111 protein-coding genes and 4 pseudogenes (1 of these 115 running past the window's edge) are annotated in these 112,313 nt (G+C 60.9%); 61 read left to right on the top strand and 54 right to left on the bottom strand.

Annotated features, from left to right (window positions below; all coding sequences use genetic code 11):
* From FBY10_RS23605 to FBY10_RS23615, 3 genes are all read left to right on the top strand, one after another.
* On the top strand, window positions 1-255 hold a 255-nt coding region (locus tag FBY10_RS23605; RefSeq protein WP_177146852.1), incomplete at its 5' end, for a ribonucleotide-diphosphate reductase subunit beta.
* A 196-nt stretch (window positions 256-451) separates the two neighbouring features.
* Window positions 452-1,165, top strand: a complete 714-nt coding sequence (locus tag FBY10_RS23610) for an HNH endonuclease (RefSeq protein ID WP_131697801.1) — start codon at window positions 452-454, stop codon at window positions 1,163-1,165.
* Window positions 1,166-1,238: 73 nt separating this feature from the next.
* Window positions 1,239-1,886 carry an HAD-IB family hydrolase gene (locus FBY10_RS23615; protein WP_043293519.1) on the top strand — a complete coding sequence of 216 codons (648 nt, stop codon included), beginning with the start codon at window positions 1,239-1,241 and terminating at the stop codon, window positions 1,884-1,886.
* Between the two features lie 114 nt (window positions 1,887-2,000).
* Here FBY10_RS23615 and FBY10_RS23620 read toward each other — a convergent pair.
* Window positions 2,001-2,477 (bottom strand): annotated as a pseudogene (locus FBY10_RS23620) (substrate-binding domain-containing protein); the annotation flags it as partial.
* Window positions 2,478-2,624: 147 nt separating this feature from the next.
* On the opposite strand from FBY10_RS23620, the gene FBY10_RS23630 reads away from it, so the two are divergent.
* Together FBY10_RS23630 and FBY10_RS23635 are read left to right on the top strand one after the other, a co-directional pair.
* On the top strand, window positions 2,625-3,572 hold the full coding sequence (locus FBY10_RS23630) for a hypothetical protein (RefSeq protein WP_145337938.1): 948 nt from the start codon (window positions 2,625-2,627) through the stop codon (window positions 3,570-3,572).
* Between the two features lie 94 nt (window positions 3,573-3,666).
* On the top strand, window positions 3,667-4,047 hold the full coding sequence (locus FBY10_RS23635; protein ID WP_131697808.1) for a helix-turn-helix transcriptional regulator: 381 nt from the start codon (window positions 3,667-3,669) through the stop codon (window positions 4,045-4,047).
* Here FBY10_RS23635 and FBY10_RS23640 read toward each other — a convergent pair.
* From FBY10_RS23640 to FBY10_RS23655, 4 genes are all read right to left on the bottom strand, one after another.
* Window positions 3,977-4,534: an AAA family ATPase gene (locus FBY10_RS23640; protein WP_145337936.1), complete on the bottom strand. Its 558-nt coding sequence runs from the start codon at window positions 4,532-4,534 to the stop codon at window positions 3,977-3,979. The genes FBY10_RS23635 and FBY10_RS23640 overlap by 71 nt on opposite strands.
* 85 nt (window positions 4,535-4,619) lie before the next feature.
* Complete coding sequence (locus FBY10_RS23645; RefSeq protein WP_145337934.1) at window positions 4,620-6,125, bottom strand: amidase family protein; 1,506 nt, start codon at window positions 6,123-6,125, stop codon at window positions 4,620-4,622.
* 140 nt (window positions 6,126-6,265) lie between these two features.
* Entirely contained in the window at window positions 6,266-6,781 is a 516-nt protein-coding gene (locus tag FBY10_RS23650) for a hypothetical protein (protein ID WP_131697811.1), read from the bottom strand.
* Between the two features lie 339 nt (window positions 6,782-7,120).
* The gene (locus FBY10_RS23655) at window positions 7,121-8,179 is read right to left on the bottom strand and encodes an MBL fold metallo-hydrolase (protein WP_131697812.1); all 1,059 of its coding nucleotides are present in this window, start codon (window positions 8,177-8,179) and stop codon (window positions 7,121-7,123) included.
* 123 nt (window positions 8,180-8,302) lie between these two features.
* Between FBY10_RS23655 and FBY10_RS23660 the strand changes: the two genes are divergently transcribed.
* The 4 genes from FBY10_RS23660 to FBY10_RS23675 all read left to right on the top strand — a co-directional run bounded on the left by FBY10_RS23660 (window position 8,303) and on the right by FBY10_RS23675 (window position 12,374).
* On the top strand, window positions 8,303-8,929 hold the full coding sequence (locus tag FBY10_RS23660; protein WP_131697813.1) for a TetR/AcrR family transcriptional regulator: 627 nt from the start codon (window positions 8,303-8,305) through the stop codon (window positions 8,927-8,929).
* A 190-nt stretch (window positions 8,930-9,119) separates the two neighbouring features.
* Window positions 9,120-10,178, top strand: coding sequence for a diguanylate cyclase (locus tag FBY10_RS23665; protein WP_145337932.1), 1,059 nt, complete (start codon window positions 9,120-9,122; stop codon window positions 10,176-10,178).
* A 263-nt stretch (window positions 10,179-10,441) separates the two neighbouring features.
* Window positions 10,442-11,761 carry a PAS domain-containing methyl-accepting chemotaxis protein gene (locus FBY10_RS23670; RefSeq protein ID WP_145337930.1) on the top strand — a complete coding sequence of 440 codons (1,320 nt, stop codon included), beginning with the start codon at window positions 10,442-10,444 and terminating at the stop codon, window positions 11,759-11,761.
* 91 nt (window positions 11,762-11,852) lie between these two features.
* Entirely contained in the window at window positions 11,853-12,374 is a 522-nt protein-coding gene (locus tag FBY10_RS23675; protein WP_145337928.1) for a DUF1003 domain-containing protein, read from the top strand.
* A gap of 30 nt (window positions 12,375-12,404) precedes the next feature.
* On the opposite strand, the gene FBY10_RS23680 is transcribed toward FBY10_RS23675, so the two are convergent.
* A complete protein-coding gene (locus FBY10_RS23680; protein WP_145337946.1) occupies window positions 12,405-13,286 on the bottom strand; it encodes a LysR family transcriptional regulator in 882 nt (293 codons plus the stop codon).
* A gap of 80 nt (window positions 13,287-13,366) precedes the next feature.
* Between FBY10_RS23680 and FBY10_RS23685 the strand changes: the two genes are divergently transcribed.
* Together FBY10_RS23685 and FBY10_RS23690 are read left to right on the top strand one after the other, a co-directional pair.
* Window positions 13,367-14,074 (top strand): CTP synthase, encoded by a 708-nt coding sequence (locus FBY10_RS23685; protein WP_145337927.1) that lies wholly within the window; start codon window positions 13,367-13,369, stop codon window positions 14,072-14,074.
* The gene (locus tag FBY10_RS23690; RefSeq protein WP_131697818.1) at window positions 14,071-14,394 is read left to right on the top strand and encodes an antibiotic biosynthesis monooxygenase; all 324 of its coding nucleotides are present in this window, start codon (window positions 14,071-14,073) and stop codon (window positions 14,392-14,394) included. The genes FBY10_RS23685 and FBY10_RS23690 overlap by 4 nt, the downstream gene beginning before the upstream one ends.
* A 69-nt stretch (window positions 14,395-14,463) precedes the next feature.
* Here FBY10_RS23690 and FBY10_RS23695 read toward each other — a convergent pair whose 3' ends face one another.
* On the bottom strand, window positions 14,464-14,787 hold the full coding sequence (locus tag FBY10_RS23695; protein WP_027605634.1) for a DUF2025 family protein: 324 nt from the start codon (window positions 14,785-14,787) through the stop codon (window positions 14,464-14,466).
* A 232-nt stretch (window positions 14,788-15,019) separates the two neighbouring features.
* On the opposite strand from FBY10_RS23695, the gene FBY10_RS23700 reads away from it, so the two are divergent.
* The 3 genes from FBY10_RS23700 to FBY10_RS23710 all read left to right on the top strand — a co-directional run bounded on the left by FBY10_RS23700 (window position 15,020) and on the right by FBY10_RS23710 (window position 17,911).
* Window positions 15,020-16,147, top strand: a complete 1,128-nt coding sequence (locus FBY10_RS23700) for a glycerophosphodiester phosphodiesterase family protein (RefSeq protein WP_145337925.1) — start codon at window positions 15,020-15,022, stop codon at window positions 16,145-16,147.
* Window positions 16,148-16,247: 100 nt separating this feature from the next.
* The gene (locus tag FBY10_RS23705; protein WP_145337923.1) at window positions 16,248-16,556 is read left to right on the top strand and encodes a PepSY domain-containing protein; all 309 of its coding nucleotides are present in this window, start codon (window positions 16,248-16,250) and stop codon (window positions 16,554-16,556) included.
* Between the two features lie 182 nt (window positions 16,557-16,738).
* Window positions 16,739-17,911: a GAF domain-containing sensor histidine kinase gene (locus tag FBY10_RS23710; RefSeq protein WP_131697820.1), complete on the top strand. Its 1,173-nt coding sequence runs from the start codon at window positions 16,739-16,741 to the stop codon at window positions 17,909-17,911.
* Here FBY10_RS23710 and FBY10_RS32280 read toward each other — a convergent pair whose 3' ends face one another.
* Both FBY10_RS32280 and FBY10_RS32285 read right to left on the bottom strand, forming a co-directional pair.
* Entirely contained in the window at window positions 17,912-18,679 is a 768-nt protein-coding gene (locus tag FBY10_RS32280) for a methyl-accepting chemotaxis protein (protein WP_371920997.1), read from the bottom strand.
* A 117-nt stretch (window positions 18,680-18,796) separates the two neighbouring features.
* Window positions 18,797-19,540: pseudogene (locus FBY10_RS32285) on the bottom strand (methyl-accepting chemotaxis protein); the annotation flags it as partial.
* A 260-nt stretch (window positions 19,541-19,800) separates the two neighbouring features.
* Here FBY10_RS32285 and FBY10_RS23720 point away from each other — a divergent pair.
* Both FBY10_RS23720 and FBY10_RS23725 read left to right on the top strand, forming a co-directional pair.
* Complete coding sequence (locus FBY10_RS23720; protein WP_131697822.1) at window positions 19,801-20,820, top strand: transporter; 1,020 nt, start codon at window positions 19,801-19,803, stop codon at window positions 20,818-20,820.
* A gap of 341 nt (window positions 20,821-21,161) precedes the next feature.
* Complete coding sequence (locus FBY10_RS23725; RefSeq protein ID WP_145337919.1) at window positions 21,162-22,778, top strand: inorganic phosphate transporter; 1,617 nt, start codon at window positions 21,162-21,164, stop codon at window positions 22,776-22,778.
* Between the two features lie 63 nt (window positions 22,779-22,841).
* On the opposite strand, the gene FBY10_RS23730 is transcribed toward FBY10_RS23725, so the two are convergent.
* Genes FBY10_RS23730 through FBY10_RS23740 form a run of 3 tightly spaced genes read right to left on the bottom strand, consistent with a single transcriptional unit; the run spans window position 22,842 to window position 25,506 of the window.
* Entirely contained in the window at window positions 22,842-23,816 is a 975-nt protein-coding gene (locus FBY10_RS23730; protein ID WP_145337917.1) for a biotin-dependent carboxyltransferase family protein, read from the bottom strand.
* Window positions 23,813-24,691: an allophanate hydrolase subunit 1 gene (locus tag FBY10_RS23735; protein WP_131697825.1), complete on the bottom strand. Its 879-nt coding sequence runs from the start codon at window positions 24,689-24,691 to the stop codon at window positions 23,813-23,815. The genes FBY10_RS23730 and FBY10_RS23735 overlap by 4 nt, the downstream gene beginning before the upstream one ends.
* 59 nt (window positions 24,692-24,750) lie before the next feature.
* A complete protein-coding gene (locus FBY10_RS23740) occupies window positions 24,751-25,506 on the bottom strand; it encodes a 5-oxoprolinase subunit PxpA (RefSeq protein WP_145337915.1) in 756 nt (251 codons plus the stop codon).
* A gap of 104 nt (window positions 25,507-25,610) precedes the next feature.
* Between FBY10_RS23740 and FBY10_RS23745 the strand changes: the two genes are divergently transcribed.
* Complete coding sequence (locus FBY10_RS23745; protein ID WP_145337913.1) at window positions 25,611-26,528, top strand: LysR family transcriptional regulator; 918 nt, start codon at window positions 25,611-25,613, stop codon at window positions 26,526-26,528.
* Here FBY10_RS23745 and FBY10_RS23750 read toward each other — a convergent pair.
* Entirely contained in the window at window positions 26,525-27,421 is an 897-nt protein-coding gene (locus FBY10_RS23750; protein ID WP_131697826.1) for a LysR family transcriptional regulator, read from the bottom strand. The genes FBY10_RS23745 and FBY10_RS23750 overlap by 4 nt on opposite strands.
* A 106-nt stretch (window positions 27,422-27,527) precedes the next feature.
* On the opposite strand from FBY10_RS23750, the gene FBY10_RS23755 reads away from it, so the two are divergent.
* Window positions 27,528-28,286, top strand: a complete 759-nt coding sequence (locus FBY10_RS23755) for an SDR family NAD(P)-dependent oxidoreductase (protein ID WP_131697827.1) — start codon at window positions 27,528-27,530, stop codon at window positions 28,284-28,286.
* Here FBY10_RS23755 and FBY10_RS23760 read toward each other — a convergent pair.
* Entirely contained in the window at window positions 28,185-28,697 is a 513-nt protein-coding gene (locus FBY10_RS23760; RefSeq protein WP_131697828.1) for a multidrug/biocide efflux PACE transporter, read from the bottom strand. The genes FBY10_RS23755 and FBY10_RS23760 overlap by 102 nt on opposite strands.
* Window positions 28,698-28,785: 88 nt before the next feature.
* On the opposite strand from FBY10_RS23760, the gene FBY10_RS23765 reads away from it, so the two are divergent.
* Window positions 28,786-29,640, top strand: coding sequence for a LysR family transcriptional regulator (locus tag FBY10_RS23765; RefSeq protein ID WP_145337912.1), 855 nt, complete (start codon window positions 28,786-28,788; stop codon window positions 29,638-29,640).
* Between the two features lie 124 nt (window positions 29,641-29,764).
* On the opposite strand, the gene FBY10_RS23770 is transcribed toward FBY10_RS23765, so the two are convergent.
* The 4 genes from FBY10_RS23770 to FBY10_RS23785 are packed head-to-tail and all read right to left on the bottom strand — an operon-like array spanning window position 29,765 to window position 32,311.
* The gene (locus FBY10_RS23770) at window positions 29,765-30,988 is read right to left on the bottom strand and encodes an RNA polymerase sigma factor (protein WP_145337910.1); all 1,224 of its coding nucleotides are present in this window, start codon (window positions 30,986-30,988) and stop codon (window positions 29,765-29,767) included.
* A complete protein-coding gene (locus tag FBY10_RS23775; RefSeq protein WP_145337908.1) occupies window positions 30,985-31,464 on the bottom strand; it encodes an SRPBCC family protein in 480 nt (159 codons plus the stop codon). Before FBY10_RS23775 ends, FBY10_RS23770 begins: the two co-directional genes overlap by 4 nt.
* Before the next feature lie 39 nt (window positions 31,465-31,503).
* Entirely contained in the window at window positions 31,504-31,848 is a 345-nt protein-coding gene (locus tag FBY10_RS23780; protein WP_145337907.1) for a YciI family protein, read from the bottom strand.
* Window positions 31,849-31,891: 43 nt separating this feature from the next.
* Window positions 31,892-32,311 carry a nuclear transport factor 2 family protein gene (locus tag FBY10_RS23785; protein WP_145337905.1) on the bottom strand — a complete coding sequence of 140 codons (420 nt, stop codon included), beginning with the start codon at window positions 32,309-32,311 and terminating at the stop codon, window positions 31,892-31,894.
* A gap of 145 nt (window positions 32,312-32,456) precedes the next feature.
* On the opposite strand from FBY10_RS23785, the gene FBY10_RS23790 reads away from it, so the two are divergent.
* The gene (locus tag FBY10_RS23790; RefSeq protein ID WP_145337903.1) at window positions 32,457-32,966 is read left to right on the top strand and encodes a GNAT family N-acetyltransferase; all 510 of its coding nucleotides are present in this window, start codon (window positions 32,457-32,459) and stop codon (window positions 32,964-32,966) included.
* A 270-nt stretch (window positions 32,967-33,236) separates the two neighbouring features.
* Here the strand turns inward: FBY10_RS23790 and FBY10_RS23795 are convergent, their stop codons facing one another.
* Complete coding sequence (locus FBY10_RS23795; protein WP_145337901.1) at window positions 33,237-33,716, bottom strand: GyrI-like domain-containing protein; 480 nt, start codon at window positions 33,714-33,716, stop codon at window positions 33,237-33,239.
* 196 nt (window positions 33,717-33,912) lie between these two features.
* On the opposite strand from FBY10_RS23795, the gene alaC reads away from it, so the two are divergent.
* Window positions 33,913-35,124, top strand: coding sequence for an alanine transaminase (alaC, locus tag FBY10_RS23800; protein ID WP_032891031.1), 1,212 nt, complete (start codon window positions 33,913-33,915; stop codon window positions 35,122-35,124).
* 97 nt (window positions 35,125-35,221) lie between these two features.
* On the opposite strand, the gene FBY10_RS23805 is transcribed toward alaC, so the two are convergent.
* Together FBY10_RS23805 and FBY10_RS23810 are read right to left on the bottom strand one after the other, a co-directional pair.
* Window positions 35,222-36,574, bottom strand: coding sequence for a GntP family permease (locus FBY10_RS23805; protein WP_131697836.1), 1,353 nt, complete (start codon window positions 36,572-36,574; stop codon window positions 35,222-35,224).
* Window positions 36,575-36,658: 84 nt separating this feature from the next.
* Complete coding sequence (locus FBY10_RS23810) at window positions 36,659-37,192, bottom strand: gluconokinase (protein ID WP_145337900.1); 534 nt, start codon at window positions 37,190-37,192, stop codon at window positions 36,659-36,661.
* A 212-nt stretch (window positions 37,193-37,404) separates the two neighbouring features.
* Between FBY10_RS23810 and FBY10_RS23815 the strand changes: the two genes are divergently transcribed.
* The 5 genes from FBY10_RS23815 (at window position 37,405) to FBY10_RS23835 (ending at window position 41,962) form a co-directional block, all read left to right on the top strand.
* Window positions 37,405-38,436, top strand: coding sequence for a LacI family DNA-binding transcriptional regulator (locus tag FBY10_RS23815; protein WP_176719700.1), 1,032 nt, complete (start codon window positions 37,405-37,407; stop codon window positions 38,434-38,436).
* An 89-nt stretch (window positions 38,437-38,525) separates the two neighbouring features.
* Entirely contained in the window at window positions 38,526-39,158 is a 633-nt protein-coding gene (locus FBY10_RS23820; RefSeq protein WP_131697839.1) for a glutathione S-transferase family protein, read from the top strand.
* A gap of 10 nt (window positions 39,159-39,168) precedes the next feature.
* On the top strand, window positions 39,169-39,906 hold the full coding sequence (locus FBY10_RS23825; protein WP_145337898.1) for an NAD(P)-dependent oxidoreductase: 738 nt from the start codon (window positions 39,169-39,171) through the stop codon (window positions 39,904-39,906).
* Window positions 39,907-39,918: 12 nt separating this feature from the next.
* A complete protein-coding gene (locus tag FBY10_RS23830; RefSeq protein ID WP_145337895.1) occupies window positions 39,919-41,328 on the top strand; it encodes an MFS transporter in 1,410 nt (469 codons plus the stop codon).
* A gap of 133 nt (window positions 41,329-41,461) precedes the next feature.
* Window positions 41,462-41,962: a hypothetical protein gene (locus FBY10_RS23835; protein WP_131697842.1), complete on the top strand. Its 501-nt coding sequence runs from the start codon at window positions 41,462-41,464 to the stop codon at window positions 41,960-41,962.
* A 452-nt stretch (window positions 41,963-42,414) separates the two neighbouring features.
* Here FBY10_RS23835 and FBY10_RS32290 read toward each other — a convergent pair.
* Window positions 42,415-42,483, bottom strand: a pseudogene (locus FBY10_RS32290) (hypothetical protein); the annotation flags it as partial.
* A gap of 41 nt (window positions 42,484-42,524) precedes the next feature.
* Window positions 42,525-43,394 carry a LysR family transcriptional regulator gene (locus tag FBY10_RS23845; protein ID WP_145337893.1) on the bottom strand — a complete coding sequence of 290 codons (870 nt, stop codon included), beginning with the start codon at window positions 43,392-43,394 and terminating at the stop codon, window positions 42,525-42,527.
* A gap of 96 nt (window positions 43,395-43,490) precedes the next feature.
* Here FBY10_RS23845 and gstA point away from each other — a divergent pair, with 96 nt between their 5' ends.
* The 3 genes and pseudogenes from gstA to FBY10_RS23860 all read left to right on the top strand — a co-directional run.
* A complete protein-coding gene (gstA, locus tag FBY10_RS23850) occupies window positions 43,491-44,093 on the top strand; it encodes a glutathione transferase GstA (RefSeq protein ID WP_131697844.1) in 603 nt (200 codons plus the stop codon).
* 353 nt (window positions 44,094-44,446) lie between these two features.
* Complete coding sequence (locus tag FBY10_RS23855) at window positions 44,447-44,935, top strand: GNAT family N-acetyltransferase (protein ID WP_256663574.1); 489 nt, start codon at window positions 44,447-44,449, stop codon at window positions 44,933-44,935.
* Window positions 44,853-45,089 (top strand): annotated as a pseudogene (locus tag FBY10_RS23860) (methyltransferase); the annotation flags it as partial. The gene FBY10_RS23855 and the pseudogene FBY10_RS23860, both read left to right, overlap by 83 nt.
* Before the next feature lie 89 nt (window positions 45,090-45,178).
* On the opposite strand, the gene def reads toward FBY10_RS23860, so the two are convergent.
* The 3 genes from def to FBY10_RS23875 form a co-directional block, all read right to left on the bottom strand.
* Entirely contained in the window at window positions 45,179-45,718 is a 540-nt protein-coding gene (gene def / locus FBY10_RS23865) for a peptide deformylase (RefSeq protein WP_145337891.1), read from the bottom strand.
* A gap of 3 nt (window positions 45,719-45,721) precedes the next feature.
* A complete protein-coding gene (locus tag FBY10_RS23870; protein WP_145337889.1) occupies window positions 45,722-46,666 on the bottom strand; it encodes a YihY/virulence factor BrkB family protein in 945 nt (314 codons plus the stop codon).
* Between the two features lie 182 nt (window positions 46,667-46,848).
* The gene (locus tag FBY10_RS23875; protein ID WP_131697847.1) at window positions 46,849-47,034 is read right to left on the bottom strand and encodes a CsbD family protein; all 186 of its coding nucleotides are present in this window, start codon (window positions 47,032-47,034) and stop codon (window positions 46,849-46,851) included.
* A gap of 199 nt (window positions 47,035-47,233) precedes the next feature.
* Here FBY10_RS23875 and FBY10_RS23880 point away from each other — a divergent pair, with 199 nt between their 5' ends.
* Window positions 47,234-47,611 (top strand): hypothetical protein, encoded by a 378-nt coding sequence (locus FBY10_RS23880; protein WP_131697848.1) that lies wholly within the window; start codon window positions 47,234-47,236, stop codon window positions 47,609-47,611.
* A 68-nt stretch (window positions 47,612-47,679) separates the two neighbouring features.
* Here FBY10_RS23880 and fadD1 read toward each other — a convergent pair whose 3' ends face one another.
* Together fadD1 and fadD2 are read right to left on the bottom strand one after the other, a co-directional pair.
* Window positions 47,680-49,371 (bottom strand): long-chain-fatty-acid--CoA ligase FadD1, encoded by a 1,692-nt coding sequence (gene fadD1 / locus FBY10_RS23885; RefSeq protein ID WP_145337888.1) that lies wholly within the window; start codon window positions 49,369-49,371, stop codon window positions 47,680-47,682.
* Between the two features lie 396 nt (window positions 49,372-49,767).
* Window positions 49,768-51,456 carry a long-chain-fatty-acid--CoA ligase FadD2 gene (gene fadD2, locus FBY10_RS23890; RefSeq protein ID WP_145337886.1) on the bottom strand — a complete coding sequence of 563 codons (1,689 nt, stop codon included), beginning with the start codon at window positions 51,454-51,456 and terminating at the stop codon, window positions 49,768-49,770.
* A gap of 222 nt (window positions 51,457-51,678) precedes the next feature.
* Between fadD2 and FBY10_RS23895 the strand changes: the two genes are divergently transcribed.
* Together FBY10_RS23895 and FBY10_RS23900 are read left to right on the top strand one after the other, a co-directional pair.
* Window positions 51,679-52,623: an alpha/beta hydrolase gene (locus FBY10_RS23895; RefSeq protein WP_145337884.1), complete on the top strand. Its 945-nt coding sequence runs from the start codon at window positions 51,679-51,681 to the stop codon at window positions 52,621-52,623.
* 56 nt (window positions 52,624-52,679) lie between these two features.
* Window positions 52,680-53,150, top strand: coding sequence for a MaoC family dehydratase (locus FBY10_RS23900; protein WP_003175719.1), 471 nt, complete (start codon window positions 52,680-52,682; stop codon window positions 53,148-53,150).
* A 136-nt stretch (window positions 53,151-53,286) separates the two neighbouring features.
* On the opposite strand, the gene FBY10_RS23905 is transcribed toward FBY10_RS23900, so the two are convergent.
* A complete protein-coding gene (locus tag FBY10_RS23905; RefSeq protein ID WP_032891010.1) occupies window positions 53,287-53,754 on the bottom strand; it encodes a PA2169 family four-helix-bundle protein in 468 nt (155 codons plus the stop codon).
* Window positions 53,755-53,960: 206 nt separating this feature from the next.
* On the opposite strand from FBY10_RS23905, the gene FBY10_RS23910 reads away from it, so the two are divergent.
* Both FBY10_RS23910 and FBY10_RS23915 read left to right on the top strand, forming a co-directional pair.
* Window positions 53,961-54,197 carry a DUF3820 family protein gene (locus tag FBY10_RS23910; RefSeq protein WP_017139191.1) on the top strand — a complete coding sequence of 79 codons (237 nt, stop codon included), beginning with the start codon at window positions 53,961-53,963 and terminating at the stop codon, window positions 54,195-54,197.
* A gap of 10 nt (window positions 54,198-54,207) precedes the next feature.
* Complete coding sequence (locus FBY10_RS23915; RefSeq protein WP_145337883.1) at window positions 54,208-55,383, top strand: aminotransferase class V-fold PLP-dependent enzyme; 1,176 nt, start codon at window positions 54,208-54,210, stop codon at window positions 55,381-55,383.
* A 101-nt stretch (window positions 55,384-55,484) separates the two neighbouring features.
* Here FBY10_RS23915 and FBY10_RS23920 read toward each other — a convergent pair whose 3' ends face one another.
* The 3 genes from FBY10_RS23920 to zwf are packed head-to-tail and all read right to left on the bottom strand — an operon-like array spanning window position 55,485 to window position 58,334.
* Window positions 55,485-56,150, bottom strand: coding sequence for a bifunctional 4-hydroxy-2-oxoglutarate aldolase/2-dehydro-3-deoxy-phosphogluconate aldolase (locus FBY10_RS23920; RefSeq protein WP_026067364.1), 666 nt, complete (start codon window positions 56,148-56,150; stop codon window positions 55,485-55,487).
* Window positions 56,151-56,167: 17 nt separating this feature from the next.
* Entirely contained in the window at window positions 56,168-56,881 is a 714-nt protein-coding gene (gene pgl / locus FBY10_RS23925) for a 6-phosphogluconolactonase (RefSeq protein WP_145337882.1), read from the bottom strand.
* Window positions 56,868-58,334 carry a glucose-6-phosphate dehydrogenase gene (gene zwf, locus FBY10_RS23930; protein WP_131697854.1) on the bottom strand — a complete coding sequence of 489 codons (1,467 nt, stop codon included), beginning with the start codon at window positions 58,332-58,334 and terminating at the stop codon, window positions 56,868-56,870. Before zwf ends, pgl begins: the two co-directional genes overlap by 14 nt.
* 219 nt (window positions 58,335-58,553) lie before the next feature.
* Here zwf and FBY10_RS23935 point away from each other — a divergent pair, with 219 nt between their 5' ends.
* The gene (locus FBY10_RS23935; protein WP_169898656.1) at window positions 58,554-59,414 is read left to right on the top strand and encodes a MurR/RpiR family transcriptional regulator; all 861 of its coding nucleotides are present in this window, start codon (window positions 58,554-58,556) and stop codon (window positions 59,412-59,414) included.
* A 69-nt stretch (window positions 59,415-59,483) separates the two neighbouring features.
* Here the strand turns inward: FBY10_RS23935 and FBY10_RS23940 are convergent, their stop codons facing one another.
* The 10 genes from FBY10_RS23940 to FBY10_RS23985 form a co-directional block, all read right to left on the bottom strand.
* On the bottom strand, window positions 59,484-60,329 hold the full coding sequence (locus tag FBY10_RS23940) for a D-hexose-6-phosphate mutarotase (protein WP_145337881.1): 846 nt from the start codon (window positions 60,327-60,329) through the stop codon (window positions 59,484-59,486).
* Between the two features lie 102 nt (window positions 60,330-60,431).
* Window positions 60,432-61,778: a carbohydrate porin gene (locus FBY10_RS23945; protein ID WP_131697856.1), complete on the bottom strand. Its 1,347-nt coding sequence runs from the start codon at window positions 61,776-61,778 to the stop codon at window positions 60,432-60,434.
* An 85-nt stretch (window positions 61,779-61,863) separates the two neighbouring features.
* Complete coding sequence (locus FBY10_RS23950; RefSeq protein WP_131697857.1) at window positions 61,864-63,024, bottom strand: ABC transporter ATP-binding protein; 1,161 nt, start codon at window positions 63,022-63,024, stop codon at window positions 61,864-61,866.
* A 2-nt stretch (window positions 63,025-63,026) separates the two neighbouring features.
* Entirely contained in the window at window positions 63,027-63,872 is an 846-nt protein-coding gene (locus tag FBY10_RS23955; RefSeq protein ID WP_034115702.1) for a carbohydrate ABC transporter permease, read from the bottom strand.
* Complete coding sequence (locus tag FBY10_RS23960; RefSeq protein ID WP_048726858.1) at window positions 63,865-64,773, bottom strand: carbohydrate ABC transporter permease; 909 nt, start codon at window positions 64,771-64,773, stop codon at window positions 63,865-63,867. The genes FBY10_RS23955 and FBY10_RS23960 overlap by 8 nt, the downstream gene beginning before the upstream one ends.
* A gap of 80 nt (window positions 64,774-64,853) precedes the next feature.
* A complete protein-coding gene (locus tag FBY10_RS23965; RefSeq protein WP_131697858.1) occupies window positions 64,854-66,140 on the bottom strand; it encodes an ABC transporter substrate-binding protein in 1,287 nt (428 codons plus the stop codon).
* Window positions 66,141-66,244: 104 nt separating this feature from the next.
* Entirely contained in the window at window positions 66,245-67,504 is a 1,260-nt protein-coding gene (locus tag FBY10_RS23970) for an AGE family epimerase/isomerase (protein ID WP_145337880.1), read from the bottom strand.
* A 152-nt stretch (window positions 67,505-67,656) separates the two neighbouring features.
* The gene (locus FBY10_RS23975; protein ID WP_131697860.1) at window positions 67,657-68,502 is read right to left on the bottom strand and encodes an ATPase; all 846 of its coding nucleotides are present in this window, start codon (window positions 68,500-68,502) and stop codon (window positions 67,657-67,659) included.
* A gap of 127 nt (window positions 68,503-68,629) precedes the next feature.
* Window positions 68,630-69,628, bottom strand: a complete 999-nt coding sequence (locus FBY10_RS23980; RefSeq protein ID WP_145337879.1) for an NAD(P)-dependent oxidoreductase — start codon at window positions 69,626-69,628, stop codon at window positions 68,630-68,632.
* A 52-nt stretch (window positions 69,629-69,680) separates the two neighbouring features.
* Window positions 69,681-70,574 (bottom strand): LysR family transcriptional regulator ArgP, encoded by an 894-nt coding sequence (locus FBY10_RS23985; protein ID WP_131697862.1) that lies wholly within the window; start codon window positions 70,572-70,574, stop codon window positions 69,681-69,683.
* Window positions 70,575-70,674: 100 nt separating this feature from the next.
* On the opposite strand from FBY10_RS23985, the gene FBY10_RS23990 reads away from it, so the two are divergent.
* The 3 genes from FBY10_RS23990 to FBY10_RS24000 all read left to right on the top strand — a co-directional run bounded on the left by FBY10_RS23990 (window position 70,675) and on the right by FBY10_RS24000 (window position 72,457).
* Window positions 70,675-71,076, top strand: a complete 402-nt coding sequence (locus tag FBY10_RS23990; RefSeq protein WP_027605586.1) for an ACT domain-containing protein — start codon at window positions 70,675-70,677, stop codon at window positions 71,074-71,076.
* A 4-nt stretch (window positions 71,077-71,080) separates the two neighbouring features.
* Window positions 71,081-71,683, top strand: a complete 603-nt coding sequence (locus FBY10_RS23995) for a LysE/ArgO family amino acid transporter (protein WP_131697863.1) — start codon at window positions 71,081-71,083, stop codon at window positions 71,681-71,683.
* Between the two features lie 177 nt (window positions 71,684-71,860).
* Window positions 71,861-72,457, top strand: a complete 597-nt coding sequence (locus FBY10_RS24000) for a superoxide dismutase (RefSeq protein ID WP_003212997.1) — start codon at window positions 71,861-71,863, stop codon at window positions 72,455-72,457.
* Here the strand turns inward: FBY10_RS24000 and FBY10_RS24005 are convergent.
* The gene (locus FBY10_RS24005) at window positions 72,454-72,753 is read right to left on the bottom strand and encodes a hypothetical protein (protein WP_145337878.1); all 300 of its coding nucleotides are present in this window, start codon (window positions 72,751-72,753) and stop codon (window positions 72,454-72,456) included. The genes FBY10_RS24000 and FBY10_RS24005 overlap by 4 nt on opposite strands.
* A gap of 287 nt (window positions 72,754-73,040) precedes the next feature.
* Between FBY10_RS24005 and FBY10_RS24010 the strand changes: the two genes are divergently transcribed.
* From FBY10_RS24010 to FBY10_RS24020, 3 genes are all read left to right on the top strand, one after another.
* Window positions 73,041-75,092, top strand: a complete 2,052-nt coding sequence (locus FBY10_RS24010; RefSeq protein ID WP_145337877.1) for a bifunctional diguanylate cyclase/phosphodiesterase — start codon at window positions 73,041-73,043, stop codon at window positions 75,090-75,092.
* Window positions 75,093-75,218: 126 nt separating this feature from the next.
* Window positions 75,219-76,562, top strand: coding sequence for an imelysin family protein (locus FBY10_RS24015; protein ID WP_131697865.1), 1,344 nt, complete (start codon window positions 75,219-75,221; stop codon window positions 76,560-76,562).
* Between the two features lie 235 nt (window positions 76,563-76,797).
* The gene (locus FBY10_RS24020) at window positions 76,798-78,252 is read left to right on the top strand and encodes a TrkH family potassium uptake protein (protein ID WP_131697866.1); all 1,455 of its coding nucleotides are present in this window, start codon (window positions 76,798-76,800) and stop codon (window positions 78,250-78,252) included.
* Here FBY10_RS24020 and FBY10_RS24025 read toward each other — a convergent pair.
* Complete coding sequence (locus FBY10_RS24025; RefSeq protein WP_145337876.1) at window positions 78,209-79,267, bottom strand: AraC family transcriptional regulator; 1,059 nt, start codon at window positions 79,265-79,267, stop codon at window positions 78,209-78,211. The genes FBY10_RS24020 and FBY10_RS24025 overlap by 44 nt on opposite strands.
* Before the next feature lie 163 nt (window positions 79,268-79,430).
* On the opposite strand from FBY10_RS24025, the gene FBY10_RS24030 reads away from it, so the two are divergent.
* The 3 genes from FBY10_RS24030 to FBY10_RS24040 all read left to right on the top strand — a co-directional run bounded on the left by FBY10_RS24030 (window position 79,431) and on the right by FBY10_RS24040 (window position 81,584).
* Window positions 79,431-79,742, top strand: a complete 312-nt coding sequence (locus tag FBY10_RS24030) for a DUF962 domain-containing protein (protein WP_027605580.1) — start codon at window positions 79,431-79,433, stop codon at window positions 79,740-79,742.
* A 366-nt stretch (window positions 79,743-80,108) separates the two neighbouring features.
* Window positions 80,109-80,294 carry a hypothetical protein gene (locus FBY10_RS24035; protein WP_131697868.1) on the top strand — a complete coding sequence of 62 codons (186 nt, stop codon included), beginning with the start codon at window positions 80,109-80,111 and terminating at the stop codon, window positions 80,292-80,294.
* A 93-nt stretch (window positions 80,295-80,387) separates the two neighbouring features.
* The gene (locus FBY10_RS24040) at window positions 80,388-81,584 is read left to right on the top strand and encodes an MFS transporter (protein ID WP_131697869.1); all 1,197 of its coding nucleotides are present in this window, start codon (window positions 80,388-80,390) and stop codon (window positions 81,582-81,584) included.
* Here FBY10_RS24040 and arfB read toward each other — a convergent pair.
* Both arfB and FBY10_RS24050 read right to left on the bottom strand, forming a co-directional pair.
* Window positions 81,581-81,994: an alternative ribosome rescue aminoacyl-tRNA hydrolase ArfB gene (gene arfB / locus FBY10_RS24045; protein ID WP_145337875.1), complete on the bottom strand. Its 414-nt coding sequence runs from the start codon at window positions 81,992-81,994 to the stop codon at window positions 81,581-81,583. The genes FBY10_RS24040 and arfB overlap by 4 nt on opposite strands.
* 68 nt (window positions 81,995-82,062) lie before the next feature.
* Entirely contained in the window at window positions 82,063-83,490 is a 1,428-nt protein-coding gene (locus FBY10_RS24050; RefSeq protein ID WP_145337874.1) for an amino acid permease, read from the bottom strand.
* Between the two features lie 638 nt (window positions 83,491-84,128).
* On the opposite strand from FBY10_RS24050, the gene FBY10_RS31575 reads away from it, so the two are divergent.
* Both FBY10_RS31575 and FBY10_RS24055 read left to right on the top strand, forming a co-directional pair.
* Window positions 84,129-84,266 carry a hypothetical protein gene (locus tag FBY10_RS31575; protein ID WP_034100099.1) on the top strand — a complete coding sequence of 46 codons (138 nt, stop codon included), beginning with the start codon at window positions 84,129-84,131 and terminating at the stop codon, window positions 84,264-84,266.
* A gap of 73 nt (window positions 84,267-84,339) precedes the next feature.
* On the top strand, window positions 84,340-85,299 hold the full coding sequence (locus FBY10_RS24055) for a leucyl aminopeptidase (RefSeq protein WP_145337873.1): 960 nt from the start codon (window positions 84,340-84,342) through the stop codon (window positions 85,297-85,299).
* 121 nt (window positions 85,300-85,420) lie between these two features.
* Here the strand turns inward: FBY10_RS24055 and FBY10_RS24060 are convergent, their stop codons facing one another.
* The 6 genes from FBY10_RS24060 to FBY10_RS24085 all read right to left on the bottom strand — a co-directional run bounded on the left by FBY10_RS24060 (window position 85,421) and on the right by FBY10_RS24085 (window position 91,250).
* Entirely contained in the window at window positions 85,421-86,338 is a 918-nt protein-coding gene (locus tag FBY10_RS24060; RefSeq protein WP_131697872.1) for a tyrosinase family protein, read from the bottom strand.
* Window positions 86,339-86,537: 199 nt separating this feature from the next.
* Window positions 86,538-87,785 (bottom strand): 23S rRNA pseudouridine(2605) synthase RluB, encoded by a 1,248-nt coding sequence (rluB, locus tag FBY10_RS24065; RefSeq protein WP_092488924.1) that lies wholly within the window; start codon window positions 87,783-87,785, stop codon window positions 86,538-86,540.
* A 206-nt stretch (window positions 87,786-87,991) separates the two neighbouring features.
* Complete coding sequence (gene scpB / locus FBY10_RS24070; RefSeq protein ID WP_131697873.1) at window positions 87,992-88,912, bottom strand: SMC-Scp complex subunit ScpB; 921 nt, start codon at window positions 88,910-88,912, stop codon at window positions 87,992-87,994.
* A gap of 12 nt (window positions 88,913-88,924) precedes the next feature.
* On the bottom strand, window positions 88,925-89,623 hold the full coding sequence (locus FBY10_RS24075; RefSeq protein WP_169898658.1) for a ScpA family protein: 699 nt from the start codon (window positions 89,621-89,623) through the stop codon (window positions 88,925-88,927).
* 120 nt (window positions 89,624-89,743) lie between these two features.
* Window positions 89,744-90,373 carry an L-threonylcarbamoyladenylate synthase gene (locus FBY10_RS24080; RefSeq protein WP_027605571.1) on the bottom strand — a complete coding sequence of 210 codons (630 nt, stop codon included), beginning with the start codon at window positions 90,371-90,373 and terminating at the stop codon, window positions 89,744-89,746.
* Window positions 90,374-90,386: 13 nt separating this feature from the next.
* Window positions 90,387-91,250: a PHP domain-containing protein gene (locus tag FBY10_RS24085; RefSeq protein WP_027605570.1), complete on the bottom strand. Its 864-nt coding sequence runs from the start codon at window positions 91,248-91,250 to the stop codon at window positions 90,387-90,389.
* 87 nt (window positions 91,251-91,337) lie between these two features.
* Here FBY10_RS24085 and FBY10_RS24090 point away from each other — a divergent pair, with 87 nt between their 5' ends.
* From FBY10_RS24090 to FBY10_RS24120, 7 genes are all read left to right on the top strand, one after another.
* Window positions 91,338-91,934, top strand: coding sequence for a septation protein A (locus FBY10_RS24090; protein ID WP_090400540.1), 597 nt, complete (start codon window positions 91,338-91,340; stop codon window positions 91,932-91,934).
* A 1-nt stretch (window position 91,935) separates the two neighbouring features.
* Entirely contained in the window at window positions 91,936-92,235 is a 300-nt protein-coding gene (locus tag FBY10_RS24095; RefSeq protein ID WP_027605568.1) for a YciI family protein, read from the top strand.
* A 106-nt stretch (window positions 92,236-92,341) separates the two neighbouring features.
* The gene (locus tag FBY10_RS24100; protein WP_131697874.1) at window positions 92,342-92,749 is read left to right on the top strand and encodes a translation initiation factor 2; all 408 of its coding nucleotides are present in this window, start codon (window positions 92,342-92,344) and stop codon (window positions 92,747-92,749) included.
* Window positions 92,750-92,756: 7 nt separating this feature from the next.
* Window positions 92,757-93,434 carry a response regulator transcription factor gene (locus FBY10_RS24105; protein WP_131697875.1) on the top strand — a complete coding sequence of 226 codons (678 nt, stop codon included), beginning with the start codon at window positions 92,757-92,759 and terminating at the stop codon, window positions 93,432-93,434.
* A 142-nt stretch (window positions 93,435-93,576) separates the two neighbouring features.
* Entirely contained in the window at window positions 93,577-94,041 is a 465-nt protein-coding gene (locus tag FBY10_RS24110; protein WP_053135934.1) for an LTXXQ domain protein, read from the top strand.
* A gap of 68 nt (window positions 94,042-94,109) precedes the next feature.
* Entirely contained in the window at window positions 94,110-95,453 is a 1,344-nt protein-coding gene (locus tag FBY10_RS24115) for a HAMP domain-containing sensor histidine kinase (RefSeq protein ID WP_145337872.1), read from the top strand.
* A 40-nt stretch (window positions 95,454-95,493) separates the two neighbouring features.
* Window positions 95,494-96,843 carry a CoA transferase gene (locus FBY10_RS24120; protein WP_145337871.1) on the top strand — a complete coding sequence of 450 codons (1,350 nt, stop codon included), beginning with the start codon at window positions 95,494-95,496 and terminating at the stop codon, window positions 96,841-96,843.
* 108 nt (window positions 96,844-96,951) lie between these two features.
* Here the strand turns inward: FBY10_RS24120 and arcD (FBY10_RS24125) are convergent, their stop codons facing one another.
* Window positions 96,952-98,379 carry an arginine-ornithine antiporter gene (gene arcD / locus FBY10_RS24125; RefSeq protein WP_145337870.1) on the bottom strand — a complete coding sequence of 476 codons (1,428 nt, stop codon included), beginning with the start codon at window positions 98,377-98,379 and terminating at the stop codon, window positions 96,952-96,954.
* A 442-nt stretch (window positions 98,380-98,821) separates the two neighbouring features.
* Between arcD (FBY10_RS24125) and arcD (FBY10_RS24130) the strand changes: the two genes are divergently transcribed.
* The 6 genes from arcD (FBY10_RS24130) (at window position 98,822) to FBY10_RS24155 (ending at window position 105,647) form a co-directional block, all read left to right on the top strand.
* Window positions 98,822-100,249, top strand: a complete 1,428-nt coding sequence (gene arcD / locus FBY10_RS24130) for an arginine-ornithine antiporter (protein ID WP_131697880.1) — start codon at window positions 98,822-98,824, stop codon at window positions 100,247-100,249.
* Between the two features lie 24 nt (window positions 100,250-100,273).
* Complete coding sequence (gene arcA / locus FBY10_RS24135; RefSeq protein ID WP_145337869.1) at window positions 100,274-101,530, top strand: arginine deiminase; 1,257 nt, start codon at window positions 100,274-100,276, stop codon at window positions 101,528-101,530.
* A gap of 12 nt (window positions 101,531-101,542) precedes the next feature.
* Window positions 101,543-102,553, top strand: a complete 1,011-nt coding sequence (locus tag FBY10_RS24140) for an ornithine carbamoyltransferase (protein WP_015885593.1) — start codon at window positions 101,543-101,545, stop codon at window positions 102,551-102,553.
* Window positions 102,554-102,711: 158 nt separating this feature from the next.
* Window positions 102,712-103,641 carry a carbamate kinase gene (gene arcC, locus FBY10_RS24145; RefSeq protein WP_131697882.1) on the top strand — a complete coding sequence of 310 codons (930 nt, stop codon included), beginning with the start codon at window positions 102,712-102,714 and terminating at the stop codon, window positions 103,639-103,641.
* A gap of 18 nt (window positions 103,642-103,659) precedes the next feature.
* Complete coding sequence (locus tag FBY10_RS24150; protein ID WP_131697883.1) at window positions 103,660-104,022, top strand: DUF5064 family protein; 363 nt, start codon at window positions 103,660-103,662, stop codon at window positions 104,020-104,022.
* Window positions 104,023-104,138: 116 nt separating this feature from the next.
* On the top strand, window positions 104,139-105,647 hold the full coding sequence (locus FBY10_RS24155) for a sigma-54-dependent transcriptional regulator (RefSeq protein WP_131697884.1): 1,509 nt from the start codon (window positions 104,139-104,141) through the stop codon (window positions 105,645-105,647).
* A 9-nt stretch (window positions 105,648-105,656) separates the two neighbouring features.
* On the opposite strand, the gene FBY10_RS24160 is transcribed toward FBY10_RS24155, so the two are convergent.
* Complete coding sequence (locus tag FBY10_RS24160) at window positions 105,657-110,339, bottom strand: hypothetical protein (protein WP_145337868.1); 4,683 nt, start codon at window positions 110,337-110,339, stop codon at window positions 105,657-105,659.
* Window positions 110,340-110,686: 347 nt separating this feature from the next.
* On the opposite strand from FBY10_RS24160, the gene gcvH reads away from it, so the two are divergent.
* Together gcvH and gcvP are read left to right on the top strand one after the other, a co-directional pair.
* The gene (gcvH, locus tag FBY10_RS24165; protein ID WP_005790845.1) at window positions 110,687-111,070 is read left to right on the top strand and encodes a glycine cleavage system protein GcvH; all 384 of its coding nucleotides are present in this window, start codon (window positions 110,687-110,689) and stop codon (window positions 111,068-111,070) included.
* Between the two features lie 10 nt (window positions 111,071-111,080).
* Window positions 111,081-112,313: the start of an aminomethyl-transferring glycine dehydrogenase gene (gcvP, locus tag FBY10_RS24170; RefSeq protein ID WP_145337867.1), read on the top strand. The gene runs 1,608 nt beyond the window's last position; only the first 1,233 of its 2,841 coding nucleotides appear in the window; its start codon is at window positions 111,081-111,083; its stop codon lies beyond the right edge, outside the window.

A 112,313-nucleotide genomic window follows, 5' to 3' on the forward strand; every position in this document is an offset into this window, starting at 1 on the left:
ACTCAGCTGGAGATTGAATATGCGCGGGATACCATGCCGCGTGGGGTGCTGGGCATGAACGCGGCGATGATGGAGGATTACCTCAAGTTCATCGCGAACCGTCGTCTGTCGCAGATCGGCTTGAAGGAAGAATATCCGGGGACGACTAACCCGTTCCCTTGGATGAGTGAAATCATGGACTTGAAGAAAGAGAAGAATTTCTTTGAGACTCGTGTCATCGAGTACCAGACGGGTGGGGCGTTGAGCTGGGATTGATTCCTTAGCACAGCAACACCAAGAAGCCCTGACTTGTTCAGGGCTTTTTTATGCGAGCTCACTAAAGATTCTCCATACAAAGCAACGAATTTACCAAAGTAGCTGACCTCTAAATCCTACCAATGCGTAGGAAATTTCGTAGACGCAATAATGGCTACTCAGTATCGTCCGAGGGTTTTCTACCCTCGGCGGCTGTATGGACATTACGAAAGACAAAACGGACTGGAGCGACGCGGAGCTGGCAGCTGCGGTCGAGGCGTACCTAAAGATGTTGGCCTGGGAAAAGAACGGCCAACCTTTCAATAAAGCCCTCGAAAACCGCCTCCTGCGCGAAGGACCGGTGGCAGGCCGTGCAAAGGGCTCCATCGAGTTCCGCATGCAAAATATCTCCACCGTGCTTGTACGTATGGGCTGGGACCGCATCGAAGGCTATAAGCCTGCGAAGAACGTGGGCACAGGCGTGGAACAACGCATCCGCCAAGCGCTTGCCGCGCAGGGTGTATTCGAATCCGAAGACGCCGCCCAAACAGCAGACGAGCAAACGCTTATCCGCCGTGCGTCCAAACTGCAGCAGCAACCTTTCACTCAGCTACCGGACGGCATTGCCCAGCCGCAGAAGGTCTCGACCGTCAGCACTGCTTTTGTTCGCGACCCAAAGGTACGCGCCTGGGTACTGAAAGAGGCCGAGGGCATCTGCGAAGGCTGCGGCGCTAACGCGCCGTTTGAGGTCGACGGTTTGCCATTTCTTGAAGTACATCACGTCAAGCACCTGGCCCAGAAGGGTTCGGATCGCATCACCAATGCTGTAGCCTTGTGCCCCAATTGCCATCAGCGTTGTCACCGGTCGAGTGACCGGGAGGCTTTCACCGAGGGGCTTTACGCCAAGGTCGGAAGATTGGCACGGGAGTAGACTCCTGCTGTCACACCTGATGCACGCTCAAAAAAATACTAGATAGGACCGAGGCCAACCCGTGAACCCAGACATGCTCGAAGCCGGCCCTGTGGATGCCAAAGTACTTTCCGTCTTTGACTTCGACGGCACCCTGACCCACCACGACAGTTTCGTGCCCTTCCTCAAGTTTGCCTTTGGCACCGGCGAGTTTTATGGCCGGATGGTCAAACTGGCCGTGCCTGGGCTGCGCTTTTTGGTGCGGCAGATCAGCCGGGATGAGTTGAAGGCGCAGTTGATCCGCACCTTTATGACCGGGGTGGAGAAGACGTGGGTGCAGCAGAAGGCCGAGGAGTATTGCCAGCGCAATTGGGCACGGTTGATGCGCCCGGCCGGGGTTCTGTCGGTGGAGCAGGAGTTGGGCTCGGGGGCGGTGGTGACGCTGTGTTCGGCGTCGCCGGCGTTGGTGCTGCAGCCGTTTGCCGATCGGCTTGGGATCAAGTTGATTGGCACTGAGCTTGAGGTGGTCGACGGGGTGTTGACCGGCAAGCTCACCGGGAATAACTGCCGGTGTGAGAATAAGGTGCTGCGGCTGGAGGCGGTGTATGGCGATTTGGGCGAGTATCGGCTGCGGGCCTGGGGCGATACGCGTGGGGATCGGGAGTTGTTGGCGGCGGCGCAAGATGCGCATTTTCGGCATTTTCATGCGAAGAAGAAAAAGCGGGCTCGGTTGCAGCGGTGATGCGGCTGATGGGGTTGGCGGGGGATCGAGATGATCCCATCGCAGCCTCGCTAAAGCTCGACACCTCCCACATTTGAGCTTTTTCAGCCCCTTGATCTGTGTTCGGCGAGTGGTTTATGTGGTGGCTTTGAGATTTACGCCCAGGGCAGTGGCAAAGGCTTTTACCAGCGGGCTTCTTGGCGCGTTGTGGCGCAGGATCAGGTTGAACGCGGTGCTCAGGTGGACGTGCTCCGGGCACAGTGCGCGCAGGCGCCCTTCCCTTACCAGCGATGCGGCGTAGTGCTCGGGCAGGAAGCCGATAAACCGGCCGGTCAGCACCAGGATGGCGACCGCTTCAACCTGCGAGGCTGAGGCGGATTGGCTGTCGTAGTTGACGAAATTAGTCTTGTCGCGATGGATCGCATACCGATGGTTGACCACTTCATATTGGCGCAGCACCTCGGGTGTAATGTCGTTCGCGGTGAAGAGCGGGTGTCCTACGGCGCAGTAGGCGTGGGCCTTTTCTTCGTACAGCGGGAAGTAGTCGAATTCTTCGCGGCGCTGGTAGACGGGGACGATGCCGACGATCAGGCGCCCTTCGACCACGCGGCGCCGGCCAGCATGTTCTATACCTTGGGCATGCTTACGGCGATAGGCGGAACCTTGTGCTTCCTGAGCGGACGGCGGGTTGCAGGTTCTTGCTGATATTTGCGCGGGTTCCCGCTATTAATAGCGAAACCTCTCACGGACCCGAGCCCCATGAAATTCGACACGGCCTACAGCCTGAGTCTCGATGACAAGCTGTCGATTTATGACGTACGAGACCTGAATTTCGACGAAACCGCTGCCTACGATTCCGACCAGGACAGTTTCCTGTGCCCCAACGATGCCTGTCGCGCCGCCTTCGAAGCAGGCAATGTGCTGAGCACGTTCAACGCCAAGAACGTCAACTACCAACGCACCCCGCACTTCAAAAACACGCCGAGCACGCGGCATATCGACGGGTGCCGTTATGCCAGCCTCCACAAGGGTGCAGCAGGCGAAAACGACGATGAGCGTGAGGATAATTTCCCATCGGAATTTGTCCTGACCCGTCGTACGTACGAGCGTAAAACCGCGGTGGGCGGCACCGAGGGGCTGGTCCTACAAGATTCAGCGAAAACACCCTCAACCGGCAGCGGCGAATCTGTCAGTTCCAGCGACACTACCCCGGACAAAACCAGCGTGTTCGCCCACCCGGTGGAATGTTTTGTGTCGAACATCGACGACAAGGAAAAACTCAAACGCATGCCGCTGAAAATCGGCGAGCACACCGCGACTTACTCGGCGTTTTTCAAGAAGATCGAATACCTGCAAGACAACAAGGGCCTGATCTACTGGGGCAAGATCAAAGCGATCAAGGACTACACCAGCAGCTTTCGCATCGATTTCGAAAAGAAGGTGTGGCTCGACAAAAAACCCTACTCGGTCAACGTCTACCTGAGCAAAAAGCTCATCGAGAACTACCGCAAGCGTAAGGCGTTCCTGGAGCAGATCCGGGCGGCGGCGGACAGTGAACGGGCGTTGTATTGTTTCTTCTATGGGGTCACGCCGGAGCTGAAACAGGTGCCCAGCAAGAAGAACCCCGAGCAGACGTTCGGGGTGTTCAGCGCGAATATCGAGAACCTGGATCACCTGATCATTCGTGAGGCACCAGGGTTGGAATAGTGGGTCGATAAGAATCCAGTTGATGAGCGGTCAAAACAACTGTACAAAAACACAGTATAGTTTGCCCTCCCCCGTCGAATCCTGGAGAAACCCCATGTCCTCTCTGGCAATGAGCTCTTTCGTAGAACAGCAGATCGTCCTGCACCAATTCACCGCCAAACACAGTGTACAGGCCCGCGCGATGCTGGGCTGGAGCCGAGAAGAGCTGGCCCGCCAGGCGGGTGTGGCGGTGGATGCCATCCAACAGTTTGAAAGCCAGGGCGACGTGGCTGATGAAACCCGCCTGGCCTTGGCGTTTCGGTTGGAGGCGCAAGGGCTGGTATTTTTTCCGGGGTTTGCGCCAGGGTGGGGCATGAGTGTGCGGCGGTTTGACACCGCCCCAGTCGAACCCGCTGCACACAACATTATTTCGCGGCTGATGGGCTCAACAGCGGCATCAATTGATTCACCAACGCCCCAACCGAATGGTGCGTAGAGTCCAACCGGATCACCGGACAGGTCAGTGCCGCCAACCAGGTTTCATGCCGACGCAGGCTACGTAGGCTGTGGTTGCCGTTGTCGTAGCGAGCGGCCCACGCCAGGAAAGCGACGCTGTTCTCGTGGCGACTGCCACCTTCCAGGATTTCATCACCGTAGCGTTGCACCTCCCTCATGCGCAGGCGGTGCAGGCGTTCTTGCGGGTCGAGGCGCAGGAACACCACGTGGGTGAACTGCGGGATCATGGCATCGCCCCAGCCGCACAGTGAGCCGGACAGCACCCAGCCTTCCAGGCCGGCGGTCTGTTCCTGCAGCAGGCGGATGCGTTCATTTTTGGGCCGGGCAACGGTGAAGGGGGCGTCGGTTTGCTGCCAGTAGAAGTCGTCGGTGTCGAAGCAAGCGACGTTCAGACTCTCTGCCAAGGCCCTACCCAGGGTGGTAGTGCCGGCCCCCGCAGCACCGAGGATATGAATTCGATAGGCCATGGCTTCCCTCCATCGCATTGAATGTATCTTTTGAACGCGTCAGCCCTTGGGTTTGTAAACGCCGACGCCAAGAGCCACCTGTTGCTCAAAGCCTGGCCCTGGAGCCGACCCACGCGGCCTCCTCGTAGCCATGGGCTACGGCAAGCAGCGTGGGTTCGGTCCAGCGGGCACCAAAGAAGTAAGCACTGGTCGGCACGCCGTGCTCGTCTTTGCCGGAAGGTACCGAGATTCCTGGATAACCGGCCACTGCGACTGCAAAATAGCTGTTCGTTTCAAAGTCCGACACCACGGCATCAAGTTTATCCCCGTCAATCAGCTCATCCACTGTGCTGCGAAAATCCTGGATAAGCGCATCCCATAGCGGCTTGCGCTCGTCGGATGTCAGGGTGGATGCGTCGATTTCCTTGAGCAGCGGTTGGTGGTCGGTGTCGCTGCCATCGCGCTTTTCATTGAACGCGATCAACTCGGAAACTGACTTGACCGGCAGCCCACCGCGCTTACCCAGGTAATCATTCAACTCACTCTTCACATCGGCAAACAATAGTTCGCCATAGCGTGATGCATCCGCCAGCCGCATGTTCACCGGTACAAGCACTGCACCTTGTGCGCGAAGCACATCAAGCGTTTTTTGAAACTGAGGGCTATTGTCCACCGGCAGGTTTTCGCCATTCGCGGAAAAGGTTGCGGGATAACCAATACGTTTATCCTTCAAGGCGCCAGGCTTGAGCAACGCGGTGTAGTCAATGCCTCGGGGGGCGTCCACATTGGCTGAATCCTGAGGGTCGCTGCCCGACATGGCGTTGAGCAACAACGCAGCATCAAACACCGAACGCGTCATTGGCCCCGGCGTGTCCTGTCGATGGCTGGCAGGAATGATGCCGCTACGGCTCAACAAGCCCACGCCGGGCTTGAAACCGACCACCCCGTTAAATGCCGCCGGGACGACGATGGAACCATTGGTTTCGGTGCCAACGGCCAACGGCGCCAAACCAGCGGCAACCGCAACGGCTGAGCCCGAGCTTGACCCCCCGACCGATGCATCCGCTTGATGAGGGTTGAGCGTTTGCCCGCCCCGATGGCTGAACCCATCGGGACCGCCGCGAAAACCGGCCAGTTCGGTCAGGTTGGTTTTACCCAGGATCACTGCGCCCTGCTGGCGCAGGCGTTCGACGATAAACGCGTCCTTGATCGCAGCGGCACCCACCAACCCGAAGGCGCCTGCGCTGGTCTGCTGGGTGTCGCCCGTCTCGATATTGTCCTTGAGGAGCACGGGAATGCCGTGCAGCGGCCCTCGGACCTTGCCGCTGGCGCGTTCACGATCCAGCTCGCGAGCAATCTCCAGCGCTTGAGGGTTGAGTTCGATGATGGCGTTTAACGCAGGGTCGTGTTTGCGAATGCGCTCTTGCAAGAAGGTGACCAGATCTTCCGATGTGAGCCCGCCCGACCGGGCCATTTGTTCACCGAGCTCACGAACACTGGCCCATTCCATTCCCGGCGGAACCGGTTTGGAGGTGTCGGAGGTCAACGGCAACCCCATCCAAGACGCCGCATGGCTGACAAACGCATTCACACCATATCCAATTCCAAACATGAACCACCTCGGGAGAAGAGTAAGAAATGACGAAGGACCACCGTTGATCCGTGCGCCAGTCTAAAAACTTCCCTCATCCCAGCCAGCATGACGTAGGCCGTTCACCTCGTAGGATTGTTCAACGCCACAGGTAGCCCATGCTATGCATTCTCCACGCAACAGGCATTGCGATAACCCTGCACCAGCGCCGCCAGCGAATCCTTCGACCATCGCGCACCGTAGAACCACAACGTCGCACCACCCTCGAGGGTCTCGCCAAACCTGGGGTAACCACTCCAGCACGCACCATGGAACGCAGCACTTTGACTGTCCGACACCAGGGCATCCAGCCGGTACTCATTTACAAGTTCATCGATTTCATTATGAGTATGCAGGTTGAACGTGAGGGTGCCGTCGACACGTTGCGCCGGTACGGGTATCAGTTGCGTCCCGGCTCGACGCAAAACGTCCAGCGCCCGCATGAAGGGCGCACGGTGTTGAATCGGTTCGTGACCATCGCCACGGCCATATCGGTCGGCATACCCCACGCGCCTGCCGGCCAATACTTGCATGACGGCAAAGGGGCTGTTGTTCTGCACCAGAGGTACCTCCACCATCACCTGGCCCTCTGGGTCGATACCGCTCAAGGCAATCAGCATCAACGAGGGATCACGCATGGGTCTGATGGGAAGTGCCGGTACGTTATACCCGGGGATCAGGACGCCACCATTGGGGTGGGTTTGAGGATGGGGATCGACATCAAACGCGATACGGCGGGGGGGCGCTTGATCGGTGGAAGGGCGACGGCATGAAGACGCCGAATAGGTCATATCCAGGGGCGCAGACAACGGCTGGCCCACCTGGCAAACGGCATCCGCTCGCGAAAACTTTCTGCATTTGCTGTCCATCGGAACGCCTCCCCTGAAATCATTTTCCGGGGATCATCGCATCCTTCGTCGAAGCCTGTCGCAGACCCGAAACAACTTGAAAACTCCTTTTTCGTCGCCTCCGCGCCCTCAGCTCACAAGGTGCTCTTGCGCACCTTGGGTTTCCACTTCCAGCCACCATGCATATCCACGCTCCGGCTGGTTCAAGCTGAACGCCTGGCCCATCGGCGGTGTGGCAATCGACACATTGCGCTCCCACGCCAGCGCCATGATGCGGTCGAATGGTTCGTGCCAGGCATGGAACGCCAGGTCGAAAGTGCCGTTGTGGATCGGCAGCAGCCAGCGGCCCTTGAGGTCGATATGCGCTTGCAGGGTTTGTTCCGGCTGCATGTGTACATGGGGCCAGTCGACGTTGTAAGCACCGGTTTCCATCAACGTCAGATCGAACGGGCCGTACTGTTCGCCGATGCGTTTAAAGCCGTCGAAGTAGCCGGTGTCGCCGCTGAAAAAGATGCGGCGCGTGCCGTCGATCATCACCCAGGAACACCAGAGGGTCTGGTTGGCATCAAACAGGCCACGCCCGGAAAAGTGCTGCGCCGGCGTGGCGACAAAGCGAATGCCATCCACCTCGGTGCCTTGCCACCAATCCAGCTGCCGCACCTTGCTGGCGTCGACACCCCACTTGACCAGAATGTCGCCCACGCCCAGCGGCGCGAGAAAGTAACGGGTCTTGTCGGCCAGTTGGACGACAGCCTTATGGTCAAGATGGTCGTAGTGGTTGTGGGAAAGAACCACCGCCTCCAGGGGCGGCAGCTCTTCAAGACTGATAGGCGGCTGATGAAAACGCTTGGGGCCAGCCCAACTGAAGGGCGAGGCACGCTCGGCGAACACCGGGTCGGTCAGCCAGAACTTGCCGCGCATTTTCAACAACACGGTGGAATGCCCCAGGCGGAACACGCTGTGATCAGGCGCCCCCAGCAACTGCTCGCGGGTCAGCGGTTGCACCGGGATCTGCCCCACCGGCCGCGTACTGCGTGGTTTGTTGAACAGCATGTTCCAGAAGATACGCAAGGTCTTGCCAAAGCCACCGTGCTGCACGGGGGCGTCGTTGCTGAAGCTCCCCAGTTTCGACTCAGCAGGTTTGGGCGCCGCAGGCGAAGACTTGATACGGGTTGAGATCGTGGCCATTACCGAGTGACTCCTACGGTCCGCTCATAAGTTACACTGCACAGTGTAGTTTCAAGATTGCAACAAAATCCGCAGCAAGTAAACTACCCAGTGTAATTTACCCTCAAGAGCTGAACGCCACCCATGACTGCCCCTCAACGCCTTACCGACCGCAAACGCCAAGCCATCGTGGCAGCGGCCATCGCTGAGTTTCGCGATAACGGCTTCGAGGTCACCAGCATGGACAAGATCGCCGCTACCGCTGGGGTTTCCAAGCGCACGGTGTATAACCATTTCCCCAGCAAGGAAGAACTGTTCGCCGAAATCCTTCACCAGCTCTGGGCCAGCAGCGTCGCCCAACTCGACGTCAGCTACGCCAGCGACCGCCCGTTGCGTGAACAGTTACGCGGGTTGCTGGAGGCAAAGATGAAGATGATGTCGGACACCAACTTCCTCGACCTCGCCCGGGTCGCCATCGCGGCCACCATCCATTCACCGGAACGTGCGCAAGACATGGTCACCCGCCTGAGCCAGCGCGAAGAAGGCTTTACCCAGTGGGTACGCGCCGCCCAGGAAGATGGCCGCCTCTCCTGCACCGACCCGGCGTTTGCCGCCCATCAGATCCAGAGCCTGCTCAAGGCCTTCGCGTTTTGGCCGCAGATCACGTTGGGCCAGCCGACCCTGGATGCCGCCCACCAGGCCAGCGTCATTGAGTCAGCCATCGACCTGTTCCTTGCCGGCTACGAAGTCAGCGCCTCCCGCACCCAGTAAAAACCATTGCAAGAGCGACATTCCTGGTCGCTTTTGACGCATTCGCCCTCTGTTTTGCGCAAATGGCCTGGAAGGCCACTGATTATTCCTACGCGAATAACTGACAATATTCACAGGACTTATCCGATCAATGGGTGATCCAGTGGCCGCGAGCCGCCGTCTATGTGAAAAACAGTTGAACCAGGAATTTATGGAAAACAGACGAGGCAAAGGGCTCTCATTTGCCAGGCGTATCTACCAGCCAAGGATCATCGGCCTGGGTGTCGGCAGCATCAGCGTCACCGGCGCCTTGTACCCCCTGGCCATGCCGGGCTGGGTCTGGGCGTTACTGCTGTTCAATGGGTTTGCCTGGGCGCATCTGGCGTACCAGCTATCCACCCGCTCGCCGTTCCCTTATCAGGCTGAACAGCGCAACTTCCTGTATGACTCGGTATTCGGTGGGTTTTGGGCGGCTGCCACGCAATTCACGCCGCTGACAGCCGTGACCATCCTGTCGATGATGACCATGAACAACGTCGCCGCCGGCGGCCGGCGCCTGTTCCTGCGTGGCCTGCTCGCCCAGGGGCTGGGGATCGGCGTGGCGTGGGCGCTGTTCGGCATCAAGTTCAACCCCGACGTCAGCCTGCTGCAGGTCTACTCCTGCCTGCCCATGCTGACCCTCTACCCCATGGCCATCGGCATGGTCTGTTATCAATTGGCGATCAAGCTGTCGGAACATAAACGCGCCCTCAGTGCCCTGAGCCGCACCGACAGCCTCACCGGCCTGCTCAACCACGGCTCGTGGAAAGACCTGCTGCACCTCAAGTTCCACAAGTGCCAGCAGCAGCAAAGCCACGCCACCATCGCATTGATCGATATTGATCACTTCAAGCAGATCAACGATACCCACGGCCATATCGTAGGCGACACGGTGTTGCGGCAACTGAGCCTGGAACTGCGGCGCAACCTGCGGGAAAACGACCTGGCCGGGCGTTACGGTGGCGATGAGTTCTGTGTGATTCTTCCGCAAATGCCTCTGGAGCAAGCGGCGCAGATCATGGAGCAGATGCGCAAAACATTCGGCAATTACCGCACCCCGCACATACCGGAATTGCGCGTCAGCCTGAGCATCGGTCTGGCGGACTTCCAGCCGCGCTTCACCGACGCAGCCATGTGGCTGAACGCGGCGGACCGGGCACTCTATGCCGCCAAGGACACCGGGCGTAATCGGGTGAGTGTCAGTGACGAACGGATCGCCTGTTCCGCCTGACGTAGTCCTACAACTCCTTGTCTGAATCTTCCGTCCAACGTCATGGGCGATAGCATAATGCCTCCATTCGTCGCCTACCCAAAAATGGACCTGCCCCTTGGGCGAACTTCTTGTCAGGCTGATCACTCTTAACCCGTTGTTCCACCCCGCTGTCAGCACAAGGAGGCTGACAATGAGCACGTCAACCGTAAGGCGAATGCCTTACGGGGGCAGGCGCATACACATGGATACTCCCCGACGCATGCTTGCCCGAGCCCCCGAACATGCTATTCAACACCCATAAAAAAACCATCAATCACCTGCAACACACCGTGGCTCACCAAGCCAGCCTGCTGGACGCGATCGAACGCTCCATGGCAGTGATCGAATTTGATCCGCAAGGCCTCGTGTTACGGGCCAATGACAACTTCCTCAACACCCTGGGCTACCGCGCCGAGCAGATCGAAGGCCAATCCCACCGGATGTTCTGCACGCCCGCCTTCGCCCGTAGCGCCGAGTACAGCCAACTGTGGTCCAACCTGCAAAACGGCCAGTTCCAGTCCGGCACCTTTGAACGGGTGGCCAGCAACGGTCAGTCGGTGTGGCTGGAAGCCAGCTACACCCCGGTGCGTGACGACACGGGCCGTGTGGTCAAAGTGGTGAAGTACGCCCTGGACGTCACCCCGCGCCTGCAGGCTGAAAGCGAGGCCAACGCCAAGTTGGAAGCCATCGGCCGGGCAATGGCCGTCATCGAGTTCAACCTCGACGGCACGATCATCACCGCCAACGCCAACTTCCTGCAGCGCATGGGCTACAGCCTGGCGCAGATCCAGGGCCAGCATCACCGCCTGTTCTGCACAGCAGAGACCGCAGCGAGCTCAGCCTACGGTGACTTCTGGCGGCGCCTGAACCAGGGCGAATTGTTCAGCGGCCAGTTCGAACGCGTGGGTAAAAACGGCCAGCCCGTGTGGCTCGAAGCCAGCTACAACCCGGTGTACGACGCCAGCGGGCGCCTGTGCAAAGTGGTGAAGTTCGCCTCGGACATCACCGCGCGCGTGCAACAACATGCTGCAGACGCACAAAGCGCCGCCCAGGCCTATCACCTGTCCCTGCATACCCAGGACATGGCGGAAAAAGGCGCCGACGTGATCCAGAAAACAGCCAGCGGCATGCGTGAAATCTCCTCGGACATCGACAACTCCTCGCAACTGATCGCCAAGCTGGGCGAGCGTTCGCAACAGATCAGCACCATCGTCAACACCATTCGCGGCATTGCCGACCAGACCAACCTGCTGGCACTCAATGCCGCTATCGAAGCGGCGCGCGCGGGCGAACAAGGCCGTGGTTTTGCCGTGGTGGCCGATGAAGTGCGGCAGTTGGCGGCACGCACCAGCGGTTCCACCACGGAGATTTCCAGCATGATCGCGGTGATCCAGGCTGAGACCCGCCACGCCATCGACAGCATGGACGCGACCCGCGACCGCGCTGCCCAGGGCGTGGAGCTGGCCAACCAGGCCGGTACAGTGATCCTGCAGATTCGCGAAGGCACCAGCGAGGCGGTGCACGCGGTGAGTGCGTTTGCCAATGAGCGTGGCGCCCACTAACACTCAGTAGGCCCTCGGGTTATTCATGTGTAAGACAGGTCGCCAGGACTATAGTGATTCACTGCCTTAACGTTGATGACCCGAGCCCACCATGACCCCCGACAAGCCCGAAACCGCCCCCGTCGATCACCTGCGTTTTCACCGGCGCCACGCCCACCTGGCGCCGACCTTCGGCAACGATACCTTTGCCCTCAAGGCCGAGGCCTTTGCGCGCTTCTTTGGTACACCGACCTTCCTCGGTGCGCAAACCGCGATCGTGATCTTGTGGGTGGTGCTGAACGTAACGGGCATCACCCACTTCGACGTGTACCCGTTCATCCTGCTCAACCTGGCCTTCAGCCTGCAATCAGCCTATGCCGCGCCGCTGATCCTGCTGGCCCAGACGCGCCAGGCCGCCCGCGACAAAGCCCAGTCCGACGCCGATGCGCAACACCGCGAAGCACTGGCCATCGCCAATACTGAACGCCAGGCCCAGGCCGCGCAAACCACCAAACAGCTGCTGGAATTGCTGGAGCAAAACACCCGGCTGACGGAAATGACCAAGCAACTGACCGAACACATCGAAACCCTGACGTGCGAAATGCATGAGCACTACGTAAGAAAACCCCAGTAACTGTGCGTATCCATTGTCGGAGGGGCGATGTCAGGGTTTCATCCGCACATGCCGTCCCAACTCATCAAACAGCGTCACCACCGAACGCAACGCGCGGCAATCGGGACGCGTCAGCAGCCATAACGCCGTGTCGTGCCCCGCCAATGCGGGACCCAGGGGTTGCAGGCCATCATCCAGCAGAAAATCCGGCAGCGCCGCCACGCCCAACCCTGCCCGCACCAGTTCGGTGACCGACAACATGCTGTTGCAGCGATAACTGAGGCGTACACCGGGCAGGTGTTCGCGGCGCCAGGCCACCGTGGGGTGGTCGGGCAGGAAGTCGTCCGGCGCGATCCAGGCCAGGTCCGCCAGCGAGCGTGCGGCGTGTTGACGCGCATACGTGGGGCTGGCACACACCTGATACGCAACGCCCCCCAGGCAACGGCCGACCAGGTGCTCCGGCGGTGCCGTGGTCAGGCGCAGGGCGATGTCGGCATCGCGGCGGCTGAGGTTGGCGAAATCATTGGAGGTGCTCAGTTCCAGGGTCAGCGCCGGGTAGTCCGGCATGAACTGCGCCAGCGCTGGCAGCAAGAGCCCTTGCAGCACCGAGTCGGTACAGGTCAGGCGCACCGTGCCGCTGATCACCTCGCCGCCCTGGTCCACGCCGATGCGCGCGGCTTCCAGCGCTTGTTCAGCGCGTTCGGCCTGCTGCGCGAGGTTGCTGGCGAGGCTGGTGGGCAGGTAGCCGGCGCGGCTTTTTTCAAACAACGTCTGGCCCAATGCGCCCTCCAGCCGTCGCACCGCGCGGAACACCGTAGACACATCCACCCGCAATAACGCCGCCGCCCGCGCCAGGGTGCCGCCACGCACCAGCGCGAGGATCAGCGACAGGTCGGGGTAATCGATTTGATAGTGCGTGGCTGCATTGAGCATGTGGGCAAACGCCAATATTGATTGCGTGCGCGCCAATCTATAGTGCACGTCAGGACACCACAAGCCATGGGACGCACCCGATGAAAGCCACCACCTTGCACATCGCCCTGATCGGCGATTACAACCCCGATGTCATCGCGCACCAAGCCATTCCCATCGCGCTGCAACGGGCCGCCGAAACCCTCGGTTTGCAGGTTCATCTGCAATGGCTCGATACCGACACCCTCACGTCCACCACTGAACTGCATGGCTTCGACGGTTTCTGGTGCGTGCCCGCCAGCCCCTACCGCGACACCGACGGTGCATTGCGGGCGATACGTTTTGCCCGCGAACAGCGGCGACCTTTCCTCGGCACTTGCGGCGGTTTTCAACACGCGGTGCTGGAATACGCCCGCAACGTGCTGGGCTGGGCCGATGCCGAACATGGCGAACTGGCGCCAGGCGCTGAACGCGCAGTGATCACGCCCCTGAGCTGCGCCCTGGTAGACGCCAGCGACAGCCTGCGTTTGACGCCCTACACGCGCATCGCCGAGGCCTACGGCCGCCTTGATATCGAGGAAGGCTATCGCTGCCGCTACGGCATAAACCCCGAATTCGCCGATGCACTGCTCGAGCGCGAGATGATTCCCAGCGGGCATGATGCGGCCGGCGATCTGCGCGCGGTGGAGTTGCTCGACCATCCGTTCTTCGTCGCCACGCTGTTCCAGCCTGAACGCGCCGCCCTCAAGGGCATCACGCCGCCCTTGGCGATTGCCCTGCTCAAGGCGTGCCAGGAGCAGTGCGCATGATCGCCACGACACCCGCCCCACCCTACTACGCAGTGATCTTCAGCTCATTGCGCACCGACGGCGATCAAGGCTACGGCCAGGCCGCCGCCCGCATGCTGGAGCTGGCTCGCGATCAACCGGGGTTTCTCGGGGTGGAATCGGCGCGGGAGGATGGCCTGGGGATTACCGTGTCGTATTGGCGCAGCGAGGCCGCGATCCTGGCCTGGAAGCAGCAGGCCGAGCATCGGGCGGTGCGTGAACAAGGACGCGCCACTTGGTACTCGGCGTTTCAGACACGGGTGTGCAAGGTGGAACGGGCCTACACATTCCAAGGCCAGTAACCGTCGTATCGCCTGGCTCTCTGTGGCGAGCGGGCTTGCCACAGAAAGCTCGCTTACCGCCTATGCCGTCTAGCTCACCAGACTGCGCAGCGCACTGATCTGTGGAATCTCCACCCGTTTCATATACACGCGCAGCGGTTCGCTGATGTTGATGCGGTCGTCGATATTTTGGTCGAGCAGCAACTGGATACGCTCGCGCGACAGGGTCATGGTCTGCTCGGGGGCCGGCAGCCAGACAAATTCAGCGGTGGGGATGATGCCGTCGTCGGCCACGTCCATGCCGAAGGAATCTTCGCTGAAACGCACGATGTACTGGCCGGTCTTGCGGTTGAGGCCAACAAAACCGTGGAGTTGGTCGGCGGCCTGGCAGATAAGCTCGGAGGTGATGCGCATGGTAAACCTCACTGAAAAGTCCCACAGGGACTGGAAAGATGGTTTACACGCGTGGCGGAAAGTACCGTCCTCTAGCGGGACGGCTGCGAGCAAGAATACTGCAATGCCGCGCAAAAAAACCGAGGAAATTGGCACATGCGCACGTTAATGTCGGTTTGGTGATGGCGCCTTTCGCAATCAATTGTTAAAAAGGAGGCCTTCTCAAAGCTACCTCCACGAAAGGACTTCGCATATGCCTGTCACGTTTTCCAAGAGCGCCCTGCTGCTCGCACTGGCCCTTGGCTTCGGCCAGGCACAGGCTGCCGAACCGATCAGCCCGGCTGAATTGGCGACAAACGAAGGCATTCCATACCCCGCCGTGATCGCTCACCGTGGCGCGTCCTACGACGCGCCGGAATCCACCGCCGCCGCCTACAAAGTCGCGCGCGACCTGGGTGCCGACTACCTGGAAATGGACCTGCAACGCAGCAAGGACGGCGTGCTGTTCGCCCTGCACGACAACAACCTGCAGCGCACCACCGACGTGGCCACCAAGTTCCCCGAGCGCAAAGACGCCCCGGCCAACGAGTTCACCTGGAAAGAACTGCAAACCCTCGACGCCGGCAGCTGGTTCAACGCCGCCTACCCGGACCGCGCGCGTCCTGGCTTCGTCGGCCTGAAGATCCAGAGCCTGGACGACATCATCAAGATCGCCGAAGGCAACCCGCAGCACAAACCCGGCCTGTACATCGAAACCAAGGAGCCCAAGCAATTCCCAGGCATCGAAGTCGACCTGAAAAACAAGCTGCTGGATAAAGGCTGGTTGAGCTCCGCCGGCTCAAAGCTGGGCAAGAGCAACACCGGCGTCGGCCAGGGCAAGGGCCGTGTGGTGCTGCAGACGTTTGAAAAAGACAGCTTGAAAGAGCTGCAGAAAGAAATGCCGAACACCCCGAAAATCCTGCTGTTGTGGGTTGGCCCGGGCAGCATCGAGCCGAAATCCACGCAGACCTTCGCCGAATCCGGCGAAACCACCAAGGCCGCCTACTACGCCAAGCAAGAGCCAAAAGACGCCGCAGAGTTCGAAAAGTGGGTCGACGAAGCCAAGAGCCTCGGCGCCATCGGTACCGGCCCATCGGCTGAGCTGACCGACCACGGCGACCAGAGCTATACCGACCTGGTGAAGCCTGAAATGAACAAGCTGACCCACGACAAGGGCCTGCTGGTGCACGTCTACACCGTGGATGAACCGGTCGACTTCGACAAAGTGATGAAAGCCGGCGTCGACGGCATCTTCACCAACCGCGCCGCCGAACTGCTGAAGTTCTACAAACGCTGGCCGTCGTCCAGCGTGCAAGACCTGCTGAACGACTACAAGTACTGAGAGCGTCGCGCATTGGTGTCAGTGCGCCATTAAGGATGAGTTAAGTTGCGCCGGTTAATCTGGCGCCACTTAAACAGCTCACCGAAGAAGGACACACACTATGAAAACCCTGACCACCCTGTTCGCTGCCACCGCCCTGACCCTGACCGCCGGCCTGGCCCAGGCTGATGTTCGCCCGGACCACATTGAAGGCCTGCTCAAGTCCGGCGCGGTGATGCCTTTCGACAAGCTCAACGCTGCCGCCGTGGCCAAACATGCCGGTGCCACGATCAACGACACCGAACTGGACCACAACAACAGCGGCGTACTGGTCTACGAAGTTGAGCTGACCGACACCGCCGGCAAGAAGTTTGAAGTCAAGCTCGACGCCAAGACCGGCGCCGTACTGGAAGACAAACTCGACACCTGAGTGACCCCCGTCACCTGAAACCGCGCCACCTCCGGGTGGCGCGGTTTTTTTATGCGCGCTCGCTAACCGTGCGTAGGAAAAAACACCATTCGGTGAATGAAATTACACCTTCACCACACAAGGTCGCTAAAATCCCAGGCTTCGACCTGAGCCTCTGGCTCACCACTTTGCGAGACTGCTGCATGGGGCAAAAAGCCGCCGACATCGCCACTATTGGCCGAATCAGTGCCGTACACGCGATGCTCCAAGTCATCAGCGACATGACCGGCCTGCGCTTCGCCGCGGTGGCGCGGGTGACCGACGACACCTGGACCGCCTGTGCCGTGCTCGACCAACTGGACTTCGGCCTCGGCATCGGTGGCGAGTTGGACCTGACCACCACGATCTGCCACGAAATTCGCAGCTCACATGTGTCCGTGGTGATCGACAAGGCCAGCGAAGACCCGCTCTACCACGACCACCACACGCCGCGCCTGTATCACTTCGAAAGCTATATTTCGGTACCGGTGTTCCGCACCGACGGGCGCTTTTTCGGCACGATCTGCGCCTTGGACCCCAACCCCGCCGTGCTGCGCAGCAGCACGATCCAGTCGACCATGGAGTCGTTCGCCCGCGTGCTGTCGTTGCAGATTGAAGCCGAAGAAGCCGCGCAACAAACCCAGGCACAATTGCAGGAAGAACGCGGCACCGCCGAACTGCGCGAGCAATTTATCGCCGTGCTCGGCCATGACCTGCGCAACCCGCTGTTTGCAATTAACGTCGCTGCCGAACGGCTGCTGCGCAAGCACGCGGACCCGGCCACCGACACCCTCGTGCGGCATATCCTCACCAGCGGCCGGCGCGCTGCGCAGTTGGTGGAAGACGTGCTGGATTTCGCCAGGGGCCGTATGGGCACCGGCATCCCGCTGAACATCGGCGATTGCCAGGGTTTGCAGGCGGCATTGCAGCATGTGGTGTCGGAGGTGCAGAGCGTGCATCCGCAGCGGGTCATCCGCGCAGATATCGGCGACCTGCAAGGGGTGAGTGGTGACCGTGACCGCCTGGCGCAGTTGCTCTCCAATCTGGTCGCCAATGCCATCCACCATGGCAACCATGACGGCCCCGTGGAGGTGCATGCGCAGGTCGAGCAAGGCCGTTTCCATCTGTCGGTGAAAAACCCCGGGCAGATCAACGCGCAAGCCCTGCCCCGTCTGTTCGAGCCTTACTCACGCCCGGCGACGAACACGCCCCAGACCGGCCTGGGCCTGGGGCTGTATATCGTCAAGCAGATTGCCGAGGCCCATGGCGGTGAACTCAACGTGTCCACCAGCGCCGAGCACGGCACGGTGTTCACGTTCAGCCTGCCCACCGGCTGATCAGGCGCTCAGGCGCGCGGTCACCTCATTCAACTCGCCGGACAAGCTACGCAGGTTGTGGCTCGCCGCTTCGGTGCGCTGCACATTGTCGAGGTTGGCCGTGGCCACGGTAGTGATCTGGGTGATATTGCGCGAAATATCCTCAGCCACCGACGTCTGTTCCTCGGCCGCCGTGGCGATCTGGCGGTTCATGTCGCGGATCGCTTCCACCGCCTGGGTGATGTGATCGAGCATCGCGCCGGCCTGGCTGACTTTTTCCACACTGTCATCGCTGCACGACTGGCCGCTGACGATTGCCTCGGCGGCATCGATCGCACCGGTCTGCACGGCATGGATAATCTGGTTGATCTCGATGATCGACGCCGCCGTGCGTTGCGCCAGGCTGCGGACTTCATCGGCGACCACCGCAAAACCGCGGCCCGCCTCGCCTGCACGGGCCGCCTCGATCGCGGCGTTCAACGCCAGCAGGTTGGTTTGCTCGGCGATCCCGCGAATCACTTCCAACACTTTGCCGATACGCACGCTGTCGGTTTCCAGGCGCCGGATGATCGTGCCGGTGTTGAGGATTTCCGTGCGCATCTGGCCGATGGCGGCGATGGTGACCTTCATCACTTCAGCGCCCTCGCGGGCCGACTGGTCAGCGTCATCGGCGGCGCGCGAGGCACTGGCGGCGTGACGGGCGACCTCCTGGGCGGTGGCCGACATTTCGGTCATGGCCGTGGCTACCTGGTCGGTGCGATTGAATTGCTCGTGGGTGCCAGTGGCCATCAGCCCGGCAATCGAGTTCAACTCGCCGCTGGCGCTGACCAGATCGGTGGCGCTGCGTTGCAAGCGACTGAAGGTCTCGGCGAGGAAGTCGCGCAGGGTATTGGCGGCAGCCGCCAATTGGCCCAGTTCATCCTGGCGCTTGCTGGTGACGCGCTCGGCAAAACGACCATGGCTCAGTTGGGTGACATAGTCGATCAGGCCACGGATCGGCAAAATCAGGTTGCGGTTGATCAGCCACAGGCTGAACAGGCCGATCAAGGCACCCGACAGCAGCATGATTGCCAGGCCCACCATCACCGTGCGCTCAGCATAGGCGCTGATGGCCAGTGACTTTTGCGCGCCTTGTTCGCGCAGGTCGCTGACGAGAGCGCTCATCTGCTCGCTGGCGGCGCGGTCCACGCCCTTCACGGCCGTGTCGCCCGCAGTAGGATCTGCACCCGCCGCCACGTAGGCATCACGCCCGCGCTGGTAAGCGACACCCAGTTGCTGGTGTTCCTGACGCAAGGTTTCGATGCGTTGGCTCAAGGTTGCGTCGCTGCGGGTCTGGCTGACCAGGCGCGTGAGGATGCCTTGGACATCACGTTGGCGGTCCTGGAACTGGCCCCAGTATTTCTCCATGTCCTGAGGCTGTTTGCCGCGCAACAGCACGTTTTTCCATTCCTGGACCTGCACCTTGAATTGCAGGTTGGCTTCATCGATCAATTGGGAGGTGAGCAACGGCCCTTCGAGCAAACTGCGGTAACTCTGCACACCGTTGGAGAGAAAGTTGAAACACGCCAGGGCGATCAACAGCATCGCCAGCAGGCTGCCACCGAGCAGCGACAGGATCTGTGCCCGCAGGGAGGTTCGCAAAACATTCATCGGGGAAAACCTCAAAACAGGGGAAAGGGTGCTAGCACACCATGACTTCCCTGTCGTCAGAGGCACCACCCGTCCACAGCGGCGCTTATGGCCTGAATCGGCCGTGCTAAAGCCTTCTTGAGCGATTCCTGATGAGCGGTCAATAAAATGTCATTCAACAGAAATAAATTCAAAGCCGTCATAAAACTGTCAAATACCCCTGTAATGATTCGCCACGCGACCTGTGAAACGTCCTACAGGCCTTTTCTCTGCGAGCCTCCATGAACCACAGCATTGACCACAGCCACCAGGATTCCGATCTGTTTGGCTTGCTCTACGGTTTTCGTTTTCGCCCCGGTGAAAAGGGTGAACAGATTGATTCGGCCACCGCGCTCCAGGCCTTGCAACAACCCGCCGATCCGGAAGAGTTCCTGTGGCTGCACCTGAACCTGGCCCACGCGGCCTGTGAGCGTTGGATGCAGGCAAACCTGGATTTGCCCGAAGAATTCTTCGAAGCCCTGCACGAAGGCTCGCGCTCCACGCGTATCGAACACGTCGACTCAGCCTTGCTGGCGGTGGTCAACGACGTGGTGTTCAACTTCAGCAGCATGGTCTCGTCGGATATTTCCACGCTGTGGGTCTGCGCCCGCAGTCGGCTGTTGATCAGCGCACGCCTGCAACCCTTGCACTCGGTGGACAAGTTGCGCTCGTCGGTGAAGGCCGGCGAACACTTTCGCTCACCGCTGGAACTGCTGGTGCACCTGCTGCGCGACCAGGGTGAAGTGCTGACGCAGATCGTGCGCAAGACCAGCATCAGCGTCGACCATATCGAGGACCAGTTGCTGTCCTCGCGCCTGTCCACCAACCGCGCGGAACTGGGGGCGGCGCGCCGGGTGCTGGTGCGCCTGCAACGCCTGCTCGCGCTGGAGCCGGGTTCACTGCTGCGCCTGCTCAACCGCCCGCCGCAATGGCTGCAAAAGGAAGACGTAAAGGAATTGCGCAAATCCACCGAGGAGTTTGCGCTGATCATCAACGACCTGACGGCGCTGGGCGAACGGATCAAGCTGCTGCAGGAAGAGATCGCCGCCAACCTCAACGAGCAGAGCAGCCGCACGCTGTTCACCCTGACCGTGGTGACGGTACTGGCGTTGCCGATCAACATCATCGCCGGTTTTTTCGGCATGAACGTGGGCGGTGTGCCGCTTTCCCAGGACCCGGAGGGGTTCTGGATTTTGGTGGCGCTGGTGGCGACCTTCACATTGATTGCCGGGCGCTGGGCGTTTCGTAAGTTTTCAAATTGAAATGTGAAGGGGCTTCCCCCGATAGCCCGGCAGACAGCGCTGTTGTGGCGAGCGGGCTTGTCCCGCGTTGGGCTGCGAAGCAGCCCCAAAACCAGCCTCTACAGAGTGTCTGATACACCGCGTTCTTCTTGACTGGGGCTGCTACGCAGCCCAACGCGGGACAAGCCCGCTCGCCACAGGGAGATGTGCCTGGGTCTGAAACGTTGTGTAGATACCCTTGGCTCCCCAGCGATTTATAGACCAGTGGCACACCCAATGACCTAAACAATGACTTGCGGCAGCATCGCTGTAATATTCTGCAACGAACATGAACGGCATCCTCTCCACACGGATGCCCCGGCATGGCCACCCCTTCCCTGACTGCTTCCACGCACTCATCCTCCGTCGATTCAAAACCGCGCCTGGACAAGAAACCCAGCCTGGTGACAGTGATCGTTTTCTTCGCCGTGCTCGCCATGGGCCTGTTGTTTACCGCCTACAGCCTCATGCACGACATGCACGAAATGGGCGCCCAGCTCACCACATGGACACCGTTCCTGCTGCTGGGTGTGGCGCTGTTGATCGCCCTGGGTTTCGAGTTCGTCAACGGCTTCCACGACACCGCCAACGCCGTCGCGACGGTGATCTACACCAACTCGCTGCCGCCGCAGTTTGCGGTGGTGTGGTCGGGCTTTTTCAACTTCCTCGGTGTGCTGCTGTCCAGCGGCGCGGTGGCGTTCGGCATCATTGCCTTGCTGCCGGTGGAGCTGATTTTGCAGGTGGGTTCATCGGCCGGTTTCGCCATGATCTTCGCCTTGCTGATCGCCGCGATCCTATGGAACCTCGGCACCTGGTGGCTGGGTTTGCCGGCCTCTTCGTCCCACACCCTGATCGGTTCGATCATCGGCGTCGGCGTGGCCAATGCCTTGATGCACGGCCGTGACGGCACCAGCGGTGTGGACTGGAGCCAGGCGATCAAGATCGGCTATGCACTGCTGCTCTCGCCGCTGATCGGCTTCGCCTTCGCCGCCTTGCTGTTGCTGGCCCTGCGCGCCTTTGTGAAAAACCGCGCGCTGTACAAAGCCCCTAAAGGCGACACTCCGCCGCCGTGGTGGATCCGCGGCATGCTGATCGTCACCTGCACCGGCGTGTCCTTCGCCCATGGCTCCAACGATGGGCAAAAAGGCATGGGCCTGATCATGCTGATCCTGGTCGGCACCCTGCCGATGGCCTACGCGCTGAACCGTGCCATGCCGGCCGAGCAGTCGTTGCAATTTGCCGCAGTCGCCGAAGTGACCCAGGTGGCGCTGATGAAAACGGCGCCGCTGGCGTTGGCGGGAGACCCTCGGCCGGTTCTTTCGACCTACATGCGCACCAAGGAAGCCACGCCCGAGTTGATTCCGGCCCTCGCCGCCCTCGCCGGCCAGATCGGTGACCAGGTCAAAGGCTACGGTTCCCTGGCCAAAGTTCCCGCCGAAGCCGTGGGCAACGTGCGGAACGATATGTATCTGAGCAGCGAAACCATTCGCCTGATGGACAAAGGCAAGGTCGGCAATTTCGACGCTGACACCCAAGACAAGCTGCAACTGTTCAAGCAACAGATCGACGATGCCACGCGCTTTATTCCGCTGTGGGTGAAGATTGTCGTGGCCATTGCCCTGGGGCTTGGCACCATGGTCGGTTGGAAGCGCATCGTGGTCACCGTGGGCGAGAAGATCGGCAGGACCCATCTGACTTACGCCCAGGGCGCCTCGGCCGAGACCGTGGCGATGCTGACCATTGGTGCAGCGGATATGTTCGGGCTGCCGGTGTCGACCACCCATGTGTTGTCGTCGGGTGTGGCGGGGACCATGGTGGCTAATGGGGGTGGGTTGCAGATGCGGACGATCCGCAATTTGCTGATGGCGTGGGTGCTCACCTTGCCGGCGGCGATTCTGCTATCCGGTAGCCTGTACTGGCTGTTCACCAAACTGTTCTGACACAACCCAGATTGAAAATGTGGGAGGGAGCTTGCCCCCTCCCACATTTGGATGTGTGTCGTGTCAGTTGTTGAAGAGTCCCGCCATGGCCTTGAGCCGTTTCTTGTACACCCGCCGCGCCTCCAGCGCCTCCTCCAGAGTCACCGCCACAAACCCCGCCCGCTGGTTCGGCTGCATCTGCCCGATCAAGTCCAGGTCGGCACTGATCACCGTGCCGATCATCGCGTAACCACCGCCGGATACCGCATCGCGGTGCAGCACAATCGGCTCCAGCCCGGCCGGTACCTGGATCGAGCCAATCGGGTAGCAACTGTCGACGATATTCGACGGATCCGACCCCGCGCCAAACGGCTGCTCACGCGGCTGAAAGCTCAGCGCACTGCCGCCCTTGAAGCGATAGCCGATGCGGTCCGCCTCGGAACCGACCGTCCACGGCTCCGCAAAAAAACTGCTCTTGGCTCCTGCGGTCAAGCGCTCGTAATACAGCCCCGGCACCACGCGCAACGTGACATCACCGCCCACCGAGCGGCGCAACGCCATCGGCAAACTGTTGCCCGCACGTCCGAGACCGCTGGCGTTGCCGATGGGCAATTCATCGCCCTCCTGCAAGCGTCGGCCGTGGAAACCTCCGAGTGCACCGAGGGTGTAAGTGGAACGGCTGCCGAGCACCAACGGCACGTCAATGCCACCGGCGACGGCGAGGTAAGTGCGGGCGCCCGCCTTGGGAAATTCGAAACGCAGCACCTGCCCGGCACGCACCTCAAAGGCGGTGTCCTGATGCACCACTTCACCGTCCAGGCGCGGCGACATCAACGCACCGCTGAGCGCGACCAGGGTATCTCGTTGAAACTCCAGTTCCGGCCCGATCAAGGTGCATTCCAGGCCGGCCGCACCCACCGGGTTACCCACCAGATGGTTGGCTGCACTCAAGGCGTATTGGTCCAATGCACCCGATGGCGGAATGCCCAGGTGGTAATAACCTTCGCGGCCAAGGTCCTGCACAGAGGTGGCGAGGCCGGGTTTGAGGACCTTGATCATGCCAGCGCCTCCTGCAGGGTTTTCGGGTAGCCGATGGGGTCGGCGAGAAACGCATCGAGGGAAAATTCCACCGGGCGAATGCGCAGGTCGAAACGGCCTGCCTCCACCTCGGCAACGGCCAGGTCGTAGGCGTCCCGGTCGATAGGTTTGAATTGCACGATGTCACCCGGCCGGAAGAACACCATATGCGCCTTGAGGTAGGCCAACTGCTGGGCCGGGTCGTAGATCGGCGCGGGGGTCACGCCAAACATCTGGTAGCCGCCGGCGCCGCGCACGGAGTAGATGCAGCCGAAGCAACCGCCATGGCCGAGGGTCAGCTTCGGCGTGTCGGTGCGCGGGCGCAGGTACTTGGGCACCTGCAACTGCCGCTCGCGCTCGACCATCTGGAACATGAACGGCAAGCCCGCGACAAAGCCGACCATCGAGACAAACCACGGCGCGCCGCTGTGGGCGGCGATAAACGCTTCGACATCGGCCAGGCCATTGATGCGTGCGGCGTATTCCAGGTCGGTGGCGCTGGGGTCTTGATGGCGGTCGCGAAACCGCATCAGGGTTTCATGGGTCCAGGGGTCGTTATAGAGCACCGGGATTTCGATGATGCGTGTGTGCAGGGTGCGTTCGGCCACGGCCTGGGCTTCGGCGCTTTGCACAGCGTCGAGCAGCACATGGGGGGCGATGCGGTCGGGGTCGAAGCGAATCTGGAACGAGGCATTGGCCAGGCACACATCCAGCACGCCTTCCAGCGCCAGGCGCTCCACGGCACGGGTCACGGCCATGCCCTTGAAAAAAGCCTGCAGGGACATGCTCTCGCTGACTTCGGCAAACAGGTGCTCATCACCGCCGAAGCTGTAGCGAATGGGGGACGTTTCAGCCATGTCTGTTCCTCTTGGAATCGTTATAGAAAGGCAGGCAAAAAAGTAAATGTACGATCTTATTAGGGTGTTTTGACGGTGATGCTGGCCTGGTCCAACGCCTCACGGGTGGCTTCCACCAACTCCAGTGCGCCGGGGGTGTCGCTGTGCAGGCAGATGGAATCGAATTCGATAAACAGGTCTTCGCCTTCTACGGTACGCACCAGCCCCGTCTGACACGCCCGTAGGACACGGGCCGCGACCGTGGCCGGATCCAGCGCACGTACGTTGCGGGTAAACACAATGGAGCCGGTCAGATCGTACTCACGGTCGGCATAGAATTCGCGCACCACCGGTTGCCCGAGTTCCTTGGCCACGCGCCAGATCACCGAGTTGGGCATGCAGTACAGCAACAGCGTCGGCTCGATGATTTGCAGGTTTTGTACCAGCAGGCGCGCGGCTTCTTCGTCGCGGGCCAGGTGCATGTAGAGCGCGCCGTGAGGCTTGATATGTTGCAGCGTCATGCCTTGGGCGCGGGCGATTTCGCGCAGGGCGCCCAGTTGGTAGAGCATGTCGTCGACCAGCTCCTGGGCCGGCGCATTGATATGCCGACGACCGAAGCCCACCAGGTCGCGAAAGCCCGGGTGTGCGCCGATGGCCACGCCCAGTTGCTTGGCGCGCGCGACGGTGCGGCGCATGGTGCCGGGGTCGCCGGCATGGAAGCCGGTGGCGATATTGGCCGAGCTGATATAGGCCATCAGCTCCGCGTCGACGCCGTCGCCGATGGTCCAGGGACCGAAGCCTTCGCCCATGTCTGAATTGAAATCCACTGCCTGCATCGGGGACGCTCCGCCAAAAGGTAATGCTCGAAAGTAGGCTGCGGCTTGACCCCTTGGGAAGATCTATTATCAGATGGCCTATCTTCTGAAAATCAGATAAAGCCATGTCCCTGACCTTGCGCCAAATCCGCTACTTCGTCGCCACCGCCGAAATCGGCCAGATTTCCCAGGCGGCGATTCACCTGAACATCTCCCAGTCTGCGGTGACCACGGCGATCAAGGAGCTGGAAGCCCTGCTCGGCGTGCAGCTATTTGTGCGCTCGGCCCAGGGCATGAACCTGACCGATGCCGGGCGGCATTTTCTCAACCGCGCCTACGTGATTGTGCGCAGTGTCGACGACGCGCTGAACAGCCCGTTGCCCGACTACCGCGCCAGCGGCGTGCTGCGCCTGGCGGCCAGCTACACGGTGCTGGGTTACTTCCTGCCGCACCACTTGCAGCGCATGGAGCACTGGCACCCGGATGTGACGCTGGAGGTATTCGAGCAGGAGCGCCAGGCCATCGAACAGGGCCTGCTCGACGGCCAGTTCGACATGGCCGTGGTCCTCACCGCGAACCTCACCCACCCGGCGATCGTCTCGGAGATCCTGTTCAACTCGGAACGTCGTTTATGGCTGCCCAGCCATCACCCATTGTGCGAACGCGGCGCCGTGAGCCTGGCGGATGTGGCGCAGGAGCCGTACATCCTGCTCACCGTCGATGAGGCCGAACACAGCGCCATGCGTTATTGGGAACAGGCCGGGCAAGCGCCCAAGGTGCGGCTGCGCACCAGTTCGGTGGAGGCGGTGCGCAGCATGGTCGCCAATGGCAGCGGCGTGGCGATCCTGTCGGACCTGGTGCACCGGCCCTGGTCGCTGGAAGGCAAGCGCATCGAAACCCTGACCATCACCGACCCCGTCACGCCCATGAGCGTCGGCCTGGCCTGGCACCGCGAGCGCGCCTTTACCCCGGCAATGCAGGCGTTTCGCGATTACTTCCACGACGCGTTCCTGGCGCCGCAACAGCTGTCGGCGCGGCGTTAAAGCTGCGAATGCAGGATGGCCGCCAACCAGTCCATGAACACCCGCACCCGCAGCGGCAAATGCCGTTGTCCGGCGTAGAGCAGGGACACATCCAGCGACGGGGCCGGATAGTCCGGCAGGAACGCCACCAGCTCCCCGCTCGCCAATTCTTCGCCCATGCCCAGGGCCGGTGCCTGAATAATCCCGAAACCGCCCAGGCAGGCAGACTTGTAAGCATCGGTGCTGTTGACCGTGACCCGCCCGGCCATGGGGATGCGCAGCACCTTGTTGCCCTGCACGTACTCAAACCCCGCCGAGCGTGAACCCAACGGCCGCACGTAATGCACCAGGTGGTGATCGGCCAGGTCGGCCAGGGTCTGCGGCACGCCGTAGCGTTGCAGGTAGGTGGCGCTCGCGCAATTGATCATCGGCATGCTGCACAGCAGCCGCGCCACCACGCTCTGGTCCGGCTGCGCCCCCACGCGCAGCACACAATCGAAGCCCTCGGCGAGCAGGTCGACCTGGCGGTCGGTGGTGCTGATCTCCAGCTCGATCAGCGGGTGCGCGTCCATGAATTGCGGCAAACGCGGCAGGATCAAGTCCCGCGCCATCACGTTAGGCATGTCCACCCGAATCCGTCCGGCCAGTTGCGCTTCGTCCTGGCGAAACAGCCCTTCGAGTTCTTCCATGTGCGCGAGCAAATCCTTGCTGCGCTCATACAGCACGCGGCCGTCCTGGGTGGCCTGCACCTTGCGCGTGGTGCGCTGCAACAGGCGTGCGCCGAGCAGTTCTTCCAGTGCCTGCACATGCTCCGACACGGTGGAGCGCGGCAGGCCCAGGCTCTCGCCGGCGCCGGTGAAACTCGACAGCTCAGTGACGCGCACAAAGGTGCGCAGCAGCTCCAGTTTGTTCATGGGATTGTTCGCCTTATTCGGCCAGTGATTCCGGTTTAGCGCTATTTATCACGTTATGAGCGGACAAATACACTTCTTCCCACAGTCACTCACCGAGGAAAACACCATGACCCGTAAGATCGCATTGATCACCGGCGCCAGCCGCGGCCTGGGCAAAAACGCCGCGCTGCACCTCGCGGCACAAGGCGTCGACATCATCGGCACTTATCACAGCAAGGCCGATGAAGCGCAGGCATTGGTCGCACAGATCGAACAGCTGGGCGGCCGTGCTGCCATGCTGAAACTGGATGTGGGACAGAGCGCGACGTTCGGTGATTTTGTCGACGACGTTGCTGGGGTACTCAAGGAAGTTTTCGCACAGGACCACTTCGATTTTCTGATCAACAACGCCGGTATCGGCATTCACGCCAGCTTTGCCGAGACCACCGAAGCGCAGTTCGATCAGTTGGTGGCGATCCAATTCAAGGGCCCGTTTTTCCTGACCCAACAGCTGTTGCCGTTGATCCGCGACGGCGGCCGCATCCTCAATGTCTCCAGTGGCCTGACGCGCTTCAGCCTGCCTGGCTACGCCGCCTACGCCGCGATGAAAGGCGCGATGGACGTGTTGACCCGCTACCAGGCCAAAGAACTGGGCGGCCGTGGCATCAGCGTTAACATCCTGGCCCCCGGCGCGATTGAAACCGACTTCGGAGGCGGTGCGGTGCGCGATAACGCCGAGCTCAACGCCATGGTCGCCAGCAATACCGCTTTGGGCCGCGCGGGGTTACCGGATGATATTGGCGGAGCCATCGCCAGCCTGCTCGCCGACGGTAGTGCCTGGATCACCGGCCAGCGTATCGAGGCGTCGGGCGGCATGTTTCTGTAGGAGCTTGTCGCGCAGCACGTCATACCCCCAGTGATACACATAGGTGTACGGCAGGAAAAACAGCAGTACGCCTATGTCGAGGATAAACGCCTGCACCAGGCTGATGTTCAGCCAGGCAGCAATCAGCGGCACGCACACCAGAATCAATCCACCTTCAAACATCAAGGCATGCAGCACTCGGGTCCAGCCGTTGTTGGCCAGTTGCAGGCGCGCCTTGAGGCGGTCGAACAGGCCATTGAAAATCACGTTCCAGGTCAGCGCCAACAGGCTGATCGCCAGGGTGACCATGCCCATCTCCAGGGCGGGCTTGTCCATGATCCACGCCAGTAATGGGGTGCAGATCAACAACGCCAGGGCTTCGAAACCAATGGCCTGGCAAACGCGTTCAGTAATCGACTTGGTGGGGTTCATGACCCGGCTCCGTGAGTGACGATGGTTGCCATCATTAGCCATTGACTCGATACTTCATAACCAATAACCATCGATCAAGGCGATAGTCATGGCCTCTAACGAAGTGCTGCAGGCATTTGTGCAGGCGGCCACCCAAGGCTCGTTTTCGGCGGCGGCGCGCAAGCTCGGCAAGAGCCAGTCCACCGTCAGCGCAGCCGTGGCGAGCCTGGAGATTGACCTGGATGTGGTGCTGTTTGATCGCAGCAGCCGTAAGCCGACACTGACGCCAGCGGGCCATGTGTTGCTGCAACGGGCCGAGCAGGTGCTGGAGGCCAGTAGTCGGCTGGAATTGGCGGCGAGCCAGTTGGCCCAGGGGTTGGAGCCGAAGCTGAGTATCGCCATGTCGGATACCTACCAGTCCGACCGTTTCGAGGTCGCCCTCAGCGCGTTTGAACAACGCTACCCGGACCTTGAGCTGGAATGCCTGATCGCCGAATGCGAAGACCTGATCGCCCTGGTCCAAAGTGGTCGGGCGCAGATTGCGTTTATTGAGCAGCAGGAAGAGTATCCGCCAGACCTGACCCGCGCGCCCGTGGACGAGCGCACCGAAATTGCCCTGTTCGTGTCACCCAGACATCCGTTGGCGGGCGTTGATACCCTCACCGCGCATACCCTGCAACAGCACCGCGAATTGCGCCTGGCAAGCATCATCAACCCGAATGAAATCCGTGCCAACGGCCGCGTCTGGTCGGCCCCCAGTTACCTGATGCTGTTGGAGATGGCCCAGTTGGGTTTCGGCTGGGCACCGATTCCGCGCTGGCTGGTGGAACGCTTTGGTGGCGGGCAACTGGTCGAACTCAAGGCACGCGGTTGGCCGCGTTCGGTGGCCGTGGATGCACTGTGGTCACGCCACCATCCGCCGGGGCCGGCGGGGAGCTGGTTGCTGGGGAAGATGTTGGAGTGATTTTTTTCAGACAATTGAGATTAATGTGAGAGGGGGCTTGCCCCCGATGACGGTGGGTCAGTCACCCAATGCAGCGACTGACACCCTGCTATCGGGGGCAAGCCCCCTCCCACATTTTTGATCTTCATTGCTTGGGGAGATTGAGTTCGGCCAGGCGGTGTTCAAGGAAATGCTTTTCCGGGATTTGCCGGGTCAGTGACAGGGCTTTTTCGTAGGCTGTCCGGGCCTCTTCCACCCGCCCCAACTGCCGGCAAAACTCGCCCCGTGCCGAATGCGCCAGGTGGTAATCCAGCAATTCCCCGCGCGCCAGAATGCCTTCCACCAACTGCAACCCCGCCAGCGGCCCTTCGCGCATGGCCACCGCCACGGCGCGGTTCAACTCGATCACCGGCGACGGCATGGCCCTGAGCAATACATCGTAGAGCCCGATAATCTGCGGCCAATCCGTTTCCCCGGCGCTGGGTGCCTCGGCATGCACCGCTGCAATCGCCGCCTGCAGGCAATACGGGCCAAAACCACGTTGGGTCAGTGCCTGCTCCACCAGCGCACAACCTTCAGCCATCAAGCACACATCCCACCGCGAACGGTCCTGCTCATCCAACAACACCAGTTCGCCGCTGGCCGAGGTGCGCGCCGCGCGGCGGGATTCGTGCAACAGCATCAGCGCCAGCAGGCCCATCACTTCCGGCTCCGGCAGTAATTCCAGGAGCAGGCGGCCGAGGCGAATGGCTTCGCGGGTCAATTCCTCGCGCGTGAGGTCCGCGCCCATGGACGCCGAATAGCCTTCGTTGAAGACCAGGTAAATCACGCGCAGCACGCTGTCGAGGCGCTCGGGCAGCTCGGCCAGTGACGGCACTTGATAAGGGATTTTGGCCTCGCGAATCTTGCCCTTGGCGCGCACGATGCGCTGGGCGATGGTGGCCGGGGTGGCCAGAAAGGCGCGGGCGATTTCTTCGGTGGTGAGGTCGCAGATCTCACGCAAGGTTAGCGCCGCCTGGGCGTCGGCCGCCAACGCTGGGTGGCAGCAGGTGAAGATCAGGCGCAGGCGGTCGTCTTCCACGTCCTCAACGCTCCAGTCGGCGGCTTCCAGTGCGTCGGCCTGCGCCTGCAACAAGGGCGCGAAACGGGCTTGGCGGCGCAGGCGGTCGATGGCCTTGAAGCGCCCGGTCGACACCAGCCAGGCCCGTGGGTTGTCCGGCACACCGTCCTGCTGCCAGCGTTCGACCGCAACGAAGAAGGCCTCGTGCAAGGCCTCTTCGGCGAGGTCGAAATCACCGAGCAGGCGGATCAGCGTAGCCAGGACGCGCCGGGATTCGCTGCGGTAAATGGCCTCGATTGCAGACGTCAATCAGGCATGCCCTGGGTCACCAACGTCACCAGGCGTTCGAGGCTCTGGCCCCATCCGTCGTGAAAGCCCATGGCCTCGTGGGCCTGTTTGTCTTCAGCGCTCCAGTGCATGGCGCGGGCGGTGTAGAGAGTCTTGTTGCCCTCGACTTCCTGCAGGGTCACTTCAGCGGTCATGAACGGTTTGCCCGAAGGGATCCAGCCCGGCGTATAGGCGTCGGTAAACACCAGGCGCCGAGGGGCGACGATCTCCAGGAACACGCCCTGGGTCGGGTACTCACTGCCATCCGGCGCACGCATCAGGGTGCGAAACAGGCCACCGACCCGCAGATTCATTTCGCACTCGGGGGTGGTCATGCCATGGGGCCCCCACCATTGCTGCAGCAAGGCGGGTTCGGTCCAGGCGCGGAATACACGGCTGCGCGGTGCATCGATCACACGGCTGATGGACAGTTCAAATTCGGCAGGTTGCGTAGGCATGGGTAAACCTCCTGAATCTTATGCTTATGGTTGTTGAGTTCAGAGATTCAATTCGCGCACGGGGCGCACTTCCACACTGCCGACCCGGGCGGCCGGAATGCCACCGGCCACTTGGATCGCTTCATTCAAGTCCCGCGCCTCGATCAGATAGAACCCGGCGAGCTGTTCCTTGGTTTCGGCAAACGGCCCGTCGGTGATCGACAGCTTGCCGTTGCGCATGCGCACGGTGGTGGCGCTGCTTACCGACTCCAACGGCTCAGCGGCGAGCATCCGGCCGCTGTCCTGGATGGCCTGCGCGTAGGCGAAACACTCCGGGTCTGCGGGGCTGTCCGGCGAGGTGTGCATCACCTGTTCGTTGCTGTAGATCAGGCAGAGGTATTTCATGTGCGTCTCCGTTTTCGCAACTATTGACTATAGTTCGCGGCACTCAAGGTTTCAGGTCGAACAGTGCCGTGCCACTTGCCATGTCAAACGGCGCAGACCAATGCTCATGCACCACCTTCCAGTCGCCGTCGAAGCATTGATAACCGGCCGTCACCCGCATCCAGCAGGCCTTCACTTCACCGTCCGGCCCGGCGCCGCCGCAGTGGGCCAGCCAGTGGGCGAATGCGCTGTCCCGGGACTCGACGATACGCAGTTCGTGGAACTCGAAAATACCTGGGCCAGGGCAGTGCTCCATGCAGGCTTCCCAGTGCGCACGGTAGGCGGCCTTGCCTTTGAATTGCAGGGCGGTCACGGCGTCGAACGAGACGATATCGTCGGCGTAATAGCTGACAATCTTATCGATATTCCGCGAAAGCACGGCGTGCTTCCATTCTTCGATCAGGGTGTTGATTGCGGTACTCATGGCGATACTCCTTCGGGTTGGAAAATCACGGAAGACACCCTTAGTCGAACGGCCTGCGGGCAAATCGACAGCCCGTTGAAAAATAATATCGTCCAGCACAAAACCGCTAGACTGCGCCCTTCTTTGCAGCTGTTCGGACACGCCGATGCAAACCCGCCTTGTCGCTTACGAGACGCTGAATGCTGTGCAACAACAGCACGTCAGCGCCATCGAAGTTCACCCTGAGCAGTTGCCGTTTTCCGGCGACATGTATTGCGCCCTCAACTCGCTGCTGGCCAAGCCCAGCCCCGGCGTCAAGGGCTTTGCCCTGCTGGCCGACGAAATTCCGGTGGCCTTCCTCCTGCTTAAACGCCCGCCCTGCCTGCCCCATTGGGCCGATGAACACAGCGCGACGCTGCACGCGTTGCAGGTGGATCGGCGACAGCAAGGGCGTGGGTTCGGCAAGGCGTGCTTGCAGGCGCTGCCGGCTGCGGCATTGCAGGCGTGGCCGCAGATCAAGGCGCTGGAGTTGTCGGTGGACACGCACAATGTTGCGGCGATGGGGTTGTATCTGGGGGCTGGATGGGTGGACAGCGGGGAGGCGTATAAAGGACGGATTGGGTATGAGCGGAGGTTGAGGTGGGTGTTGGGTCGAAACGGTGTTGGCCTGCTTTAAATGTCACGTATAGATGACTTACCCGATAAAAAGTAATGAATATGTGACATGAATATTTCAGTTATCGCTCAGCAACCCGACAGCCAAGTTCGCGCCATGCGTCTTAACCATGGCTCTGCCGAGGGGCGTGCTCCCGATGGGCTGCGCAGCAGCCCTATTCAGTGCCGCCGCATTCTTCCGGGTGAACCGCAGCGGTAGGTTTTGCGGCCGCTGCGCAGCCCAACGCGGGGCGGGCCCGCTCGCCACAGAGGGACGTGTTCAACCAGCCGGTTACTTGGCTTCCACAGGCAACCAGATCTCCACCGTGCCCGTGCCCTTGCGCCCATCAAAATCCGCGCTATAGCGCTCGAAATCCGCCCCCGCCACCTTGTAGCCCGAGTGCGGCAACCACTCGAACATGATGCGCTCGTAGGTCTGCTCCAATGCCTGCACCGGGCCATAGTGCGGGAACACGGCGTAGCGGTGCGCAGGCAGTTCGACGAACTCGAAGTTGCTCGGCACATCGCCTTTGGACGGTACTTCCACCCCGGCCATGTAATCGAATTCACCGTGGCTGGGGTTATGGCAAACGCCGTAGGTCACACCGCCGACGCGTTTCTTGATGTGTTTTACGCTTTCGTCGAACACACTCCACAACTTGGGGATATCCCCCACGGTCGCCTTCGAATAACGCCCTTGCACCCCGGCGATCACCAAGGCCTTGCCCTCTTCCATGCGTGGCTCTAACGGTTGTTTTGTCTGCTGATCCATCTGAACAGTCTCCTTCTTATGAGGGAACAAACCCGTATCGAGTATAGGGGCATATCCTTGCAGTACTCCATGTAGAAAATTTTCCTACGCATCTGGACAACTGGCCATCATCGACCGTATTGTCTGCCCCGCAGGCCACCGCAGTGGCCGACGTCGCTCGGACGGTTCCGGGCGCTTACGTACTCTCGAGGCAACAATGGCCGACCAAGGTTCGCCGCGCCGCTTTGCGCGCATAGATCGACTCCCCCCGTATGTTTTCAATATCACTGCCGAGCTGAAGATGGCTGCGCGTCGGCGCGGCGAAGACATCATCGACTTGAGCATGGGTAACCCCGACGGCGCCACACCTCCCCATATCGTGGAGAAAATGGTTACCGTCGCCCAGCGTGAAGACACCCACGGCTACTCCACCTCCAAAGGCATTCCGCGTCTGCGCCGGGCGATTTCGCGCTGGTACAAAGACCGCTACGAAGTGGACATCGACCCCGAAACCGAAGCCATCGTGACCATCGGTTCCAAGGAAGGCCTGGCGCATTTGATGCTGGCGACCCTGGACCAGGGCGACACGGTACTGGTGCCCAACCCGAGCTACCCGATTCATATCTACGGTGCCGTGATTGCCGGCGCCCAGGTGCGTTCGGTACCACTGATTCCTGGCGTGGACTTCTTCGCCGAGCTGGAACGGGCGATCCGCGGCTCGATCCCCAAGCCGAAGATGATGATCCTCGGCTTCCCGTCCAACCCGACCGCGCAGTGTGTGGAGCTGGATTTTTTCGAACGGGTGATCGCCCTGGCCAAGCAGTACGACGTGCTGGTGGTGCATGACCTGGCCTACGCCGACATCGTCTACGACGGCTGGAAAGCTCCATCGATCATGCAAGTGCCGGGCGCCAAGGACATTGCGGTGGAGTTTTTCACCCTGTCCAAGAGCTACAACATGGCCGGCTGGCGCATCGGTTTCATGGTGGGCAACCCGGAACTGGTCAACGCCCTGGCACGGATCAAGAGCTACCACGACTACGGCACCTTCACCCCGCTGCAAGTCGCCGCGATTGCTGCGTTGGAAGGCGACCAGCAGTGCGTGAAAGACATCGCCGAGCAGTACCGCCAGCGCCGCAACGTGCTGGTCAAGGGCCTGCATGAGCTGGGCTGGATGGTGGAGAATCCCAAGGCGTCTATGTACGTCTGGGCGAAGATCCCGGAAGCGTATGCCGCCATGGGTTCGCTGGAGTTTGCCAAGAAGCTGCTGCTGGAAGCGAAGGTCTGTGTGTCGCCGGGGATTGGCTTTGGCGAGTATGGGGATGATCATGTGCGCTTTGCGCTGATCGAGAACCAGGACCGGATTCGCCAGGCGGTGCGCGGGATCCGCGGGATGTTCCGGGCGGATGGGCTGGTCGCTAAAGCCTGACCCGACTAACCTGAACAAATGCGGTCAAAATGTGTGAGGGGGCTTGCCCCCTCCCACATTTGCATTGGGTTTTCACCCTTGCCTTGTGGTGTGTCGGTTAGACCACCAACGACAGCAGCATGATAAAGATCAGTGCCACAATGGACAGAATGGTCTCCATCGCCGTCCAGGTCTTGAAGGTCTCGGCCACGGTCATGTTGAAGTACTGCTTCACCAGCCAGAACCCCGCATCGTTGACGTGAGACAGGATCAACGAACCCGCCCCCGTCGCCAACACCAGCAGCTCACGGTTAACCCCGGGAATCATCCCCACCACCGGCACCACGATGCCCGCGCCGGTAATGGTCGCCACGGTGGCCGAACCGGTCGCCACACGAATCACCGCCGCCACCAGCCACGCCAGCAGGATCGGGTTGATCTGCGCGTTCACCGCCATATGGCCGATCACGTCACCCACGCCGCTGGTCACCAGCATCTGCTTGAAGCCACCACCGGCACCGATGATCAGGATGATCGCGGCGGTCGGCGCAAGGCTGGCGTCGAGCAGCTTGAGGATCTGCTTGGAGTGGATGCCCTGGCGGCTGCCAAAGGTGTACAGCGACAGCAGCAACGCCAGCAGCAAGGCGGTGATCGGGTGGCCGATCATGTCCATCCAGTTGCGCACCACGTTGCCTTCGGCAAAGGCGATGTCGGCGAAGGTTTTGAGCAGCATCAGGAACACCGGCAACAGCACGGTAACCAGGGTGATACTGAAGCTCGGCAGGTTTTTGTTCTCAGGCTCGCGGGCCAGTTGGTCGACCAGTTCCTGGGACGGGTTGCCCGGGATGTACTTGGCGATAAACGTACCGAAGATCGGGCCAGCGATGATGGCTGTCGGCAGCGCGACGATCAGGCCGTACAGGATGGTCTTGCCGATGTCGGCGCCAAACACGCCGATGGCCAGCAGCGGGCCCGGGTGCGGCGGCACCAGGCCGTGGACTGCCGAAAGGCCGGCGAGCAGCGGGATGCCGATCTTGATCAGCGACACGCCGGTGCGGCGCGCAACGATAAACACCAGCGGGATCAGCAGCACAAAGCCGATCTCGAAGAACAGCGGAATGCCCACCAGGAACGCGGCGAACATCATGGCCCACTGGACCTTGTCCTTGCCGAAGGCGCGGATCAGGGTCTGGGCGATCTGATCGGCGCCGCCGGATTCGGCCATCATCTTGCCGAGCATGGTGCCCAGCGCGAGGATGATGCCGACAAAGCCGAGCACCCCGCCGAAGCCGTCCTGGAACGCCTTGATGATCTTGTCCACCGGCATGCCCGAGGTCAGGCCGAGGAAGCCTGCCGCGATGATCAGCGCAATGAACGGGTGAACCTTGAACCGGGTGATCAAGACGATCAGCCCGATGATGGTGACGACTGCATCTAACAGCAGGTACGACTCGTGGGACATGCCAAACATGGGGGGTCTCTCCTGTTTGTTGTTGTTATTAAAGCGGGTGTTGAATTTCCTGCCGGGGATAGCGCTATCTCTTCCGGCAAAAAATCAGTTGGATGGTTCAAAACCGTGCTTCAGCCACCAGGCGTTGGTCTGCTCGGCCAGTTCCTCGACGCTGTCTTCGCTGGCATTGAGGGCCAGGGTCAGCGGCTCGCCCTTGGGCGATTCAAGGGTGGCGAACTGGCTGTCGATGAGGCTTGCCGGCATGAAATGGCCGGGGCGATGGGACACGCGGTCGGCGGCGACTTCGCGGGTCAGCTCCAGGAATACAAAGCCCAGACCCGGCGCGGCTTCGCGCAGGTGGTCGCGGTATTTCTTTTTCAGCGCGGAGCAGGTGAGTACCGGGTGTTCACCGGCTTTGAGCGAACGGCGCAGTTCATCGCACAGGATGTCGAGCCAGCCGGCGCGGTCGTCGTCGTTGAGGGGGTGGCCGGCGCTCATCTTTTCGATGTTCGCGGCAGGGTGAAAGCTGTCGCCTTCAATGGCGGTGGCGCCGTTCAACTGGCACAGGGCCTCGCTGACACTGGTCTTGCCACAGCCGGCAACACCCATGATGACCAGGGCGGTAACAGGTTGACTCATGGAACACCTCAAGACGCAGATAGCGCTACCTTTGCACGCTGTAAGGCGAGTGCAAAAACAGGCTTTTCCCGCGCCGTCTTGTCATTTTTATGGAGTGACGCGTGCATCCGCTCCAATCATTTGAACCGGATCAGGCAACCCAAAGTTCAATAATTTGCAGCCTTTTGGAGACAGCGCTACCTTAGTGCCTCGATTTTTGTTTGGCAAGCCGCCTGATGACCTCTAAGAACGATAAAAATACCCGCACCACCGGTCGCCCTACCCTCAATGAAGTCGCGCGCCTGGCCGGCGTCAGCCCGATTACCGCCTCCCGCGCGCTGCGCGGCATCAGCACCGTCGCCATCGAACTGGTGGAAAAAGTCCAGCACGCCGCTGCCGAACTCAACTACGTGGTCAACCCCGCCGCCCGCGCCCTGGCGTCGGCCCAGAGCCATTCGGTGGTGGTATTGGTGCCGTCGTTGTCCAACCTGCTGTTTATCGAAACCCTTGAAGCCATTCACCAGGTACTGCGGCCTAAGGGCTTTGAAGTGCTGATCGGCAACTCCCACTATTCGCGCGACGAAGAAGAAAACCTGCTGCGCAACTACATGGCCTACCAGCCCCGCGGGTTGCTGCTGACCGGCTTCGATCGCACCGAAAGCGCCCGACGGATGGTCGAGGCCAGCAATGTGCCGTGTGTGTACATGATGGACCTCGACCCCAACGCCGGCGTGAACTGCGTGGGCTTCTCGCAGTTGGCGGCGGGTGAAACGGCCGCCGCGCATTTGATCTCCCGGGGGCGCAAGCGCCTGGCGTATATCGGCGCGCAACTGGACCAACGCACCCTGCTGCGTGGCGAAGGCTTCCGCCGGGCACTGCAACAGGCCGGCCTGTACGACCCGGCGCTGGAACTGCTGACACCACGCCCCTCCTCGGTGGGCCTGGGCGGCGAACTGTTCCTGCAACTGCTGGCGGCCCATCCGGATGTGGATGCGATCTTCTTCGGCAACGACGACCTGGCCCAGGGCGCGCTGCTCGAAGCCATGCGCCACGGCATCAAAGTGCCAGAACGCGTGGCGGTGCTGGGCTTCAACGACTTGCCGGCGTCGTCGTTCATGGTGCCGCGCCTGAGCAGCATCAGCACGCCCCGGGAAGCGATTGGGCGGCGGGCGGCGGAGCATTTGTTGACGATCATGGCGGGCAACAGGATCGCCAAGCCGGTGGTGGATATGGGGTTTGAGTTGCAGGTGCGGGAAAGCACGTAGGCCCACATTTCGAGCCTGCCCGCTCGGTGGCATCGCCGTAGCTTCTCCCTCCTGCTAGATTGGCTGTTCTCCACCGCAAGGAAAGCACCATGGCACACTCACTGAAAATCCTGGGTCGCACGTCCTCCATCAACGTACGCAAAGTGCTCTGGACCTGTCAGGAACTGGGCATCGACTATGTGCGCGAAGACTGGGGCATCGGCTTCCAGCCCACCCAGTCCGCCGAATTCCTCGCCCTGAACCCCAACGCGCAGATACCGGTGCTGATCGACGACCACGGCGTGCTGTGGGAATCCAATACCATCTGCCGCTACCTCGTGGGGCTTTACCAACGCCACGACCTGCTGCCCGTCGAGCCCGCACCACGGGCCCGGGTCGAGCAGTGGATCGACTGGCAGGCCGTCGAACTCAATCGTGCCTGGGGCGATGCCTTCACCGCCCTGGTACGCAATAACCCGGACGGCCTGGACGCGGCACAGATTGCTGCCGCCGTGCAACTCTGGAACGACAAGATGGGCATCCTCGAGCAACAGTTGGCGAGGACCGGCGCCTTTGTTGCCGGCGATGAATTCACCCTCGCCGACATCCTCATCGGCCTCTCGGTGCACCGCTGGCAGATGACGCCGATGGAGCGCCCGGCCTACCCCGCCATTGCCGCCTACTACCAGCGCCTCGGCCAGCACCAGGGCTTCCAGCTCTTCGCCCTCGACGGTCACAACTAAGGACATGCACGTGAAAGGACTCACCGTACTGCTCACCGGCGCCTGCGGCAGAATCGGCAAGACGTTTTTCGACGCCTCGAAAGACCGCTACCGTTTCACCCTCACAGACCGCATCGCGCCGGATTTCGATTTGGGCGAACACCGCTTCGTACATGCCGACCTCAGCGACAAAGCCGCCCTGGCCAGCCTGCTCGAAGGTATCGACGTGATCGTGCACCTGTCGGGCATCCCCCACGCCAGCGCCTCGTTCGACGAACTGCTGCCGAACAATATCCTCGCCACCACCTACCTGTTCGAAGCCGCCGTGGCTGCGGGTGTGCAACGCCTGGTATTCGCCAGCAGTGCACAAACCATCGAAGGCTATCCGGTAGACCGGCAGATCACCCCAGGCATGCCGGTGATGCCCGCCAACCTGTATGGCGTGAGCAAATGCTACGGCGAAGCGCTGTGTGGCTACTACGCGGCAAAAACCCCGCTGTCGACGATTGCCCTGCGCATCGGCGCCTTCGAATTCGTGGAAACCCACGCCCTGAACAACGCCCGTGACCTCAGTGCCTGGCTCAGCCCGCGGGATGCGGTGCACCTGCTGCAGCGTTCAGTGGAGGCCGAAGGCGTGAAACACCTGATCGCCCACGGCATTTCCAATAACCGCTTCAAGCGCCTGGACCTGAGCGAAACCACGCGGGTGTTGGGTTACCATCCGCTGGACGATGCATTTCAGACCTTCGATATCCCCATCACTGACTGAGTTTTTCCCGCCATGCCTGCACTCCCCGCTCTAGACGGCATCGACCCGATCCGCGCCGCCCATATCAGCGCGCGTATCGACCGTCTGCCCGCTGTCGCCACGGTCTGGCGCCTGGTGGCGCTGCTGTCGATCGGCGGTTTTTTCGAGCTGTATGACTTGTTCCAGACCGCCTACATCAGCCCCGGCCTGATCAGTGACGGGATTTTCCACACCGGCAGCGAGGGCGTGTTTGGCTTCTCGGACCAGGCGGCATTCGCCTCGGCGACCTTCCTCGGCCTGTTCCTCGGCGCCAGCCTGCTCAGCCCCATCGCCGACCGCTTCGGACGCCGGGCGATTTTTACCTTCGCGCTGATCTGGTACACCGTCGCCACGGTGTTGATGGGCATTCAGACGTCCGCGCTGGGCATTATCTGCATGCGTTTCCTGGTGGGCATCGGCCTGGGTATCGAGCTGGTGACCATCGACGCCTATCTGTCTGAACTGGTGCCCAAGCGCATGCGCAGTTCAGCGTTTGCCTTTGCGTTTTTCATCCAGTTCCTGTCGGTGCCGGCCGTAGCGTTGATGTCGTGGTGGCTGGTGCCCCAGGCCCCGTTCGGGGTCTCGGGTTGGCGCTGGGTGGTGCTTAGCAGTGCGGTGTTTGCGCTGTTTATCTGGCAACTGCGCAAGCGCCTGCCGGAGTCACCGCGCTGGCTGGCGCAGAAAGGCCGCTTCGAAGAAGCCGGTACGATCATGGACAGCCTTGAGGCGCGCTGCCGGAAAGACCACGGCAAACCGCTGGATGAACCCGACCCCGAAGCGGTCAGTGTGCAAGGCAGCGGCCGTTTTGCCGACATCTGGCAACCGCCATACCGCCGCCGCGCGTTGATGCTGATTGTGTTCCATGTGTTCCAGGCCATCGGCTTTTTTGGTTTCGGCAACTGGCTGCCGGCGTTGCTCTCGGGGCAAGGCGTCAGCGTGACCCACAGCTTGCTGTACGCCTTTATCATCACCCTCGCCTACCCGCTGGGGCCGTTGCTGTTCGTGAAGGTGGCCAACCGCTTTGAAAACAAATGGCAGATTGTCGGCTCGGCCATGGGCGCGGTGATCTTCGGCAGCCTGTTCGCCCTGCAGACCACGGCGGTGGGGCTGGTGATCTGCGGAGTGATGATCACCTTCTGCAACGCCTGGCTGAGCTTCAGTTACCACTCCTACCAGAGCGAGCTGTTCCCGACCAATATCCGCGCGCGGGCGGTGGGGTTCTGCTATTCATTCAGCCGCTTGTCGACGGTGTTCAGCAGCCTGTTGATCGGTTTTATCCTCGAACACCTGGGCACACCCGGTGTGCTGGCGTTTATTGCCAGCAGCATGCTGATCGTGATGATCACCATCAGTTGGTTCGGCCCGCGTACGCGCAACCTGGCCTTGGAAAATATCGCCCATTGACGGCAACGGTTGGCCGCCTGCGGGACAACGTTTGCCGCGGCGGCCAGGCCAAATCCAGTAAAACCGGGGTTATCGGACCCGGCATGTTATTTGCTCCCGCTATGGCACCGAACAATTTCCCAGGTGACCGATCATGCTGGTTAACAACAACACCCAAGCCGTGTCGACCATTCAAAAGATCACGCGGCCCGACATGGACCCTGCCAACGCCGCCGCCAGCACGCTGTACAGCGGTGCCCTGCAAGCGGCGCAGCAAAGCGTGACCCTGCCGGCCGCGCAGAAGGATCTGGACAAGGCGAGCGATCGCATCGACGAAGCTTTCGCCAAGACCCGCGTGCAGTTGCAGGCCAGCACTGCGGCTACCACGGCGACGACGGATGTACCCGCCACCAGCTCCGCCCGTGCAGACTTCACCGATTACATGAGCAAAACCCCGGCCGAGCGAATCCGTGAGCAATTGCTCAAGGAGCAGGGGTTGACCGAGGCGGATGTGCAGAACATGTCGCAGGAAAAGCAGGACGCCATTTCCAAGCAAGTGGCTGAGCGTTTGAAGCAACAGCAAGAGCAGCAGGTAGCGGCGAAGACCACTGAGCCGCAGGCGCAGACAGTGAAAGAAACCCTGGCGGCGATCTAACAGGCACCGCTGATCAAATGTGGAAGGCCCCACTACCTCTTCAACGTAGCGCTGTCGCGCAGCAAACTGGAACCTCTGTGGCGAGCGGGCTTGTCCCGCGTTGGGGTGCGAAGCAGCCCCTGATGAAGACGAATGCGGTGTATCAGGCACTCTTCTGCGCCTGGTTTTGGGGCTGCTGTGCAGCCCAACGCGGGCGGTGCGACGATTCGACAAGCCCGCTCGCCACAAGAATGCCGTCGACTGAAATTGCTTATGCAAGACTCAAGACTTTAGGGTGAAATTTTAACCCTTTAAAATCAGTCAGTTATTTCAAGTTTGATAAGAGCTGGCTCGCTCCCACATTGATCGGGTTATCAAAGTGGAAATCTGTTTACCGCAGTTGCAATGTCGAATTGAAATGCCCGATCGCATCCACCACATGCCGTGGTTTTACTTGCGCACACCTCCACATTTTCCACCGTCGCCTGGCTGGTACGTGCAGCGAGGCTGCACACTTCATCGGCCACTACCGCAAACCCACGCCAGCGTGAGCATAGACACAGCTTGCCGTGAGGCAATGCCACTAATCAGCCAGCATTTTCAACAAGGCACTGCTGGCGGCCGAAGGGGGACGGGTGGGTGAACCGACCAAGGCAAACTCGCGGTGCAGCGGCACCGTCAACGGCATTACGCGCAGACCATTACGTTGAACCGGCAGGGCCATTTCCGGTACCAGCGTGACGCCGACGCCCTCACGCACCAGGCTAAACGCGCTGTTCCATTCGCGCACTTCCACGCGGATATCGCTCAGGCTCAGCCCCGCCGCGGCTCCCAGGCTACGGGCATTGGCAGTGCAACCACCGGTGGCGAGGACGAAGGGTTGTGCGAGCAATTCCTCAAGCGACACCGTGGCATCAACCGAGCGTTGCGCCAACGTATGGTTCGCGGGCAGCACCGCCAGCCACAAGTCCCGCCCCAACACCGTGGCGTTGCGCTCGGGCCGGGGGTTGAGCACCACGCCCAGGTCGATCAGGTCGGCATCGAGCAGGGTGAGTACTTCGTTGTCGGTGACATCCAGGGTGGTGACCTCGATGCCGGGGTACAACTGACGGAAACGTTGCAACAGCGGTGTCAGAAACGTTGCCAGCACCTTGGGGAAACTGGCGATACGAAGACTTCCACGCAGCATCGGGCGCGCTTCATCCACAGTGCTGCGAATGGTCTGCAACGCACCCAGCATCACCCGTGCCTGCTCGATCACACTCAACCCCAGGGCAGTGGGCAACGTCTTGCGTGGTTCGCGGGTGAACAGTTGCGCGCCCAGGGTTGCCTCCATGCTGGCCATGGCCTGGCTGGCGGCGGATTGGGTCATGCCCACGCATTCGGCGGCAGCGGTAATGCTGCCCTGATCGGCCACAGCCACCAGCAGGCGCCAGTGCATCAGGTTCATCATGGCAGTCGCTGTCCTTATGGCAGGGGTCTGAAGGTTTAATTTTACGCACGGTGCCATGCCCGTGAGACTGACGCAAATCCTACGGAGTTGCCCACGATGAAGCTGTATTTTTCGCCGAACGCCTGTTCCCTCGCGCCGCATATCGTGCTGCGCGAATTGGCGTTGCCGTTCGAGTTGGTACGGGTCGACAACCAGGCCAAAACCACCGCCGATGGCCAGGACTACCTTCAGATCAACCCCAAGGGCTACGTCGCTGCGCTGCAACTGGATAACGGCCAGGTGCTGACCGAAGCCAGCGCGATCCTGCAATACCTGGCCGACCTGAAACCCGCAGCGGGCCTGGCCCCGGCCAATGACAGCTGGGCGCGCGTGCGCTTGCAGGAATGGCTGAATTTTATTGCCACGGAAATTCATGGAGGCCTGGCGGTGTTCTTCAACGGTGCGATCCAGGGTGACGTGCGGGCGATGTTCCTGGCCACGTTGTACAAGCGTTTGGCAGTTCTGGTGCAGACCCTGCAGAGCCAGGATTATCTGTTGGGCGGGCAGTATTCGGTGGCGGATGCGTACTTGTTTGTGGTGCTGCGCTGGGCGGCGTTTCACCACATTGATCTGCAACAGTGGCCGGCGCTGGTGGCGTTTATGCAGCGGGTAGGCGAGCGGCCAGCGGTCATCGCCGCGTTGGCCGCCGAAAACCCATAAGCTGAAATGCAACGGAGTGCAGGAACCGCCGACGCCGTGAATTGTTGGGCATCGGCAACTCAGAGCAGGTATTTCCTGCCCTGTGCCGTGACGCGGGAAAATCTTGCAGATCGTTTGGTTCTAAGCGTGTAACTCAGTGACCGAACAGGCCTGTCTCGGTTTTCTTGGCTTTCTTGTCCGCGCGTTTTTCATCGGCGGTTTTTGCCGGTTTCTTCTTCGCGGCTTTCTTTGAATCCATACCTTTGGCCATGATGCATGCTCCACTTACAGGGGATGTAACACTGGGTATACCACCTATTGCCGCACAGAAGGCGCTTATAATCCCCGGCCCTTGATTATGTCGGCCAAACACCATGCCCGAACTGCACATCGAACCCCTGGCTGAGCCGCTGTGGCCGCTGCTGAACAAGTTTTATCGCAGCCATCACTCACCGATGAAGGCGCTCAAGGGCGGGCGTTTGTGGGTAGCGCGCGACAGCGGGATTGTCGCCGGCTTATGCGTGACGCCCGTGGTCGGCGGACAGTGGTTGACCGGCGTGTTTGTCGACCCGGTGTATCGCGGCCAAGGGTTGGCGGGGCGATTGATAGCTGCGGCGGCGGCCGAGGTGCAAGGCACCCTGTGGTTGTTGTGCCATCCGGACCTGGAGGGTTTGTATCAGCGCATGGGTTTCACCCAGGACACGCTATTGCCGCAATCGCTTAGCGAGCGGCTGGTGCGCTACAAGCGCAACAAACCGATGATCGCGATGGGCTTAGATCGTCAAGGACAGCGGTTACCTGACCACCGACCAGGTGGTGAAACTGGCCACCGATGCGGGGTTCAAGCTGGCTGGCCAGAGTGAGGTCAACGCCAACCCGAAGGACACCAAGGATTATCCCGCTGGCGTGTGGACGTTGCCGCCGACGTTGAAGTTGGGGGAGCAGGACAAGGCGAAATATGTGGCGATTGGCGAGTCGGACCGGATGACGTTGCGGTTCGTCAAACCGGCCAAATAACCTGGCCTCAAATGCAAATCAAATGTGGGAGGGGCGGTGCGACGATTCGACTTGCCCCCTCCCACATTTTGATCTCAACGGGTCGGCGATTACTCGTCAGCGGTTGGGTCCAGATCGGGAAACATCACTTCAATAAAGCCGAACTTGCTGAAGTCGGTAATCCGCGAGGGGTACAGCCGGCCGATCAGGTGATCGCATTCATGCTGCACCACCCGCGCGTGGAAGCCATCGGCAAAACGTACGATCGGCTCACCCTTCGGATCAAAACCCTCGTAGCGAATCTGCTGGTAACGGTCCACCGCGCCACGCAGTCCGGGCACCGACAGGCAGCCTTCATAGCCTTCTTCCAACACCGGACTGAGCGGCGTGATCAATGGGTTGATCAGGATGGTCTGCGGCACCGGCGGCGCATCCGGGTAGCGCTCGCTGGCTTCGAACCCAAAGATCACCAGTTGCAGGTCGACGCCAATCTGCGGGGCGGCCAGGCCGACGCCGCCCACGTGCTCCATGGTCTGGAACATGTCGTCGATCAATTGCCACAGCTCGGGGCTGTCGAACATTTCCGGCGGTACCGGCGGGGCGATACGCAGCAGGCGCTCATCGCCCATTTTCAGGATTTCACGGATCATCGATCAGACTTCGTCGGTAGTGGGTTTGGAGTGGTCGCGGCCGAGGCCGGAGACGTGTTGTTTTTCCTGCGGGGGCTCGTCGAAATCCTTCGCGCCGGGTTCCTTGCCTTCGACCGACATATGCTCGATCACGGCGTTCATCTCCGCCCCCAGCAGCAGCACGGCGGCGGAAATATAGAAGTACAGAAGCAGCACGATGATCGCACCGATGCTGCCATACATGGCGTTGTAGTCGGCAAAGGTTTTGACGTAGTAGCCAAAACCAAGAGAGGCGACGATCCACACCACCACCGCCAGCACGGAACCGGGGGTGATAAAGCGAAACTTCTGCTCAACGTCCGGCATCACGTAATACATGAGGGCCACGGCGAACATCAGCAGGATCACAATCAGCGGCCATCGCACGATGGTCCACAGGGTGACCACGAACTCCTGCATGCCAATCTGGCCAGCCAGCCATTCCATCACCTGTGGGCCGAGCACCATCAGCGCGGCGGCGGCCAGCAGCATGCCGGCGATGCCCACGGTGTAGAAAATCGACAACGGAAAACGCTTCCAGATCGGCCGGCCTTCCACCACGTCGTACGCAGCGTTCATGGCGCTCATCATCAGGCGCACGCCAGCGGAGGCGGTCCACAGGGCAATCACGATACCCACCGAGAGCAAGCCGCCCTTGGATTGCTGCAACTGGTCGATCACCGGGTTGACCTGCTCCAGGGCCTGGGGCGGCAACACCAGCTCCGACTGCAGGCGCAGCCAGGTGAAAAAGTCCGGCAGGTGCAGGAAACCGATCAGGGCGATAAGGAACAGCAAGAAGGGAAACAACGAGAACAGCATCTGGTAGGCCAGTGCCGAGGCATAGGTGGACATCTCGTCATCGACGAATTCCTTGACGGTACGCACCAGCACCTTGTGCAGCTTGAGACCATCGAGAACCGGAAAGATCATAGCGTCTCCTTTCGCCGCAAAGAGGGTGAGTTCGTGGGCGACTCAGGGGCCGTTTTTTACATCAAAGTAGCCCATCTGGCGACTTTGAAACAATTTCGAAACTTTAGTTGCAACACATGACATAAAAACGGCCATCCGTGGATGGCCGCAAGACTGGGCAATTGCCGTCAGCCGGGTCAGGACTATTTGGTCGCTTTCTTGACCGCGTCCTTGGTGTCGCCAACCGCTTTTTGAACTTCGCCTTTCTTTTCTTGAATGACGCCTTCAGCGCGCAGCTTGTCGTTGTCAGTGGCTTTGCCGACGCCCTGCTTGATATTGCCGACGGCTTCATTCGCCAAGCCTTTTGCCTTATCCGATGTGCTACTCATGGTATCTCTCCTGGGAACAATCAAGGATTTTGGTCATTACGTAGAGGTTGACCCGAGGCCGTTCGGCAGAGTTTCAATTATTTTTCAGTGCGCATTTCATCACCAGCCGCAGGTTTGGCTTTATGTTTTGCAGCCAACCCACGAGAATGCCCGGCAGATTCAGGCTCTAACGCTGAATAACAGATCCCGTAGGAAGGTTATGAAACTCAATAAAGCACAGGCCATCGCCCGCAGAAACCAGGAACTGGGTGGTGCCGTACTCGGCGTCAACAACTGCCACTTCACCGACCTGGACCGCAAACGCAACATCTGGTGGTTCGATCTGCCGGTGGGTCGTATTGCCGTCGGCCAGTACGAGTGGATTCACCTGTTGATGCACAACGCCGAGACCGACCAACTGCTGCACCTGAAGGTGCCGACAGCGTTCCTGCGTGAAAAGCTCGAAGGGCTGGTGGTGCGCAATGCGGGCAAGCGCAAGCCGGAAATTACCCTGGAGCTGAGTGCGGACAAGGATTCGTTCTTGAAGGATGTGCGGCCGGCGGGTGCGGGAATCAGCTTCGCGCAGTTCGCCGTGTAAGCACCGGATTTAAAGGTGGGAGGGGGCAAGTCGGATCGTCGCACCGCCCCTCCCACCTTTGGACTGCGTTACTTTTTAAGACCGAGTTTCTTCAACTCTTCATCGCGCAACTCACGGCGCAGGATCTTGCCCACGTTGGTGGTCGGCAACGCGTCGCGGAATTCCACGGCCTTTGGCACCTTGTAGCCGGTGACATTGGCGCGCATATGCTCCATCACCTGTTCCTTGGTGAGGGTGGCGCCCGGCTTGACCACGATAAAGAGCTTGATGTGCTCCCCGGATTTTTCATCCGGCACACCGATGGCCGCGCACTGCAGCACGCCCGGCAAGCCCGCCAGCACGTCTTCCAGCTCGTTGGGGTACACGTTGAAACCGGAGACCAGGATCATGTCCTTCTTGCGGTCGACAATACGCATATAGCCATCCGGCTGGATGATCGCGATGTCGCCGGTCTTCAGCCAGCCGTCGCTGTCGAGCATCTCGGCAGTGGCGTCTTCGCGCTGCCAGTAGCCCTTCATCACCTGCGGGCCCTTGACGCACAGTTCTCCGACTTCACCCAGGGCCAGTTCGACACCGTCGTCGGTGATGACCTTGCACAGGGTGGACGGCACCGGAATGCCGATGGTACCGATCTGGATATGCTGGATCGGGTTCACCGTGGCCACCGGGCTGGTTTCGGTCATGCCGTAGCCTTCGCAGATGCCGCAACCGGTCACGGCTTTCCAACGCTCGGCCGCCGCCAGTTGCAGGGCCATGCCGCCCGACAGGGTGACCTTCAGCGCGGAGAAGTCCAGCTTGCGGAAGGCTTCGTTGTTGCACAGCGCCACGAACAGGGTATTCAGGCCGACAAAGCCGCTGAACTTCCACTTCGACAGTTCCTTGACCATCGCCGGCAGGTCGCGCGGGTTGCTGATAAGGATGTTGTGGTTGCCGATCAGCATCATCGCCATGCAATGAAAGGTGAACGCATAGATGTGGTACAGCGGCAGCGGCGTGATCAGGATCTCGCAACCTTCATGGAGGTTGGAGCCCATCAGCGCCTTGCATTGCAACATGTTGGCGACCAGGTTGCGGTGGGTGAGCATCGCGCCCTTGGCCACACCGGTGGTGCCACCGGTGTATTGCAATACAGCCACATCGCTGCTGGCCGGGCAGACTTCGTTGACCGCTTGCCCCTGGCCCTTGGCGAGTACGTCGTTGAACTTGATCGCCTTGGGCAAGTGATAGGCCGGAACCATTTTCTTCACGTACTTGATGACGCTGTTGATCAGCAGGCGCTTGAGCGGCGGCAACAGGTCGGCGACTTCGGTGACGATCACATGCTTGACGGCGGTCTTGGGTACGACCTTTTCCGCCAGGTGGGCCATGTTGGCCAGGCAAACCAGCGCCTTGGCGCCGGAATCATTGAATTGGTGTTCCATTTCCCGCGCGGTGTACAGCGGGTTGGTGTTGACCACGATCAGGCCGGCACGGATGGCACCGAACACGGCGACCGGGTATTGCAGGACGTTGGGCAACTGCACGGCAATTCGATCGCCGGGCTTCAAGTCGGTATGCTGTTGCAGGTACGCGGCGAAGGCGCCGGACAGTTCGTACAATTCACCATAGGTGATCGTCTTGCCCAGGTTGCTGAAGGCCGGTTTGTTGGCGAAGCGCTGGCAGGACTGCTTCAATACCGCCTGAATATTCGGATACTCGTCTGGATTGATTTCTGCAGCAATCCCGGCGGGGTACTTATCCTTCCAAAAGTCTTCGTGCATGGAAGCCCACTCCTCAGCGACGCGAATTCATCATCGCATTTGATGCGATTATTATTGGTGTATGTTTTTTTTTGGTGAATCTGGCGCTTTCAAGCAGGCCTAGACGTCACAAAGCGCGCCGAGAGTAGCAGCTTTGCCAAGGGCCGCCTAGAGCCAAAGGAGGGCCCTACAGTCATAATCATGACTGCCCTACAATATTTGGTCACACTTTAAACGGAAGTGAAATCCTTTGATGAAAGGCTCTGGAATAGGCCTTCAGGACGGCACACGATAAATGTGGGAGGGACTTGCCCCCGATAACGGTGGCTCAGTCTATATATCGGGTGACTGATTCTCCGCTATCGGGGGCAAATCGAATCGTCGCCCCCCCTCCCACATTTTTTACCGCATTTCACATCAGGCGATGTCGCGTAGCTCCCTGCGCAGGATCTTCCCTACCGGCGTCATCGGCAACGAGTCGCGCAACACAATGTGCTTGGGCACCTTGTACCCGGTGAAGTTGGTCTTGCAGTACGCCTTCAACTCCTCAAGGCTCACCCCTTCCGCACGCGCCACCACAAACAGCTTCACCGCCTCCCCCGTGCGCTCGTCCGGCACGCCGATCACCGCGCAGTTGGCCACGGCCGGGTGGGCCATTACCACGTCTTCGATCTCATTGGGGTACACGTTGAAGCCCGAGACGATGATCAAATCCTTCTTGCGGTCGACAATGCGCACAAACCCATCGTCGTCGATCACCGCGATGTCACCGGTCTTCAGCCAACCTTCGGCGTCCAGAGCCTCAGCGGTGGCGGCCGGTTGCTGCCAGTAGCCCTTCATCACCTGCGGGCCCTTGATGCACAACTCGCCGCGCTCGCCCAGGGGCAGCTCGGTGCCTTCGTCATCAATCACCTTCATCGCCGTGGCGGGCACCGGGATACCCACGGTACCCAGCCGTGATTTGTTGCCGTAGGGGTTGGTGCTGGCGACCGGCGAGGTTTCCGTGAGGCCGTAGCCCTCGCCGATCGAGCAGCCGGTGATTTGCTCCCAGCGTTCGGCCGTGGCCTTGATCAGTGCCGTGCCACCGGAGTTGGTGAGCTTGAGGTGGGAGAAATCCAGGTTCTTGAAGTCCGGGTGGTCCATCAGCGCCACAAACAGCGTGTTGAGCCCCAGCAACCCGGTAAAGCGCCACTTTTTCAGCTCTTTGATAAACCCACCGATGTCCCGCGGATTGGTGATCAGCACGTTGTGATTACCCGAGACCATCATGCACATGCAGTTCGCGGTGAAGGCATAGATGTGGTACAGCGGCAGCGGCGCGATCATCACTTCCTGCCCTTCCTTGATCAGTGGGTGGCCGTCATCGCCGGTCTGGGACATGCAGGCGCGCACCTGTTGCATGTTCGCCACCAGGTTGCCATGGGTGAGCATCGCGCCCTTGGCCAGGCCGGTGGTGCCGCCGGTGTATTGCAGCACGGCGATATCGTCCAGGTTCACCGGGTGGCGCGTCACGCCGAGGCCCGCGCCCATGCGCAAGGCGCGCTTGAACGACACCGCACGCGGCAACTGGTAGGCCGGGACCATCTTCTTGACCTTGTCGACCACGGTGTTGACCAGCCAGCCCTTGGCGGCGGGCAGGAAATCGCCCATCTTGGCTTCGATCAGGTAGTCGATCTCGGTGTCGGTGCATACCTCCTGCACCCGCGAACCAAACAGGTTGAGGTAGACCAGGGCACGCACGCCGGCGTCCTTGAACTGGTGGCGCATCTCGCGCGGGGTGTACAGCGGGTTGGTGTTGACCACGATCAAGCCGGCACGCAGTGCGCCGAACACGGCAATCGGGTAATGCAGCACGTTTGGCATCTGCACGGCGATGCGCTCGCCGGGCTTGAGGTCGGTATGCTGCTGCAGGTAGCCGGCGAACGCCGCACTCTGGCGCTCAAGCTCGGCGTAGGTCAGGGTGATGCCCATGTTGCTGAATGCCGGACGGTCGGCAAAGGCCTTGCACGAGCGCTCGAAGACTTCGATCACCGACTTGTAGGCCGAGAGGTCGATGTCGTTAGGAACGCCCGCCGCGCGTTTGTCATTCCAGAAATCAGGTTGCATTATTCTTGTCCTCTTACCTGAATGTGTCCGGCCGCTTTTGTACTGCTTATAAAAAGCGGAGCTTTGGGGACGTTAGCAGCTATGGCCAAACAGGCAAATACAGGAAGGAGCGTCATTTATTGCGTGAATCTTCCTACAGGGGCCTGCGCTGATCAGACGCTTCCCGCGGGATGAGCTATACACTGCAACGTCCCTGTGCAGACCTTGAGAAAAGGAACCGCCATGAATCACAGCACCTTCTGGCTGACCGCGAATGACCACAGCCGCCTGTACGTCAATCAATGGCTGCCCGATGCTGCGCCCAAGGCGCTGCTCATGCTGTCCCACGGCATGGCCGAACACAGTGGTCGGTACGCGCGCCTGGCCGAAGCCTTGTGTGGCGCAGGCTTCGGCCTGTATGCGCCGGACCAGCGCGGCCATGGCCGCACCGCCGACGAGGGCACCTTGGGGCTCTACGCCGAGAAAGATGGCTGGAACAAAGTGGTGGGCGACCTGGCCAGCCTCAACCAGCACATCGGCCAGCAACAACCGGGGCTGCCGATCATTTTGCTGGGCCACAGCATGGGCAGCTACATCGCCCAGGCCTACCTGCTGCACCACAGCGCCAGCCTCAACGGGGCGATTCTCAGTGGTTCGAATTTCCAGCCCGTGGCGCTCTACCGCGCCGCACGGCTGATCGCACGCGCCGAACGTCTGCGCCAGGGTGTGCGTGGGCGCAGTGCGCTGATCGAGTTCCTGTCATTCGGCTCATTCAACAAGGCGTTCAAACCCAATCGCACGGCGTTCGATTGGCTCAGTCGCGACCCGGTTGAAGTCGACAAGTACATCAATGACCCACTCTGCGGTTTCCGCTGCACCAACCAGTTGTGGATCGACCTGCTCGGTGGCTTGCAGCAAATCAGCAAAGCGTCCAATCTCGTGCAGATCGATCCGGGCCTGCCCATCCTGGTGATGGGCGGCGAATGTGATCCGGTGAGTGAGGGCAAGCGTCTCAAAAGCCTGGCCGATGCCCTGCGCGAAGCCGGCTGCCAGAACCTGCAACTGAATATCTACCCGCAGGCGCGTCATGAAGTGTTGAACGAAACCAACCGCGATGAAGTCACGGCAGACGTACTGGCGTGGCTCGACCAGGTCATGACCTTGCACAGGCCGGCCCGCTGCGAATAAATTTTGTTTAAAATCAGATAGTTAAATTACCGATTAGCCACAGGATGCACCTTTAGATGACCCAGGTAACCAACACCCCGTACGAAGCCCTTGAAGTCGGCCAGACCGCCAGCTACAGCAAGACCGTCGAAGAACGTGATATCCAGCTGTTTGCCGCCATGTCCGGCGACCACAACCCGGTGCACCTGGATGCCGAATACGCCAAGGCGACCATGTTCAAGGAGCGTATCGCCCACGGTATGTTCAGCGGCGCCCTGATCAGCGCGGCCGTTGCCTGTGAGCTGCCCGGGCCGGGCACTATCTATATCGGCCAGCAGATGAGCTTCCAGAAGCCGGTAAAAATCGGCGATACCCTGACCGTGCGCCTGGAAATCCTCGAGAAGCTGCCGAAGTTTCGCGTACGCATCGCCACTCGTGTGTTCAACCAGCGCGATGAGCTGGTAGTGGATGGCGAGGCGGAAATTCTTGCACCACGCAAGCAGCAGGTCGTGACCTTGACCGAGCTGCCGCCGATCAGCATTGGCTGAGTACGGTTTCAAGGCCAACACCATACAAATGTGGGAGGGGGCTTGCTCCCGATTGCGGTGAGTCAGTCATTGAAATGTCGACTGATCCACCGCTATCGGGAGCAAGCCCCCTCCCACATTTGTTACACAGCAGGGCTTACGACTGAGCGCGAGCCTGGTTACGCAGGGCTTTTACCTGATCGTGATTGCGTTGTACGCCGTGATACTGACGCTCAACCAGGTCACGAATGCCCAGCAGGTTGTGCTTGTTGATCTTCTCGATGGCTTCTTTGTAAGCCTTCAGTGCGTGGTCTTCGCCGCGCTCGGCTTCGTTCAGCACAGCCTCTTCGTCTTTACCGGTAACCATCGACTTAACGTCGACCCAGCCACGGTGCAGGGCGCCGGCAACGCTGCCGGAATCTTCCGGATCACCGCCCAAGGCACGTACAGCCGTCTTCAGTTCGGCGGCGGCAGTGGCGCAGTCAGCGGAACGCTTGGCAAACAGAGCCTTGAGTTCCGGATGCTTGATGTCTTCAGCGCATTCCTTGAAGCCTTTCTGGCCGTCGATGCTGGTTTCGATCAGGTCGTTCAGTACGGAGATCGATTCTTTGTTGATGTCAGTCATTTTTCAATTCCTTAGGCAGGTGAAGAAGGGTTGCCTTAATGATTGCAGCGCCCATGCCAGGTTTTTAAAAATTACTTTTATGTTTATTTTCAATAACTTAAAAATATTTGAACCATCTGTATGTACGTTATTTGCATGATCTGTCATTTGGCCTTCATGCAGAATGCCTGTATTTTCGAAGATCTCGCCTCACTCACACGAAGCCCATGAATCCCGAAAAACTCGAACTGCTGATCACCCGCGAAATGCCCTTCGGCAAGTACAAGGGCCGGATCATCGCCGACCTGCCGGGTCCCTACTTGAACTGGTTCGCCCGCGAAGGCTTTCCCCACGGCGAGTTGGGCGGGTTGCTGGCACTGATGCAGGAAATCGACCACAACGGTTTGTCTGAACTGTTGGAACCGCTGCGCGTTAAACACGGTAAACCCGCCCCCCGCCATTAAGAGACTCGCCATGCCAAGGAATGCTGACAACGAACTTCACTGGCAGGCCATCGCCCAGCGCTATGCGCTGGAGCCCGGCCCGATCAACCTGGAGAACGGCTACTTCGGGCGCATGAGCCGCGACGTGCAGGCGCAGTACCTGGAACACGTGGCGTTTATCAACCGCAGCAACTCACTGTATGTGCGCCAGCGCTTCGAGCAAGGTGAAAACGTCGAGATCCGTCGCCAACTGGCGGGCCTGATCGACGTCGACCCCGAGGCAGTCGCCTTTACCCGCAACGCCACCGAAGCCCTGCAATCACTGATCCGCAACTACAACCGCCTGCAAGCCGGCGATCAGGTGCTGATCAGTGACCTGGAATACGACACCGTCAAAGGTGCGATGCGCTGGTTGGCGGGTGCTCGCGGTGTGGAAGTGATCGAGTTGTCCCACACTCATCCGGCCAGTTTCGACAGCCTGGTGCAGACCTATCGCAATGCGTTCGACCGGTACCCGCGCCTCAGGCTGATGGCACTTACCCATGTGACCCACCGCACCGGCCTGGTGATGCCTGTTGAAGCCATCGCCAAGGCTGCGCGTGAGCATGCCATCGACGTGATCCTTGACGGTGCCCATGCCCTGGGCCAGATCGAGTTCAACCTCGCCGAACTGGGCATTGCGTTCGCCGGATTCAACCTGCACAAATGGATCGGCGCGCCGCTGACCCTGGGGTTCCTCTATATTGCCCCCGAACGCCTGGCTGACATTGATCCGGACATGGGCGAGTTCCACTATCCCGTCAATGACGTGCGTGCGCGCACGTCGTACAGCACGCCGAACTTTCCGGCACTGATGACCTTGCCGCTGGTACTGCAAGAACATCGCGCGCTGGGTGGCGCGGCGGCCAAGGGCGCGCGGATCAATTACCTGCGGGATTTATGGGTGAGCCAAGTACGGCCGTTGCCGGGGATCGAGGTGCTGACGCCGGATGATCCACGGCTATATTGCGGGATTACAGCGTTCAAGTTCAGCGGGCGGGATCAGTTGGTGATGGTGGATCGCATGCTCGAGGACTACGACCTGTTCACCACCACGCGCACGGGTGCTGCGTTTGGTACCTGTATCCGCGTGACACCGGGGTTGGTGACGTCAGCAGCGGACATCAATGTCCTGGTCAACGCCATTACCGAGCTAAGCAGCGATTAAATGGGGGTCTCAGTTTTTTGCAGGCAAAAAAAAGCGGTACACCGACCAAGTGCACCGCAAAAATGCCGTTAAGCACAGCAACAACGATTCGATGAATCAGATCAATCCAGCAGCGCCAGCGCCTGCGCAGTGACTTCCTGGATGCGGGCCCAGTCGCCGTTCTTGACCCACTCCGGGTCCAGCATCCAGCTACCACCCACGCACATCACGTTTTTCAACGCCATGTAGCTTTTGATATTGGCCGGGCCGACGCCGCCGGTCGGGCAGAATTTCACTTCGCCGAACGGGCCGCCCAGGGCCTTGATCGCGGCAACGCCGCCGCTGACTTCGGCCGGGAACAGTTTGAAGCGGCGGTAGCCCAGGCCGTAGCCTTCCATGATACCGGAGGCGTTACTGATGCCTGGCAGCAGCGGGATCGGGCTGTGTACCGAGGCTTCCAGCAGGTCGCGGGTAATGCCGGGAGTAACGATAAATTGCGAACCGGCGACTTCCGCCGCTTCAAGCATGTGGCGGTCGAGTACGGTGCCGGCGCCGGTGCACAGTTCAGGCCGCTGCTCACGCAGCACCTGAATGGCCTTGAGGCCGAACTCGGAACGCAGGGTCACTTCCAATGCGGTCAAACCACCGGCTGCCAGGGCATCGGCCAGCGGCAGGATGTCCTGTTCGCGGGCGATGGTGATCACCGGCAGGATCCGCGCCTTGGCGCAGAGGCTGTCGATCAGGGCAACTTTATCCGCCATGGACACGGTCGGTTGAGGGCTTTTCATAGCGGCTGATCCTTGGCTCATGGGCACCAGTAAATCTCTAATGTAGGTTGCAAAAACGCGCGAATCGGCATGGCAGCAACGTCGTCACTGGCCAGGGCGGCGCTCAAGGTGGTCAATTTCGAACTGCCGGAAATCGACAGCGCGGTGTAGTGGGCCGTGGCCAGCAACGCGCGACTCATGGTCAGGCGCTGGTGCGGCACGGTCGGCGCCAGCATCGGCCAGCAACGGCGGGTACCGTCGACCTGCAATGCCTCAGCGAGGTTCGGGCTGTTGGGAAACAGCGATGCGGTGTGGCCGTCATCGCCCATGCCCAGCACCAGCACATCAATAGCCGGCAACTCGGCCAGCAGGCGATCGGCCTGCTCGGCAGCGTCTTCAAGGTTGGCGGCGGCGCTGTACAGGCTGAGGAACTTGGCCTTGGCCACCGGTCCTTGCAACAGGTGCTGCTTCAACAGGCCGGCATTGCTGTCGGCGTGTTCGACCGGCACCCAACGCTCATCGGCCAGGGTGATGGTGACCTTGGACCAGTCCACGCCTTGCTTGGCCAGGTTCTGGAAAAACGCCACGGGGCTGCGGCCACCGGACACCACCAGGATTGCCTCGCCACGGGCACTGATGGCCTCGCGCAGTTGTTCGGCCACGTCGTTGGCCAGGCCGTCCGCCAGCAGCACGGGCGTGCGGTACTCGTGGGCAGTCACGCCCCGAGGCAGCTTCAATTCAGATATCGCCATACCAAGACCTCCCATCCCGCGTGATCAGTGCAATCGAGCTCATCGGCCCCCAGGACCCCGCCGCATACGGCTTGGGCGCATCACCGGATTTTTTCCACCCGGCGATCAACTGGTCACACCACTTCCACGCGGCTTCAATTTCATCTTTGCGAACAAACAGGTTCTGATTGCCGCGCATCACTTCCAACAGCAAACGCTCGTAGGCATCGGGGATGCGTGCGCTGCGATAGGTGTCGGAAAAATTCAGTTGCAGTGGCCCGCTGCGCAGTTGCATGCCCTTGTCCAGGCCCTGCTCCTTGGTCATCACGCGCAAGGAAATACCTTCGTCCGGCTGCAGGCGGATGATCAACTTGTTGCTGATCTGCAGGCGCTGCTCGGGAGCGAAGATGTAGTGGGACGGCTCCTTGAAGTGGATGACGATCTGCGACAGTTTCTGCGGCATGCGCTTGCCGGTGCGCAGGTAGAACGGCACCCCGGCCCAACGCCAGTTACGAATATCGGCCCGCAGGGCGACGAAGGTTTCAGTGTCGCTCTGGGTGTTGGAGTTCTCTTCTTCCAGATAACCGGGCACCGGCTTGCCGGCGCTGTAGCCGGCGATGTACTGGCCACGCACCACCTGAGTGGTAAGGCCATCCGGGCTGATCGGCGCCAGGGCCTTGAGCACCTTGACCTTCTCGTCACGGATACTGTCGGCGGACAGGTCGGCCGGCGGGTCCATGGCGATCAGGCAAAGCAACTGCAGCAAGTGGTTCTGGATCATGTCACGCAGCTGGCCGGCCTTGTCGAAATAGCCCCAACGGCCTTCGATACCGACCTGCTCGGCCACGGTGATTTCCACGTGGGAGATGTAGTTCTGGTTCCACTGGGTTTCGAACAGGCTGTTGGCGAAACGCAGGGCAATCAGGTTCTGGACGGTCTCTTTGCCCAGGTAGTGGTCGATGCGGTAGGTGCGGTTTTCCGGGAAGAACTGCGCCACGGCGTCGTTGACCTTGCGCGAGGATTCCAGGTCCGAACCGATGGGTTTCTCCAGCACGACGCGGGTGTTCTCCGCCAGGCCGACCTTGGACAGGTTCTCGCAGATCGCACCATACACCGACGCAGGCGTGGCGAAGTAGGCGATCAGGCGTTGTTCGGTGCCGGCCTTTTCCGCCAGAGCCACGTAGTCATCGGCTTTCATGAAGTCGACATGGACATAGGTCAGGCGCGCCAGGAAACGCTGGGCGATGCTCTCGTCCAGTTCCTTGCCGACATATTTACGCAATTCTTTTTCGATATGGGCCAGGTGTTGCTGTTCGGAACCGGCTTCCCGGGCCAGGGCCAGGATGCGGGTGTCGTCGTGCAGGAGCCCGGCGCCATCGAGTTGATAGAGGGCAGGAAATAACTTGCGCAGCGCCAGATCACCCAAGGCGCCAAACAGGGCAAAGGTGCAGGGTTCTACGGTTATTGAAGGCATGATGTTTGTTCTTTTATCAAGTTAAGCTACAAATACCTTTTTTCAAGGCATCACTCAAGGAAAAATGTAGTAATAACCACAACATTTTCCCGAAATACGCATTCCGAGTGGTGGTGTTCAGCTACCCTCAGTAGGATAGGCCACCGCAAAGGGCCACTCGTCGATTGGTTGCCGCCCTTTATTTGCATCGTCGCCCGAAGGAAAGACTGAATGGACCGCGTGCGAAATCTTCTGGAACAGATCCGGAACCGCCTCGAAGAATTGAACAAGGCTGAGAAAAAAGTGGCCGAGGTCATCCTGCTCAACCCGCAGCAGGCGACCCGCTTCTCCATCGCAGCCCTCGCCCAAGCCGCCTCGGTCAGTGAACCGACGGTCAACCGTTTCTGCCGTTCGTTCGGCGTCAGCGGTTACCCTGAACTTAAATTGCAGTTGGCGCAAAGCCTGGCCAGTGGCGCAGCGTACGTCAGCCGCGCCGTGGAGGCCGACGATAACCCCGAGGCCTACACCCAGAAGATCTTTGGCAGCGCCATCGCCTCGCTGGACGCCGCCTGCCAGGCCCTGGACCCGGCCCTGATCAGCAAGGCCGTGGACCTGTTGATCCAGGCGCGGCAGATCCACTTCTTCGGCCTGGGCGCTTCGGCGCCGGTGGCCATGGACGCACTGCACAAGTTTTTCCGCTTCAACCTGGCGGTCACCGCCCACGCCGACGTGCTGATGCAACGCATGATCGCCTCGGTGGCCCACACGGGCGAGCTGTTCGTGATCATTTCCTACACCGGGCGCACCCGCGAACTGGTGGAAGTGGCGCGTATCGCCCGGGAAAACGGTGCGTCAGTGCTGGGCGTAACCGCCGAGAACTCGCCGCTGGCCAAGGCCAGTACCGTCAGCCTGAATATTCCGTTGCCCGAAGACACCGACATCTATATGCCGATGACCTCGCGGATCATCCAATTGACGGTGCTGGATGTGTTGGCGACCGGCATGACCTTGCGCCGTGGCGTGGATTTCCAGCCGCATCTGCGCAAGATCAAAGAGAGTTTGAATGACAGCCGGTATCCGGTGGGGGATGAGTTTAACTAAGCCAGCCTGTGCGTTGGCTTCACTGGCCTCATCGGCGGCAAGCCCCCGATGAGGCCATCAACCACACCGCTAAGCCCCCGCCCTGGCCTGCAAACTGAGATGCGCCCGCTCCCCCGGCGCCAGGCTCGCCCCGGCCATCGCCGACTCCACGCACACAAACCCCGACGCCTCGTTGAAGCTCACCCCCAGCAGCGGCCGGCTGCCGGGATGCCATACCACGGTGTCGGCGCTGTCGCCGGTATCGATGCACAATTCACGCTGCCAGGCGTGATCCTTGAGGTGCAGTTCGCCGTCGTGTTGGAACACCCGCTGGCACCCGCCGTCCACGCGCAACTCGCCTTCCTGCTGGCACGCCTGGCGATTGAGCTGGTCGTAACCGTGCGCACCGTCGAGCCCAGACAGCGCTATCTCATCAACGTGACCAATACGCCAGTAAGCGTGCAAAGCATGGCTCAACTGGCACGGCAACTCGTCCTGATGCTCGGTGCTCAGGCGCAGTTCCAGGGTGTCGCCCAGGTGCGCGTGCAGGTCGACCTGCCAGTCGCACAGCTGCAATTGCCAATGCAGGCGCACGCCGTCGTCGTCGGTGCTGCTGTCGAGCAGTTTCCAGTCGATTAATCGCGCCCACCCATGGGACGGCCACGCGTTTTCGCTCGGATGGCGGCCATACCACGGCCAGCACACCGGCACGCCGCCACGGATGGCGCCGACTTGCGGCCACTTGGCCGCGCACCACAGCCAGGGTTTCTGGCCACGGGGCTGAAAGTGCAAGAGTTGCGCACCCTGGCGGCTGAACACCGCCTGGCACAGCGGATGGTCGATCACCAACACGTCGCGCATCTGAAAGCGCTCCCAGGCGAACACTGGACGCTCGCGCAGGGATTTGAAAAAGCGTTGCAGCGGTTGCTCATGCATGTGCCACGGTCCTGAATGTCTTCACAATGCGGCCCAAAAAAAAGCGGATAGCCATGGCTACCCGCAAATGCGCACAGAGAGAAGGAGCTTATCGCAACAGCGTTAGAACGTAGACTGAATTTTCAGGCCCGCCACCAGCGCGTTGTCGACTTTATCCACGCCGCCCGGTTGGACAACGTATTGCAGGTTGGGACGCACGGTCAGCCAGTTGGTGACGTGGAAGCCGTAGTTGATTTCGAAGTTGTACTCGGTTTCGCGGATCGGCGAGAACAGCGGGTTGTCGTAGTCGGCTACACCGTTGGAAGCGTTGAGCAGTTCGGCGTTTTTCTTCACGTCATCGTTGACGTGCAGACGCGCAGCGCCAATGCCGACGTCATCTTTTGGACGCGCGTCGAATGGGCCTTTGTACACCAGCATCAACGACTGGTAGTTGTCGACCAGGTTGGTTTCCTTGTCGTGGAAGGTCGCGTTGGCGGCGATGTTCAAGCCACGGGAAGCGTCGCCGTTATGGGTGGTGAGTTGCTGTTGGGCAACGAACCAGTAGCCTTTTTTGCTGCTGCGGGTACGGTAGGCCGCACCAGTGGTGGCAGCATCGTTGCCATTGACGTCTTCACGAACGTCAGCAGCATCGGCGGCGCTCTTGTAGTAGCCCACACGGTATTCGCCCGGCAGGTTGTTCACCTTCGGCGACCAGACCAACTCAACCGGAATCACGGTGCCCTTGGTGCCGCTGCCGCTGAGCTTGAAGCCGTTGCCGTGCTCCAGCTGCGAAGGGTTCTGGTTGTACGCACCGATTTGCGCATACAGCTCAGGCGTGATGTTGTACTTCACGCGGATAGCGGCCTGGCTGACCGGCCAGTTGTACCAGGTGTTTACATAGTTACCGACCTGGGAGCCACAGAACGACAGGTTCTGGAAGTCGCACGGGAAGGTGTTGAAGTCTTCGCCTTCACCGAAGTAGCCGAGCTTCACGTCCAGCTTGTTGTCGAACATCTGGTGCTGGATCCAGAACTGGGTCAGACGCACCATGTGGCCACGACCGTAGACTTCCATGGACGAACTCAGCGTGCCGGCACGCGGGTCGCCAATGCGGTCGTTGGAGATGTTCTGGCCATTACGGTTAGTCAGTTGGATCTTGGCCTGGGTGTTGTCCCAGCCCCACAGCTTTTGCAGGTCCAGCGCTACGCCCAACCCGAACTGGTCGGAGTAACGGCCGGTTCTGTCATCGTTATAGCCGCCGCGCAGGTTGGCGCCCATTTCCCCTACGTAGTCAGCCTTGATGTCGATACCTTGCTCGATCAGCTTGGTACGTTCACCGCCCCAATCGCCGGTCATCCATTTGGAATCGGCGCTGAATGCATCGGCCGCCATCGCATTGGCGGACAGTACAAGGGCTGCTGCCGCTGACAGTTGGCAGATCAGCCGGGTGTTGTTGTGTTGCTTTTTCATCCCTACATCCTCGTCTTTATTGTTATTAAACTGTTTTTATCTAACGCGGGTTACTTTTTTCATCTAAAACAACAAGTTATCTACTTCAGCGACCTTTGAATTGGGCCACGTTGTCCGCATGCCCCTGTGCGGGCAATGAAGAAGCAGTGCCGAGGCGCTCGCCCGTGTTGGCGTCGAACAGCAATACCTTGGATGGATCGAATTGCAGTGTCAGGGTCTCGCCCACCTGCGGCGCCACATCAGGCGCCAAACGGCAGCAGACCTTGGTGTCATTGAGCTGCACAAACACCAGTGTGTCCGGACCGGTCGGCTCGGTGACCTGGACCTCGGCACGAATGCTCGATGAACCATTACCCTCACCTGCCGCCAGCACAATCTGCTCCGGGCGCAGGCCCAGAATCACATCACGGTCTTCCAAACCGGCGTCGTTCATACCCAGCGGCAATTCGCAACGCGCCTGGCCGCTGTCGAGCAGCGCCACCAACTTCCCGTCCTTGCGTTTTAGGCGCATAGGAACGAAGTTCATCGGTGGTGAACCGATAAAGCTTGCCACAAATAGGTTAGCAGGGTCGTTGTAAATTTCTTTCGGCGTGCCGAATTGTTGGATGATGCCGTCCTTCATCACCGCCACTTTATCGCCCAGGGTCATCGCTTCGATCTGGTCGTGGGTCACGTAGACGGTGGTAGTTTTCAGACGTTGGTGCATCAGCTTCATTTCGGTACGCATCTCGACGCGCAGCTTGGCGTCGAGGTTCGACAGCGGTTCGTCGAACAGGTAGATCTTCGGCCGACGCGCCAGGGCCCGGCCCATGGCCACGCGCTGTTGCTGGCCGCCGGAAAGCTGGCCGGGCTTGCGGTTAAGCAGGTGTTCGATCTGCAGCAACTTGGCCACGCGCGCCACTTCGGCGTCGATATCAGCCTGGGGCATCTTGCGGATCTTGAGGCCGAACTCGATGTTCTGGCGCACGCTCATGGTCGGGTACAGCGCGTAGGACTGGAACACCATGGCGATGTCACGGTCCTTGGGGCTCATGCCGCTGACGTCCTGGTCGCCGATCATGATCGCGCCGCCGGTGATGGTCTCGAGGCCGGCGATGCAGTTCATCAACGTGGACTTACCGCAACCCGAAGGGCCGACCAGGATCAGGAACTCCCCTTCCTTGATCGACAGTTCGATGTTCTTCAAGGTGTCGGGCAGGCCGGCGCCATAGGTCTTGTTTACATTGCGAAGTTCAAGCGTAGCCATGATTACCCCTTGACCGCGCCGGCCGTCAGGCCGCGCACGAAATACTTGCCTGCGATCACATAGACCAGCAGGGTCGGCAGCCCGGCGATCATCGCCGCCGCCATATCCACGTTATATTCCTTGGCCCCGGTGCTGGTGTTGACCAGGTTGTTCAGCGCCACCGTGATGGGCTGGGAGTCGCCACTGGAGAACACCACACCGAACAGGAAGTCGTTCCAGATCTGGGTGAACTGCCAGATCAGGCAGACCATGATGATCGGCGTGGACATCGGCAGAATGATCTGACGGAAGATGGTGAAGAAACCGGCACCGTCCAGGCGTGCCGCCTTGATCAGCGCATCCGGAATGCTCACGTAGTAATTGCGGAAGAACAGCGTGGTGAACGCCAGGCCGTACACCACGTGCACAAACACCAGGCCAGTGGTGGTGCTGGCCAGGCCCATCTTGCCAAGGGTGAACGACGCGGGCAGCAGCACGGTCTGGAACGGCAGGAAGCAGCCGAACAACAGCAAACCGAAGAACAGCTGCGAACCACGGAAGCGCCAGAACGACAGCACATAACCGTTCAACGCGCCGATGGCGGTGGAAATCAGCACGGCCGGCACGGTGATCTTGATCGAGTTCCAGAAGTAGCCATCCACAGTGGCCCAGGCCTTGACCCAACCGATGCCGCTGACCACGGTCGGCCAGCTCAGCAGGTTGCCGGTGCTGATGTCTTCCGGGGTCTTGAAGCTGGTGAGCAACATCACCACCAGCGGTACCAGGTACAGCAACACAGCGAGGATCAACACCGCGTAGATCGCGATGCGGCTCAGGCTGATGGCAGGTTTGGCAGCGAGACTAGTCATTACGCTTGGTCCTCAGCTCGGAGTAGAGGTACGGCACGATGATCGCGAGGATCGCACCGAGCATCAGGATTGCACTGGCCGAGCCCATGCCCATCTGGCCACGGCTGAAGGTGAACGAGTACATGAACATGGCGGGCAGGTCGGACGAGTAGCCCGGGCCACCGGCCGTCATGGCCGCCACCAGGTCGAAGCTCTTGATGGCAATGTGCGCCAGGATCATCACCGCACTGAAGAACACCGGACGCAGGCTGGGCAGCACCACGCTCCAGTAGATGCGCGGCAGGCTCGCGCCGTCGATCTGGGCGGCACGGATGATCGACTGATCAACGCCACGCAGACCGGCGAGGAACATCGCCATGATGAAACCGGAGGCTTGCCACACGGCAGCGATCACCAGGCAGTAGACCACACGGTCCGGGTCGATCAGCCAGTCGAGACGGAAGCCTTCCCAGCCCCAGTCACGCAGAAGTTTGTCCAGGCCCATGCCCGGGTTGAGCAGCCATTTCCACGCGGTACCGGTGACGATCATCGAGAGCGCCATCGGGTACAGGTAAATGGTGCGGATAAAACCTTCGCGGCGGATTTTCTGGTCGAGGAAAATCGCCAGCGTCACGCCGATCACCAAGGTGATACCGATAAACATCCCGCCGAAAAGCGCCAGGTTCTTGCTCGCCACCCACCAGCGGTCGTTGTCGAACAACCGCTGGTACTGCGCAAGACCCGCCCATTTGTAGCTCGGCAGGAACGTAGACGTGGTGAACGAGAGCACAAACGTCCACAGGATGTAGCCGTAGAAGCCCACCAACACGATGAACATGCTGGGCGCCAGCACCAGTTTGGGTAGCCAGCGCTGCAGTGCATCGAACGGCGAGGCTTTGCTGAACACAGCAACAGAACTCATGGGGAAATCCAATACAGGGAAAAAGGACTACAGGAACAGGCCTTGTGAGGGGTTAGGGGTCCCCCTCACAAGGTCAGCTGTTACTTGGCTGACTTGATCGCAGCGCCGAGTTTCTTGGCGGTGTCGGCCGGGTCGGCTTTCGGGTCGTTTATGAAATTGGTCACGACATCAAAGAACGCACCTTGCACAGCCAGGGTGGTGGCCATGTTGTGCGCCATGCTTGGCTGCAGGCCGCCGGACTTGGCGTCTGCCAGGAAGTCCTTGGCAGCGGTCTGGGCGCAGGAGTCGAAGCCGAGCTTGTCCATTTCATTGAGCATGTCGGTACGAACCGGGATCGACCCCTTGTTGATGCTGAACACCTTCTGGAAGTTTTCACCCAGCACGACTTTGGCGATGTCCTGCTGGCCAGCGGCAGTGCCTTTGTCTTTCTGCTTGAACACCGCCAGGGAGTCGATGTTGTAGGTGAAGGCTTTGTCGGTGCCTGGGAAGGCCACGCACTCGTAGTCTTTGCCGGCGACTTTCTTGGCGGCGGTCCATTCGGACTTGGCCCAGTCACCCATGATCTGCATGCCGGCCTTGCCGTTGATGACCTTGCCCGCTTCGAGGTTCCAGTCCTGGCCTTTGCCGTCGACGTCCATATAGGTCGCGACTTTCTTCAGCTCGGTCAGGGACTTGACCATTTCCGGGCCGGTCAGCGCAGCGTTATCCAGGTCGACCAGGGCTTTCTTGTAGCCATCGGCGCCCATTACCGACAGGACCACCGCTTCGAACACGGTGCTGTCCTGCCAAGGCTGGCCACCGTGGGCGAGCGGAATGAAGCCCGCGGCCTTGAGCTTGTCGCCGGCTGCGTAGAATTCTTCGAGGGTGGTCGGGTTCTTGGTGATACCGGCTTTCTTGAAGACTTCCGGGTTGATCCACAGCCAGTTCACGCGGTGGATGTTGACCGGTACGGCAACGTAGTCACCGTCGTACTTCACGGTGTCGGAGACTTTTTTGTCGAGCAGGGAATCCCATTTTTCGTCTTTGGCGACGGACTTCAGGACGTCGGTGTCGAGCAGGCCGGTGGACGCCCATTCCTGGATGTCGGGGCCTTTGATCTGGGCAACGCCTGGTGGGTTGCCGGCGACCGCGCGGCTTTTCAGCACGGTCATGGCAGTGGCGCCACCGCCACCTGCGACGGCACCGTCTTTCCAGGTGAAGCCGTCTTTCTCTACTTGGGCCTTCAGGACATCTACAGCCGCTTTTTCGCCACCCGAGGTCCACCAATGCACAACTTCAACCGTCCCTTTGGAGTCGGCGGCAAAGGCACTGAGGGGAAACAACGAGGCAACGGAAATAGCTACGGCGAGGCGATTAATCGCGTTCATCTGAATACCTTTTCTTGTTGTTATGCATGCAAGTCTAGAGCTTGCGCTGCACGGAGTTTAAACATGGTTTTTTCGAGCGCAGGTAACAAAGGGATGCACAAATGTCACCAACTGGTGACATAACACCCAGCGCCTAAAGCGCTGGCCATGCTCGGTGCCAGGGGCAGTGCAGGCAGCACGACCGCTTGCCAGGCATGGTACAGGTCCGGTTTGCCACCCCAGATGGTGCTGCTGGGCTGGTTGTGGGGGTTGAGTTCGTGGTGCCAGCTGCCGTGGATACGGTCGATGAAATGGGTGTCGCAAAACTCCCAGAAGCGCCGGTACCAGGTTTCGTAATGCAGCTCACCCGTGCGTTTGAGCAAGGCCTGGGCAGCGGCGCTGGCTTCAGCGTGGGTCCAGTGCAGACGCTCGCGCACGACCGGGCGGTGGTTCCAGTCCAGGGTGTAGACGATGCCGGGGGCGCCATCCACGGCCCAGGCATATTCGCAGGCGCTGGCGAACAGGCCCTTGGCGGCGCTCAGCAGCCAGTCCGGCGTGGCCAGCCCGGCCTGCAGGCGCGCGGCTTCCAGGTGCAGCACCAGCCGCGCCCACTCAAAACCGTGGCCGGGGGTGATGCCGTAGGGGCGGAAGCCATCGGCGGGGTTGTCTTCGTTGTAATCGAGCAGGGGTTTCCACTGAGCGTCGAAATGCTCGATCACCATGAACTGATTGGCAGCGGCGTGGGTATGAATCACTCGCTCGACGATACGCAGGGCGCGGTCCAGCCAACGCGTGTCAGCGGTGACATCGGCCAGGGCCAGGAAGGCTTCCGTGGCGTGCATGTTGCTGTTGGCGCCGCGATAGGCTTCGACGCCGCTCCAGTCCCGGGCGAAGGACTCGAGCATCACGCCCTCCTCCTCACTCCAGAAGAACTGGTCGATGATAGAGATGGCGTCGCTCAGCAGGTTTTGCGCACCGGGCGCGCCCGCCACCGTGGCCGAGCTGGCGGCCAGGGCGACAAAGGCATGCAGGTAGGCAGCTTTGCCGGTATTGCCGTCCAGGGCCTGGGGCGTGGCGAACCAGCCACCGTGTTCGCTATCACGCAAAGGTCCGCCCAGGGCCGCAATACCGTGCGCCACCAGCTCGGCATAACCCGGCAAACCCATGGCATGGGCCATGGCGAAGCTGTGGGTCATGCGCGCGGTATTCATGGTTTCGGCATGGGCATCGGCCGGCAACTGGCCTTTGTCGTCGAGGTTGCCAAAACCCTCAGGCAGACGGGAGGCCTTGGCGAATGCCAGCAGGCGCTGGCCTTCGGCGGCGAGCCAAGCGTGATGGGCAGGTGCATTCAGCCAACTGCTGGCAGGCAGTGGTTGCGTGGTCATGGGTGGCCCTTATTATTTTTTGTGGGATGACCGGAGTCTAAACAAGGGCGAGGTGGGGGCAAGTAACGAAGGGGATGGGAAATGTCACCAGACGGTGACATTCAAGCCGCTTAGGCGGCCTGTGGCGAGCGGGCTTGCCACAGGCCCGAATATTACTGGCCGAGCGGCGTGACAGCCGCTGACGCGTTGAGGCGCTGATTCAGGTTCTGCACCTGGCTCTGCAAGGTGGTGATATTGCGCGTGGTCTGGATGCGGAACACGTCGAACTCTTTATTGGTCGGCGCATCGCTGTTAGCCGGTTGGCTGTCCTGCGCACTTTTGAGTACCACCAGGTCCTGCTCAAGACGGGCGATGGCTGCGCTTGGGTTACCTTGTTTTTTCAAGGCAGCCACATCAGCGACCAATTCCTTTATCTCGGTATCGCGCTTGCCGGCATCGCCCTGCGCTGCCTTCAGGGTGGCCACAGCATCGGTCAAGGCCTGCACCTGGCCTTGCAGCTTGGCATTGGCGCTCGACAACTCAGTGGTGCTGGCAGTCATTTGCGCCAGGCGCGTGTCCAGCTCGGTGGCCTGGCCGGCAACGCCGAGCTGCTGCTTGCCCTGCTCCAGCAACTGGTTTTCCAGCTGTTTGATCTGCAGTTTCAATGCTTCGCTGCCGTTGTTCACGTTGGCTTCACTGGCTACGACCTTGCCGGAAATGTCCTGCAGACGCCCTGCCGCTTCTTCGCTGATGCGCGCAAAGCTCTCCTGGGTGGCAACCAACTGCTGGCCCATCAGAGATATCTGCTGGAAACTCCACCAGGCCAGGCCGGCGAAGGCGATCAGCAGCGCACCGATCAGTGCCCACAGCGGGCCGGTGCTGGCCCCCTTGACCTTGACCACGGGCGTGTTACGCGAACGCACCGAGGTGGCCGGGGAAGGTTCGAAATCATCGTCATCCCCAAGATCGGCCCGCAGGCTGGGAATGTTGTCGAAATCGTCTTTAGCATCGTTGCGCATGAATCAACCCTGAATCGGTGAGTTAGCTGGCTGGAAAGCCGAGCGACGGGAGTATAAACCCCAACCCCATCGCGTTGATCGACCCGGAACCTGGAATTCGGTTCCCGATGTGTTGCCTGTTGTGACCTTATTTGAACCCGGGATCCTGGGCCTTCCACCAACCGCAGAACTCGTCGAGAGCGGTCCACAGGCTGACCTTGGGCTCGTAATCCAGATAATGCCTGGCCCGGCTGATGTCGAGGGTGAAATCTTTGTTCATTACCTGCATGCCCAGGCGCGATAACGCCGGCTCCGGACGACCGGGCCACATCGCGCAAAAGGCTTCGTTAAGCGCCGCGACGCTGTAGGACAAGCCGTAGGAGCGATAACGGGTCACCTGGGGCAACTCCATTTGGCGCATCACGTAATTCACCACATCCCACACCGGCACCGGCGTGCCATTGCTGATGTTGTAGGCCTTGCCCAGCGCCGAACCGGTGGCCAGCAAACTGCTGAGCAGCGCTTCGTTGAGGTTGTGCACACTGGTGAAGTCGACTTTGTTGAGACCGTCGCCGACGATGGCCAGGCGGTTCTTGCGCTGCATTTTCAACAGGCGCGGGAAAATACTCATGTCACCGGCACCGGTAACGAAACGCGGACGCAGGGCCAGCACCTCGAGACCGAACTCCTGGGCGCCGAACACTTTCTGCTCGGCCAGGTACTTCGTGGCGGCATAAGGGTGCTTGAAGCGCTTGGGGACTTGCTCTTCGGTCAACCCGAGATGATCGCGCCCGTCGAAGTAGATCGACGGCGACGACAGGTGCACCAGACGGCCCACGCGCTGCTTGAGGCAGGCTTCCACGACGTTTTCAGTCACCAGCACATTGCCTTGATGGAAGTCCTGATACCTCCCCCACAAGCCCACGGCGCCTGCACAATGCACCACGGCTTCGACATCGCGGCACAGATCGCGCACCAGGTCGGCGTCACTCAAGTCACCCTGGATAAACTCGGCACCACGCCGAACCAGGTGCTCGACACCCTCGGCGCGCCGCCCGTTGACCCGCACGTCCAGGCCCTGCTCCAGGGCGAAACGCGCAAAGCGCCCGCCGATGAAGCCGCTTGCGCCGGTGACCAGAATCTTCATGTATTACCCCGTGTCCTTTCATTTTTCATCGCTGTTGCCTTGACGACCGCCATCAGTCCAACGGCACCAACCATTGCCCACAGGCTTGGGCCAGATGGTCGGTCAACAGGCCCAACAGCTGCCCGCCGCTGCGCCAATGATGCCAGTACAAAGGCACATCAATGGGCTTATCTGGCAATAACTCGATCAGTACGCCCTTTTCCAGCTGGTCGCGCACCTGCAACTCAGGCACCAGCCCCCAGCCGAGCCCGGCTTCCGCCAGGCGTATAAAGCCTTCGGACGATGGGCATAAGTGGTGTTCGAAACCACCGTCCACGCCCAGAGACGCCAGGTAGCGATGCTGCAGGAAATCATCCGGGCCAAACACCAGCGCCGGTGTGCGGGCCAGTTGGTCGGCGCGGACGCCCTCCGGGAAATGCCGTGCAACAAACGCCGGACTGGCCAGCGCCCGATATCGCATGGCGCCGAGCAACAGGCTGCGGGCACCGGCCACCGGGCGTTCACTGGCGCAAATGCAGGCCGCCACCTCGCCGGCACGCATGCGCTTGAGCCCCACCGTCTGGTCTTCTACGACCAGATCCAGCAGCAAATGCTGCTCGGCACAAAAGTCACTGACCGCCTCGGCCCACCAGGTGGCCAGGCTGTCGGCATTCAGGGCGATGCGCAGGCGCTCAGGCATGCCTTCTTCGTCCAGCGCCGGCACCTGGCTTTGCAGGTCGCGCTCCAGCAGCCGCACCTGCTGCACATGGTTAAGCAAACGCCGACCAATATCGGTGGGCGCCGGCGGCGTAACCCGCACCAGCACCGGCTGGCCGATGCGTGCTTCCAATAACTTGATGCGCTGGGAAATCGCCGATTGCGACAGCCCCAATACCTGGGCACCGCGCTCGAAGCCGGCCTGTTCCACCACCGCCGCCAGGGCGGAAAGCAATTTATAGTCGAACATCAGTTTCTCTAATGAGCGATCAGTAATATTGGTTTTTCTTATACAGCCTGCGCCATGAGAATAGCCAGCATCGCTTCTCTCTTTATAAGGACCCTTCATCATGGCTGGCGAAACCGCCCTGGCAACCCTACTGCGCAGCATGAGCCCGCAGCTCAATGACGGTGACTACGTGTTCTGCACCCTGCCTGACCATCGCATCCCGGCCGGTTGCGAGGCCATCGGCAGCTTTCGCGAGCAGGAAGGGTTGACCCTGATCCTGGAACGACGGCAGGCGGAACAGGCCGGCCTGGCGTTCGACTACATCGCCGCGTGGATCACCCTGAATGTGCATTCAGCGCTGCAAGCCGTGGGCCTGACGGCCGCCTTTGCCAGTGCGCTCGGCAAGGCCGGGATCAGTTGCAACGTAATCGCCGGTTACTACCACGACCACCTGTTCGTCGGCCGCGCGGATGCCGAGCGGGCCATGGACGTATTGCGCCAACTGGCAGCGACTTCGGAGTAATGGTATGTGGCAAAGCTATCTGAACGGATTATTGGTGGCCCTGGGGCTGATCATGGCCATCGGCACGCAAAACGCATTTGTATTGGCGCAAAGCCTGCGCCGTGAACATCACCTGCCGGTGGCAGCATTGTGCGTGGTGTGCGACGCCTTGCTCGTGGCCGCCGGGGTATTCGGCCTGGCGACGGTGCTGGCACAAAGCCCGCTCTTATTGGCGATTGCCCGCTGGGGCGGCGCTGCATTCCTGCTGTGGTACGGCACCCTGGCGCTGCGCCGGGCGTTTTCGACACAGGGCCTGGCGCAAGGGGGCAACCTCAAGGTCCGTTCATTGCGTGCCGTGTTGCTCAGTGCCTTGGCGGTCACGTTGCTCAATCCTCATGTGTACCTGGACACGGTGCTGCTGATCGGCTCACTGGGCGCACAACAGACCGAACCCGGCGCCTACGTGGCCGGGGCCGCGAGTGCATCGTTGCTGTGGTTCGCCACCCTGGCGCTCGGCGCGGCCTGGCTGGCGCCGTGGCTGGCACGCCCGGCGACATGGCGCCTGCTGGACTTGCTGGTGGCGGGGATGATGTTCAGCGTGGCCTACCAATTAATAAGCGCACAGTGAACTTATTCCAAAAGGCTCTGGAACCTCTATCCCACACAGTTGTTGCGTGGTTTTGCCGCACCCCCGGTGCTATGATCCGGACCCTGCGCCGCAAAGAGTACAAACTCCCCGGCGCTTGTTTGGCCGCCCGTGATCGGCCTTGCGCTCACCGCAACTGACCTGATTAGGAGAATCATCATGGCTTTCGAATTGCCGCCGCTGCCCTACGCACACGATGCCCTGCAGCCGCACATCTCCAAGGAAACCTTGGAATACCACCACGACAAGCACCACAACACCTATGTCGTGAACCTGAACAACCTGGTGCCAGGCACCGAGTTCGAAGGCAAGACCCTGGAAGAGATCGTCAAGTCTTCTTCGGGCGGCATCTTCAACAACGCCGCTCAGGTCTGGAACCACACCTTCTACTGGAACTGCCTGGCACCAAACGCCGGCGGCCAACCTACCGGCGCGCTGGCTGAAGCCATCAACGCTGCGTTCGGTTCGTTCGACAAGTTCAAGGAAGAATTCACCAAGACGTCCGTCGGCACCTTCGGTTCCGGCTGGGGCTGGCTGGTGAAAAAGGCTGACGGTTCCCTGGCCCTGGCCAGCACCATCGGCGCCGGCAACCCGCTGACCAGCGGCGACACCCCGCTGCTGACCTGCGACGTGTGGGAACACGCCTACTACATCGACTACCGCAACGTGCGTCCAAAGTATGTGGAAGCGTTCTGGAACCTGGTCAACTGGAAGTTCGTGGCTGAGCAGTTCGAAGGCAAGACCTTCACTGCCTAAGCAACCCTTGCAGTAAAAAGAGCCCGGCGAATGTGCCGGGCTTTTTTATGGGCGCGATGCAACCACAAGGGCAGGCAAAGACCCACGGAACTCAACGACAAGAAATGACCACCCAGGCGGCAGGAGGAATGTCCCTCTTCATTGATGTAGGAGAGTGTAATTATGGCAATCGCAGGCGCAGGCGCAGCAGCAGTGGCGGCCCCAATAATCTCAACCGTCGCCCCGATGGCGATAGACCTCGGGATTAAAACCTTAGGAATGGCAATCAACACAGGCTCGTCGCTGGCTAAATCCATGACAGACGCGCAGAAAGATAATCCAAACCAGGTACCAGCCGGGTAAAAGCCGCAGCGTTCGCTTCTCAGGGCTTCCAGGGAAGCGAAAAGCGCAGCCTCTCCCCGTCCATCGCTCGCCTGATTGAACCACCTCTCCATTTCACCCCGCGCCCGCCAACACCACCCGCCTCAGGCTCACCCAGCGCCACAAAGTACCGTAAGCCGCAATGTCCCTTTGACTGCAATCACGGGATTGCCAATACTCATGGCATATTGAAGGCCACCCGCATGAGACAAGGAATGCCCCTTTGAAGCTGGAACTCAAGAACAGCTTGTCGGTGAAGTTGCTACGGGTTGTGCTGCTGTCGGCGTTGATCGTGGGCGTGACGCTGAGCGTGGCGCAGATCGTTTTCGATGCCTACAAGACGCGCCAGGCCGTGGCCGGTGATGCCCAGCGCATCCTCGACATGTTTCGCGACCCCTCGACCCAGGCCGTCTATAGCCTGGACCGCGAGATGGGCATGCAGGTGATCGAAGGGCTGTTCCAGGACGAGGCGGTGCGCATGGCCTCCATCGGCCATCCCAACGAAACCATGCTGGCGGAAAAAAGCCGCGCCTTGCAGCACTCCCCCAGCCGTTGGCTCACCGACCTGATTCTTGGCCAGGAACGCACCTTCACCACTTCATTGGTCGGCAAAGGCCCCTACAGCGAGTATTACGGCGACCTGAGCATTACCCTCGACACCGCCACTTACGGCCAGGGCTTTCTCGTCAGTTCGGTGATCATCTTCATTTCCGGCGTGTTACGCGCCTTGGCCATGGGCCTGGTGTTGTACCTGGTTTACCACTGGCTGCTGACCAAACCGCTGTCGCGGATTATCGAGCACCTGACATCGATCAACCCGGACCGTCCCAGCCAGCACAAGATCCCGCAACTCAAGGGGCACGAGCGCAACGAGTTGGGGTTGTGGATCAACACCGCCAACCAGTTGCTCGAATCCATCGAGCGTAACACCCACCTGCGCCATGAGGCGGAATCCAGCCTGCTGCGCATGGCCCAGTACGATTTTCTCACCGGCCTGCCGAACCGCCAGAAACTGCAGGAGCAACTGGACAAGATCCTCATCGACGCCGGCCGCCGCCAGCGCCGCGTCGCTGTGTTATGCGTGGGGCTGGATGACTTCAAGAGCGTCAACGAGCAGTTCACCTACCAGGCCGGCGACAAATTGCTGCTGGCCCTGGCCGATCGCTTGCGTGCCCACAGCGGTCGCCTCGGCGCCCTCGCCCGCCTGGGGGGCGACCAGTTCGCGCTGGTACAGGCCGATATCGACCAGCCCTACGAAGCGGCCGAACTGGCGCAAAGCATCCTCGACGACCTGGAGGCGGAGTTCGCCCTCGACCACGAGGAAATTCGCCTGCGCGCCACCATCGGCATCACCTTGTTTCCCGAAGATGGCGACAGCACCGAGAAGCTGCTGCAAAAAGCCGAACAGACCATGACCCTGGCCAAGAGCCGCTCACGCAACCGCTATCAGTTCTATATCGCCAGCGTCGACAGCGAAATGCGCCGCCGCCGCGAACTGGAAAAAGACCTGCGCGATGCCCTGGGTCGCGACCAGTTTCACCTGGTCTACCAGCCGCAGATCAGCTATCGCGACCAGCGTGTGGTAGGCGTGGAAGCCCTGATCCGCTGGCAGCACCCGGAACACGGCCTGGTGCCGCCGGACCTGTTCATCCCGCTGGCAGAACAGAACGGCACCATTATTCCGATTGGCGAATGGGTGCTGGACCAGGCCTGTCGACAATTGCGCGAATGGCATGACCTGGGTTTCACCGAACTGCGCATGGCAGTCAATCTGTCCACCGTGCAACTGCACCACACCGAGTTGCCACGGGTGGTCAACAACCTGATGCAGATCTACCGCCTGCCGCCGCGCAGCCTGGAACTGGAAGTCACCGAGACCGGCCTGATGGAAGACATCAGCACCGCCGCCCAGCACCTGTTGAGCCTGCGCCGCTCCGGGGCATTGATCGCCATTGATGACTTCGGCACCGGCTATTCCTCCTTGAGCTATTTGAAAAGCCTGCCGCTGGACAAGATCAAGATCGACAAAAGCTTCGTCCAGGACCTGCTGGACGACGATGACGACGCCACCATCGTTCGCGCGATTATCCAACTGGGCAAAAGCCTGGGCATGCAGGTCATCGCCGAAGGCGTGGAGACCGCGGAGCAGGAGGCTTACATCATCTCCGAAGGCTGCCATGAAGGTCAGGGCTACTACTACAGCAAACCCCTGCCGGCCCGGGAGTTGGCGGCTTTTTTGAAGCAGGCCGAGCGCAATCGCGCGGCCATTCTCTGATCGGGTAAAACGATACTGAATATTTCCTGCGTATAACCCTTTACACAAAATGCAAATCTTTCGCATTATGTCGCAGTTTTGCGCGACCCCCGCGCGCCCATCAACAACCGAAGCAGGATGTTCGCCATGATTCGTATGCCCCTGGCCACCGCCAGTCTGCTGGCCATTGCCATTTCTCTCGCCGGTTGCGGCGAAGGTAAAGACAAGCCCGCAGCCAACCAGGCGCCGACCCCGGCTGCCAGCACTACCGCTCCAGCGGCTGCCACCCCTGCCGGCCAGGTCGACGAAGCGGCCGCCAAGGCCGTGGTTGCGCATTACGCCGACATGGTCTTCGCGGTGTACAGCGATGCTGAGTCCACCGCAAAAACCCTGCAAACCGCGATCGATGCCTTCCTCGCCAAGCCCAACGACGAAACCCTGAAAGCCGCCCGCGCCGCCTGGGTTGCCGCTCGCGTTCCATACCTGCAGAGCGAAGTGTTCCGCTTCGGCAACACCATCATCGATGACTGGGAAGGTCAGGTTAACGCCTGGCCGCTGGACGAAGGCCTGATCGACTACGTCGACAAATCCTACGAGCACGCCCTGGGTAACCCTGGCGCTAACGCCAACATCATCGCCAACACCGAAGTTCAGGTCGGCGAAGACAAGGTCGACGTGAAGGACATCACCCCGGAAAAACTCGCCAGCCTCAATGAGCTGGGCGGTTCCGAAGCCAACGTCGCCACCGGCTACCACGCCATCGAATTCCTGCTCTGGGGCCAGGACCTGAACGGCACCGGCCCAGGCGCCGGCAACCGCCCTGCGTCGGACTACCTGACCGGCGACGGCGCAACCGGCGGCCACAACGAGCGCCGCCGCGCCTACCTGACCGCCGTGACCCAACTGCTGGTCAGCGACCTGCAGGAAATGGTCGGCAACTGGAAACCCAACGTCGAAGACAACTACCGCGCCACCCTGGAGGCAGAACCTGCCACCGAAGGCCTGCGCAAAATGTTGTTCGGCATGGGCAGCCTGTCCCTGGGCGAGCTGGCCGGTGAGCGCATGAAGGTTTCCCTGGAAGCCAACTCGCCGGAAGACGAACAGGACTGCTTCAGTGACAATACCCACTACTCGCACTTCTACGACGCCAAGGGCATCCGCAACGTCTACCTGGGCGAGTACACCCGCGTCGACGGCACCAAAATGACCGGCGCCAGCCTGTCGTCCCTGGTGGCCAAGGCCGACCCTGCTGCCGATACCGCGCTGAAAGCAGACCTGGCGGCGACCGAAGCGAAGATCCAGGTCATGGTTGATCACGCCAACAAGGGTGAGCACTACGACCAGTTGATCGCGGCCGGTAACGACGCGGGCAACCAGATCGTACGTGACGCCATCGCCGCCCTGGTCAAGCAGACCGGTTCGATCGAGGCCGCTGCTGGCAAGCTGGGCATCAGCGACCTGAACCCGGATAACGCTGATCACGAGTTCTGATCAGTGCCGTGTTGAATGAGGCGACCTTCGGGTCGCCTTTTTTTTACCCCCCGGAACCCATGTGGGAGGGGGCTTGCTCCCGATAGCGGTCTGTCAGAGAAGAAAGTATCTGCTGCCCCCCCGCCATCGGGAGCAAGCCCCCTCCCACATTTGATTGGCGTCGCTTTCAAGGCCCGGTTTACATGCCCTGCACCCCAGGTAGAATGGCGTCTCTGCCCTCTTTCGAGCTCACTTCATGGCGTTGCCGACCCTCCGCATCATCGGTTTCATCATCGGCATCTTCCTGATCACTCTCGCGATCGCCATGGTCGTGCCCATGGCCACCCTGGTGTTTTTCGAACGCACCAGCGACCTGCCGTCGTTCCTCTGGGCCAGCCTGATCACCTTTGTCGCCGGGCTCGCCCTGGTGATTCCCGGTCGGCCCGAACACGTGCACCTGCGTCCGCGAGACATGTACCTGCTCACGGTCAGCAGTTGGGTGGTGGTGTGCGTGTTCGCCGCGCTGCCGTTCTTGCTGACCCAGCACATCAGCTACACCGACTCGTTTTTCGAAAGCATGTCCGGCATCACCGCCACCGGCTCCACGGTGCTGAGCGGCCTGGACACCCTGTCACCCGGCATTCTGATGTGGCGCTCGCTGCTGCACTGGCTCGGCGGCATCGGCTTTATCGGCATGGCGGTGGCGATCCTGCCGCTGCTGCGCATCGGTGGCATGCGCCTGTTCCAGACCGAATCCTCGGACCGCTCGGAGAAGGTCATGCCCCGCTCGCACATGGTGGCGCGACTGATCGTGGCGGCCTACGTCGGCATCACCATCCTCGGCAGCCTGGCATTCTGGTGGGCTGGCATGGGCCTGTTCGATGCGATCAACCACGCAATGTCGGCGATTTCCACCGGCGGCTTCTCCACCTCCGACGAATCCCTGGCGCACTGGAAACAACCGGCGGTGCACTGGGTGGCGGTGGTGGTGATGATCCTCGGCAGCTTGCCGTTTACCCTTTACGTGGCCACCTTGCGGGGCAATCGCAAGGCATTGATCAAGGATCAGCAAGTACAGGGCTTACTCGGTTTGTTGATCGTGACGTGGCTGGTGCTCGGCACCTGGTACTGGTGGACCACCAATCTGCACTGGCTGGATGCCTTGCGCCATGTGGCGTTAAATGTCACGTCGATAGTGACCACCACTGGTTTTGCACTGGGGGACTACAGCCTGTGGGGCAATTTCTCACTGATGCTGTTCTTCTACCTGGGCTTCATCGGTGGCTGTTCCGGCTCCACGGCGGGTGGGATCAAGATCTTCCGCTTCCAGGTCGCCTATATCCTGCTCAAGGCCAACTTGAACCAGCTGATTCACCCGCGCGCGGTGATCAAGCAGAAGTACAACGGGCACCGCCTCGACGAAGAGATTGTGCGTTCGATCCTGACCTTTTCGTTTTTCTTCGCCATCACCATCTGCGCCATCGCCCTGGCGCTGTCGCTGCTGGGCCTGGACTGGATGACCGCACTCACCGGCGCCGCCAGCACCGTGTCCGGTGTCGGCCCGGGCCTGGGGGAAACCATTGGCCCGGCCGGCAACTTCGCCAGCCTGCCGGATGCGGCCAAGTGGATCCTGTCCCTGGGCATGCTGCTGGGCCGGCTGGAAATCATCACAGTCTTTGTTCTGTGCATTCCTGCGTTCTGGCGTCACTGACCGTCGACGCATCCTGCAGTCGCGCCCGGTATTCGCCGGGTGTGGCATCGAACCAGCGGCGAAACGCGCGAAAGAAGTTGCTCGGGTCGGCAAAGCCCAGCAGGTAGGCAATCTCCAACAAGGTCATGCTCGGCTGCGCCAGGTACTGCTCGGCCAGTTCGCGGCGGGTGTCGTCGAGCAGGGTCTGGAAACTGGTGCCCTCTTCCTGCAGGCGCCGCTGCAAGGTGCGCTGGGACAGGTGCAGGGTCTGGGCCACCACTTCGCGCTTGGGTTCGCCCTGAGGCAACAGCCGGCACAGCACCTGCCGGGCCTTGTGGGTCACACGACTTTCCGAGAAACGCGCCAGGTACTCACCAGCAAATCGATCGTGCAACAGCGCCATGGCCTCGTTGGCCGTGGGCAGCGGCGCGTCCATGTCGGCGCGCTCAAAGATCAGCGCGTCATACGGCGCATCGAACTCCAGCGGGGCATGGAACGCTTGTCTATAGGGGGCCAGGTCCTCGGGTTGATCGCCCTGCAGCAATACTTTGCGTGGTTGCAGGGTACGGCCGGTGAGCCAACCGCACAGCGCCAATGCACAGGCCAGGGAGGCTTCGGCGCTTTGTCGGGTCGGCGGAAGATGATCGCCATGCACCGTCAGAATCAGCGCATAGCCTTCAGACAATAGTCGGAAACTCAAGTCGGCGCTTTCGGCGATGATCCGCTGGTAACGCACCAGCCGCATAAAGCCTTCGGCCAGGGTGTTGCTGGACATCAAGGCGTAACCGGCCACATGAAACGACGCCGGGCGCACCACCTTGCCCATGTTCAGGCCAATCGCCGGGTTGCCCGACAGCTCTACCGCGCGCTGCCACAGGCGGGTCATGGAGTCTTGCGGGAACCGCGCATCGGGGTCACTCAGCGCGGCGTAGTCCAGGCCCAGCTGTTTGAACAAGGCGCGGCAATCCAGGCCGTCCATTTCCAATGCCTTGACTATCCCCATCGCCCAGCTTGCAGAAGTTGTTCGTTCGCTCATGGCGTCTTCTTGAATAAAGCAGGCTCAAAACGTCAGCCAGGAAAGCCAAGGATACTAAAGTGGCATCTATTGTCACTGGCTGTTACCACTGATCACTCTAGACTCAAATAAGCTCCCCGCCGAACATCTGTTGGGCAGCACAACAATCAAAGGGCCGGCCACAGTGGAAAACCTCAAGCGATTCAATAGCTTTGCCGAGTTTTACCCTTATTACCTGACTGAGCACGGCAACAGCACCTGCCGGCGCCTGCACTTTATCGGCACTACCCTGGTGATCGGCATCCTGGCCTACGCCATCGGCAGAGGTTCACTGGGCCTGTTGTTGGCCGTGCCGATTGCCGGTTACAGCTTCGCCTGGATCGGGCACTTCTTCTTCGAAAAGAACCGTCCGGCGACGTTTCAGCACCCGTTCTACAGCCTGCTGGGGGATTTTGTGATGTACCGCGACATGATCCTGGGCAAGGTGCCGTTCTGAACGGTGTGACCTCTTGTCACTTGCATAAAAACGATAAAAGGTTCGTTCACCCGGCGATATAAAAGTCTTTTTGTCATTTACAGTGCTGTATCCTGCCAAGGCTTTTTGAGAGCGCGGAATCACCTGCGATTGAAAAAACAGACTTTGCGAGGAGCGACGACGATGCACGAGATACCTAATCTCCCCTTCCCAAGCCTGCACGAAACTGAGCAGCCAACACCGCAGCAGGCCAGCGCGAAGCAGCCTGAGGCCAAAGAAGCAAAACCAGTCGACAGCAAGAGCCAGGACTGACGCCGTACCAGACCGTGTGGAAAGCGTACCTTTGAACGCTTTCCACACTGCCTGAATCACCCCGAGGTCCCCGCCATGACAGACACCCTCCCGGACACCGCCGTACTCGACACCGCCCTGCAGATGGTCGAAGTGTGGAACCGCCTCAGCGCGGACAAACAAGCCTTGCTGCTCAAGCGCTTCGGCACCCAGGAAAACGCCCTGGCCGCCCTGGTCACCACCCAATTACTCGCCTCCCCTTCAAGCCTGACGTCTTTTTGATCTGACGTTTTTGCGTTTTACCGCCCTGCGCACGCCTAAGCCCCGGTATCATTAGCAGCCTATCTTTACCTGCTGCGACAGTGGACCTCTCCCATGCCCGATACCCAGCGCCCCCTGGCGGTAACGCTGCAAGTTGTTTCCATCGTGTTGTTCACCTTTATCGGCTACCTGAATATCGGCATTCCCCTGGCCGTATTGCCGGGCTATGTCCACAGCGAACTGGGCTACGGCGCGGTGATCGCCGGGCTGGTGATCAGCGTGCAGTACCTGGCCACGCTGTTGAGCCGTCCGTATGCCGGCAAAATCATCGATAACCTGGGCAGCAAGCGTGCGGTGCTGATCGGCCTGGTGGGCTGCGGCGTGAGCGGCGTGTTCATGTTGCTTGCGGCGTGGTTTTCAAGCTTGCCGGCCGTCAGCCTGGTCAGCCTGCTCATCGGTCGATTGGTACTGGGCAGCGCAGAAAGCCTGGTGGGCTCAGGTGCCATCGGCTGGGGCATTGGCCGGGTGGGCGCGGCCAATACCGCCAAGGTCATTTCGTGGAACGGCATCGCCAGTTACGGCGCGCTGGCGGTCGGTGCGCCGCTGGGCGTGCTGCTGGTGAAGAATTTCGGACTGTGGAGCATGGGTGTCAGCATTATCCTGCTGGCAGTAGTAGGCGTGTTGCTGGCCTGGAACAAAGTGGCCGCCCCCATCGTCGCCGGCGTGCGCCTGCCGTTCATGAATGTGCTGGGCCGGGTGTTGCCCCACGGCTGCGCGCTGGCCCTGGGCTCCATCGGCTTTGGCACCATCGCCACCTTTATCACCCTGTATTACACCACTCAGCATTGGGATAACGCGGTGTGGGCATTGAGCCTGTTCGGTGCCAGCTTTATCGGTGCGCGCCTGCTGTTCGGCAACTTGATCAACCGCATCGGCGGCTTTCGCGTGGCGATCGCGTGCCTGTCGGTGGAGATCCTCGGCCTGCTGTTGCTGTGGTTGGCGCCAGACGCCAACCTGGCCCTGGCCGGCGCGGCGTTGAGCGGCTTCGGCTTTTCCCTGGTGTTTCCGGCGCTGGGGGTGGAGGCGGTCAATCTGGTGCCGGCGTCCAGCCGAGGTTCGGCGGTGGGGGCTTACTCGTTGTTTATCGACTTGTCACTGGGCATTACCGGGCCGCTGGCGGGGGCCGTGGCGGCAGGCTTCGGCTTTGCCTCGATCTTCCTGTTCGCCGCCCTCGCCGCCCTTGGCGGTTTGCTGCTGAGTGTGTACCTGTACCGGCAAGCACCCCTGGCCCGTGCAGCGCGCGACGCCTAAAAGTCGACTTTGCCGCGCCCGGCCTTGATGCTGCCGCGCTTGGTCTTGGATTCCAGGCGACGTTTTTTCGAGCCCAGGGTGGGTTTGGTCGGGCGGCGTTTCTTCTCGACCTTGGTGGCACTGAGGATCAGCTCCACCAGCCGCTCCAGCGCATCAGCACGGTTCTGTTCCTGGGTCCGGTACTGCTGGGCCTTGAGCACCAGCACGCCTTCGCTGGTGATACGACTGTCACGCAGTGCCAGCAGTCGCTCCTTGTAGAACGCCGGCAGCGACGACGCCGGAATATCAAACCGCAGGTGCACCGCGCTCGACACCTTGTTGACGTTCTGCCCGCCGGCGCCCTGGGCGCGGATGGCGGTCAACTCGATTTCGGCGTCGGGCAGGTGTGCGTTATTGGAAATTACCAGCATCAATCAAAAACCTCAGGCAACGGATAAGCCCGACCGGGACAACAACATCGACGCCTGGGCCTTGGCAATCACGGTGCCTTTGAACCCGCACTCGCTGCGCTCAACGCGGCGTCAGCACTGCGCTTGTTCTTGATCCCGTAACACACCGCCATAAACGCCACCCACACCGGGATCGCGTACACCGACACCTGGATCCCCGGAATCATCAGCATGATCACCAGGATAAACACCACGAACGCCAGGCACACATAGTTGCCGTACGGGTACCACAACGCCTTGAACAAAGGCACCTGGCCGGTGCGGTTCATGTGCTGGCGGAACTTGAAGTGGGAGAAGCTGATCATCGCCCAGTTGATCACCAGCGTGGCCACTACCAGGGACATCAGCAGTTCCAGGGCGTGTTGCGGGATGAAGTAGTTCATCAACACCGCCACCAGCGTAACCGCCGCCGAAGCGAGGATCGAACGCACTGGCACGCCGCGCTTGTCGATCTTGGCCAGCGCCTTGGGCGCATCACCCTGCTCGGCCATGCCCAGCAGCATGCGGCTGTTGCAGTAGGTGCCGCTGTTGTACACCGACAACGCCGCCGTCAACACCACGAAGTTGAGGATATGCGCGGCAGTGTTGCTGCCCAGCATGGAGAACACCTGCACGAACGGGCTGCCACTGTAGGCATCGCCGGAGGCGTTGAGGGTGGCAAGCAAGCTGTCCCATGGCGTCAGCGACAACAGCACGACCAGGGCGCCGATGTAGAAGATCAGGATGCGGTAGATCACCTGGTTGATCGCCTTGGGGATCACGGTGCGTGGCTGGTCGGCTTCGGCGGCGGTAAAGCCGAGCATTTCCAGGCCGCCAAAGGAGAACATGATGATCGCCATGGCCATCACCAAGCCGCCCACGCCATGGGGAAAGAACCCGCCGTGTTCCCACAGGTTGCTCACCGAGGCTTGTGGGCCGCCGCTGCCGCTGACCAGCAGGTAACTGCCCAGGGCGATCATGCCGACGATGGCCACTACCTTGATGATGGCGAACCAGAACTCGGCTTCACCAAAGACTTTGACGTTGGCCAGGTTGATCAGGTTGATCAACACGAAGAACGCCGCCGCCGAGACCCAGGTCGGGATCTCCGGCCACCAGTAGTGCACGTATTTGCCAACGGCCGTCAGCTCGGACATGCCCACCAGGATGTACAGGATCCAGCAGTTCCAGCCCGACAGGAAGCCGGCGAAACCGCCCCAGTACTTGTGGGCAAAGTGGCTGAAGGAACCGGCGACCGGCTCTTCGACGATCATTTCGCCGAGCTGGCGCATGATCATGAAGGCAATGAAGCCGCAGATGGCATAACCCAGGATCATCGACGGGCCGGCGGATTTGAGCACGCCGGCAGAGCCCAGGAACAGGCCGGTGCCGATGGCGCCACCGAGGGCGATCAACTGGATATGCCGATTTTTCAGGCCGCGTTTCAGCTCGCCTGAAGAGGAATGGGGTTCACTCATGAAAAGGGTCTCACGCAAGGTTTGATGATGTTGAATGCAGGTTGCTGCCTTGAATTACCGACTCAAGCAGCGCCGCTCAAACCCCAGCGCAGGCACCAGGAGTACAGCGTCTTTCTAACGGTCATGCGTCACCTGTTTGTTTTTATCTGTGACGAAATCGAACCCGCCGGGCTCGTGGCCAGGCGGAGTGATCAGGGTGGGTAAACCCTGAGGTCTTGGCCTTTTGCGTGGTTACGCAAGGGGGTCACAGTAAAACGCGGCGCATTGTACACCGCTCGACAGCTTGAAGCCGTACCCGCGGAGCGCGTGCGACGATCTGTCAGGTATTCCTTACAGTGGTAAATAGGCCAATCAGGCCGCGAGCTAGTCGTAAATTAATCGTTACAGCATGGAAAATCGGCGTTACAGCTGTAAGTTTTTGAAAAAATGGCGGTAGGAAAATTCATCAACATTAGCGACGCCAGCTCGCTGTATTTCCTGAAGAAAAAAAGCTGGCGAAAAAACAGAAGAAAAAATCCAAATGAGACCGTGTCAATAAAATTTTTGCATTCCCAAACACTCTCACCTAGGTTCTTTCACTTGCCCAGCGAAGCCCGCTGGCAAGCCGTTCTCAAACAACGTCCTCTAGGAGATACACCATGCAAGTACTGGAAAACGACCTGGAAACCGAACTGCAACTCGACGATTGGTTTGAAGCGCCGACCCACGAGGCCGCCGTTGAAATGATGCAAGCCGATGCCGTTGTGCCCTTTGGCACGGCGATGTGGCCTTTCTGACACCCGGCACGTATTCGGCAGGTGCTGTGCACGGCACCTGCCTCCTTACCCAAGGCACACAAGGACACACGTCATGGACAAGGCCCGCGCCGTTGAACACTTTCTCTACTACCTTGCACACCATCCGGCCCTCAGCGGCCTGAGCTGCCCCACCGTGCTGCTGGGCCACACCGAGCGCTACGACGCCATCGCCCAGGCGATCACCCAGAGCAGCGCCGCCCGTTTCAACTTCCAGGTGCAGCGCCTGGACATGGCCGACAGCGACCGCCTGGCGCAGGCCATCGAAGCCTGCGACCTGTACCTGTTCCTCTACGACTCCTCCACCCTGCCCAACCCGCGCGCCGAGGGTCCGGACTTTATCCGTGCCCTGCAAGGCGTGATGGCCGAACACTGGAAGAAATCCCTGCTGTTCAAGGATTACGGCGACTATTTCTACGACACCTTCAGCGTCGAGCCGCAGCGCATCGCCGACCTCAACGCCACGCTGATCCGGCGCATGTCCCAAGCCGCTGTACTGAGCTTTACCGACAAACACGGCTCACGCCTGCAGGCGCCCATGAGCAGCATCAAGAAGTGGACCAATATCAACGGCATCGGCAACCACGACCTGGCCCCCGGCGAAATCGCCACCCACAGCGAGGCCATCAATGGCCAGGTGCGGTTTGTCGGCACCTTTCTCAGCACCATCCCCTTCGCACGCAAGTACGGCGTGCTGCAGTCACCGCTGGAACTGTGGATCGAGAACTCAACCATCTGCAGCGTGGCCAGTGACGTCCCGGGACTGGCCGACGACTTCAACAAATACCTGAATGCCAACCCGTCCAACCGCCGGGTGGAGGAGCTGGGGATTGGCACCAATGAAGGGGTGAAGGACCTGTATGCGCGCAATGCCGGGTTCGAGGAGCGCCATTGCGGCTTGCACCTGGGCTTGGGTGGCGGGCAGAAAGGCAGTCATCACCTGGACCTGATCTTTGCCAGCGGGGTGTTGGCGTTGGATGACAAACCCGTCTTTGACGGCACCTTTGCGTTCTGAACATCGACCTTGAAAGCAATGGGGTCCAAATGTGCGGTTTGCTCGCGATAACGGTGCCTCTTAAGCCGAGAACACCTCTATCGCGAGCCAGCACTTTCGATGCCGAGCAGGTTGAAGAATGTTACGTGAGCACATCACAAACGGGTGGCACCGGCGCGCAGGTGGTTATCGAGGTAAATAGACCGTAGGTGTAGTCCAGCGCTTCAGAGCTGATCACCTGGTCAACGGTCCAAGTCCCCGGCCAAGGCGCGGAATCGCCCGGCGCGTGGAAAACCAGCGTGGCCTCACGATCCAACCCTGGTACGCCGCTTACCGGATAGTACGCCGCAGAGCTCGGATGCTGGCGCTTCCAGCGTTCCCACAACAGATCAAGGTAACAGTGGTGCAGGAAAAACACCGGATCGTTGGGCGAGGTGGGCAGCGACATGTTACCGCCCACCCAACGGTGCACAGGATCATGCAGCATGCCTTCGCAATAATTGACCCAACTGTCCGGCCCTGGCCCATAAGGTGTCTTGGACAGCGCGCTTAGCACTTGCTCGGAGTCCGGCAAGTGCGCGCCGGGCTCTGTGCCCAGTTCCCGGCGCAAGCCCGAATCGCCCAATTCCAGGTCCCATAGACGAACTTCAAAGCGGCCACCCTGTAAGGCAAATGGACCCGACGTAATACGCTGGTCTTGAGCACTGTCGCCATTGCCGCCCAAAAAGCCAGGAGTGAACGGATTACTTGGGCCCTCCAACGACCAATCCCAAAACGGCAGGGTGAGGGAGGAATCGCTGACGGCGCGTTGCAAATCCTGCTCGAACTGGCGCAGGAATACACGGTGCCAGGGGAAAAACAACGGCGAGCGGTGCGGCATCGGCATGAAAGCACCCGGACCACCCATGGCGCTGCGGTGAACCTGTACGTAATCGTCATAGCGTTTTTGGCGTCCGGGACGCAGGACACTCTCGACGTCGTTTTTCAGCAATAGGATGGCCTGGATAAGAACGTCTTTCTGGCCGCGGGTCATGTGGCGATGATTGATGCGAATATCCATGGAAATAGCCTCGTAGCAAAAGTGAGTACGAGGCCCAATCTAGTGCCCTCTCCACCAAAGCCGGTGGTAACTGTTTAGCCCGGGGCGCACAACAATCCCTCGGCGAATGAAGATCCACCTGGGCACTCAGACGTAAATCCAGCTCAAAAAAAAACGCCAACTTCGACAGTTGGCGTTTTTTTATGCAGTGTTTAAAACATCACTGTGGCTTCTTACGACCAAAACCAGGACGCTGACCCGAACCGGCCGGTGCGCCACGGCGCTTGCCCGATGGCTCGTCCGCGACCAACTTCAAGCCTGGACGCTTTTTCGGCGCGGGCTTGGCTGGGCGCTTGGTGTTGGCGCTGTCGGCTGGGTGATCGGATGCCGGAGCACCGCGACCGGCGTCACCACGGTTGCTGCGACCACCGCTTGGCGCTTCGCCACGACCGGCCGGGCGCGGGGTGCGGGGAGCACGCTCGCCTTCCTGACGCGATGGCGCGGTTGGGCGACGCTCGCCTTCGATGTGCGGCTGACGCGAGATACGCCCGCCGGTAGCCGGTGCATCCAGCGCCGGGCGCAGGGTGCGGGCAACGCGTTCGGTGCGGGCCACAGGGCGCGACGATTTACGCTGCATACGATCGAGCTTGTCTTTGCTCTTGGCGTTCATCTGCGGCATGGCGACCGGCGTCAGGCCGACTTCGGCGCTGAGGATGTCGACTTCGTACTGACTCATTTCGCGCCAGCGGCCCATTGGCAGGTCGGAGTTGAGGAACACCGGGCCAAAACGCACGCGCTTCAGGCGGCTGACCACCAGGCCCTGGGATTCCCACAGGCGACGCACTTCACGGTTACGGCCTTCCATCACCACGCAGTGGTACCAGTGGTTGAAACCTTCACCGCCCGGCGCCTGCTTGATATCGGTGAACTTGGCCGGGCCGTCTTCCAGCACTACGCCGGCCTTGAGGCGTTCGATCATCTCGTCATCGACTTCACCACGTACACGCACGGCGTATTCGCGGTCCATCTCGTAGGACGGGTGCATCAAGCGGTTGGCCAGTTCACCGTCGGTGGTGAACATCAACAAGCCAGTGGTGTTGATGTCGAGACGACCGATGTTGATCCAGCGGCCTTCTTTGGGCTTGGGCATCTTGTCGAACACGGTCGGACGGCCTTCCGGGTCGTCACGGGTGCAGATCTCGCCATCGGGCTTGTTGTACATGATCACGCGGCGCACCGATTCGGCGGCCTCTTCACGCTTGATGACCTTGCCATCAATGGTGATTGCATCGTGCAGGTCGACGCGCTGGCCAAGGGTGGCCTCGACGCCGTTGACCTTGATGCGCTTCTGGGTGATCCAGGCTTCGACGTCGCGGCGCGAGCCCACGCCGATACGCGCCAGCACCTTTTGCAGCTTTTCGCCTGCAGGGCCGATTTCCTGGCTGTCGTTCTGGTCTTTATCGTTCATCTTAAGCACCTCCCGGTGGGTCGATTCAGGCGTGGCCTGAAGAGTGTTGAAAGCGGGGCTTTGGCCGAATAGGTCGGCAAAGGGTCGCGAATCATACGCGCATGGCGCGCGTTGCGCATCAGAGACTAGTCGATAAGCGCCGGGTCAGTGGTTTTTCCGCCGACCGGTGGTGCCCAGGGCAACACATGACCCCATGTGGGATAGCGTCAGTCTTCGAACTGGCGGCGTTCGGCCTCGATGGCCTCGGCCAGTGCCCTGGCTTCGTCTTCCTCGTCACTCAAGGGCGGTTGTTCGAGGGCGGCAACGGCGGCCAGGAGTTTTTCGCGAGCTTCGGCCACGCCGAGGACATCGTCTTCGGCTTCGACGTCAGGCTCAGGTTCAACACTCACCTGGGCTTCCGGCTCGGCCGCACCATCACGCAGCAAGTCGTCAAAGTCGGTCTTGATGCCCTGCTCCATGTCGTCCAGTTCCAGCAACAACGTGTGGAAACTGGTTTCGTCCTTCGGCTCTTCCAGCTCGGCCGTGGCGTCGGCCAGTTCCTGCAAGCTCGCCGGGACCGGGGCGTCGTCGAAATCGAGCACCGGCTCGGCTTCCATCTCGCGCAATTCGGCAAGCGGCGGCAGGTCGTCGAGGTTCTTCAGGTTGAAATGGTCAAGGAACACCTTGGTGGTAGCGAACATCGCCGGTTTGCCGGGCACGTCGCGGTAGCCGACGATGCGGATCCACTCGCGCTCCAGCAGCGTCTTGACGATATGACTGTTAACCGCCACGCCCCGCACGTCCTCGATTTCGCCACGGGTGATGGGCTGGCGATAGGCGATCAGCGCCATGGTCTCCAGCATCGCCCGTGAATAGCGCTGCGGGCGCTCTTCCCAGAGGCGGCCGACCCACGGGGAAAACTTCTCACGAATCTGCAGGCGATAACCCGACGCGACCTCGCGCAGTTCAAAGGCGCGGCCGTCGCAGGACTTGCGCAGAATTTCCAGCGCCTTCTTGAACACCGGCGGTTCAGGGCGCTCGGCTTCCTCAAACAGTTCGAACAGGCGCTCCAGGGATTGCGGTTTACCCGAGGCCAGGAGAAAGGCCTCCAGCAACGGGGCCAGTTCGCGGGGTTCAGTCAGATTCATCGATTCAGCTCTTTATTCGGCTCGCGCCCGCACGTGGATAGCCGCAAAAGGCTCATTCTGGACCAGCTCGACCAAGGATTCCTTGACCAGTTCGAGGACCGCCATAAAGGTCACCACCACCCCCAGGCGCCCTTCTTCTGCCGTGAACAGCTCGACGAACGGCACAAACCCGCCGCCTTTGAGGCGTTCGAGCACATCGCTCATGCGCTCGCGGGTGGACAGGGCCTCGCGGCTGACCTGGTGGTGTTCGAACATATCGCCCCGGCGCAGCACCTCGGCCATGGACATCAGCAACTCTTCCAGGCTCACGTCCGGCAGCAGCTTGCGCGCGCGGGCTTCCGGGGCGTCAAGCTTGGGTACCACCACGTCGCGGCCCACGCGGCTCAGGCCGTCAATGCCTTCGGCGGCGGCCTTGAAGCGTTCGTACTCTTGCAGGCGGCGGATCAGTTCGGCGCGAGGGTCGTCCTCTTCGGCCTCGACCGTTTCCGCGCGCGGCAACAGCATGCGCGACTTGATCTCGGCGAGCATGGCGGCCATCACCAGGTACTCGGCAGCCAGTTCCAGGCGTACCGACTGCATCAACTCGACATAGCCCATGTACTGGCGGGTGATTTCCGCCACCGGGATGTCGAGGATGTTGATGTTCTGTTTGCGGATCAGGTACAGCAGCAAGTCCAACGGCCCCTCGAAAGCCTCAAGGAAGACTTCCAGGGCGTCCGGCGGAATGTACAGGTCCAGCGGCATTTCCAGCACCGCCTGGCCATAGACCATGGCAAACGGCAGTTCCTGCTGGGCGCCCGCCTGGCTGTCGACGGTTTCCACGGCTGACATTCAGGCCTCAGCCATAAAGGGCGCAGGATCGCCGCAACCGACACGGATCACTTCAGGTTCGCCGTCGGCCAGGTTGATCACGGTGGAGGCCTTGTTGCCGCCGAAACCGCCGTCGATGATCAGGTCGACCTGTTTTTCCAGCAATTGGCGCATTTCGTATGGGTCTTCCAGCGGCTCGGTGTCGCCGGGCATGATCAACGACACACTCATCAACGGCTCACCCAGCTCGGCCAACAACGCCAGGGCGATAGGATGCTCCGGCACCCGCAGGCCGATGGTGCGTTTTTTCGGGTGCAGCAGCAGGCGCGGCACTTCGCGGGTGGCGTTGAGGATAAAGGTGTAGGGCCCGGGCGTATGGGCCTTGAGCAGGCGGAAGGTGCCGGTGTCGACCTTGGCGAACAGACCCAACTGGGACAAGTCGCTGCAGATCAGCGCAAAGTTGTGCTTGTCATCCAGCTGACGCAGGCGTCTTACACGTTCGACTGCGCCCTTGTCGCCGATCTGGCAACCGATGGCGTAGGACGAATCGGTTGGGTAGATCACCACGCCGCCGGCGCGAATGATCTCTACGGCCTGCTTGATCAGGCGCGCCTGGGGGTTTTCCGGATGAATCTGGAAGAATTGACTCACGGGTTCTACCTGTTCAGACGGTGGCAATAATGGGGTCATGCTTGAATCTCCCCCACAACAGCGGCAAATCTTCCGGGACCGCGCGGTACTCGCCGATCTCGGACCAGCCGCCAGGGCCATGAAAATCACTGCCGGCGCTGACCAGCAGACCAAATTCGCGGGCAAGGATCGACAGGCTCCCCACCTGTTCGGCGGGTTGAAAGCCGTTGACCACTTCAATCGCATGCCCGCCCGCTCCAATATAGTCGCCAATCAGCTTGCGACGCTTGCTGCGGGTGAAATCGTAATGCCAGGGATGCGCCAGGCTGACCCAGGCCCCGGAGGCCCGCAGGGTCTCGACGGTGTCTTCAAGGGTCGGCCAATGTTGCTTTACATCGCCCAACTTGCCGGCGCCCAGCCATTTGCGAAAAGCTTCGGCGCGGTCTTTGACAAAACCTTCACGCACCATCCAGTCGGCAAAGTGCGGACGGGCCGGCGCGTTGCCGCTGTCGCCCAGTTCCTGCTGGATGGCGCGGGCGCCGTCGAGGGCGTTGGGCATGCCTTTGAGGCTGAGTTTTCGGCTTATTTCTTCGGACCGCAGCCAGCGGCCATCGTGCAATTGCGCGATAGCCTCCACCAACGGCGGCGCCTTTTGATCAAAACCGTAGCCGAGCACATGAATGGTGGCGCCGCCCCAGGTGCAGGACAATTCCACCCCGTTGACCAGCTGCATGCCCAGGGCATGGGCCGTTGTACGGGCTTCGTCGAGGCCTTCAAGGGTGTCGTGGTCGGTCAACGAGAGGACTCGCACGCCTTTTTCAAACGCACGCGCAACCAGTACCGCGGGCGCCAGGGCGCCGTCGGAGGCCGTGCTGTGGCAGTGCAAATCAACATTCACGGGGGTGTGTTACCTCAAGTCAGCTGGCGCTATCGCAACCAAGGATGTTTGTTATTATGCCGCCACATCCAGCTTCTGGCTCTTACTGTGAAACAATTCATCGACTTCATCCCGCTGTTGCTGTTTTTCATCGTTTACAAACTCGACCCCAGGGTCATCGATCTGGCCGGCCATGAGCTGACCTTCGGCGGCATCTACAGTGCCACCGCCGTGCTCATCATCAGCTCCGTCGTGGTCTACGGCGCCATCTTCATTTCCCAGCGCAAACTGGAAAAAAGCCAGTGGCTGACCCTGGTCGCCTGCCTGGTCTTCGGCAGCCTGACCCTGGCCTTCCACAGCGAAACCTTCCTTAAATGGAAAGCGCCGGTGGTGAACTGGCTGTTTGCCCTGGCGTTCATCGGCAGCCACTTCATCGGTGATCGCCTGCTGATCAAGCGGATCATGGGCCACGCGCTGACCCTGCCGGAACCGGTGTGGACGCGCTTGAACGTGGCCTGGATCGCGTTTTTCATCTTCTGCGGCGCCGCCAACCTGTTCGTGGCGTTTACTTTCCAGGACTACTGGGTCGACTTCAAAGTGTTCGGCAGCCTGGGCATGACCGTGCTGTTCCTGGTCGCCCAGGGCATCTACCTGTCGCGCCACCTGCATGACACCGAGCCTACTACGCCGAAAACCGAGGACTGACATGCTCTACGCCATCATTGCCACCGACGTTGCCAACTCGTTGGAAAAACGCCTGTCCGTACGCCCGGCTCACGTGGAGCGCCTCAAGGTGCTGCAAGCCGAAGGCCGCATTGTGCTGGCCGGCCCGCATCCGGCCGTGGACAGCAACGACCCGGGCGACGCCGGTTTTACCGGTAGCCTGATCGTCGCCGAGTTCGCGTCACTGGCCGACGCCCAGGCCTGGGCCAAGGCTGATCCCTATGTCGCAGCCGGTGTCTACGCCGACGTGGTGATCAAACCCTTCAAGCAAGTCCTGCCCTGATCCTGGTTGCGCCGAACCTATTGAGTGCGGCGCACGCCTAATTGCTCATTATTTTCGGCAACCTGCCGACAACGTTCTGAATATTCGTGTGGAATCAGGAGTTCCGATGCGCTTACGTCAGTTGTGTCTGTTGGCAGTGTTAATGATCGGGGCTACGGCCCACGCTGAAGAAACCTCGAACACCGGCAGTTCCACGCCCCTGTCCTTGAGTGCCGGCGCCCAGATCACCGAGTTGCAGCAACGCTTGAAAGAAAGCGAACGGCAGCGTGAAGAACTGAGCAAGCAACTGCAGAGCGCGGATGCTGCCCGCGAAAGCGCTCAATTGAGTCGCCTTCGCCAGGAGAACCAACGCCTGGCCCAGCAACTCAAAGATGCACAGGGCGGCGCCTTGACCCGATGGCTGACCGAGCAGCAACAATGGTTCGTCACCGGTGGGGCCGTCGCACTGATCGCCCTGCTGTGCGGGATCTTCGCCAGCGGTGGACACCGTCGTCGTCGACAATGGCTAAATTGAGTGAGTCATGAGCGAGCTGTTACTGATAGATGATGACCAGGAGCTCTGCGAGCTGCTGACCAGTTGGCTGAGCCAGGAAGGTTTCCAGGTGCGCGCCTGCCACGATGGCTTGAGCGCGCGCAAGGCCTTGGCCGACAACGCGCCGGCGGCGGTGGTGCTCGACGTGATGCTGCCCGACGGCAGCGGCCTGGAGCTGCTCAAGCAATTGCGCAACGACCACCCGGAGTTGCCGGTGCTGATGCTCTCGGCGCGGGGCGAACCCCTGGACCGCATCCTCGGCCTGGAACTGGGCGCCGACGACTACCTGGCCAAGCCCTGCGACCCACGCGAACTTACCGCCCGCCTGCGCGCGGTATTGCGCCGCAGCCACCCGGCCGCCGTGTCCAGCCAACTGGAACTGGGCGACCTGTGCTTCAGCCCGGTGCGCGGCGTGGTCAGCATCGATGAGCAGGAATTCACCCTCACCGTCTCCGAAAGCCGCCTGCTGGAAGCTTTATTGCGCCAGCCCGGCGAGCCACTGGACAAGCAGGAACTGGCGCAGATCGCCCTGGGCCGCAAGCTGACCCTTTACGATCGCAGCCTGGACATGCACGTCAGCAACCTGCGCAAGAAGATCGGCCCGCACCCGGATGGCCGGCCACGGATCGTGGCGTTGCGTAGCCGGGGCTACTACTACAGCCTTTAACCCCCACCGCGCCTACAGGGTTTTGTCAGTTCGCAACAAAACCCACTTTACCCAAGCTTTACCCACACCTGACCGCCGCTGACCTTGATCTCCGTAATCTACTCACATCCGGACTCGCCGGAATAGAGACAGGAGAATCACCATGCGCAAGACCCTTATCGCTTTGATGTTCGCCGCCGCCCTGCCGACCGTTGCCATGGCCGCTATGCCCGAAGGCCCAGGCCCGATGGGCGGCCCTGAAGGTCACATGATGGGTGGCCCGGGCCACGGCGGTGAACACGGTCCGCGTGGCAAAGGCGGCCCCTTCAGCCAACTGGACCTGAGCCGCGAACAACGCGAGCAAATCGGCAAGCTGATGGGCGACCAATGGCACGCTCGCAAGGACCTGGTCAAAAAGTACCTGGACAAGCTCCCGGCCGCCGACCAGAAAGCCATGCAGGATGAAATCGCCGCCGGCAAGCAGAAAACCCAGGCCGACATCCGTGCCGTGCTCAAGCCCGACCAACAGAAGAAGTTCGACGAGATCGTCAAGAAGCAAGAACAGCGCCGTGCCGAATGGAAGGAATTCCAAGCCTGGAAAGCGCAACAGCCGCAAAAAGCGCAATAATGCTCCAGCGTTAACGCTCCCAGCCCAGTGGCCCCCGCCACTGGGCTTTTCCTGTTTGAGGGTTTCCTGTGCGTTCATTGTTCTGGCGCATCCTGGCCAGTTTCTGGCTGGCCATCGCCCTGGTTGCCGGGCTGTCGATCCTGCTTGGGCACATGCTTAACCAGGATGCCTGGATTCTCAGCCGTCACCCCGGCCTCAATAACCTGGCGCAAGAGTGGACCCAACTCTACGAAGCCCAGGGCGAGGATGCTGCCCAAGACCTGCTGCAACAGCGCAAACGCCAGTACCACATCGACGTGCAAGTGCTCAACGAAAGCGGCGAGCCGGTGGTGCGCGGCACCTTCCCGCGCCGCGCCGCCGCCTTCGAAGCCCGTCAGAACGACAGCAAGGAAGGCCATCTGCCCTGGCGGCGCCTGACCGCCGAGTACACCAGCGAGAAGACCGGCGACACGTACCTGTTGATCTACCGCATCCCGCACCCGGAGCTCGACGAATGGCATCGCAGCAGCCTGGCATGGCCGTTGAGCGCGCTGGTGATTGCACTGGTGGTGCTGACCTTGTTCAGCCTGTTCGTCACCCTGTCCATCACGCGCCCCTTAAGCCGCCTGCGCGGTGCGGTGCATGACCTCGGCCAGGCCACCTACCAGCAAAACAGCCTGGCGCAGCTGGCCAACCGTCGCGATGAATTCGGCGTACTCGCCACCGACTTCAACCGCATGGGCGCCCGCCTGCAAAGCCTGATCGGCAGCCAGCGCCAATTGCTGCGCGATGTGTCCCACGAACTGCGCTCGCCCCTCGCCCGCCTGCGCATCGCCCTGGCCCTGGCCGAACGCGCCAGCTCCGAAGAACGGGAAAAACTCTGGCCACGCCTGACCCGCGAATGCGACCGCCTGGAAGCCCTGATCAGCGAGATCCTGGTACTGGCCCGCGTCGATGCCGACAATGCCAGCGCCGAAGACGTCGACCTCATCCCACTGCTCAAAACCCTGCAAAAGGACGCCCAACTCAGCGCGCCGGACCAAGTGGTGCAACTGAGCACCGACCCGGACCTGCAACTGAAGGGCTGGCCGACCATGATCGAACGGGCTGTGGATAACCTGCTGCGCAACGCCCAGCGCTTCAACCCGCCGGGGCAACCGATCGATTTGCACGCCCAGCGCCGGGGCGAACGTATCGTGATCAGCGTGCGCGACCATGGCCCCGGTGTGGAGGCCGAACATTTGAGCCAACTTGGTGAACCGTTCTACCGCGCTCCCGGCCAGACGGCCCAAGGCCACGGCCTGGGCCTGGCGATTGCCAGACGCGCGGCCGAACGTCACGGCGGCAGCCTGATCCTGGCCAATCACCCAGCCGGTGGTTTTATCGCCAGCATCGACCTGCCGTTGGTACCAGGGGTTGTCACGCCGGTGTGATGATCTTCTATAGTGGCCCTTCTCTTAAGGAGGGCCTTTGATGACTGACCTGCTGACTCCCATCCAAGCCGCACTCGATCTACCCCACACCCCGCTGAGCTTCACCGAGGCGGGCGCCCTGCCCTCGACCTACGCCGTCACCGAACTGGCCAGTGCCAGCATCGGCGCCGCCGGGCAGGCCGTCGCCCAACTGATCCAGCAACAGACCGGGCGCTTACCCAGCGTGAGTGTGGACCGACGCCTCGCCTCCTTCTGGTTTTCTTCCTCGATCCGCCCGCTGGGCTGGCAAGTGCCGCCCCTGTGGGACCCGGTGGCCGGCGACTACACCAGCGCCGACGGCTGGATTCGCCTGCATACCAACGCACGTCATCACCGTGCCGCCGCCGAACGGGTGCTGGGCAAGGTCGCCGACCGCGCCGAGATGGCCAGCAAGGTCGCGGCGTGGAACGCCGCAGAACTGGAACAGGCGATTGTCGACCACGGTGGCTGCGCGGCGCAGATGCGTACATGGCAGGCCTGGCAGCAACATCCGCAAGGGTTGGCGGTGAACGCCGAGGCGTTGGTCCAACGCCAGACTTTCGAAACCACGACCGATAAATCCTGGCGCGGCTCGCCGGCACGCCCGCTGGCCGGCCTCAAGGTGCTGGATTTGACCCGTGTGCTGGCCGGCCCGGTGGCCAGTCGTTTTCTTGCCGGCCTCGGCGCGGATGTCCTGCGCATCGACTCACCCACCTGGAACGAACCCGGCGTAATCCCGGAAATGACCCTGGGCAAACGTTGCGCGCGCCTGGACCTGAAAACGCCCGAAGGCCGGCTGATTTTCGAGAGGTTGCTCAAGGACGCCGACATCCTGTTCCACGGTTACCGCGCTGACGCCCTGGAGCACCTGGGCTACACCGCCGCTGAACTGCAACACATCGCCCCCGGCCTGATCGACGTCAGCCTCAACGCCTACGGCTGGAGCGGCCCGTGGCGTAATCGCCGGGGCTTCGACAGCCTGGTGCAGATGAGCAGCGGGATCGCCGCGGCGGGCATGCGCTGGAAACACGCGGATAAACCGGTGCCACTGCCGTTGCAGGCGCTGGATCACGCGACCGGGTACCTGATGGCAGCCAGTGCGATTCAGGCGCTGGGCGAACGGTTGCGGTCGGGGCGCGGTGGTTCGGCGCGGTTGTCGTTGGCGCGTACGGCGAAGCTACTGGTGGACGCGGGGCAAGTGCCCGAGCAGCCTGCGTTGCGAGAGGAAGAACCAGGGGATCAAGGCCTGGTCGTCGAACAGACCGCCTGGGGCCAGGCCCATCGGCTGCTGCCCCCGCTGACCATCGGTGGAACGCCATTGCAATGGGATTTGCCGGCTGGAGAATTGGGCTCGCACAGGCCTCAATGGTGACTTGACGGCCGCTATCGGGAGCAAGCCCCCTCCCACACTTTGATGGGTGAACATATTCAAAATGTGGGAAGGGGCTTGCTCCCGATAGCGGCCAGTCCCCTCACCCCATCACAACGACAACAACCCACTGTACAACCCATACGCCGCCAGCCCTGCACCGGCGATCACGCAGCTGAAAATGCCTTTCTCTACGTGGGTAAACAACGGCTGGCCCTGTTCGCGCTTGGCCAGGGCGAACAGGATCACGCCTGGCGCATACAACAGCGCCGACAACAGCAGGTATTTCAGCCCCCCGGCGTAGAGCAACCATACGGCGTAGCCCAGGGCGATCAACCCCACCAGCAAGTCCTTGATGCGATGGCGGTGGGCACCTTCATAGGTTTCACCCCGCCCGCTCAACAGCACGGCATACGCCGCCGACCACAGGTACGGCACCAGAATCATCGACGACGCCAGGTAAATCAGGGTGGTGTAGGTGCTGTGGGAAAACAGCGTGATCACCAGGAAGACCTGGATCATCACATTGGTCAGCCACAAGGCGTTGACCGGCACCTGGTTGGCGTTTTCCTTCTTCAGGAAGGCCGGCATGGTCTTGTCATGGGCGGTGGCGTAGAGGATTTCGGCACAGAGCAGCGCCCAGGACAACAAGGCGCCCAGCAATGAAACCGCCAGGCCGATGCTGATCAGTACCGCGCCCCAGGGCCCGACGATATGCTCGAGCACACCGGCCAGGGACGGGTTTTGCAGGCCGGCCAGCTCCGCCTGGCTCATGATGCCCAGGGACAGCACATTCACCAGCACCAGCAGCAACAGCACGCCAAGAAAGCCGATCACCGTGGCCCGCCCCACGTCCGCGCGCTTCTCGGCCCGCGCCGAATAAACGCTGGCGCCTTCAATGCCGATAAACACAAATACCGTGACCAGCATCATATTGCGCACCTGGTCCACCACACTGCCGAATTGCGGCTTGCCCAGGCCCCAGATGTCAGCCGTGAAAATATCGGCCTTGAACGCCACGGCGGCGATGACCACGAACATCAGCAGCGGTACCAGCTTGGCCACGGTGGTGATCTGGTTGATGAACGCGGCTTCCTTGATCCCGCGCAGCACCAGGAAGTGCACGGCCCATAGCAGCAACGATGCGCAGCCGATGGCCACCGGCGTGTTGCCTTGGCCGAACACCGGGAAAAAATAGCCCAGGGTGCTGAACAGCAACACGAAATAACCGACGTTGCCCATCCACGCGCTGATCCAGTAACCCCAGGCCGAGGAAAAGCCCATGTAGTCGCCGAAACCCGCCTTGGCGTAGGCGTACACCCCGGAATCCAGTTCCGGCTTGCGATTGGCCAGGGTCTGGAAGACGAAGGCCAGGGTCAGCATGCCCACGGCCGTGATCGCCCAGCCGATCAACACCGCGCCCACCTCGGCGCGCGCGGCCATGTTCTGCGGCAACGAGAAGATCCCGCCGCCGATCATCGACCCCACCACCAGGGCAATCAGGGCGCCAAGCCGAAGTTTCTGGGCCGGTTGAGACATGCAGACTCCTGAATAAAAATTGAGCTGACAACCCTGAACTCAACTAATTAAGTCAGCGAGTGTAGCGTTTATTAAAGACAGCGATAAAACCGCCACGCTCATAACTCAACGGCATGACAGTTTATCCAGTTCAGACGTATTTAGAATTTAAATATGGCCACTACTTTGTCGTTTCCAGGTCATTTATTGTCGCCTTTTGGAAAAACTTGCGTATTCAGTAAAAGGGTCTAGTTTCAAACGTCCACACGGCAGACTAAATAATTAATAAAACCGCAGAAATCGCTCTGGAACGCGACTTTGCGGGGGAGAGGTATTGCTCGCGACTTTCCTCCTAACTCATTAATTCACAATGGAATGTGCCAATGAAGTGATCTGAGTCAGCTGTTTGATTAGCACACGGAATTATTCTGTGGTCTCTCTTCTCCTGCATTGGAGTTATGCAATGTCTGAATCTCCCGGAAAACTTCGATTGGGTGCACTGGTTGCACTTGTCGTCGGCTCAATGATTGGCGGCGGGATCTTCTCTCTGCCGCAAAACATGGCGGCCAGTGCCGATGTTGGCGCGGTATTGATCGGCTGGGTAATTACCGCCGTGGGCATGCTGACCCTGGCGTTCGTCTTCCAGACCCTGGCCAACCGCAAACCTGATCTGGACGGCGGTGTTTACGCCTACGCCAAGGCCGGCTTCGGTGACTACATGGGCTTTTCGTCTGCCTGGGGTTACTGGATCAGCGCCTGGCTGGGCAACGTCGGTTACTTCGTCCTCCTGTTCAGCACCCTCGGTTACTTCTTCCCGATCTTCGGCGAAGGCAATACGCCTGCGGCGGTGATTGGCGCGTCGGTCTTGCTGTGGGCCGTGCATTTTCTGGTGCTGCGCGGGATCAAGGAAGCGGCGTTCATCAACTTGGTGACCACGGTCGCCAAGGTGGTGCCGCTGGTGCTGTTCGTATTGATCGCCGTGTTCGCGTTCAAGCTGGATATCTTCACCGCTGACATCTGGGGCGTGAAAAACCCGGACCTGGGCAGCGTGATGAACCAGGTGCGCAACATGATGCTGGTCACCGTGTGGGTGTTCATTGGTATCGAAGGCGCGAGCATCTTCTCGGCCCGTGCTGAAAAACGCAGCGACGTCGGCAAGGCCACCGTTATCGGCTTTATCACCGTGCTGTTGTTCCTGATGCTGGTGAACGTGCTGTCCCTGGGCATCATGACCCAACCGGAATTGGCCAAGCTGCAGAACCCGTCGATGGCCGCCGTGCTGGAACATGTGGTGGGCCACTGGGGTGCGGTGCTGATCAGCGTCGGCTTGATCATCTCGTTGCTGGGGGCGCTGCTGTCGTGGGTGCTGCTGTGTGCGGAGATCATGTTCGCCGCCGCCAAGGACCACACCATGCCGGAGTTCCTGCGCAAGGAAAACGCCAACCACGTGCCGGCCAACGCCCTGTGGCTGACCAACGCCATGGTCCAGATATTCCTGGTGATCACGCTGTTTTCCGCCAGTACCTACCTGTCGCTGATCTACCTCGCCACCTCGATGATCCTGGTGCCTTACCTGTGGTCGGCGGCCTACGCGCTGCTGCTGGCGGTGCGCGGCGAAACCTACGAAAACGCCCTCAAAGAGCGCAGGAAAGACCTGTTCATCGGCGCGGTTTCGCTGATCTACGCGGTCTGGCTGCTCTATGCCGGCGGCACCAAGTACCTGCTGTTGTCCGCCCTGCTCTATGCCCCCGGCGCGATCCTGTTCGCCAAGGCCAAGCATGAACTGGGCAAACCGATTTTCACCAACGTCGAGAAGCTGATTTTCGCTGCGGTAGTCATTGGCGCCCTGGTGGCTGCCTATGGTCTCTACGACGGCTTCCTGACTCTGTAATTGTTGTTCCTTGGAGGATCTGTAATGACCACGGAAAAAGTGAAGTACGGCGTACATTCCGAAGCCGGCAAACTGCGCAAAGTCATGGTGTGCTCCCCAGGTTTGGCCCACCAACGGCTGACCCCTAACAACTGCGATGAATTGCTGTTCGACGATGTGTTGTGGGTGGCCCAGGCCAAGCGCGACCATTTCGACTTCGTGACCAAGATGCGCGAGCGGGATATTGATGTGCTGGAAATGCACAACCTGCTGACCGACATCGTTGCGAACCCCGAGGCCCTGGACTGGATCCTGGAACGCAAGATCACCTCCAACACCGTGGGCCTGGGCCTGGTCGAGGAAGTCGGCTCCTGGCTGCGCAGCCTCGAACCGCGCAAGATCGCCGAGTTCCTGATCGGTGGCGTGTCGGCCGATGACCTGCCGAGCAGCTTCGGTGGCAAGACCATCGAGATGTTCCGCGACTTCCTCGGCCACGCCAGTTTCATTCTGCCGCCGCTGCCCAACACCCAGTTCACCCGCGACACCACCTGCTGGATCTACGGCGGTGTGACGCTCAACCCGATGTACTGGCCGGCGCGACGCCAGGAAACCCTGCTGGCCAGCGCCATCTACAAATTCCACCCTGAGTTCACCAACGCGGACTTCCAGATCTGGTACGGCGACCCCGACCAGGAACACGGTGCCGCCACGCTCGAAGGTGGTGACGTCATGCCGATTGGCAATGGCGTGGTGTTGATCGGCATGGGCGAGCGCTCGTCCCACCAGGCCATCGGCCAACTGGCGCGCAACCTGTTCAAGAACAAAGCCGTGGAACGGGTGATCGTTGCCGGCCTGCCGAAATCCCGCGCGGCGATGCACCTGGACACCGTGTTCAGCTTCTGCGACCGCGACCTGGTGACCATCTTCCCCGAAGTGGTCAACCAGATCGTGCCCTTCACCCTACGCCCTGATGACAGCAAGCCCCACGGCATCGACATTCAGCGGGAGAAAACCAACTTCCTCGAGACCGTGGCCGCTGCGCTCAACCTCAAGGCCCTGCGCGTGGTCGAGACCGGCGGCAACAGCTTCGCCGCCGAACGCGAGCAGTGGGACGACGGCAACAACGTGGTGGCCTTGGAGCCTGGCGTGGTGATCGGCTACGACCGCAACACCTACACCAACACCCTGTTGCGCAAGGCTGGCGTGGAAGTCATCACCATCAGCGCCGGTGAACTCGGCCGTGGCCGTGGCGGCGGCCACTGCATGACCTGCCCGATCATCCGCGACCCTATCGACTATTAAGGAGATTCCATCATGGCTTTCAATATGCGCAACCGCAGCCTACTGTCGCTGATGCACCACACCACCCGCGAACTGAATTACCTGCTGGACCTGTCCCGCGACCTCAAGCGCGCCAAATACACCGGCACCGAGCGTCCGCACCTGCAAGGCAAGAACATCGCGCTGATCTTCGAAAAAACCTCGACCCGCACCCGTTGCGCCTTCGAAGTGGCAGCCCACGACCAGGGCGCCCACGTCACCTACATCGACCCGGTGTCGTCGCAGATCGGCCACAAAGAAAGCATGAAAGACACCGCCCGCGTCCTTGGCCGCATGTTCGACGCCATTGAGTACCGTGGCTTCGAGCAGGAAATCGTCGAAGAGCTGGCCAAGTTCGCCGGCGTGCCGGTGTTCAACGGCCTCACCGCCGAATTCCACCCGACCCAAATGATCGCCGACACCCTGACCATGCGCGAGCACAGCGACAAGCCGCTGCATGACATCAGCTACGCCTACCTGGGTGACGCGCGCTACAACATGGGTAACTCGCTGCTGATGATCGGCGCCAAGCTCGGCATGGACGTGCGCATCGGCGCGCCGAAAGCCCTGTGGCCCCACGAAGACTTCATCAAACAGTGCCAGGCATTCGCCGAGGAAAGCGGCGCGCGCATCACCATCACCGAAGACCCGAAAGAAGCCGTCAAAGGCGTGGACTTCATCCACACCGATATCTGGGTGTCCATGGGTGAGCCCGTGGAAGCGTGGGACGAACGCATCGAGCAACTGCTGCCGTACCAGGTCAACGCCAAGATGATGAAAGCCTCGGGCAACCCTCGGGTGAAATTCATGCACTGCCTGCCGGCGTTCCACAACAGCGAAACCAAGGTCGGCAAGGACATCGCCGCACGTTATCCGAACCTGGCCAATGGGGTGGAAGTGACCGAGGAAGTCTTCGAGTCGCCGGCCAACATCGCTTTTGAGCAAGCGGAAAACCGCATGCACACCATCAAGGCGATCCTGGTGTCGGCACTCGCGGATATCTAAAGGCTACACGGGTCAAGTGTGGGAGGGGCGGTGCGACGATTCGACTTGCCCCCGATGGCGGCGGATCAGCTACAGATAAGTTGCCTGACATACCGCTATCGGGAGCAAGCCCCCTCCCACATTGGCCTCTGTGTTCACACCCATAGAAGGATTGCATTATGCGCATCGTCGTAGCTCTGGGCGGCAACGCCCTCCTGCGCCGTGGTGAACCCATGACCGCAGACAACCAACGCGCCAATATCCGTATCGCCACCGAACAGATCGCCAAGATCCATGCCGGCAACGAGCTGGTCATCGCCCACGGCAATGGCCCGCAGGTCGGCCTGCTGTCGTTGCAGGCGGCCGCCTACACCAGCGTTTCGCCGTACCCGCTGGACGTGCTGGGTGCCGAGACCGAAGGCATGATCGGCTACATCATCGAACAGGAACTGGGCAACCTGCTGGACTTCGAAGTGCCATTCGCTACCCTGCTCACCCAGGTGGAAGTGGACGCCAAGGACCCGGCCTTCCAGAACCCGACCAAGCCCATCGGCCCGGTGTACTCCAAGGCCGAAGCGGAAAAACTCGCCGCCGAGAAAGGCTGGGCCATCGCCCCGGATGGCGACAAATATCGCCGCGTCGTGGCCAGCCCGCGGCCCAAACGCATCTTTGAGATTCGCCCGATCAAGTGGCTGCTGGAAAAAAACGCCATCGTGATCTGCGCCGGTGGTGGCGGTATCCCGACCATGTACGGTGAAGACGGCAAGCTCAAGGGCATCGAAGCCGTGATCGACAAAGACCTGTGCTCCTCGTTGCTGGCCTCGCAACTGGACGCCGATTTGCTGGTGATAGCCACCGACGTCAACGCCGCGTTTATCGACTTCGGCAAGCCGACGCAAAAAGCCATCGGCCAGGCCCACCCCGACGACATGGAAAAACTCGGCTTCGCCGCCGGCTCCATGGGGCCCAAGGTGCAAGCCGCCTGCGAGTTCGCCCGCCAGACTGGCAAAACCGCGGTGATCGGTTCACTCTCCGACATCGAAGCCATCGTCCAGGGCAGCGCCGGCACGCGCATCAGCACGGCAACACCTGGCATCACCTATCTGTGAAGTAGAGGAGATACCCCTATGGCCACCTTTGAACCCGGTCACCTGCACGTCGAACGTCACGCCCTTAACAAGGACGACTACAGCTACAACCTGTGCATCGATTACGAAGTCAGCCAGGATCCAAAGGAAGGCAAGGGCATGCTGTTCAAGCTGCACGGCTCGGTGCAGGGCAAGGACCTCAAGGAGGAGTTCTTCTTGCCCAAGGACCAGGCATTCGACTTCGCCCGGCATGCGATGAACATCGCGCAGAAGTATGGGATGCCGAAGACGGCCGTGCTCAATGGTTCGATGCACAAGCAGTACGACCAGATGTTCGAGGATGTGCGGCATCAGCTGGATGTGAAATCGGGCGATCCGGTCAAACCCGAACACCTGGAATAACTGACAAAACTCTGCTCCAACTGTGGGAGGGGGCAAGCCCCCTCTCACATTTTTTGATCTCTATCGCCTGTCAGGCATACTTGCCGCCTCTCGCTCCCCAGAATTGTTAGCGCCCCATGCGTATCCATGTCAGCTTCATCGACCGCGTCGGCATTACCCAGGAAGTCCTGGCCTTGCTTGGTGGGCGCAATCTCAACCTGGATGCGGTGGAAATGGTGCCGCCCAACGTCTACATCGACGCCCCGACGCTCAGCGCCGAGGTGCTCGAAGAGCTGCGCGACGCGCTGTTCAGCGTGCACGGCGTACAAGCCGTAACGGTAGTGGATATCCTTCCCGGCCAACGCCGCCACCTGCAACTCGACGCCCTGCTGGCGGCCATGACCGACCCGGTGCTGGCCCTGGACAGTGCGGGCAAGATCCTGCTGGCCAACCCGGCAATGATTGCGCTGTACGGGCGCGAGCCGGCGGGGGAAAGCATCGCCGAGCTGTTCAATGACCCGGCATTACTGGACACCTTGCTGGAACAGGGCTTTCGCCTGCCCCTGCGCGAGATCAGCGTCAACGGCCAGACCCTCTTGCTGGACGCCACGCCGATCACCGATGCCGGCGCCCTGCTCACCCTGTACCAACCCAACCGCATCGGCGAACAACTGTCGGCGCTGCACCATGATCATGCCGAAGGCTTTGATGCGCTGCTGGGCGAGTCCCCGGTGATCCGCACGCTCAAGGCACGCGCACAACGGGTGGCCGCACTCGATGCTCCGCTGTTGATCCAGGGCGAAACCGGCACCGGCAAGGAGTTGGTGGCGCGGGCCTGCCACGCCATCAGCGCACGCCACAGTGCGCCGTTTTTGGCGTTGAACTGCGCGGCGCTGCCGGAGAATCTCGCCGAGAGTGAATTGTTCGGTTACGCCCCCGGCGCCTTTACCGGCGCCCAACGCGGCGGCAAGCCAGGGCTGATGGAGCTGGCCAACCAGGGCACGGTATTTCTCGATGAAATCGGCGAAATGTCGCCCTATTTGCAAGCCAAGCTGCTGCGTTTTCTCAACGACGGCAGCTTCCGCCGGGTGGGCGGCGACCGCGAAGTGAAGGTCAACGTGCGCATCCTCAGCGCCACCCACCGCGACCTGGAAAAAATGGTCAGCGAAGGCACCTTCCGCGAAGACCTGTTCTATCGCCTCAACGTGCTCAACGTCGAAGTACCGCCCCTGCGTGAACGCGGCCAGGACATCCTGCTGCTGGCCCGCTACTTCATGCAGCAGGCCTGTGCGCAGATCCAGCGCCCGGTGTGCCGCCTGGCGCCCGGCACCTATCCGGCGCTGTTGGGTAACCGTTGGCCGGGCAATGTGCGCCAGCTGCAGAACGTGATCTTCCGCGCCGCCGCCATCTGCGAAAGCAGCCTGGTGGACATCGGTGACCTGGACATCGCCGGCACCTCCGTGGCCCGCCAGAACGACGGCGAAGTCGATAGCCTGGAACAGGCCGTCGAGGACTTCGAGCGCAGCCTGCTGGAGAAGCTCTACGTCAGTTACCCCTCGACCCGGCAGTTGGCCAGCCGCCTGCAAACCTCACACACCGCCATCGCTCACCGCTTGCGCAAGTACGGCATTCCCGGAAAACCCTGAGCGCCTGCATCACCAGAACGCACGCCGGCCACGATGCTTGATAACGCCGGCAGCGCTGAAAAACAGCTGCGCGGCCATGGGCGGGCTGATGCGCGAATAGTAGATCGCGATGGCCTCACTGTCGGTTTTGTCGAGCAGGCTGCGAAAACTCATGAAGCGCTGCTCCGGCCTTTTCAGATGGCCGGCGTTGTAGGGTAAATCGGGGTCCGTGGGCGATGAATAATGAAAGTGCGCATAAGCCAGGACCTTGCCCTGCCTGTCCTTGACCACATACTCCTGCAGGAAATCATCCACCCGCTTGAGCGCAATACGCCCCTCGATGCGCAGTATCTGCACCTGGTCCCGGGCCAGGAGCCAGGCAATCCCATCCTCATCGGGCGGCAAGCGCTTGATCATCTCGATGCGCAACGCTCGACCCTGCTCCAGAGAGTGGCTGGCGGCCTGTTCCAATTCAGCGAGCAGCGCCTGGGCCGCGGTATCCGGCGTTGACGGCAGCGCCTTGCGAATCTTTTCGGCAACCGCCTTGATGCCCTCGGACTGCCGCGTCAACCGGGCCTCGACGCTGGCCGGCAGCTTGGCACTGCGCGCTTCGTCGCGGGTCTGCTGCAGCACCAGCGGTGCTCTGGCCAACAAGCGGCGCGCGTCGGCCTTGAGGTTTTCCAGGGAGCGCGTCGGCCGCGGCACCACGGCGCCAGCCGGTGTGATCGCTTCGAACGCATCCGAGCCCGGCTGCTGATGCAGGCTCACCACCACGGCCTGGTCAATCGGGTTGATGACATCAACGATGTCTTCGGTCGATTCCGGCGTGCGGGCGCGAACCCGCCCCAATTGATAGCGCTTCTTCGAATCGCGGATCAGCCGTTGATCGGCTTCAAGGGGGCGTACCCGGCCGGGCCGAGGGTTGCGCTCGTGCTCACGCAGCAGCTTCGCCAGGGCGATTCTCGACTCCTGTTCCAGGCTGAGGATCGTGGCTTCCACCGGCACCTCGACATCCCCATGGATCAATTCCGGCGCGGCGGAACGGTATTCATCCAGGAGCGCCAGGGTTTTGGCGTATTCGTGCAGCACCGCCCGGGTGCCCTCGATACGCTGCTGCACACTCAGCACGCCTGGCTCATCGATGGTTTTCTGGGACTGGGCCGACTGGATCGCCTCATCCATGGCCGCGTCGATCCGACTGAAGTCGTCCTGCTCTTCAGGCAGGGGCCGCCGGCGCCACAGCTGCTCCTTGAGCACCTGCAACTGCACGGTCCGCCAGCCCAATGGCTGCCCGTACGAGGACGGTTGCAACTCACCGGTGTATGACTTGTAGGCAGGAATGCTGAGCAACCGCTCGTAATTGACCCGCTCCCAGAAGCTCAGGTTGACCATCTTGTCGTGAAACTCGCCGATCCTGCGGCTCTCTTCGGTCAAGGTTCCGATAACCGCCTGGGCCGCGGTCGCGTCCTGCCCCGACAGTTGCGCGAGATGCGCTTCGGAAAACTGCTCCTCGCGGCGACTGAAGGTCAGCACGAACATCTGCCGGCGCAGGTTCAGCACGAACATCTGCCGGCGCAGGTTCAGCACGATATCTTCCAACTGCAGGCACTGTTCCCGTTCAAAGCCGTCCAGGGGCTTGTTGGCGTTTCTGCGCATAAGCACATTGAGTTTTTTCTGTTGCGCATCGGTCTTTTTTTCCAATTCGCGCAGGTAGCGCGCCCTGGCATCGCGCCGGTGCTGCTCGGTGAAGGCTGCCTCGGAGGTCAGGTGCGCCTTCTCACACAGGTCTTCGGCCGCGGTCACGACACGCTCGAGGCTCTGCAATTCGTTGCTTGCCGCGCTGTACTCGCGCTCAAGCTCAAGCTTTTGCTGCTCGATGTGGGCACGCCGCTGGGCCACCGTGCTCTTTGGCTGCCCGCCAACCAGGCGCAGGCCCAGGTCGACTTTCCAGACCCCATGGGCATCCTTGCCCAGCCACGGACCGAGACGCTGGGGTTGCCGCAGATCGACGACCCGCCAGCCATCCTTGACCGCGCTCAGGCCATACACTTTGCTGTCTATCAACGTGTAAGGCTCCTGACGGGCCGCGCCACTGTCGCCCTGTACCAGCAGACTACCGCGCACCGGGCTCGCCGCCGAGGCCAGCGTCGGCGAGTCGGGCCAGCGCTCGCCCTGCCTGGGTGACCATTGGAAAGTCTCGAGCTGGGCACGCTGCTGGGTCGTAAGCCTGGACCTTGAGTTGGCCCAGGAAAAATCCATTGCCGTGACGTCGGCGAATGAACGCTGCCAGGCAAACGTCGACGCCGAGTGGCGCGTGTGGCTGACCGGGATCGCGTCACGGGCCTGGGCACTGCCAGGGTTCAGGCGTAATCGTTGATCCAGCGTGACCACAGGGCTCATCAGCAGGCCGGCCACGCTGCCGATCAACTCGGCGAAGGCATTGGCGGAATCTTCGCGGCTGGTCTCGACCGGCAGCGCCAGCACCGTGCGGAACGTCCTGAAGGTTTGGGACAACCAGCCCGCCACCGCCACCGGCCCCCTGACCATCGGCAAAAGCGCATTGAACACTTGCCACAGATCATTCTTGAACAGGGTCCAACGCAGCGCCTCGTTGGAGACCGACTGTTTGACGGCGCGCTGCCACAGGTCTCTGGCGTTTTCATCGAAGACGCTCTCAAGGAACTCGCCATGCACCGGTTCGTCACTCAACAACGCCGGGCTCGATGCGGGCAGCACGTCGAACTCATCGCCCTGCAGCACACGCTGGACATGAGGACGAAGAAAACCGCCGTTGGCAAACAGAGCGCGGCTGTTCTCCGGTAAACGCTGCAGCACCACGCGTTGAAGATCGCCGCCCACCGTTGCGATCTCGTCGAGCAACGCCTGGCGGCTGGGGAACTGTTGCAGCACCGCGTCGGTTTGATCCGGCCGATAGAGAAGATGCGGCAACGTGCTGTTGTCGCGGGGACCGATGACAAACAGGTTGTGCGCTTGATGGGCCAGCCCGCCTGCATGGGCCAGGAACGCCAGGGGCCGGGCGACAATCACCTCATCGTCGACCACGCGCTGACGCGGATCTTCCCGCAGCATCGCTTGCACCACCCGAGCGCCTGCCCGGGTGAAACCGTTGCGCTGGCGAAGGCTGTTTTCAAGGGCGCGCATCGGCAGTTGCAGCGCCATCTGATCGACAAACAACCGGCGCCGCCGTGCAGACTGCATCGGGTCGGCGATCAGTGCGTGCTCCAGCAACGACGGATAATACTTGCCCACGTCCACCCGCTCGATCAGTCCCTTGAGATAGGCCGGCGTGACCCAGCGCGGCACGTTACCTGGCGTGGCCTGGTGGCTGATGTGCACACTGGCATAGGCGGTGGCGAAGGGGTTTTCCAGCGACCAGTGGGTCAACGTCCGGGTGGGTCGTTGCGTCCAGCCAACCGTGCCACCCTGGGTGCGCTCGAAGGTCAGGAGGTAGTCGTCCGGGTTGATGGGGGCTTGCGTTGGATGATCCAGGCGCATTTGCCGTTGCAACGCCTTGCGCGCGTACACATCGATTGGCTCAAGGCCATCGAGGAACATTGCACCGCCGGTGCTGCGTTGCAGGCGCGCCAGGCGCTCCAGCCACTGACCGTAAGCCAGGCGATCCGCGCTGCTGGCCCGCTGCAACCAGACCGGCAATTGTTCTTCGTGAGGCTGCTCGAGGTAATCCGGGTCGAACCAGGCCAGTGGCGAGGTGAGCGTGATAAACAGCTGTTCATAGCTGCCGATATCGGGCAGTGCCGACCAGTCAACCCGCCGTACATCGCGAAGTTGTCGTTCGAGCAAGGCCTGGGCCAACGCATCGAACACATCGCCCTCGGGCTCGCGCAGTACCCATTGCAGCGGCGCCCCTGGCCGGTAGTGGCTCATATAGCGCGGCAGCAGGTCACCCAAGGCGTCCAGGGATTCGAGCTGCACCAGGTTCATCACCGGGATATAGACGAGGGTGACCTGTTGCCCCACGACCCGACGCTGCAAGATCAACAGCGGCAGCCATTCGCCCGGGTCCCCGGCCTGGGCCGCATAGACTTGATAGATATGCAGCGCATCGGCATCACCCAAGGCCTCTCGATCCGCCCGATACCCCCAAAGCTGCTGTACCTGCTCATCGCCCAGCCCCAGCAGCAGCCGCGCCTGCTCCGGCGTCAATGGCGGGTTCTGCCGCGCCGTGAGCAGGCATGCACGTAACTGGCTGCTGACCGCGTGCCAACGGCTGTCGGCCGAACCGTCCGACACGCGCGCGTTCCAGTATTGCACCAAGCGCTCGGCAAAACCCGCCAGCACATCGGGCGCCAGGGTGTTGAGCATCCACTCGATATCGTCCACGGTGAGGGCGCCGCTCGCCGGTTGAAACACCTGCGATGCAGACTGCACCAACAGCACATGATGGCCTGGCGTGTAGTTCAGCGCGTCACCCTTCATGCAGCGCTTGATCAGTGCGTCGCTCAAGGTAATAAGCGGAATGTGGCGGCGGCCGGCCAAGGTTGGCTGGATCACACCGATCCAGCTGTTAGCGGCCTGCAGGCCGGAACCGGCAAACCACTGTCCGATCCATTCCTGGATCATTTCCCGGGCCACTTGGGCCAGGCCCAGGCGCCGGGCGAAGACGTTGGATAAATAGTCGCGAGATGTCCGGGCCTGGGAAATCTCCGGGGGAATAAGGTTTGAAGTACTCATGCGGCGCATCCTGATGACGAAGTGCGCGCACGGTAAAACGCGGGCCGGCCTCCCAGACGGTAGATAAATCGCAAAAGCGACGTCCATCCGTACTGAAAGCGCTACAGTGGAACGATATCGCTACAACCTTGTTTTTTACGCGCCATGCAAGGCTTTGATCCGCATAGGCTTTTTTTCGACGGCCGGAGTGTAGCGAAATCGCTACACACAAATGCGCTATCGTTATAACCGCTTTTACCAAGCCATTGATTAATAAAGAGTTAATGACATTGGCCGCGATATTGCTAAGCAACTCTCCATTATTTCCAATCCCGCCCACCAGACGATTCTGGCCCTGAGGAGTTTCCATGAGCGAGTTGCGTTTCACTGAAGATCACGAATGGCTGCGCGCCGAAGCTGACGGCAGCGTCACCGTGGGTATCACCGCTTTCGCACAGAACGCGCTGGGTGATGTGGTTTTCGTGCAACTGCCGGAGTTGCAGGCCTACGACAAGGGCGCTGAAGCATCCACCGTAGAATCGGTCAAGGCCGCCAGCGGCGTGTACATGCCGTTGGACGGTGAAGTGCTGGAAGTGAACGACAAGCTCGATGGCAGCCCGGAACTGGTCAACGAAGACCCGATGGGCGAAGGCTGGTTCTTCCGCTTTAAACCGGCCGATGCCGATGCGGTAGCTAAACTGTTGGATCAGGACGCGTACGACCGCCTGATCAAAGCCAACGCTGAAGCCTGAGGAGCGCGCCATGACGATCAACCTGAGCACCGCCAACGAATTCATCGCCCGCCACATCGGCCCGCGCCAGGAAGATGAGCAGCAGATGCTCGCCAGCCTGGGCTTCGATTCCCTGGAGGCCCTGAGCGCCAGCGTGATCCCGGAAAGCATCAAGGGCACCAGTGTGCTCGGCCTGGAAGATGGCCTGAGCGAAGCCGAGGCCCTGGCCAAGATCAAGGCCATCGCCAGCCAGAACCAACTGTTCAAGACCTACATCGGCCAGGGCTACTACAACTGCCATACGCCGTCGCCGATCCTGCGCAACCTCCTGGAAAACCCGGCCTGGTACACCGCCTACACCCCGTACCAGCCAGAAATTTCCCAGGGTCGCCTGGAAGCGCTGCTGAACTTCCAGACCCTGATCAGCGACCTCACCGGCCTGCCGATCGCCAACGCCTCGCTGCTCGATGAAGCCACCGCCGCCGCCGAAGCCATGACCTTCTGCAAGCGCCTGAGCAAGAACAAGGGCAGCAACGCCTTCTTCGCCTCTATCCACAGTCACCCGCAAACCCTCGACGTACTGCGCACCCGTGCCGAGCCGCTGGGCATTGACGTGGTCGTGGGCGATGAGCGCGAACTGACCGACGTCAGCCCGTTCTTCGGCGCGCTGCTGCAGTACCCGGCCAGCAACGGTGACGTGTTCGACTACCGCGCACTGACCGAGCGTTTCCACGCCGCCAATGCCCTGGTAGCCGTGGCTGCGGACCTGCTGGCCCTGACCCTGCTGGCCCCACCGGGTGAGTTCGGCGCCGACGTGGCCATCGGCAGCGCGCAACGCTTCGGCGTGCCGCTGGGCTTCGGTGGCCCGCACGCGGCGTACTTCTCCACCAAGGATGCGTTCAAGCGCGACATGCCGGGGCGTCTGGTCGGTGTGTCGGTAGACCGCTTCGGCAAGCCGGCCCTGCGCCTGGCCATGCAGACCCGCGAGCAGCATATCCGCCGCGAGAAAGCCACCAGCAACATCTGCACCGCCCAAGTACTGCTCGCCAACATCGCCAGCATGTATGCCGTGTACCACGGGCCCAAGGGCCTGACCCAGATCGCCAACCGTATTCACCACCTGACCGCGATCCTCGCCAAGGGCTTGACCGCGCTGGGCCTGAAGGTCGAGCAGGAACATTTCTTCGACACCCTGACCCTGCACACCGGTGCCGACACTGCCGCACTGCACGACAAGGCCCGCGCCCAGCGCATCAACCTGCGT

The sequence above is a fragment of the Pseudomonas sp. SJZ103 genome (assembly GCF_007828335.1).
Classification (GTDB): domain Bacteria; phylum Pseudomonadota; class Gammaproteobacteria; order Pseudomonadales; family Pseudomonadaceae; genus Aquipseudomonas.

Bases quoted from the DNA above. Each gene is read 5' to 3' on its own strand.
- FBY10_RS24155 (WP_131697884.1), top strand. From the start codon at position 104,139: ATGCGTATCCATGTCAGCTTCATCGACCGCGTCGGCATTACCCAGGAA.
- def (WP_145337891.1), bottom strand. From the start codon at position 45,718: ATGATCCGTGAAATCCTGAAAATGGGCGATGAGCGCCTGCTGCGTATC.
- FBY10_RS23820 (WP_131697839.1), top strand. From the start codon at position 38,526: ATGGCACACTCACTGAAAATCCTGGGTCGCACGTCCTCCATCAACGTA.
- FBY10_RS23755 (WP_131697827.1), top strand. From the start codon at position 27,528: ATGACCCGTAAGATCGCATTGATCACCGGCGCCAGCCGCGGCCTGGGC.
- FBY10_RS23705 (WP_145337923.1), top strand. From the start codon at position 16,248: ATGAAAACCCTGACCACCCTGTTCGCTGCCACCGCCCTGACCCTGACC.
- arcD (WP_131697880.1), top strand. From the start codon at position 98,822: ATGTCTGAATCTCCCGGAAAACTTCGATTGGGTGCACTGGTTGCACTT.
- zwf (WP_131697854.1), bottom strand. From the start codon at position 58,334: ATGCCTTCAATAACCGTAGAACCCTGCACCTTTGCCCTGTTTGGCGCC.
- FBY10_RS24095 (WP_027605568.1), top strand. From the start codon at position 91,936: ATGCTCTACGCCATCATTGCCACCGACGTTGCCAACTCGTTGGAAAAA.
- FBY10_RS23960 (WP_048726858.1), bottom strand. From the start codon at position 64,773: ATGAGTTCTGTTGCTGTGTTCAGCAAAGCCTCGCCGTTCGATGCACTG.
- FBY10_RS24025 (WP_145337876.1), bottom strand. From the start codon at position 79,267: ATGAGCGAACGAACAACTTCTGCAAGCTGGGCGATGGGGATAGTCAAG.
- FBY10_RS23695 (WP_027605634.1), bottom strand. From the start codon at position 14,787: ATGCGCATCACCTCCGAGCTTATCTGCCAGGCCGCCGACCAACTCCAC.
- arfB (WP_145337875.1), bottom strand. From the start codon at position 81,994: ATGCTGGTAATTTCCAATAACGCACACCTGCCCGACGCCGAAATCGAG.
- arcA (WP_145337869.1), top strand. From the start codon at position 100,274: ATGACCACGGAAAAAGTGAAGTACGGCGTACATTCCGAAGCCGGCAAA.
- FBY10_RS23740 (WP_145337915.1), bottom strand. From the start codon at position 25,506: ATGCAGGCAGTGGATTTCAATTCAGACATGGGCGAAGGCTTCGGTCCC.
- FBY10_RS23795 (WP_145337901.1), bottom strand. From the start codon at position 33,716: ATGGATCAGCAGACAAAACAACCGTTAGAGCCACGCATGGAAGAGGGC.
- FBY10_RS23955 (WP_034115702.1), bottom strand. From the start codon at position 63,872: ATGACTAGTCTCGCTGCCAAACCTGCCATCAGCCTGAGCCGCATCGCG.
- FBY10_RS23805 (WP_131697836.1), bottom strand. From the start codon at position 36,574: ATGTTTGGCATGTCCCACGAGTCGTACCTGCTGTTAGATGCAGTCGTC.
- FBY10_RS23875 (WP_131697847.1), bottom strand. From the start codon at position 47,034: ATGAGTAGCACATCGGATAAGGCAAAAGGCTTGGCGAATGAAGCCGTC.
- FBY10_RS23700 (WP_145337925.1), top strand. From the start codon at position 15,020: ATGCCTGTCACGTTTTCCAAGAGCGCCCTGCTGCTCGCACTGGCCCTT.
- FBY10_RS23810 (WP_145337900.1), bottom strand. From the start codon at position 37,192: ATGAGTCAACCTGTTACCGCCCTGGTCATCATGGGTGTTGCCGGCTGT.
- FBY10_RS24020 (WP_131697866.1), top strand. From the start codon at position 76,798: ATGGCGTTGCCGACCCTCCGCATCATCGGTTTCATCATCGGCATCTTC.
- scpB (WP_131697873.1), bottom strand. From the start codon at position 88,912: ATGAATCTGACTGAACCCCGCGAACTGGCCCCGTTGCTGGAGGCCTTT.
- FBY10_RS23950 (WP_131697857.1), bottom strand. From the start codon at position 63,024: ATGGCTACGCTTGAACTTCGCAATGTAAACAAGACCTATGGCGCCGGC.
- FBY10_RS24050 (WP_145337874.1), bottom strand. From the start codon at position 83,490: ATGAGTGAACCCCATTCCTCTTCAGGCGAGCTGAAACGCGGCCTGAAA.
- FBY10_RS23905 (WP_032891010.1), bottom strand. From the start codon at position 53,754: ATGACTGACATCAACAAAGAATCGATCTCCGTACTGAACGACCTGATC.
- FBY10_RS23730 (WP_145337917.1), bottom strand. From the start codon at position 23,816: ATGATCAAGGTCCTCAAACCCGGCCTCGCCACCTCTGTGCAGGACCTT.
- FBY10_RS23985 (WP_131697862.1), bottom strand. From the start codon at position 70,574: ATGTTCGACTATAAATTGCTTTCCGCCCTGGCGGCGGTGGTGGAACAG.
- FBY10_RS23940 (WP_145337881.1), bottom strand. From the start codon at position 60,329: ATGCATGAGCAACCGCTGCAACGCTTTTTCAAATCCCTGCGCGAGCGT.
- FBY10_RS24120 (WP_145337871.1), top strand. From the start codon at position 95,494: ATGACTGACCTGCTGACTCCCATCCAAGCCGCACTCGATCTACCCCAC.
- FBY10_RS23785 (WP_145337905.1), bottom strand. From the start codon at position 32,311: ATGAGTACCGCAATCAACACCCTGATCGAAGAATGGAAGCACGCCGTG.
- FBY10_RS23750 (WP_131697826.1), bottom strand. From the start codon at position 27,421: ATGAACAAACTGGAGCTGCTGCGCACCTTTGTGCGCGTCACTGAGCTG.
- FBY10_RS23900 (WP_003175719.1), top strand. From the start codon at position 52,680: ATGACCCAGGTAACCAACACCCCGTACGAAGCCCTTGAAGTCGGCCAG.
- FBY10_RS24000 (WP_003212997.1), top strand. From the start codon at position 71,861: ATGGCTTTCGAATTGCCGCCGCTGCCCTACGCACACGATGCCCTGCAG.
- FBY10_RS23910 (WP_017139191.1), top strand. From the start codon at position 53,961: ATGAATCCCGAAAAACTCGAACTGCTGATCACCCGCGAAATGCCCTTC.
- FBY10_RS23680 (WP_145337946.1), bottom strand. From the start codon at position 13,286: ATGCTCAATGCAGCCACGCACTATCAAATCGATTACCCCGACCTGTCG.
- gcvH (WP_005790845.1), top strand. From the start codon at position 110,687: ATGAGCGAGTTGCGTTTCACTGAAGATCACGAATGGCTGCGCGCCGAA.
- FBY10_RS32280 (WP_371920997.1), bottom strand. From the start codon at position 18,679: ATGGCCACTGGCACCCACGAGCAATTCAATCGCACCGACCAGGTAGCC.
- FBY10_RS23835 (WP_131697842.1), top strand. From the start codon at position 41,462: ATGCTGGTTAACAACAACACCCAAGCCGTGTCGACCATTCAAAAGATC.
- FBY10_RS23995 (WP_131697863.1), top strand. From the start codon at position 71,081: ATGTGGCAAAGCTATCTGAACGGATTATTGGTGGCCCTGGGGCTGATC.
- FBY10_RS23845 (WP_145337893.1), bottom strand. From the start codon at position 43,394: ATGATGAACCTGATGCACTGGCGCCTGCTGGTGGCTGTGGCCGATCAG.
- FBY10_RS23690 (WP_131697818.1), top strand. From the start codon at position 14,071: ATGATCGCCACGACACCCGCCCCACCCTACTACGCAGTGATCTTCAGC.
- arcD (WP_145337870.1), bottom strand. From the start codon at position 98,379: ATGTCTCAACCGGCCCAGAAACTTCGGCTTGGCGCCCTGATTGCCCTG.
- FBY10_RS23855 (WP_256663574.1), top strand. From the start codon at position 44,447: ATGCCCGAACTGCACATCGAACCCCTGGCTGAGCCGCTGTGGCCGCTG.
- FBY10_RS23720 (WP_131697822.1), top strand. From the start codon at position 19,801: ATGAACCACAGCATTGACCACAGCCACCAGGATTCCGATCTGTTTGGC.
- FBY10_RS24035 (WP_131697868.1), top strand. From the start codon at position 80,109: ATGACAGACACCCTCCCGGACACCGCCGTACTCGACACCGCCCTGCAG.
- FBY10_RS23790 (WP_145337903.1), top strand. From the start codon at position 32,457: ATGCAAACCCGCCTTGTCGCTTACGAGACGCTGAATGCTGTGCAACAA.
- FBY10_RS23775 (WP_145337908.1), bottom strand. From the start codon at position 31,464: ATGCCTACGCAACCTGCCGAATTTGAACTGTCCATCAGCCGTGTGATC.
- FBY10_RS23630 (WP_145337938.1), top strand. From the start codon at position 2,625: ATGAAATTCGACACGGCCTACAGCCTGAGTCTCGATGACAAGCTGTCG.
- FBY10_RS23760 (WP_131697828.1), bottom strand. From the start codon at position 28,697: ATGAACCCCACCAAGTCGATTACTGAACGCGTTTGCCAGGCCATTGGT.
- FBY10_RS24140 (WP_015885593.1), top strand. From the start codon at position 101,543: ATGGCTTTCAATATGCGCAACCGCAGCCTACTGTCGCTGATGCACCAC.
- FBY10_RS31575 (WP_034100099.1), top strand. From the start codon at position 84,129: ATGCAAGTACTGGAAAACGACCTGGAAACCGAACTGCAACTCGACGAT.
- FBY10_RS23615 (WP_043293519.1), top strand. From the start codon at position 1,239: ATGCTCGAAGCCGGCCCTGTGGATGCCAAAGTACTTTCCGTCTTTGAC.
- FBY10_RS23965 (WP_131697858.1), bottom strand. From the start codon at position 66,140: ATGAACGCGATTAATCGCCTCGCCGTAGCTATTTCCGTTGCCTCGTTG.
- FBY10_RS23895 (WP_145337884.1), top strand. From the start codon at position 51,679: ATGAATCACAGCACCTTCTGGCTGACCGCGAATGACCACAGCCGCCTG.
- FBY10_RS23685 (WP_145337927.1), top strand. From the start codon at position 13,367: ATGAAAGCCACCACCTTGCACATCGCCCTGATCGGCGATTACAACCCC.
- pgl (WP_145337882.1), bottom strand. From the start codon at position 56,881: ATGGCGATATCTGAATTGAAGCTGCCTCGGGGCGTGACTGCCCACGAG.
- FBY10_RS24055 (WP_145337873.1), top strand. From the start codon at position 84,340: ATGGACAAGGCCCGCGCCGTTGAACACTTTCTCTACTACCTTGCACAC.
- FBY10_RS23745 (WP_145337913.1), top strand. From the start codon at position 25,611: ATGTCCCTGACCTTGCGCCAAATCCGCTACTTCGTCGCCACCGCCGAA.
- FBY10_RS23945 (WP_131697856.1), bottom strand. From the start codon at position 61,778: ATGAAAAAGCAACACAACAACACCCGGCTGATCTGCCAACTGTCAGCG.
- FBY10_RS23915 (WP_145337883.1), top strand. From the start codon at position 54,208: ATGCCAAGGAATGCTGACAACGAACTTCACTGGCAGGCCATCGCCCAG.
- alaC (WP_032891031.1), top strand. From the start codon at position 33,913: ATGGCCGACCAAGGTTCGCCGCGCCGCTTTGCGCGCATAGATCGACTC.
- FBY10_RS23880 (WP_131697848.1), top strand. From the start codon at position 47,234: ATGAAACTCAATAAAGCACAGGCCATCGCCCGCAGAAACCAGGAACTG.
- FBY10_RS23675 (WP_145337928.1), top strand. From the start codon at position 11,853: ATGACCCCCGACAAGCCCGAAACCGCCCCCGTCGATCACCTGCGTTTT.
- FBY10_RS23670 (WP_145337930.1), top strand. From the start codon at position 10,442: ATGCTATTCAACACCCATAAAAAAACCATCAATCACCTGCAACACACC.
- rluB (WP_092488924.1), bottom strand. From the start codon at position 87,785: ATGAACGATAAAGACCAGAACGACAGCCAGGAAATCGGCCCTGCAGGC.
- FBY10_RS23735 (WP_131697825.1), bottom strand. From the start codon at position 24,691: ATGGCTGAAACGTCCCCCATTCGCTACAGCTTCGGCGGTGATGAGCAC.
- gstA (WP_131697844.1), top strand. From the start codon at position 43,491: ATGAAGCTGTATTTTTCGCCGAACGCCTGTTCCCTCGCGCCGCATATC.
- FBY10_RS24015 (WP_131697865.1), top strand. From the start codon at position 75,219: ATGATTCGTATGCCCCTGGCCACCGCCAGTCTGCTGGCCATTGCCATT.
- FBY10_RS23920 (WP_026067364.1), bottom strand. From the start codon at position 56,150: ATGAAAAGCCCTCAACCGACCGTGTCCATGGCGGATAAAGTTGCCCTG.
- FBY10_RS24040 (WP_131697869.1), top strand. From the start codon at position 80,388: ATGCCCGATACCCAGCGCCCCCTGGCGGTAACGCTGCAAGTTGTTTCC.
- FBY10_RS24060 (WP_131697872.1), bottom strand. From the start codon at position 86,338: ATGGATATTCGCATCAATCATCGCCACATGACCCGCGGCCAGAAAGAC.
- fadD2 (WP_145337886.1), bottom strand. From the start codon at position 51,456: ATGCAACCTGATTTCTGGAATGACAAACGCGCGGCGGGCGTTCCTAAC.
- FBY10_RS23610 (WP_131697801.1), top strand. From the start codon at position 452: ATGGACATTACGAAAGACAAAACGGACTGGAGCGACGCGGAGCTGGCA.
- FBY10_RS23830 (WP_145337895.1), top strand. From the start codon at position 39,919: ATGCCTGCACTCCCCGCTCTAGACGGCATCGACCCGATCCGCGCCGCC.
- FBY10_RS23640 (WP_145337936.1), bottom strand. From the start codon at position 4,534: ATGGCCTATCGAATTCATATCCTCGGTGCTGCGGGGGCCGGCACTACC.
- FBY10_RS23975 (WP_131697860.1), bottom strand. From the start codon at position 68,502: ATGCGCAACGATGCTAAAGACGATTTCGACAACATTCCCAGCCTGCGG.
- FBY10_RS23635 (WP_131697808.1), top strand. From the start codon at position 3,667: ATGTCCTCTCTGGCAATGAGCTCTTTCGTAGAACAGCAGATCGTCCTG.
- FBY10_RS23780 (WP_145337907.1), bottom strand. From the start codon at position 31,848: ATGAAATACCTCTGCCTGATCTACAGCAACGAACAGGTGATGCACACC.
- FBY10_RS24160 (WP_145337868.1), bottom strand. From the start codon at position 110,339: ATGAGTACTTCAAACCTTATTCCCCCGGAGATTTCCCAGGCCCGGACA.
- FBY10_RS23970 (WP_145337880.1), bottom strand. From the start codon at position 67,504: ATGACCACGCAACCACTGCCTGCCAGCAGTTGGCTGAATGCACCTGCC.
- FBY10_RS24110 (WP_053135934.1), top strand. From the start codon at position 93,577: ATGCGCAAGACCCTTATCGCTTTGATGTTCGCCGCCGCCCTGCCGACC.
- FBY10_RS23655 (WP_131697812.1), bottom strand. From the start codon at position 8,179: ATGGCCACGATCTCAACCCGTATCAAGTCTTCGCCTGCGGCGCCCAAA.
- FBY10_RS24005 (WP_145337878.1), bottom strand. From the start codon at position 72,753: ATGGATTTAGCCAGCGACGAGCCTGTGTTGATTGCCATTCCTAAGGTT.
- FBY10_RS23650 (WP_131697811.1), bottom strand. From the start codon at position 6,781: ATGCGTGATCCCTCGTTGATGCTGATTGCCTTGAGCGGTATCGACCCA.
- fadD1 (WP_145337888.1), bottom strand. From the start codon at position 49,371: ATGCACGAAGACTTTTGGAAGGATAAGTACCCCGCCGGGATTGCTGCA.
- FBY10_RS24105 (WP_131697875.1), top strand. From the start codon at position 92,757: ATGAGCGAGCTGTTACTGATAGATGATGACCAGGAGCTCTGCGAGCTG.
- FBY10_RS23990 (WP_027605586.1), top strand. From the start codon at position 70,675: ATGGCTGGCGAAACCGCCCTGGCAACCCTACTGCGCAGCATGAGCCCG.
- arcC (WP_131697882.1), top strand. From the start codon at position 102,712: ATGCGCATCGTCGTAGCTCTGGGCGGCAACGCCCTCCTGCGCCGTGGT.
- FBY10_RS23870 (WP_145337889.1), bottom strand. From the start codon at position 46,666: ATGATCTTTCCGGTTCTCGATGGTCTCAAGCTGCACAAGGTGCTGGTG.
- FBY10_RS23725 (WP_145337919.1), top strand. From the start codon at position 21,162: ATGGCCACCCCTTCCCTGACTGCTTCCACGCACTCATCCTCCGTCGAT.
- FBY10_RS23645 (WP_145337934.1), bottom strand. From the start codon at position 6,125: ATGTTTGGAATTGGATATGGTGTGAATGCGTTTGTCAGCCATGCGGCG.
- FBY10_RS23660 (WP_131697813.1), top strand. From the start codon at position 8,303: ATGACTGCCCCTCAACGCCTTACCGACCGCAAACGCCAAGCCATCGTG.
- FBY10_RS23980 (WP_145337879.1), bottom strand. From the start codon at position 69,628: ATGAAGATTCTGGTCACCGGCGCAAGCGGCTTCATCGGCGGGCGCTTT.
- FBY10_RS23765 (WP_145337912.1), top strand. From the start codon at position 28,786: ATGGCCTCTAACGAAGTGCTGCAGGCATTTGTGCAGGCGGCCACCCAA.
- FBY10_RS23665 (WP_145337932.1), top strand. From the start codon at position 9,120: ATGGAAAACAGACGAGGCAAAGGGCTCTCATTTGCCAGGCGTATCTAC.
- FBY10_RS24100 (WP_131697874.1), top strand. From the start codon at position 92,342: ATGCGCTTACGTCAGTTGTGTCTGTTGGCAGTGTTAATGATCGGGGCT.
- FBY10_RS23710 (WP_131697820.1), top strand. From the start codon at position 16,739: ATGGGGCAAAAAGCCGCCGACATCGCCACTATTGGCCGAATCAGTGCC.
- FBY10_RS24150 (WP_131697883.1), top strand. From the start codon at position 103,660: ATGGCCACCTTTGAACCCGGTCACCTGCACGTCGAACGTCACGCCCTT.